Source organism: Parvibaculum sp., assembly GCF_030694575.1.
In the GTDB taxonomy this organism is placed as follows: Bacteria; Pseudomonadota; Alphaproteobacteria; order Parvibaculales; family Parvibaculaceae; genus Parvibaculum.
Window position 1 is genome coordinate 1 of sequence record NZ_JAUYUS010000134.1, and the last position, 88,748, is coordinate 88,748.

Consider the following 88,748-nt stretch of genomic DNA (forward strand, 5'->3'; position numbering starts at 1 on the left):
TCGCGGGCGAAAAGCCTGAGGCCATCCTGGCTGGTGTAAAAAAGCTCACGGTAGGGAAGCGCCATGACGATCTCCGGGCAGCATGTGACGGGGGATCATGGCCGGGCAATGCGGCGGCAGCAAGACAGCGGTCAGCGGACGACCGTCGTCGGGCCGTGCCCGTCCCCCGCTTCGATGACAGGCGCCATTGCGGGCGAGCCCGGCGGAGCCATCGGCGCAGGGGCGTTCGATGCTGGCGTCACCAAGGGCGCGGTGATCGTGCCGACGGGTGGCGGAGCGAGGGGTACGTTCGTCAGGCGCGGAGCGGGTGCCGGTGCCGTGATCGGCGCGCCTGTATGGCGGCGCAAATCCTCGTCGATACGGACCGGCTCGACCGTGCCGCTCAAGCGGCCGCGATAAACTTCCATGTTTTCCATCACGCGCTGCACATAGTTGCGCGTTTCGGAGAATGGAATGCTCTCGATCCAGTCGATCGGATCCACGGCGGTAGAACGTGGGTCACCGTACTGGGTAACCCATTGCCGGACGCGGGATGAACCGGCGTTATAGGCGGCGATGCTCATGATGTAGGAGCCGCCGAACTCGTTCTCGACGAGATCGCCGAGATGGGCCGCGCCGAGCGTCGCGTTGTAGACGGGGTCGGTCAGCTTGCCGGGGGCATAGGGCAGACCGACCTGCTTTGCCACCATGCGGGCGGTGGTCGGCATGAGCTGCATCAGACCGCGGGCGCCCGCCGGGCTCAATGCCTGCGGGTCGAACTCGCTTTCCTGCCGCGAAAGGCCATAGACGAGCGCCTTCTCGACGGGCGGTCCGCGATGCGTCCATTGCGGCATACTCGACGTCGGATAGGCGTATCCGGGAAGTACAATGTTCCGGAGCGATGTTGCCTTGGCGATGCGCAGCGACAGCTTCTGGTCGCCGAAGCTCAATGCCATATCGGAAAGGGCCGCGAGTTCTTCCGGATCGTCGATGATATCCGCGAGGTGCAGCATGAATATCCAGCGCTGCTGCTGGCGGTCGAGGTCTTGCAGGATGTTTGCGACATGCACCAGCTCGCGCTTTGCAAACCGTGCGCGGGCATCGGCGCTGCGCGGCGGATCTTTCGGCAGATGCAGTTTGCCGTCGCCGCCCGCCCCACCCAGGGCCGCGATCGCGAGCTGACCGTAGAACGTGGTCGAATAGGCCGCCGCCGCGCGGTAATAGGCCGTGGCGTCGTCTTTCTTTCCGGCTGCGGAGGCGGCGCGACCGGACCAGTATTGCGCGCGCGATTTGCTGATCGGTGTCGACACACCGGCGTCGAGTTTTCTGAAATGGACGAGCGCCTCATCGGCTTTGTTCAGGTATTGAAGCGCGATCCAGCCGGCCATGAATTCGGCCTCTGCGAAATCGACACCTTCCGAGAGGCCGCTGCCGGCGGCGATCTGGTAGGCCTCCGAATAGAGGCCTCCGGAAAGGGCTTTGCGGGCGAGTATCTTGCGTTCCACCCACCAGCTGTCCGGCCGGACCATCTTGTGCGGTTCGGTGGGTGCGGTGAGAAGCAGCGGCAGGGCGGTGTGCTCATTGCCGCGGCGGCGTTCGTAGCGAACCTGATCGTAGAGAAGGCCGGGGTCGGCGCGGAGTGCTGCCGGAACCTGCGAGAGAGCAGCTTGAGCCTTGCTCGACCCTGAAATGAGCTGGATGCGTGCGTCGGCGAGTGCGCGAACCTCGGCGCCCATCAGGGCGGCCGTTACCTGTGCGTCGCCGGTACGCTGTTCCCACAGCAGACGCGCGAGGCGGGATTGCTGGGCTTCCCCGTTCAGATAGCTTCCGAGGGTCTTCAGAATTTCCTGTTGGCGGCGAGAAGAAAAATCATTCTCGATCCAGGCCTTGCGAATCCATTCCGCACCCTCCTTTTCGCGGCCGACATCGATCAGGGTCTTGCCATAGCGGATGCGCGCTTCGCCGGCCCGAGGCGGATTTGCACTGAACCACGCGACCACGTCGTCGTTCGACATGGGATAGGAAAGAAGCGCGTTTTCAGCCCGAAGCGCCAGCACATGCCGGCGCGGCCAGTCCGGGTTATGGTCGCGGAAGGCGACGAGTTCTGCGAATGTCGCATTGCTGCTGTCCGAGAGCAGGCGCGTCCACGTCAGGAGCTTCACCGCGGCGGGATCGGAAATCCGCGAGACATACTGGGTTGCCGCGCCCCAGTTTCCCCGGTCCATTTCGGAAAACGCCAGGCGCAAAGCGGCGAGATCGCTCGCGCCGAGCCGGGAATAAGTGCTGGCCGGCGACGCGGACGAGGCCACGGGCGGCGAGGAAACGGCGGAAAGGCCAACAGAAGGGACGCCGCCGTTGGGACGAGGCAGGGGCAACGTGGAGGCGTTGGCAACCGTGCAGGCGAGCATGCTTGCCGCCGCAGTGGCAGCTACAAGAAGCCGATAACTCAAGCCGGACAAACCGCCCACGCGCCAAACCCGAAAATCAGAGGTTCCGGACCACCTGAAGCTTTCCCCGTCATGGGGTGCCTCCGGTCCGTTATTCCCGCGCCGGACCATCGGACGCGGCAGCTCTTTTACGTCAGATTATCCACCATCAAGACTACCTATGTGCTAACAGGCGCCGCAATAGGCCGCAAGCGAGGAAACGGGCAGTTTTCTTGCTGGGGCGGTCACTTATGGTTATCTTGCGCGCCTTCGGAACCAGCCGATGGAACTTCGCCCGCGGAAACCGGGCAACGGAGCTAAAGCCATGTTCAAGGGATCGTATGTCGCGCTCATAACGCCGTTCAGGAACGGCGCGGTGGATGAGGCTGCGTTCGTGAAACTGGTGGAGTGGCAGATCGAGCAGGGCACGCATGGGCTGGTCCCGTGCGGGACGACTGGCGAGTCGCCAACCCTCAGCCATGACGAGCACAAGCGGGTGGTCGAGCTGTGCGTGAAGACCGCGAAGGGGCGGGTGCCGGTCATTGCCGGGGCCGGCTCCAACAATACGGTGGAAGCGATCGAACTGACCCGGTTTGCCAAGAAGGTCGGCGCCGATGCGGTCTTGAGCGTGACGGGCTATTACAACAAGCCGTCGCAGGAGGGCATTTATGCCCACTTCAAGGCGGTGAACGACGCGGTCGATATTCCCATCATCCTTTACAATATCCCTGGGCGTACCATCGTCGATATTTCCCTTGAAACCATGACGCGGCTTTTCGAGTTGAAGAACGTGGTCGGGGTGAAGGATGCGACGGCCAATCTCGCGCGGGTCAGCCTGCAGCGGCAGGAAATGGGCCCGGAGTTCTGCCAGTTGTCGGGTGAAGACGCGACGGCGCTCGGCTTCAACGCGCATGGCGGCGTGGGCTGCATTTCGGTGACGGCCAATGTCGCACCGGCGCTTTGTTCGGCATTTCAGGAGGCGACCCTCGACGGCGATTACCGGAAGGCGCTGGAACTCCAGGACCGGCTGATTCCGCTTCACAACGCGCTGTTCGTCGACCCGAATCCGGCGCCCGTAAAGTATGCGGCGAACCTGCTTGGGCTCTGTGCCAACGAATTGAGGCTGCCGCTTGTCCCGGCAAGTGCCGCGGCCGAGCAGAAGGTTATGGCCGCGATGCGCAGCGCCGGGCTCATCAACTGATGTGCCGGAAGGGAAATTGAGGAGCTATGTCCTCCAAGAGTGGCGGCGCCAAGAAGAAGGCCGGAGACGGCCGGAAAATCATTGCGGATAACCGCAAGGCGCGCTTCAACTACAGCATCAGCGAGACGTTCGAAGCCGGGATCGAGCTCAAGGGGAGCGAGGTCAAGTCGCTGAGAACAGGACAGGGGAGTCTCAACGAGGCTTATGCCCAGGTGACGCGTGCGGGCGAAGTGATGCTCGTCAACGCCTATATCCCGATCTATCTGCAGGCGAACCAGTTCAACCACGAGACCCGGCGGCCGCGAAAACTGCTGCTGCACAAGCGGGAAATCGAGAAGCTTGCCGCGGCGGTGCAGCGGCAGGGCATGACCGTGGTGCCGCTGCGCATGTACTTCACCGACAAGGGGCGGGTGAAGGTCGAGATCGGGCTTGCGCAGGGCAAGAAGCTTGCGGACAAGCGCGAAACGCTGAAAGAGCGGAGCTGGGAGCGCGACAAGGCACGGCTGATGCGGGAGAAGGGCTAGCGGCCCTTGCCGTCAAGATAGGCCCGGACATCGCCGAAGACGCTGCGAAACATATCCGGTGTGAGACGCCTCGTATTCGTATTGTAGCGCGAGCAGTGATAGCTGTCGAAAAGCCTTAAACCCTGCTCGAGATCGTGTTGGGCGCCATGGCCGAACGGCGCGGACGAGCGTTTCAATTCCCGCGCCGAGAGCACCGCGTCGTGGGCGATGCGTCCGAGGGCCAGAACGGCCTGGAGGTCCGGCAGGGCCTCGATGCGGGCAGACAGAAACCGAAGGCAGGTTTTGGCCTCGGCGGGCGTCGGCTTGTTCTGCGGCGGCACGCACCGTACGGCATTGGTAATCATCGCGCCGACCAGCTCGAGCCCGTCATCGGGGCGAGCGCCGTAGGTGCCGCGCGCGAAGCCGAATTCGAGCAGCGTGGCGTAGAGGAGATCGCCCGCATAGTCGCCCGTGAAAGGCCGGCCGGTACGGTTCGCCCCCTGGACGCCCGGCGCCAGGCCGACAATCAGCAGGCGAGCATCGCCGGTGCCGAAGGACGGGACAGGCGCGTTGAACCAGTCCGGGTGCGCACTGTCATTGTCTTGCCGATAGGCCACGAGACGCGGGCAGAGCGGGCAGTCGAGCGGCGCTTCGGGAGCAACGGGCGTCAATTGGGCGGGGGCGGGCATCGGCGCGCCCTCAGGCGCGCGCCGGACGCTCAAGATCGTCCTCGTCCTCGTCGTCATACTCGTAGTCGTCGTCGTTGCGGAGAGGTGCCGCCGGACGGTCCGTATGGCTGCGGCCGACCGTGTCGCGGAGCGACTCGAGTTCGACATACTGGTCCGCCTGGCGGCGTAATTCGTCCGCGATCATGGGCGGCTGGCTGCGCATGGTTGAAACGACGGTGACGCGCTTGCCCTTGCGCTGGACGGCATCGACGAGACGCCGGAAGTCCCCGTCGCCCGAGAAAAGGATGAGATGGTCGAGCTTGTCCGCAATCTCGAGCGCGTCGATCGCGAGTTCGATATCCATGTTGCCCTTGATGCGGCGACGGCCGGTCGCGTCGGTAAATTCCTTGGCGGGCTTGGTGACGACGGCATAGCCATTGTAGTCGAGCCAGTCGATCAAGGGACGAAGGGGAGAATATTCCTGATCCTCAAGGAGGGCGGTGTAGTAAAAGGCGCGGACCAGCACGCCCTTGGTGCGAAAATGGTCCAGAAGGCGTTTGTAATCGATGTCGAAGCCGAGGCCGCGCGCCGCCGAATAAAGGTTGGCGCCATCGATGAAGAGTGCAATCCGCTCATTGGGATAAAAGATCATCGTGAAAACTCCCGGGTACCAATGTGGTGACGATGAAAATTCAAATGCCGACCGCTGCAAGAGGCCGAAATCCGGCAAGAGAATTACGACCGAAGTCCATGATTCCGCAAGCATGCCGCTTCGGGGCCGGGCCTTTTCACCGGTGAATCATGGCTGGCGATAGCACATCCTCCATTCCGGGCATCCTTGTGGCGCTCGGTGGAAATATGCCGAGCGTTCATGGCGGGCCGGCGCGCACGCTGATGGCGGCGCTTGCCCTGATGCCGGCGTTCGGGATCCGGATCGTGCGTTGCGCGCCCTTCTACAAGACCCCCGCATTGTCGTCTTATATACAGCCGGAGTATGTGAATTCTGTGGCGGTAGTCGAAGCCGCTGTACCGCCGGAAGCATTGCTCGATATTTTACACCGGATTGAGGCGATTTTCGGCCGGGTCCGGCGGGAGCGATGGGCACCACGGCCTCTCGACATCGACCTGCTGGATTATCGCGGAATGATAATCCCGGCCGAGGGGAAGCGGGGCGCCGATGCCGGGGCGGGCAAGCTGCCGATTGCCCTTCCGCATCCGGGCATTGCGGCGCGCGGTTTCGTGCTGCTGCCGCTTCGGGATGTGGCGCCGCGCTGGCGCCATCCGGTGACGGGGGAGAGCGTCCAGCGGCTGATCGCATCGCTCGGCCCCGGGGGACTGGCGGGCATAGAGCGGTTAAAATCGTCACAGTTACGCTCGTAAGAGCCTGTTACTGCTTGCTTTCCTGTGTTCCAGACCCTACATACAGGGCCAAATCAGGATCCTGCCATACTGGAGTTTTGCAATGGCCCGAGTGACCGTTGAAGATTGCGTCGACAAGGTGCCGAACCGCTTCGAGCTCGTTCTGCTCGCGGGGCACCGGGCGCGCGCCATGTCGGCGGGCGCCGAACTGACCGTCGACCGCGACAACGACAAGAACCCCGTCGTGGCGTTGCGCGAAATCGCCGAGCGGACGATCATGCCGGAGGACCTTCGCGAAGACCTTATCGGCAGCATGCAGAGCCGGGTCGAGACGGAAGAGCCGGAAGTCGAGCAGATGCAGCTTCTGATGTCCGGCGAGGCCGCCGGCGAAGTGAAAGACACGTTCGGTGCGGCCGAGGGCGGCGGCGAACGGATGAGCGAGGAAGACCTGTTGCGCGCGATCCAGAGCCAGATCGACTCGCCGCAGCAGAAGTCCGCCGACGCCGACGATATGGACGGGGAAGACTGAGAGCGGGCGAGGAGGGCCGGATTTACGTCCTCAGGCCCGACGCAGACGTCAATCGGTTTGAGCGCCGCCCGGCCGAAAGGTAAGGGGCGGCGCTTTTTGTTTGAGGCGGCCAAGAGCGTTAGGAACTTCGCAAGAGAGGCCGCAGGAGACTAACAGGCATGTTGCGCCAGTATGAGCTCGTAGATCGCGTGCTCGGCTACGATCCGAAGGCGGACGAAGCCCTGATCAACCGTGCCTATGTCTACGCCATGAAGCAGCATGGCAACCAGAAGCGGGCGAGCGGCGACCCTTATTTTTCCCATCCGATCGAAGTGGCCGGCATCCTGACCGACCTCAAGCTCGACACCGCGACCATCGTGACGGCGCTGCTGCACGACACGATCGAGGATACCGGCTCGACGATGGAGGAGCTGACGAAGCTTTTCGGGCCGCAGGTGGCGGGGCTCGTCGACGGCGTGACCAAGCTGACGCGGCTCGAACTGACCTCCGAACGCTCCAAGCAGGCGGAGAATTTCCGCAAGTTCCTGCTCGCAATGTCGAACGACATCCGCGTGCTGCTGGTGAAGCTGGCCGACCGGCTGCACAACATGCGCACGCTCCACTTCATTTCCTCCGCCGACAAGCGGCAGCGCATCGCGCTGGAGACGATGGAAATCTACGCGCCGCTCGCGGGCCGCATGGGCATCCAGGAAGTGCGTGAGGAACTGGAAGACCTTGCCTTCAAGGAATTGAACCCGGAGGCCCGCGAGGCGCTGCTGAAGCGCCTGAACGAGTTTCGCGAGGCAAGCGGCAATACGGTCAAGCTGATCGCCGACGAGATCAAGGCCAAGCTCAACGAGGAAGGGCTTTCCTGCGAGGTGATCGGGCGCGAAAAACGGCCTTATTCGATGTGGCGCAAAATGGAGCGGCGGGCCATTTCGCTTGAACAACTTTCGGATATTTTCGGGTTTCGCGTGGTGGTCGACGAACTGCCGGATTGCTACCGCGCGGTCGGCATTCTCCATACCAACTGGCCGATGGTGCCGGGGCGTTTCAAGGACTACATCTCGACGCCCAAGGCGAACGGCTATCGCTCGATCCACACGACGATGATCGGGCCGCAGAAGAAACGCGCCGAAGTGCAGATACGCACACGCAAAATGCACGAGGTCGCCGAGTACGGCATCGCCGCGCACTGGCTCTACAAGGAAGGCCAGGTCAACGGCGAGGACGACGAGACTTCGGGTGATTTCGCGGGCACTTTCAGGTGGCTCCGGCAGCTTATCGAGATGCTGGAACACGGCGGTACGCCAGAGGAATTCCTGGAGCACACGAAGCTCCAGATGTTCTCGGACCAGGTCTTCTGCTTCACGCCGAACGGGCTTCTGATCACGCTGCCGCGCGGTGCGACACCGATCGATTTTGCCTATGCGGTTCATACCGAGATCGGCGACACCTGCGTCGGCTGCAAGATCAACGGCCGGCACATGCCGTTGCGTACCAGGCTCGAAAACGGCGACGAGGTCGAGATTATACGCTCGCAGGCGCAGCGTCCCTCTCCCGCGTGGGAGGCGTTCGTCGCGACAGGCAAGGCGCGTTCGGCGATCCGCCGCTCGATCCGTGCGACCAAACAGGCGGAATTCAGCCGTCTCGGCCGGCAAATCCTGAAGAATGCGTTCGAGCAAGCGGGCAAGGAGGCGACGGATACGCTTCTCGAGCGCGCGCTTGGACCGCTGCGGAGGAGCGACCTCAACGAACTTCTCGCCTCGGTCGGCGACGGAACATTGAGCGCGCCGCAGGTGTTGCAGGTCGTCTATCCCACGGAGCCTGCGCCCAAGGGCGGCCGCAGGCGCGGCGGGAAGATGAACGGCAAGGACGAGCGCGGCGGACCTGTGCGCGTTACCGGGCTTGCAGCGGGGCTTGCGACCCGATTTGCGCCGGAGATGTTTCCGCTGCCGGGGGAGCGCATCGTCGGCATCATGATGCCCGGCGAAGGCATCACCATTTATCCGATCGATACGCCCGCGCTGGAGGAATTCGACGGCGAGCCCCAGCGCTGGATCGATGCGACGTGGGACATCGATCCGGAAAATCCGCAGACATTTCCGGCGCGGCTGCGCGTAACCGCGAAAAACGAGGTCGGATCGCTTGCCAATATCTCGACGCTGATCGCGGATTACGGCAGCAACATCGCCAATCTTTCGCTGGCCCAGCGCGATACCGATTTCTACGACATCCAGATCGATCTGGAAGTTCGCGACGTCAAACATCTGACGCGGGTCATGTCCGCGCTCAACGGCTTGTCTTGTGTCAACAGTGTTGTCCGTCCGCGCCGCTGACGGTGCGTTCTCCCCCCACTTCCCGAGCGGTGAAAAAATGGATCAAGAAAAGGTTCTCAAGGAATTCGAAAAGGCGGGTGCGCTTCTGAGGGGGCATTTCATCCTCTCGTCCGGTCTGCACAGCCCGGTTTTCCTGCAGAAAGCGCTGGTTTTCATGAGCCCGGCCCGGACCGGACGGCTCTGCAAGGCGCTGGCGGCGAAAATCCTCGAAGAGGTGAAGGGGCCTGTCGATGCCATCGTTTCGCCCGCAGTGGGCGGCATTATCCCCGGCTACGAAACCGCGCGCTATATGAAGGTGCCGGCAATGTATGTCGAGCGGGAGCAGGGCGAATTCGTTCTGCGCCGAGGCTTTCCGCTGAAGAAGGGAATGCGCGTCGTGATGGTGGAGGATATCGTGACCACGGGGCTTTCGTCCCGCGAGTGCATCGAGGCGATCCGCAAGACGGGTGCGAAAGTGGTGGCCGCCGCCTGCCTGATCGACAGGTCGGGCGGCAAGGCGAAGGTCGGCACCAAGCTCATCTCGCTCGCGCAGATTTCCATTCCGGCCTATCCGGCGGACAAGCTGCCGAAGGACCTCGCGGCGCTGCCGGCGGAAAAGCCGGGCAGCCGGCATATCGCGTGAGGGAGCGCCGCATTTGTTCCGCCGCAGAGTCGAACTTCATCCGATCGAGAAACTGAAGGAGGCGTTCTGGCCGCGTTCCGGCTGGAAGCGCACGCTTCAGTACGGGTGGCGGCGCGTCTGGCGGCTGTCGGGTACACCCCATGCCGTTGCGCTCGGTTTCGCGGCGGGCGTCTTCTCGTCCTGCACGCCGTTTCTCGGCTTTCACATTCTGCTCGCCATGCTGGTCGCATGGATATTGCGCGGCAATCTGATTGCGTCCGCGATCGGTACCTTTGTCGGAAACCCGCTCACCTTTCCGGCAATCTGGTTCGTGGTCTACGAGGTCGGGCGGTACATGATGGGTTCGCCCGTTGCCGCCGATCCCAACATCGCGGAGACGCTGCAAAGCGATCGGGCCTTCGACATGATTTTGCCGCTGCTGGTGCCGCTTACGGTGGGTGCCATTCCGGTCGGGATCGTGTTCGGATGCGTGTCCTATGTGGTCGTGCGGAGCGGCGTCGAGGCCTATCAGGTGCAGAGACGAAAGCTTCTTGCCGAGCGCGTGCTGATGCGCCGCGACGGCGTGGACATTTCGCCGGGCGGGGATTTGAACGGGGGTGCGCGACATGAGTGAAAGAGCGTCCGGATATCTCCGGCTCGGGGTCAATATCGACCATGTGGCGACGATCCGTAACGCGCGGGGCGGCGATCATCCCGATCCCGTGCGCGCGGCCGAACTGGCGGCGGCCGCCGGCGCCGACGGCATCACGGCGCATCTGCGCGAGGACCGGCGTCATATCCGGGACGCCGATATCGCGCGGCTGATGGGCGAGATCGGGCTGCCGCTCAATCTGGAAATGGCGGCGACGCCGGAAATGCTCAGCATTGCGCTTCGCCATGTACCCCATGCCTGCTGCATCGTGCCGGAGCGGCGCGAGGAAGTGACGACGGAAGGCGGGCTCGATGCGGCCGGGTTGCACAATCACCTGAAGCCGATCGTCGACCGGTTGAGCGAAGCCGGCATTCGCGTTTCGCTATTCATCAACGCGGACCGGCGACAACTGGAAGCCGCGCGCTCGCTCGGCGCGCCTGTGGTCGAGCTTCATACGGGTGCCTATTGCGACGCGGCGCTGGCGCGGGAAAGCGCCAAGCGCGACGCGGAACTGGCCCGGCTCGCGACAGCCGCGCGGGAGGGGGCGGAACTCGGTCTCGAGGTTCACGCAGGCCACGGGCTGACCTTCGACACGGTAGCGCCGGTGGCGGCGATGCCGGAGCTTGCGGAGCTGAATATCGGCCATTTCCTGGTGGGCGAAGCGATCTTCATCGGTCTCGACGCGAGCATCAAACAGATGCGGCATGCCATGGACGAAGCGCGACGCGGCGCGGGCGCCGAAAACGCCGGCGCGAAGGACCGCGCATGATTATCGGCATCGGCAACGACATCATCGATATTCGGCGGGTTCAGAAGACGCTGGACCGCTTCGGCGACCGCTTCGTCGAGCGGATATTCACCGATGTCGAAAGGCAGAAATCCGAAGGACGGCGAATGCGGGCGGCGTCCTACGCCAAGCGGTTCGCGGCCAAGGAAGCCTGCTCCAAGGCGCTCGGAACCGGGATGCGGCGGGGCGTTTTCTGGAAGGACATGGGGGTCGTGAACCTGCGGGGCGGGCAGCCGACCATGGCGCTGACGGGTGGTGCGCTGGAGAGGCTGAAGGAGATGACGCCGGAGGGCATGACGCCCGTCATCCATCTGACGATTACCGACGATCACCCGCAGGCGCAGGCTTTCGTCATCATTTCGGTGGTATCGAAGCCTTGAGTCTTGAGGGGCGACGGGCCGTTTTATTGTGGTATGGTCCGCCGTTTTCGGGAGAAAGCCGCCGATGGCGGGCAGGAGCTGGAAGATGACGATGAGCGAGAACGCGAAGAAGCTGCGCGGCAGCTCCGTGGCCGAGAACGCGCGCACCATCGTTTATGCGCTGCTTATCGCCCTTTTCATTCGAGCCTTCCTGTTCCAGCCCTTTTTCATTCCGTCGAGTTCGATGGAGTCGACGCTGCTGGTGGGCGACTATCTGTTCGTCTCGAAATACAGCTATGGCTATTCCAAGCACTCGCTGCCGTTCAGCCCGCCGCTCTTCAGCGGCCGCCTGATGGGCGCGCAGCCGACGCGCGGCGACATCGCCGTGTTCAAGCAGCCGAGCGACAACCACACCGATTTCATCAAGCGTGTCATAGGGTTACCGGGCGACTCGGTGCAGATGAAAGAGGGCGTTCTCTATCTCAACGACCGGGCCGTGCCGCGCGTGCGCGTCGACGATTTCATCTATCGCGACGCGGCGGGCAATGTGCGGCGCGTGCCGCAATACAGGGAAACGCTGCCGAACGGCGTCTCCTACATCACGCTGGACATGAACAGGAACAGCGTGTGGGACAACACCGGCCTCTATATCGTGCCGCAGGGCCACTACTTCATGATGGGCGACAACCGCGATAATTCGAGCGACAGTCGCGTAGCGGATTCAGTGGGTTACGTGCCGTTCGAGAACCTGATCGGCAAGGCGCAGATCATCTTTTTCTCGGCCGACGGCAGCTCGTCGTTCTGGCAAGTGTGGAACTGGCCGTCCGCGATCCGTTGGGGCCGTATCGCCAAATGGGTCGATTGAACGCCAGGCTCCAGGCCCGTTTAGCCCATGATTTCAAGGATTTGGGGCTCATTACGCGGGCGCTGACGCATCCGAGCGCCGACGGCCCGAACTACCAGCGGTTTGAATTTCTCGGCGACCGCGTGCTCGGCCTCGTCATCGCGGACCGGCTTCTGCACGATTTTCCGCAGGCGGACGAAGGCGAATTGGCCATTCGTTTCAATGCGTTGGTGCGCAAGGAAGCATGCGCGGAGGTGGCGGAGCGGATCGGCCTCGGCGACGCGATCATCATGGGCGCGGGCGAGGAAAAGGCCGGCGGAAGGCGGAAATCCGCCATTCTTGCCGATGCCTGCGAGGCGGTGATCGCGGCGCTCTATATCGATGGCGGGATCGAGGCGGCGGCGCGTTTCATCGAGGCGGAGTGGTCCTATCTCGTTGAAAAATCTAGTATAATTCCACAGGACGCGAAGACGGCATTACAGGAATGGGCGCAGGCCCGCGGGCAAGGCGTGCCGACCTATGCGCTGATCGGCCGGAGCGGGCCGGATCACGCTCCCGAATTCACGGTCGAGGTTTCGACCGGCAAAGCCAAGCCCTTGAGGGCCAAGGGAAATTCGAAACGGCAAGCGGAACAGACGGCGGCGCGCGCAATGCTCGAGGCATTGGGCGTATGGTCCGCCGAAGAGTGAAACCAGGTGATTGTCATCGAACTGTCAAGAAAATGTCACAATGACGAATGAGACCCCGAAAGAGAACCCTCCCGAGAGCGGCGAGGATACCGGCAAGGCGGGGATAACCCGCTGCGGCTTCGTCGCGATCATCGGCGCGCCCAATGCGGGGAAATCCACGCTGCTCAACCAGCTCGTCGGATCGAAGGTCGCGATCGTCACCCACAAGGTGCAGACGACGCGGGCGCGCATCCGCGGCATCGCGATGGAGGGCAACACGCAGATCGTGTTCGTCGACACGCCCGGCATCTTCAAGCCGAAGCGGCGGCTCGACAGGGCGATGGTGGACGCGGCCTGGGGCGGGGCGGGGGACGCCGATCTCATCATCCTGATGGTCGACATGGAGAGCGGACGCGACAGCGACGTGGACCGGATCATCGACGGACTGAAGTCGCAGGGGCGGAAAGCCATCCTTGTGCTGAACAAGGTTGACGCGGCCCCGCGCGAGAAGCTGCTGAAGACGGCGGCGGCGCTGAACGAGACCGGCATCTTCACCGAGACCTTCATGATCTCGGCGCTGAAGGGCGACGGGGTGGCGGATCTGAAGAAATACCTCGCCGGGCTGATGCCGCCCGGTCCGTGGCATTACCCCGAAGACCAGGCGGCGGACGTGCCGCTGCGCTCGCTCGCGGCGGAGGTGACGCGCGAGAAGCTCTTTCTCAGGCTTCACGACGAACTGCCCTATTCGCTGACGGTGGAGACGGAAAGCTGGGAGCAGAAGAAGGACGGCTCGATCCGCATCCAGCAGGTGATCTTCGTCGAACGCGACAGCCAGAAGAAGATCGCGCTCGGCAAGGGCGGGCAGACCATCAAGACGATCGGCCAGCTTGCGCGCGAGGAACTCGAGCAGATGCTCGAATGCCGCGTTCACCTGTTCCTGTTCGTGAAGGTGCGCGAGAACTGGTCGGACGACCGGGAACGCTATCGCGAGATGGGGCTCGACTTTCCGAAGGAGTGAGGGCGCGCGGCCCGATGCATCAATTCACATCCGGTTGCGTGCTAGCGCGTCGGCGCTGCCGTTTGCCCGAGGCGCGGTTCCGTTCCCGCCAACAGCCGCCGAATGTTCGCCCGATGGCGCGCAATCACGTAAGTGGCACCTGCGATCACGAACAACCGATAGGGCAAGGGTTGCTCCATGGCGCAGACGAGGGCGATGGCGGTTAACGCCGCCAGCATCGAGCCAAGGGAAACAAACCGGAATATAGCCAGTGCGACGCCAAAGACCGCCAGCCCACCCAAACCCACGGGCCATGACATCGCCAGCAACACACCCAGCCCCGCCGCTATGGATTTCCCGCCTGTAAAATTCAGCCAGACCGACCGGCTGTGTCCCAGCAATGCGGCAAGTCCAGCCAGGCAAACCGCCCATGGCACGAAGGTTTGCAGATCGAGCGCCGGCGGTGGCGTGACGGACGGCAATTTGTAGAGCCACGGATAAAACCAGAGGGTGAAGACGATCGCCGCCGCGCCTTTCAGCACATCCGCCAGCAGCACCACCAGTGCCGGCCATTTACCCAGGGTTCGCAGCACGTTCGTTGCGCCAGTGGATCCGGAGCCGTGCTCCCGAATATCGATGCCCTTGAGCAGCTTCCCCGCCAGATAGCCTGTGGGCGTGGAACCGAGGAGATAAGCGAACGCCAATGCGAGCGCACTTGCCATCCAGAAGATCACGGGTGTCACCTCGATGCTTTTGCGCCTGAAATCTGCAGGGTTTTGGGTTTTGAAATCGGCATGACTTTCCGAAGGAGTGGGTGCGATCAGCGCAGGCGTATCAGCGCCAGCGTGCCCGCCGCCATGAGGAGTGCAGCGAGGCCGAATGCGAATTGCGGCGAGACCGCCGTCCAGAGAATACCGACGGCGGCGCTGGAGAAGAACTTCGCGGCGCCGTTGACCGTGCCGAGTGCGCCGTAGCCCGTCGCTAGCGTACGCTCTTCGACCATGCCGGCCGTGACCGTCGCTTCAAGCGCTTCCTGCACCGCGACATAGAGGCCGGCGACAAAAAAGATGCCGACCAGAAGAAGGATCTTATCGCCGTCGCCGGAGACGAAGACAAGGGCCATCAGAATTGCGGTCAGGACGCCCAACGCATAACCGACGATCAGCACCGGCCGGGCGCCAAAACGGTCGGCGAGCACGCCAACGGGCCATGACGCGACGACCTGTACGGTGTTGCGCCCGACATAGAGAAGGCCGGCGACCTGGGCCGCCTGCACGACGCCCATCGACGGCGTGAGCAGTTGCGTCGCGGCGAGGATCAGCAGAGCGTGCGAGAAATCGCCCATGCCGAAAATGCCGACAGCGGCGAGATAGCGTTTGAAACGCGCCGGCAGGCCCTTGATCGTCGAAATGAATTTCATCGCCGGATTGGGCGTGTGTTCGGGATCGCGCACCAGCGTCAGGAAAGCGAGAACCGCGAGAGCGCCCGGAATCAGGGTCAGCCAGAAGACCAGCCGGAACGGTTCGTCCGCGCTGTCCCAAGGCAGGGTTTGCGCCCAACCGAGCAGCGCGACGCCGAGAAGCGGACCGGCAATGGCGCCGAGCGTGTCCATTGCGCGGTGAAAACCGAAGGCGCGGCCGCGCGTTTCAGGCGCGATGGCTTGCACGATGATGGCATCGCGCAGGGGGCCGCGGAGGCCCCTGCCGAACCAGGATACGATGCGGCCCAGAAGAATGAGCGGCCAGCCGACGGCAAGGGCGATCATGGCCTGACCGACCGGCGTCAGTGCGTAGCCGACAATGACCAGCGTCTTGCGATGGCCGAACTTGTCGGCGATGTAGCCCGAGAACATCTTGGTGAAGCTGGCGATCGCGTCCGCTGTCCCTTCGATGAGGCCGAGCACGGCCGCCGGAATGCCGAGTACGGCAAGAAAGCCCGGCAGGATGACGGTCGTCGTCTCGTAGCAGAAGTCGCCGAGGGCGCTTGTCAGACCTGCGCCGAGGACCGTCCGGTTGAGCCAGCCACGGGTTCCGGGGTTTTCATCTTCATTCATTTCCATGCTCGCGGAACCATGCGGTTGCGGTGTCGGCGCGGCCGGAAAGGAGCTTTGCGAACTCGGTTACCCGCAGCGCCTTGTCCCGATCCTCGCCGAACCAGCGTTCGGAGACGACGAGAAGAGACCAGACGATTCTTTCACCAGACTTGCAGACGATCCGGTGTATCTCGATGTGAAAAGAAATATCGGGCCCCCAATGGACATGCCTGTCCCGCGTCCATTCGACGTTGCCGACGCGCCAGCGGTCGAGACGCTGGCCGGGGTTGCTTGCGCTATAGGCGGCACGCCATTGCCGCATGAAATTTGCACTCGAAAGCCGGCTCATGCTGTGGCGGACGATCCGTTCCCGTTTTGCGTTTGTGCCTCCTGTCCAGTCCTGGCGAAGGCCACCAAACTCATTTGCCGAAACGCTAGCACGAGTCGGCGCATGGCAGCCTCAAGCGGCGTGCTTGTGCATCAGTGCGATGCCGGGAGCCGGGAACTCGCATGACCAGCCACGCGCATCCGCAACGAAGCGCAGAGTGCTCTCGCTGTAGAAGACGACATGCGTCGGATCCTTGCGATAGTACCAGTCCGCAAACGGAACATCGCCGGTCATGAAGCCCGTCATGATTCCGAGCCAGCCGCCCGGCCGCAGCATCGCCTCCAGACGGTCGAACTCGTCTGCCGGGCGATGAAAATGTTCGGCGGCTTCGGTGCAGACGATGAAATCGTAGGTGCCCGAGAGAGGCGCGCGGCCGGGCTGGAAGAAGGGGTCGTAGAGCGCCATCTCGTGTCCCGCCTCGCGCAGCATCGCGGCCAGCGCCGGACCGGGGCCGCAGCCATAATCGAGACCCCGCGCGGGCGCCGTCAGCTTTTGCAGCAGCGGCACCGCCAGCCGAGCGAGGAAGGTCCGGTAGCGCGGGTCGCCCGGATCGTTCTCATGGCTCAGATACTGGGCGAGTTCATCCTGTCGCGCCGGATGCTGCGCCGGGTCGAGAAAGACCGCATCGCAGCGGCGGCACGACCAGTAGTCCTGCGCGCCGACGCTGACGAAGCGGTGCGGCGCCGGCTCACGGCAGACGAGACAGGATGAGGGGCCGGCCGGTGTCACGCGGATGCCTCAGAGGCCGGCACGGCCTCAGATCGACTTCTGGTTGACGCGGCGGGAAAGCTCCTCGGCGCTTTCCTTGCGCTCGCTGTAGCGCTCCACCAGATAGTCCGAGCGGTCGCGGAGGAGGAGGGTGAATTTCATCAGTTCCTCCATCACGTCGACGATGCGGTCGTAATAGGCGGAGGGCTTCATGCGGCCTTCCTCGTCGAATTCCAGAAAGGCCTTCGGCACGGAAGACTGGTTCGGGATCGTGACCAGGCGCATCCAGCGGCCGAGCACGCGGAGCTGGTTGATCGCGTTGAAGGATTGCGAGCCGCCGCTGACCTGCATGACGGCGAGGGTCTTGCCTTGCGTCGGGCGGATGGCGCCGAGGGAGAGCGGTATCCAGTCGATCATCGCCTTCATGATGCCCGTCATGGCGCCGTGGCGCTCCGGCGAGCACCAGACCATGCCTTCCGACCAGGTGACGAGATCGCGCAGCTCGCGGACTTTCGGATGGCTTTCATCCGCGTCGTCGGGGAGAGGCAGGCCGGAGGGATTGAAGGTGCGGGTTTCGGCGCCGAGGCGGCGGAGGATGCGCGCGGCTTCCTCCGTTGCGAAGCGGCTGAAGGAACGCTCGCGCACGGAGCCGTAGAGCAGCAGGATGCGCGGCTTGTGCGTCGCGCGCGGCGCCACGAAAAGGCGGGCCTCGTCCACGGGGTGCAGCAGCTCTTCGTCGATGTTCGGCAATGTGTCGAGATACTCAGACAACGCGCTTTCCTTCCTGGTCGATAATCACTTCGCCGTCTTCCTTGACGAAGGGGCCGATATGCGGGTTTTCGAGAATGTCGAGCACGGCTTCGGAGGGACGGCAGAGGCGCGTGCCCTTCGGCGCGACGACGACGGGGCGGTTCATCAGGACCGGGTGTTCGAGCATGAAGCCGATCAGGTCTTCATCCGTCCATTTCGGATCGTCGAGGCCGAGTTCGTCGTAGGGCGTGCCCTTGCGGCGCAGAAGCTCGCGCGGGGAAATGCCCATGGCGGCGATGAGGCGGCGCAGCGTTTCGCGATCCGGTGGGGTTTTCAGATATTCGATCACCTCCGGCTCCTCGCCGCTCTCTTCGAGGCTCTTGCGGATCATGGCGAGCGTGTTGCGCGAGGTGCCGCAGGCGGGGTTGTGATAGATGGTGACGGACAAGGCACTCTCCAATCAGGCGGCGCGGCGGCGCGGCTTTTCGAGGGCGGCAAGCGCGGCATCGACAATGCGGATGACGGCGGCGGGGATATCGGGATTGCGGCGATAGCGCACCCATTGGGCATCGCGCCTGTCGACGACGAGGCCGGCGGCTTTCAGGACGGCCATATGGCGCGACATGCGGGACTGGGTGGCGTCGAGAGCGGACATGAGGTCGCAGACGCAATGTTCTCCACCGCGCCAGACGATCTGCATGGCGCGCAGCCTTGTCGGCTCTGCGAGGGCGGCGAGAAGCTGCGGGACGTCGGGCATCGGCCTGTCTTCCTTTGCGCTTATGCGGTAGGGCGCATTTAATGAAGAAGGCAGGCGGTGTCAAGGCGGGGCAGGGACGGTTCGGCGCTTGTCCTCTCCAGGTCCTCTCGGGGCCTCGTCCATGCTACAAAGCGCCTCTCATGGAAGAAAGGTCGCGGGACTGTGGACTGGCGGGACGAAGGGATTGTGCTGTCGGCGAAGCCTTATGGCGAGACGGGCGCCATTCTCGAGCTTTTCACGCGGGAACAGGGACGGCATCTCGGGCTCGTGCATGGCGGCGCGGGGCGGCGGATGCGCAGCGTGCTGCAGCCGGGCAACAAGCTGGCGGCGCATTGGCGGGCGCGGCTGACCGAACATCTCGGCACCTATCAGGTGGAACTGGTGAAGCCGCTGGCGGGACTGCTGATGGACGATCCGCTGGCGCTGCTGGCACTCAGCGCGGCGAGCGCGGTATGCGGCATCGTGCCGGAGCGGGAGGCGCATCCGGCGCTTTACGACGGCTATGAGGTGCTGCTCGACACGATGCGGGACGGCGATGTGTGGCCGGCGGTGTTCGTGCGCTGGGAACTGGGGCTGCTCACGGAACTCGGCTTCGGACTCGACCTCACGCAATGCGCGGCGACGGGGAGCCGCGACGATCTGGTTTACGTGTCGCCGCGGAGCGGGAGCGCGGTGAGCCGGGCGGCGGGCGAGGCCTACAAGGAGCGGCTGTTCCGGCTGCCGGGATTTCTGGTGGGGAGCCAGGCGGGCGAGGCGAGCCTGGCGGATGTGGCGGAAGGATTGCGGATGACCGGGCATTTCCTGGAGCGGCATCTCTTCGCGGCGCATGACCGGCACCTGCCGGATGCGCGGACAAGGCTTCTGGAGAAGATAGCGGCGAGGGCGGAGTGAGGGGCGAATGCGACGGACGACCATCTACATGCCATTGTTGGACGAAGGGACTGAAGTGTGGGTACAGGTTTCCGCCGAGGCATTGGGCAACGGTCTCTACAAAGTGCTGGGGATCATGCCGCCGGAACAGAACTGGCGCTTTCAACCGGGTTCCGTGGTCGCTCTGCAAGAGAGGGCGTTCAGTTCCGGTGACCGTGGTTTTGAAGCCGTCGAGGCAGAGAGCTGAGCCGTCGACGCTAGGGGTCCGAATCGCTGGTATAATGGCTGTGTATCTCGGAATTACAGGTTCGTCATTGCGAGCGAAGCGAAGCAATCCAGGGGCGGCTGTTTCGGAGTTTGCGGCTCCTGGATTGCTTCGTCGCTACGCTCCTCGCAATGACGTTGAGGGATAGGGATGAAGCGGCCGGCCGTCTACATCGTCGCGAGCGGGCGGAACGGGACGATCTATACCGGCGTGACATCGAACCTCGAACGCCGGATATACGAGCATCGCGAGGGCGTCTTGCAGGGCTTCACGAAGCGGCATGGCTGCAAGAGGCTGGTCTGGTATGAGATGCATGACGAGATGGAATTTGCGATCGCGCGCGAAAAGCAGCTCAAGGGTGGATCGAGGGAAAAGAAGCTGGCCTTGATCGAGGCCATGAATCCCCAGTGGCGGGATTTGTACGAAGAACTGAATTGAATGCGTTATTGCGCTCCTGCGTATGCGGCCCCTGGATTGCTTCGTCGCTCCGCTCCTCGCAATGACGGTGAAGATATGAAGAGTAGAGACACATGACCAAGGCCGTTACCCCGCCGGAGCCGGAACACGAGATCAATTTGCGGGAGGCGCTGGAGGAGCGGTATCTCGCTTATGCGCTCTCCACGATCATGCACCGGGCGCTGCCGGATGTGCGGGACGGGCTGAAGCCGGTGCATCGGCGGGTGCTGTTCGCGATGCGGCAGTTGAAGCTCGATCCGGGCTCGGGGTTCAAGAAGTCGGCGCGCGTGGTGGGCGACGTAATCGGCCGCTACCATCCGCATGGCGACCAGTCGGTCTACGACGCGCTGGTGCGGCTGGCGCAGAGTTTTTCGGTGCGCTATCCGCTGGTCGACGGGCAGGGCAATTTCGGCAATGTGGACGGCGATAACGCGGCGGCGATGCGCTACACGGAAGCGCGGCTCACCGAGGTCGCGGCGCAGCTGCTGAACGGGATCGACGAGGACACGGTCGATTTCCGCGAGACCTATGATGGCGAAGACAGCGAGCCGACGGTGCTGCCGGGGGCGTTTCCGCAATTGCTGGCGAACGGCGCGGCGGGGATCGCGGTCGGCATGGCGACGAGCATTCCGCCGCATAACGCGGCCGAGCTGTGCGACGCGGCGCTTTATCTCATCAAGCATCCGAATGCGAAGACGGAGAAGCTTGTCGAGTTCGTGAAGGGGCCGGATTTTCCGACGGGCGGCATCATCGTGGAGCCGCGCGCGGCGATCCTGGAGGCCTATGAGACGGGGCGCGGCGGCTTTCGCGTGAGGGCGCGGTGGGAGCAGGAAGAGCTGCCGCGCGGCGGCTACCAGATCGTCGTCACGGAAATTCCCTATCAGGTGCAGAAGTCTAAGCTGGTGGAGAAGATCGCCGAGCTGTTGCAGGCGCGCAAGCTGCCGCTGCTGGAAGATGTGCGCGACGAGAGCGCGGAGGAAATCCGCCTCGTGCTGGTGCCGAAGGCGAGAACCGTCGATCCGGCACATCTGATGGAGTCGCTGTTCCGCACGACCGAACTGGAAAACCGGTTTCCGCTCAACATGAACGTGCTGTCCGCCGGGCAGGTGCCGGGGGTGATGAGCCTGCGCGGCGCGCTGCGGGCGTGGCTCGAACATCGCAAGGTCGTGCTGGTGCGGCGCTCGAATTTCCGGCTCGACAAGATCGAGAAGCGGCTCGAGGTGCTGGAAGGCTATCTCAAGGCCTATCTCAATCTCGACGAGGTGATCCGGATCATCCGGCAGGAGGACGAGCCGAAGCCCGCGCTCATCAGGAAGTTCAAGCTGACCGACAACCAGGCGGAAGCGATCCTCAACATGCGGCTGCGGAGTTTGCGCAAGCTGGAGGAGATGGAAATCCGCGGCGAGCACAAGGAGCTGTCGGCGGAACAGAAGACGCTGAAGTCGCTGGTCAAATCCGAAGACAAGCAGTGGGCGCATGTCGCGGAAGAGATCAAGGAAGTGAAGGCGCTGTTCGGGCCGAAGACCGATCTGGGCAAGCGGCGCACGATTTTCTCCGACGCGCCGGCGATCGAGTTCCATGCGATCGAGGCGATGATCGAGAAGGAGCCCGTCACGGTCATCTGTTCGAAGAAGGGCTGGATCCGCGCGCTGAAGGGACATCTCGCCGCGGATGCCGACGTCAAATACAAGGAAGGCGACGGGCCGCGCTTCATCATCCATGCGGAGACGACGGACAAGATCCTGCTGTTCGCGACGGATGGGCGCTTCTACACGCTCAGCGCGGACAAGCTGCCGGGCGGGCGCGGGAACGGCGAGCCGGTGCGCCTCATGATCGATCTCGACGAGAGCCACGACGTGGTGGAACTCTTCGTACACCAGCCTGGGCGGAAGCTCATCGTCGCGTCGCATGAGGGCAATGGTTTCGTGGTGCCGGAAGACGAGGTGGTGGCGATGCGCCGCGCGGGCAAGCAGGTGCTCAATACGACGGGTACGGACGAGGCGGTCGCCTGCGCGGTGGTGCAGGGGAGCCATGTCGCCACGATCGGCGAGAACCGGAAGCTGCTCATTTTCCCGATCAAGGAAGTTAACGAGATGACGCGCGGCAAGGGCGTGCGCCTGCAACGCTACGCGGATGGCGGGCTTGCCGATGTGAAGACGTTCAACCTGAAAGAGGGGCTGACCGTTTACGACAAGGGCGGGCGGTCGCGGACGCATACCGACCTGAAGGACTGGGTGGGCGCGCGGGCGCAAGCCGGGCGGCTGCCGCCGAAGGGCTTCACGAGCGAGCGGAAATTCGGGGGACCGTTCGGGGCGGTGTGAAGAGAGACATCTGAGTTTGTGGCTTCATGGATTGCCGCGTCGCTTCGCTCCTCGCAATGACGAATTTCTTGAAAGGACGTTCAGTTTATCGTGACGGGTTCGCGGAGTTCGTGGGCCCAGTAGCGGATGAAGAGGATGTAGTCGCCGGGGGGCACGCGGGCGGGGTCGAGCTTTACCGTATAGTTGCCGGTCATGTTGTGTTTCGGTTCGAGCGCGCCCTTGATGGGGAGATCGACGCAGGGTTCGTCGTCGCGCTGCGATTGGACGAGATTTTTGTCCTTGTCGGTCAGGAACCAGCGGAAGATTTCGCATTGCGAGGGAAGCTCCAGAGGGAGCGCCTCTTCGGTGTTGTTCGCGAGCGTGAGGGCGACTTCGAGCTCGAGCGGAGCGGCGGCATTCCAGGTGGCGGGCTGGGTCACGCGGGCGGTGAGCTCGACGGGTTCGCTCATGTCGACGCGGCCGGTGACGACGAAGAACATGACGACGCCCACCATCGCGAGGACGACGAGCGAGAAGCGCATCATGTTGCGGCCGGCTTCGCCTGCGGCGTCGGGGGGCGGTGTCATGGACATGTGAACTCTACATTCCGCTGAAGATGAGGCGCGGCAGCCAGGTGGCGAGCGCCGGGAATACCGCGATAACGCCAAGCGCCAGGATTTGCAACATCACGAAAGGGACGGCGCCGCGGTAGATCTGCATGGTGGTGACGCTGTCGGGGGCGACGCCGCGCAGATAGAAGAGTGCGAAGCCGAAAGGCGGCGTGAGGAAGGAGGTCTGGAGGTTGACGGCCATCATGACGCCGAGCCAGACGGGATCGACGCCCATCATGAGGAGGATGGGGGCGACGATGGGCACGACGACAAAGATGATCTCGATGAAGTCGAGGAAGAAGCCCAGCGCGAACATGATGAGCATGACGGTGATGACCGCGCCCGTGGTGCCGCCCGGCATGGAGTTCAGGAACTCGTGCACGGTGTCGTCGCCGCCGAGGCCGCGGAAGACGAGGCTGAAGAGCGCGGCGCCTATCAGGATGACGAAGACCATGGAGGTGATGCGCGCGGTCGATTGCGTGACCTCGCCGAGGACGCCGTTGCGCCAGAGGCGGTGGGTGCTGGCGAGGAGGCCCCAGGCGATGCCGGCGCAAAGGAGCCATGCGAGCCAGATGCCGAGTTGGTCGCCACCGGAGATTTCGGTGCGCGCGGTCCGGAGGTCCATGAAGGAGGTGAGGAACAGAAGCGCGATCAGCGAGAGGGCGGCGGTGCGGACGGGAAGCTTCAGGCCGCCGGCACGCTCGCCCGCGAGAAGGATCGAGCCGATGGCGCCGAGGGCGGCAGCTTCGGTGGGCGTGGCGATGCCACCGAGGATCGAGCCCATGACGGCGACGATAAGGACGACGGGGGGAATGAGCGCGCGGAGCGTGCGGCGGTAGAGTTCGGCGGTGGAGACGCTGTCGTCGACCGGCATGGCGGGCGAGGACTTCGGATCAAGGACGGCGCGGACGACCTGATAGAGAATGTAGAAGCCGACCAGCATGAGGCCTGGGATGAGCGCGCCGGCGAAGAGGTCGCCGACGGAGAGCGTTTCCGGCGAGAAGATGCCCTGTTCGAGCTGCGCCTTCTGGTAGGAATTCGCCAGCGTGTCGCCGAGCAGCACGAGGACGATGGAGGGCGGGATGATCTGGCCGAGCGTGCCGGCGGCGGCGATGGAACCGGAAGCGAGCGCCGGATCGTAGCCGCGCCGCAGCATGGTGGGGAGAGCCAGAAGGCCCATGGTCACGACCGTCGCGCCGACGATGCCGGTGGAGGCGGCGAGGAGCGCGCCTACGATCGAGACGGAAATACCGAGGCCACCGCGCAGCCGGCCGAAGAGGCGGCCCATGTTTTCAAGCAGTTCCTCTGCGACCTTCGAGCGCTCCAGCATGGTGCCCATGAAGACGAAGAGCGGCACCGCAATCAGCACGTCGTTCGTCATGTTGCCGTAGATGCGCTGCGGGAGCGCGGCCATGAAGCCGAAATCGAAGACGCCGAACGCCATGCCGATCAGGCCGAAGGCGAGGGCGATGCCGGCCAGCGTGAAGGCGACGGGGAAGCCCGTCAGCAGCACGGCACAGACCGCGACAAACATCAGCACATCGAGAGATTCGCGGAGCGCCATGAACGGTCTCTCAGAGCAGGGGCGAAGCTTCCTCGACGGGCTTTTCGATCCCGGCGAGAATGCGCAGCGAATGGATGACGGTGGAAAGGCCCTGCAGCGCGAGCAGGACGACGAAGACGAGGATGACGCTTTTCAGGAGGTAGACGCCCTGGATGCCGCTGGTCTCGCGGCTGCCCTCGCGCACGCTCCACGCACTTTCGACGTAGGGAAGGCCGACATAGAAGATCAGTACACAGACCGGCCAGAGGAGAAGGACCGTGCCGCAGAGGTCGACGCATGCCTTGAAGGCGGGCGACGACGAGCGATAGAAAAGATCGACGCGGACATGGCCGTTGTGGAGGAGGGTGTAGCCCGCCGCCAGCATGAAAAGGGTGCCGTGCATGTAGACGATCGATTCCTGCGCCCAGACGGAGCCGACGCCGAAGATGTAGCGCATAAGCACGACGACGAACTGGGTCAGCACCATGAAGAGCGCGAGCCAGGCGACCGCGCGGCCGACGGCTTCGTTGACGGTATCGATCAGTCCGGCGAGGCGGGAGAGTTTGTTCATGACGGTCGACCGCGTCAGCCGCGGCGTGCCTCCACATAACCTTCGTCGCCGATCCGCGTCCATTCCTCGGAAACCGCCAGCGCCTCGCGGAAACTTTCATAGATTTTAGCGGTGGCGGCATCGCTTTTGGCGGCGTCCTCGAGGACTTCGCGCGATGCCTTCTTGAGGGCGGCGAGGACTTCGTCCGGGAATTTACGCATCTGGACGCCGTGCTGCTCGACGAGCGTCTTGAGGGCGCGACCGTTGTGATGCGTGTATTCGGCAAGGGTGTAGTCGTTTTCGGCGGAGCAGGCGGCGCGGACCACGGCCTGCTGCTGCTTCGTGAGCGACTCCCAGACGGAGAGATTGAAGCCGGCGGCGAGGCTCGATCCCGGCTCGTGGAAGCCGGGCCAGTAGTAGAACTTGGCGATGCGGTAGAAGCCGAAGGCCATGTCGTTCCACGGCGCGACCCACTCGGCGGCGTCGATGGTGCCGTTCTGGAGGGCCGGGAAAATGTCGGGGCCGGCGAGCGTGACGGCGGCGGCGCCGAGACGGCGCATGACTTCGCCGCCGAGGCCGGGCATGCGGATTTTCAGGCCCTTGAGATCGTCGAGCGAGTTGATCTCGTTGCGATACCAGCCGGCAAGCTGGACGCCGGTGTTGGCGGCCATGAAGGGTTTGATGTTGAAGCCGGCGGCGAGATCGTCCCAGAGCTCCTGCCCGCCGCCATGATAGATCCAGCCGTTGATTTCGGCGGCGGTCATGCCATAGGGCACGGCGGTGAAGAAGTTGTAGGCCTTGGACTTGCCCTGCCAGTAGTACTCAGCGCCGTGATAGATGTCGGCGGCGCCGCTCGAGACGGTGTCGAAGCATTCGAGGGCGGGCACGAGTTCGCCGGCGGCATAGACCTTGATGTCGACCTGACCGTCCGTCATTTCACCGATACGGGTCGCGAGGCGCTGGGCCGAGGTGCCGAGGCCGGGATAATTTTTCGGCCATGTGGTGACCATCTTGAGCTGACGCTTGCCCTGGGCAATTGCCGGCGCGGGCATGGTGGCGGCGGCGATGGCGGCGGTGCCAGCGCCCGTCAAGAACGAACGGCGTTTCATGGACGACTCCCCGATCTACTTCCCCGGAGCGGCCGTGCGCCGGCCAGCTCTCCCCAATTGAAGGGGTGCAATTCGCGGCCAGTATAGGCGCGCGCGCGCAAGGCGCAACGGCGGCGAAGGGATCGGCCCGTCGTCGAGCGATCAGGCGCCGGTGAGTGTGCCTCCGGTGTTTTCGGTATCGGCAGGGGTGGCCTTGAGGCGAATCCCGAGTGCCTTCATTACGCCGATCAAGGTGGTGAGCTTGGGATCGCCTTCCGGGCTCAGCGCCTTGTAGAGAGCTTCGCGGGTTACGCCTGCCTCCTTGGCGATCTGCGACATGCCGCGGGACCGGGCGACGACACCGAGCGCAGTTGCGATGTAGCTTGCATCGCCGGTTGCCAGCGCATCGGAAATGAGTGCGACGTGGTCTTCCTGCGTATCGAGGTAGAGGGCGGCGTCAAAAGGAACGGTTTCGATAGTCATGTCATACCTCCTCGGCCAGTTTCCTGGCGCGCTCAATGTCTTTCTTCTGGGTGCTCTTGTCGCCGCCACACAGAAGAAGAATGAGAACATCGCCCCGCCGCACGAAATAGACCCGGTAACCGGGGCCGGAATCGATGCGCAGCTCGCCGATGCCGTCGAAAAACTTCGCGTCGCCAAAAAGGCCGGATTCGAGCCGGACGATGCGTTGCGCGATGCGCTTGACTGCCTGACGATCCTTGAGGCCGTCCAGCCAGTCCCGGAAAATCAGTGTTTGGCGGACTTCCAGCATATTTGTTAACTGTAGTTCACAGGATCGACGGCGTCAAGCAGACGTGAACTATAGATTACAGGGCGGAGTCTCCATGCGTCGCCAGCCTTCCATTGTCAGGGCTTCGAGCGGCTGGAAGCGGGTTTTGTAGGCCATCTTGCGGCTGCCATCGACCCAGTAGCCGAGATAGACGTAAGGCAGGCCGAGCGCGCGGGCGCGCTCGATATGGTCGAGGACCATCCATGTGCCGAGGCTGCGCGAGGTCTCGGCCGGGTCGTAGAAGCTGTAGACCATGGAGAGGCCATCATCGAGCATGTCGGTGAGGGCGGTGGCGACGAGGGGGGCCGGGGCGCCGGGTTGGCGGTATTCGATCAGGCGGGTGACGATGGTCGTGTCCTCGACCATGGCGACGTAATCGAGCCTCGACATGTCGGCCATGCCGCCTTCGGCGTGGCGGGCGTCGAGATAGCGGCGCAGGAGCGTGTACTGCTCGTCGGTCGCGCGGGCGGGCTCGGCGGAAGAGCGCAGGCCGGTATTGTGCGCGAGGATGCGGCGGAAGGTACGCCGGGGACGGAACTCATCGACGATCACGCGGACGGAGACGCAGGCCTGACAATCGTCGCAGGCCGGGCGATAGGCGATGTTCTGGCTGCGGCGGAAGCCGGCCTGGGTGAGCGCGTTGTTGAGGGAGACGGGCTCGTCGCCGAGCAGATGCGTGAAGACTTTCTTCTCGTGGCGGCCGGGCAAATACGGGCACGGCTGCGGGGCCGTGATGTAGAACTGCGGAAATCTCGTGCGGGACTGGTCTGTCACTGCTTTCTCGCGCTAGCGGCCGCTCTTTCCGGTTCAGAGCCCATAGTACCAAGGCGCGAAGAAAGAATAAGCCAGCCAGAGCAAAATGACGAGAGGCGCGCCGGCGCGGACGAAATCGCGGAATTCGTAATGCCCCGGTCCCATAACCAGAAGGTTGGTCTGGTAGCCCATCGGCGTCGCGAAGGAACAGTTGGCGGCGAAGATGACGGCATAGACGAAGATCATCGGATCGATGCCGAGCTGGGTGGCCGTGCTGATGGCGATGGGCGTGAACAGCACGGCGGTGGCGTTGTTGGTCAGCACGTTGGTGGTGACGGCGATCGCGAAGAAGAAGGCCGAGAGGATGACCGGCACGCCGTAGCCGGAGAACATTGCGACAGATGTTTCCGCTATGGCGCGCGCGCCGCCCGTGGCTTCCAGCGCGGCGGCGACGCCGAGCATGGCGCCGACCATGAGAAAGATGCGCCGGTCGATGGCGCGGGCGGCCTGGCGGACGTTGAGGACGCCCGCCGCGATGATGGCGGCGGCGGCGCCGACGGCGGCGATTTCGATGGGGACGAGGCCGCTGAGCACGAAAGCGACCATGATACCGAAGATCGCGAGGGCGCGGCGTGCGAGCTTCGGGTCCGGCAGTTCGGTCGCCGACCATTCGAGGAGCAGCACGTCGCGGTTGTGGCGGAGGTCCTGCACCTGCGGACCCTTGCCGAGAATGAGGAGGACGTCGCCCGCCTCGAGGCGGATGTCGTTGAGCAGGGTGCGGATCATGCGGCTGCGGCGCTGGATGCCGAGCACGATGCAACCCGTTTGGTGGCGGAAGGCGATCTGTTCGATGGTCTGGCCGATCATGCGCGAGCCTGGCGCCACGACCGTTTCGGCGAGGATGAGTTCGCCGCCGGGTTTGGCGGGGCCATCGCTCGCCTCGAGGCCGGCCGAGAAACGTTCCTCGAGCATGCCTTCGAAAATGCGCGAGCCCGACTTCAGGGCGTCGGTGAGGGTCTGGCGCGTGGCGGCGACGATGACGACGTCGCCGGGCATGAGGGTCACGTCCTCGAAGGGCGGCAGGATCGGATGTTCGCCGCGCTGGATCATGCGGACCGTCATGTCGCGCAGCGGCGGAAAGAGACCGGCGATGGAGCTCACGCCGACAAGGGGATGGGCGGAGGTGACTTCGAGCTGGGCGATGTATTGCTTGCCGTTGCCGGCTTCCGGTCCGGACAGATCGACGGCGGCGCCACGGTCGGGAACAAGGTGCGGCACGACGAACGTGGCGTAGAGGAAGCCGATCGAGGCGAGAAAAATGCCGGGTACCACGAAGTCGAAGATGCCGATGGGCGGCAGATGCGAGGTCATGACCACGCCGGCCGCCAGCAGGTTGGTGGATGAGCCGATGAGCGTCGTCATGCCGCCGAGGATCGACACGTAGCTCAGCGTCATCATGACCTTCGGCGCGCGCTGGCCGAAGCGGCCGGCGAGCGTGGCGAGGACGGGAATGAACATCACGGCGACGGGCGTGTTGTTCAGGAAGGCGCTGATGACGGCGACCAGCAGGAAGGTGAAGAAGATGGTGAGGCCGGGCCGGGTGGAGCCGAGATCCGCGACGCGGCGGGCGGCGCCGTCGAGGGCGCCGGTCTGGAACATGCCCTGGCCGACGACGAGAAGCGCGAGGACGGCGATCAGCGCCGGGTTTGCGAAGCCCGCGAGGAGCGTGGTCGAACTGAGGAGGTTCTGGCCATCCGGGCCGACGACGGGAAACAGATAGAAGAAGAGGAGAAGAACGACGAGAATCGCGAGAGCCGATACCTCAAGCGAAAGACGCTCGATGCTGAACAGCATGACCGCGACCACGATCAGGCCATAGGTCACCCACATCTGCCAGGCAAAAGCAATTTCCATGCGCGCATCTTGTTCGGTAGCGCATGGCACGACAAGTCGGCGATGCGCCCGGTGATTGAGGGAGTGGATCAGCAGGCGTTACGCGAGGTGGCCTCGGTTCAGACGGAACGGCGGACGAAGACAGTACCGCAAAGATAGTCGTGGAGACAGCGGCGACGTTCGTTGAAAAACGGTACGAGCAGAACGAGAACCGTGCCGACGGCGACGGTCACGTAAAAGAGGACGGTCTGAAGCGCCGCCTGGAGATAGCCGGGCCTGCGCCCGTTCCAGGCGCGAAGCTCGATGCCCTGCCAGCGCATGCCCGGCGTCGCCGAGTGCCGGCCGCCCAGGGTGAGCGTGAAATAGGCAAGGGCGATGAGGGGGGTGAGCGCGGCGCCCGGCCAGAGCAGGCCAAATGTCAGGATACCGAGGACGCCAAAAACGACCGACGCCAGCACGAGCAGGACGCAAAGGACGGCCAGATCGGCGAGAAAAGCGAGGCAGCGGGCCATGACGATGCCGTCGAAGGCGCCCGCGGGCCACTGGACGCTTTCCGAAGCGGAAAGGCCAGTTGGGGCTACATGATTGCTTTCGCTCATCTTTTTCCCGTCGATGTAAAACCGGTCTGTTTCACATAAGGGGAGAAAATGGGGAAGGCAAGTGCGGTTTCGACCGGATCAGGGGCTGAATCCGGGGGGCGTGACCGAGGCTTCGCGGAGGAGAACGATGGACAGGCGCCGATTGGCGGCCATGTAGGGGTCTTCGGGGAAGAGCGGCTCGGAATCCGCCTTGCCGACGACCTGGTAGATGCGGTCGTTGGAAAGACCCGCCTTGGTGAGGATGCGGCGCGCGGCATTGGCGCGGTCGGCGGTGAGCTCCCAATTGGAATAGCCAGGCCGCCCTTCGACCGGGTTCGCGTCCGTGTGACCCGAGATGCTGACGCGGTTCGGCAGCTTGATGAGGATTTTCGAGACCTCGTCGATCAACTGGCGGGTTCGCTCGTAGGGTTCGGCATTGCCGGCGGGGAACATGGAGCGGCCATCCTGATCGACGATCTGGATACGGAGGCCTTCCGGCGTCTCGTCGACGATGACGCTGCGCGAAAGCTCGGCGAGATCGGGGTTCTCGCGCATCGCCTGACGGATGCTCTCGGCGGCGGCGCGGAAATTCCGTTCGTCGCGGGCGGACTTTTCCTGCAGGAGTTTGTCCATTTGCGCGGCGGCGGCTTTTTCTTCCGCCGTCTCGGGGCTTTTCGGCTGGGCGGGCGTCGATATGGTCATGACGACCTGCGGCTTGGTGCCCGCCATGCGCGAGCCTTCCTCGTCGAAGGCGGTGCCGCCCATGATGCCGCCCGCGCCACTTGTGGAACGGCTGACGTTGGACGGCGCGAAATAATCGGCGAGGCCCTGTTTCTGCTCCGGCGTCGTCATGCTGATGAGCCACATCAGCAGAAAGAACGCCATCATGGCGGTCACGAAATCGGCATAGGCGATCTTCCACGCGCCGCCGTGATGGCCGTGGACGACCTTCTTGACCTTCTTGAGGATGATCGGCTGCTGGTTGTTCGGCGCGGCCATGCTGTTCAATCCCTATCCGTCAAGCGGCAGGCTGCAGGGCGGCGGTGGACTGTTCCACTTCGATGAAGGTGGGACGGACTTCCGACATCAGCGCCTTGCGCGCGAATTCGATGGAGACGGCGGGCGCGTAACCCGCCATGTGGGCGAGAAGGCCCGCCTTCATCGAGAGATAATATTTCGACTCCGCTTCGTAGGTGTTGCGGAGCGACTGCGCCATCGGACCGAAGAAGCCGTAGGCGACGAAGACGCCGAGGAAGGTGCCGACAAGAGCGCCGCCGATGAGGCCGCCGAGAATAGCGGGCGGCTGATCGATGGAGCCCATGGTCTTGATGACGCCGAGCACGGCGGCGACGATGCCGAGAGCGGGCGTGCCGTCGGCAAGCGCCTGCATGGCGCTGACGATGCGCTCGCGCTCCTGATGATGGGTTTCGAGTTCTTCGTCCATCAGCGATTCGAGTTCGTGCGCGTTCTCGGTGCCGAGGGTGATCATGCGCAGGTAGTCGCACATGAATTCGATTGCGTGGTGATCGGCTGAGAATTTGGGAAACTGCGCGAAGATGGTGCTCTCGCCGGGATTTTCGACATGCGCTTCGAGCGCGAGGTTGCCCTTGCTCTTGGCGAGCTTGAAGAGGGTGTATTGCAGGCCGAGCAATTCCAGGAAGGCGGCCTTGTCGTAACGCGGACCTTTGAACAGGGTTCCGAGAATGCCGCCAACCGCCTTCAGCACCGAGGGGGGATTGGCGATGCAGAACGCGCCGAAAGCCGCGCCGAGAATGATGACGGCTTCGAAGGGCTGCCAAAGCACTTCAAGGTGGCCGCCCATTGCAGCGTAACCACCGAACACGCTCAGCAATACCAGTCCGATGCCAACAATGAGCCGCATATGCCCGAGTACTCTCTTTGTAGGTATATTCCCGCAGCAACAGCCGCGTAGCAGGCCCGCCCCGCCTCGTGCTCCATTCTTGCGGCGCGCGTCTTAACAGCGGGTTTAACCAAACGCCGGAATGGCGCGCTTCCCGGCGGTTTTGCGTGAAAACCGATGGGTTTGCGGGGATGCGAGGTTGCGCCGCCACGACCGGCTGGCTTAAACCGGCACTCTGGACGTTAACGACCCGTTGACGACAGATGACCGGCGGCGGGGGCCGGAAGACGACGGAACCCTCATCCCGATGGAGCGAAGCGTTCGATGACGACAGGCGAAAAGACGGTGGAGACCGGTGGCGAGCACGACGTGCGCAAGTTTCGCAACGCGCTCGGCTGGTTCACGACCGGCGTCGCCGTCATCACGACGCGGGTGGGCGGCGAGGCGCCGATCGGCATCACGGTCAATTCCTTCTCGTCGGTTTCGCTCGATCCGCCACTGGTGCTCTGGTGCCTCGACAAGAAGTCCGACACGCTCGATGTGTTCGAGAGGGCGACGCATTTCACGGTCAACGTGTTGCGCGAGGAACATCAGGACGTGTCGTCCCGGCTGGCCCGGAAAGGCGACCACAGCCTTGCCGGAATGGACGTGAGGGAAGGGGAGAGCGGATGCCCGGCGCTTGTCCAGGCGCTTGCCCATTTCGAGTGCGAGGTCGAGGCGCGCCACGATGCGGGCGACCATGTCATCATGGTCGGGCGTGTGGTGAAGTTCGATTATGTCGAGGAAGGGCGGCCGCTGCTCTATCATCGCGGCGCCTATCAGATACTGCCGCCCGTCATCTGACCGCGCGCTACCTGTCGCGACGGGGAGAGGTTCCGCCTTCGCGCGCGTCGAGCGCTTCCAGATTTTCGCGCATCTTATCCATCGATCTCAGCATGGCGAGGTAGTCTTCCTCGGCGATGCCGTCGACGGCTGCCTGGTGAATGGCGGCGTAGTGATTGCGCGCGATATGCTTGTTGGCGTGCAGCAGCGGCGTCAGGTAGATGCATTTTGCGCGACCGTCGGTCGGGTGCGTGCGGCGTTCGACGAGGCCCAGCGCTTCCAGTTCGCCGACATAGATGCCGATGGAGACCTTGTGAATGCTGAGGACGTGCGCAAGCTCCGTCTGGGTCTGGCCGTCCTCGTCGAGGAGCGCTATCACGATGCGGGTCTGGTTGCGCGTGAGTCCGGTGCGGCGGTCGTAGATCGTCGCGAGCATCGTACCCAGCTCGTTGATCGCCCTGACGAATCGCTCCGGCAGGAAAGGATCGTCGTCGTTCATTTCCGCGACATGCGCGGCACCGTTTTTATTTTGTGTCATGCCCCAGCCGACCTCTATTGAGTCACACGCGACGACAGAGATGCGTGCAGATTGAGGGTATCGGCGCCGCGACGCGACGCAAAAAATTCACGACGCCGGAAAAAATGATGCCTCCCCGGCAGCCGAACCGCTTGACGCGCGGGCGCGGCGGTGTTTTCGTAAAGAAAATTTACTAAAAAGACGCTTGCCGGTCCACCTGCAAAAAAGACCGTAAAAGTGCGACAAAAAAGCGTTGGGGTAGCGTAGCCGGTCGGGAGGACCAAGCTTATGCCGGAACAAAATACCGTTGACGCGGCCAGCGAGGCCGCGAACGGCGCCGTAACCAATGGTGCCGCAGGCGGCGATGCGATGAATAACGCAGCCGACATCATTGCCCAGTCGGGCGGGGGCGACACGTGGTATTCGCTGGGCTCGCTGCTCGACAAGGGCGGCCCGATCGTGGCGATCCTGCTGGTGCTGTCCATCATCTCGGCGGCGATCATCCTGCTCAAGATTTTCCAGTTCTGGTCGGCGGGGCTTTCCAAGCGGAGCTTCGTGGAGCCGGCGCTCGACAAGATCGAAGCCGGCGATCTTGCCGGATCGCTCGATGTGCTGAAAAAACAGAAAACACCACTGGCACGCGCCATGGCGGCGGGCGTGCGCGCCAAGATGCGCGGCGACCTGCGCGACGAGGATGTGGCGTCCGAAATCGTCCGTGTCGGCACGATGGAAATCGGCGCGTTGCAGCGGTATCTCCGCTGGCTCGAAGTCATCGGCAATATTTCGCCGCTGCTCGGCCTGCTCGGCACCGTGATCGGCATGATCAACGCCTTCCAGAGCCTCGAGGAGGCGGGTACGCAAGTGGACCCGGCGCTGCTTTCGGGCGGCATCTGGGTGGCGCTTCTGACGACGGCCGTCGGTCTCATCGTCGCGCTGCCGGCCATCACCGCGCTCAACCTGCTCGAAGGCAAGATCGACCAGGTGCGCCTGTCGATGCGCGATGCCTCGGCCCGTGTGATCGCGGCGCTGCATGCGCGGCAAGGACCCGTGCAGTCGAAGGCGGCACAGTAGCCTCGCAAGGGAGCCAAGCCCATGTTCGAGGAACCCGTCCGACGCAGAGGGATGGCCAGTCTGACGCCGCTTATCGACGTGGTGTTCCTGCTGCTCATCTTTTTCATGCTGACGACATCGTTCATGCAGACGCAATCGCTGTCGGTGGTGACGCCGGCACCGAGCGCGGACGAACTGCCGACGGATGCGCGCGTCGTCGAAATATGGCTGATGGGCGATGGCACGCTGAGGCTTGACGGCAAGCCCGTGGAGCGGACGGCGCTGACGGCGTCTCTCCGCGAAGCCATCGGCGAGCGCAAGGACATGACCGTGACGATCCTCGCGGAAAAGGGGTCGCGCACGCAGGCGCTGGTGGCGGCTGTCGAGGCGGCGCGGCAATCCGGTGCGAAGGCGGTCGGTACGGCGCGGGTGGAGAAAATCAAGCCATGATCGAATTCGACCAGGATCCGCCCCGGCGGCAATTCGAGACGCTGATTCCGCTCATCAACGTGGTGTTCCTGCTGCTGATCTTCTTTCTGCTGGCAGGCACCATGTCGCCGCCGGACCCCGTTGCGGTTTCGCTGCCGCAGGGCGAGCTCAACGACCGCGAGCGCGACCTGCCAGCGACGCTCGTCATGGAGGCGGACGGATTCGTATGGCTCGGCGACCGGGTGATGGATGCGAAGATTTCGGGGCACATGGTCGAAAAATATCTGAAAGAGCAGGGGACAAAGCGCGTCGCCATCAAAGCGGACCAGGATGCGCCCGCAGAGGCTCTGCTTCTCCTGATGGAGGGGCTGCGCGAAGCCGGCGTGGAGCAGGTGACGATCCTGACGGAGCGCGGGCGATGACGATGACGGCGACCATGCCACGGAGGGCGGGGGCCGAGATGGAAGGGCGCGAATTCAAGCTGCGCAACTTCCTGATCGCATCCGTGCTGCTGCATTCATTGCTCTTTCTGTCGCTGCTGCTGACCTTTGGCGGGATATTCGGCGGACCGGGACCGGGCGGCGGCGAGGCCGTGACGTTCCAGCTCGCCGCGGGATCGGCAAACGATCGCTATGCGGCGCCGCCCGAACCCGTGCAGAAGCCGGAGCCGCCAAAGCCCGAACCGGTGAAGCCGCCGGAGCCGAAGAAGGAAACGGTGGTCCGCAAGGACGCCAAGCCGATACCGCCGCCCGAAGTGATACCGGAGCCGGCGCCTGACGCGTCGCAGCCCGCGGCAAATGCCGGCGGCGGCATACCGAGCGGCACGAGCAGCGGCGCGGGAGGCGACGCGGCGGAGACCATTCTCAACAAGAAAGGCGACTCGCTGAACGCCGGACAAATCCGCACGCAGATGGTGGGCAAGACGTTTCATCTGGAGATGGGGCGGATCGAGATGGAGGGCGGCAACCGGCTCATCAACACGATCATCAAACTGCATCCGAACGGCACGACGGATATCGAGCTGATCCAGTATTTCTTCCAGACCTATCACCGTGCCAGTTCGTCCACGCGAAGCCGGCGCGGCGACGGCACCTGGTGGATCGAGGGCAACCGCTGGTGCCACAGGTCGGAGGAAATCCAGTACAACACGCGCGACTGCTACGACATGACGAAGGAAGGCAATGTCGTGCGGCTCTATTACGGGCCCTGCACGGCGGAATCCTCGCAGCTCTGCAAGACGGGCCGTATCGCCGCCGAAGGCGAGATCCGCTAGGTATTTCCCGACGTCCCTTCCGAACCGTTTCGACGGCGCCGCGTTTACAGCGTGGCGCCGCTTCTTTGCGCTTTGGCGGCCAAGCCTGTTAGATAGGCCAAACGACAAGCGCGAGGAGGCAAGCGTGAGCAAGGTCGCATTTATCGGGCTGGGCGTTATGGGATACCCGATGGCGGGTCACCTCAGAAAGGCCGGGCACGAGGTTACCGTCTACAACAGGACGGGCGCGAAAGCGGAACGCTGGGTTGCGGAACATGGCGGCGCGGCGGCGCCGACACCGGCGCTGGCGGCGGGGAGCGCGGAGATCGTGTTTGCCTGTGTCGGCAATGACGACGATCTGCGCGAGGTGACGGCGGGCGCGGACGGCGCTTTCTCGAACATGGCGCAGGGTACCATCTTCGTCGACCACACGACGGCGTCCGCCGCCGTGGCACGTGAGCTTTATGGAGAGGCGAAAGCGCGCGGCATCTCGTTCATCGATGCGCCGGTTTCCGGCGGACAGGCGGGTGCCGAGAACGGCGTGCTGACGGTGATGGCGGGCGGCGACGAAGCGGCTTTCGCGAAGGCGGAACGGGCGATTTCGGCTTATGCGCGGATGGCGAAGCTGCTTGGGCCGTCGGGCGCGGGGCAGCTCACCAAGATGGTGAACCAGATCTGCATCGCCGGTCTCGTCGAGGGGTTGGCGGAAGGGTTGCACTTCGCAAAGAAGGCGGGGCTCGACGCCGCGGCCGTCATCGAAACGATTTCCAAGGGCGCGGCGCAGAGCTGGCAGATGGAAAACCGTTACAAGACGATGATAGAGGGGAAGTTCGATTTCGGCTTCGCGGTCGACTGGATGCGCAAGGACCTTGCGATCTGCCTCGACGAGGCGCGCCGGAACGGAGCGCATCTGCCGGTGACGGCGGTTGTCGACCAGTTTTACTCGGAGGTGCAGGCGATGGGCGGAAGGCGCTGGGATACGTCGAGCCTGATTGCGCGACTGGACAAGGCATGACGAGCGCGGCGCGGCAATTGCGGTTCGCTTCGGTCGGCGACGTCATCCGCCGGCTCGATCCGTCCTATCCGGTATTCTGCATTTTCCCGGACGTGATGAAGGCGAGGACGCGGACATTCATCGACGGCTTTCCCGGCACGGTGCTTTATGCGACGAAATGCAATCCGCATCCTTTCGTCCTGAAGGCATTGTCGGAGGCGGGCGTCTCGCATTTCGATACCGCGTCGATTTCGGAAATCGCGAAGGTGACGGAGCTGCTGCCGGAAGCGCATTGCTATTTCAACCATCCGGTGAAGGGGCGTGGTGCGCTGGAGGCGGCGGCGGATGTCTATGGCATCACCGATTATGTGGTCGACCACCGGGACGAACTCGACAAGGTGATCGCGATCGCGGGTACGGACATCACGATCGAAGTGCGGATCGCGACGCCGAAGGGCAAGGCGGTCTACGACCTTTCCGCCAAGTTCGGCGCGCCGCCCGACGAGGCCGTGGCGCTGCTGAAGGAAGCGAACAGGCGCGGGTGCCGGACGGCGATCGCATTTCATGTCGGCAGCCAGTGCCTCGACCCGGACGCTTTCCGCATTGCCATGGAGATGGCGATGAAGGTGGCGGAGGAGGCGGGCGTGACGCTCGAATATCTCGACGTCGGCGGCGGCTTCCCCGCGATCTACAAGGCGAACGTGCCGCCGCTGCAGAGCTATTTCGACAAGATCGCGGAGGCGAAGGAGCGGCTCGGGATCGAGGTGCCGCTGTTCGCGGAGCCGGGGCGGGCACTGGTGGCGGAGGCCTGCTCGGTGCTGACGCAGGTGCATCTGCGGAAGGGCGAGGACCTCTACATCAATGACGGCATCTATGGCTGTCTTTCTGAAATCCGGGACGGCGACCTCGATCCGCCGGTGCGGGCGCTGACGAAGGAGGGGGAGGTCGAGGGAGAGTTGCGGCCTTTCCGCATCTTCGGGCCGACCTGCGACAGCCTCGACGTGCTGAAGCTGCCTTTCTATCTTCCGGAAAATATCCGGGAGGGGGACTGGATCGAGTTTGGCTTCATGGGGGCCTATTCCATCGGGATGCAGACCGGTTTTAACGGGTTCATCACCGATACCATCGTGCGCATCGACGGGACGCACGAGGAATTCACTTTTTAACCAAAACTACATACTCCGTTCACGGACCGTTCTCCAATTAAGCTTGACAGTGATGTTAACATCGATAACATGTAAATTATCGAGACAAAGCGGGAACGAAAATTGCGAACGCGTCTCAGAGGACAGAAAACGGCCTATCACCACGGCGACCTTCGCCGCGGGCTGATGGATGCCGCGATGACGCTGATCGACATTCGCGGGCGCCATGCGCTGACGATGCGGGAAGCGGCGCGGCGCGCGGGCGTTTCGGAGGCGGCACCCTACCGGCACTTCGCCAATCTCGACGAACTGCTGGGGGCGGTCGCGCTCGAGGGCTACGAGATGTTGATCGGCGATCTCGAAGCCGTCGGCAGCACGAAGGCGGTGAAGGAGGCCTACCTCGCCTTCGCCCGGGATTTTCCCGGCCGTTACGAGCTGATGTATGGACGGCTCGGCGACCGGAAATCGGCGACGCGGCGCAAGCGGCTGGCGGCCGAGGTGGCGGAGCTGACGGAACGGGCGGGCGGGCTTGCCGCGCTTCACGGCGAGGCATCGCTCGCGCAGGCGGGGCTTACGCCTTGAGGAGCTTCGCCGCGTCGAGCGCGAAATAGGTGAGGACGCCGTCGGCGCCGGCACGCTTGAAGGCCATGAGGCTTTCGAGGATCACGCGGTCGCGGTCGAACCAGCCGCGCTCGATGGCGCCGGCGATCATCGAATATTCGCCGGATACCTGATAGGCGAAAGTCGGCATGCCGAACTCGGCCTTCACGCGGGACACGATGTCGAGATAGGGCAGGCCCGGCTTCACCATGACCATGTCGGCACCTTCGGCAATGTCGAGAGCGACTTCGCGGAGCGCCTCGTCGCCATTTGCCGGGTCCATCTGGTAGGTGCGCTTGTCGCCCTTGAGGGCGCCTGTCGAGCCGATGGCGTCGCGGAAGGGACCGTAGAAGGCGGAGGCGTATTTCGCGGCGTAGGCCATGATCTGCGTGTTCGTGTGGCCCGCCGCTTCGAGGGCGGTGCGGATCGCGGCGACGCGGCCGTCCATCATGTCCGAAGGCGCGATGATGTCGCAGCCTGCTTCCACCTGGACGAGGGCCTGGGCGACCAGCGCTTCGAGCGTTTCGTCGTTCAGGATGACGTCGCCGGACATGAGCCCGTCATGGCCGTGGCTCGTGTAGGGATCGAGCGCGACGTCGCAGAGGACGCCGATATTCGGCACCGCCGCCTTTATGGCGCGGGTGGCGCGGCAGACGAGATTGTCCGGGTCGGTGGCGAGCGAGCCGACCGCATCGCGCTTGCCGGCGGGCGTGAAGGGGAAGAGCGCAATGACGGGAATGCCGAGCGCGGCGGCTTCCTCGGCGGCGCTGACGGCTTCGTCGACGCTCCGGCGGTGGACGCCCGGCATGGTGGACACGGGTTCGCGCACGCCCTTGCCCTCGGTCAGGAAAAGCGGCCAGAGAAGGTCGTTCACCGAAAGGGTGTTTTCCGCGACGAGGCGCCGCGACCAGTCGACCTTGCGGTTGCGGCGCATGCGGATGGCGGGGAAGGCGGGGGCGGGGTGGTTCTTTTCTGTCATTCGCAACTCATAGCGCCAAGGCAGAGCCGGTGCAATGCGGCGGGACGGCCGGGGAGCATGTGTTCCGCAGCGTAAGGCGGGCGCTTCGTTGACAGGGTCGAGGGGGGCCAGTATCACCGCTCAGAAGCCGGTTCCGAAGGTCCGGCGGCTATCCGGGAGGACAAAAACATGCGCTTCGAGCTCACCGAAGAGCAGCAGGCATTCCAGGACGTGGCGCGGAATTTTGCCGCGGACGAACTGGCGCCGCACGCGGCCGACTGGGACCGCGACGCTTTTTTTCCGGTGGAGACGATGCGCAAGGCGGCGGCGCTCGGCTTTGCCGGGATTTACGTGCGTGAGGATGTTGGCGGCTCGGCGCTGACGCGGCTCGATGCGGCGCTGATCTTCGAGGCGCTTTCGGAGGGCTGTACGTCGACGGCGGCGTTCATGTCCATCCACAATATGGCGTCATGGATGATCGATCGCTTCGGCAGCGAAGAGCAGCGGCAGAAGTGGTTGCCGCGCCTCACGCCGATGGACCTGATTGCGAGTTACTGCCTGACGGAGCCCTCCAGCGGATCGGACGCGGCGGCCTTGAAAACCAGGGCGGTGCGCGACGGCGACCATTATGTGCTGAACGGCTCCAAGGCTTTCATCTCCGGCGCGGGCACGTCCGACATCTATGTGTGCATGGTGCGGACGGGCGAGGCAGGAGCCAAGGGCGTTTCCTGCATTGTCGTCGAGAAGGGAACGCCGGGCGTTTCCTTCGGTGCGCCGGAACGCAAGATGGGCTGGAACAGCCAGCCGACGGCGCTGGTGATTTTCGAGGATGCGCGCGTGCCGGTCGCCAACCGGATCGGCGAAGAGGGCGAAGGCTTCAAGATCGCGATGATGGGGCTCGATGGCGGGCGGCTCAATATCGGCGCGTGTTCGCTCGGGACGGCGCGGGCGGCGCTGAAGCGGGCGAAAGACTATCTCGGTGAACGCGAGCAATTCGGGAAGAAGCTCGCCCAGTTTCAGGCGTTGCAGTTCAAGCTCGCCGATATGGCGACGGAGCTCGAAGCGGCGCGGCTGATGATTATGCAGGCGGCGACAAAGGTCGATGCGAAGGCGCCGGACGCGACGATGCACGCCGCGATGGCGAAGCGGTTCGCGACGGATGTGGGCTTCAACGTCATCAACGAGGCGCTGCAGATTCACGGCGGCTACGGGTATCTCAAGGATTTTCCGCTGGAGCGGCATTTGCGCGATGCGCGGGTGCATCAGATTCTCGAGGGGACGAACGAGATCATGCGCGTCATCATCGCGCGGGAACTACTGAAGAGCTGACATGAGCGAAGAACCGGAAGTCCTGTTTGAGCGGCGCGGCGCGGCGGGCATCATCACGCTCAACCGGCCGAAGGCGCTCAACGCGCTGACGCTCGGCATGGTGCGCGCGATTCATCCGAAACTCGCCGAATGGGCGGATGACGGCCATGTGCAGTGCGTCGTCATCGAGGCGGCGGGCGAGAAAGCATTCTGCGCGGGCGGCGACATTCGCGCGCTTTACGATTGGGGGCAGGCGGGGGATCCGACCGCACTCGATTTCTGGCGCGAGGAATACCGGCTCAACCGTTTCATCAAGCATTATCCGAAGCCTTACGTGGCGCTGATGGACGGGATCAACATGGGCGGCGGCGTCGGGCTTTCGGTGCATGGTTCGCACCGGGTGGCGACCGAGAGGCTTACATTCGCGATGCCGGAAACGGGGATCGGTCTCTTTCCGGATGTGGGCGGCACCTATTTTCTGCCGCGCTGTCCCGGCGAGACCGGACTCTATCTCGGCCTTACCGGCGCGCGGATCAAGGCGGCGGATGCCGTTTACGCCGGGATTGCAGATGCCTATGTGCCGTCGGCGCGACTCGACACGCTGAAGGACCGGCTGGCGGGCGGCGCGCCGGTGCGTGAGGCATTGAGCGAGGTCGCCGAGGAAGAAGGCGCGGCGCCCCTCGCCGAATTACGTGCCGAGATCGACCGGCATTTCGACAAGACGTCGGTTGCGGACATTCTGGCTTCGCTTCGCGCGGATGGCGGCGAGTGGGCTGCGAAGACGGCGGATACGATCGAGACCAAATCGCCGACGAGCACGCTTGTCGCCTTCCGGCAAATCCGAGAAGGCGCCACGCTCGACTTCGATGAATGCATGAAGCTCGAGTTCCGGCTCATCAACGGCTTCATCAAGGGACATGATTTTTACGAAGGCGTGCGGGCGGTCGTGATCGACAAGGACCAGAGCCCGAAGTGGAAGCCGGCGGCGCTTGCCGGCATGAGCGCGCGCGACGTGGATGGATATTTCGTGCCACTAGGTGCGGACGAGCTGACGTTCAACTGACGCGGCAGAGGGAGGACGACATGGCGAAGATCGGATTTATCGGGCTCGGCAATATGGGCGGGCCGATGGCGAAGAACCTCGCCAAGGCGGGGCACGCGCTGAAAGTATTCGATCTGGCGCCGGCGGCCGTTGCGGCGCTGGTCGAGGCGGGTGCGACCAGGGCGGCGAGCGCGAGCGACGCGGCGCGGGACGTGGAGTTCGTCGTCACGATGCTGCCGGCGGGCGAACATGTGCGCTCGGTCTATCTCGGCGAGGGGGGCCTTATTTCGGTAGCCGACAAGGGTACGGTTTTCATCGACAGTTCGACCATCGACATTCCCTCCGCGCGCGAGACGATCGCGGCGGTGGAAAAGGCGGGGATGATGATGGTCGATGCGCCGGTGTCGGGCGGCGTCGGCGGGGCGGAAGCGGGGACCCTCACCTTCATGGTCGGCGGGACGGCGGAGGCCTTCGGTAAGGCGAAGCCGCTGCTCGACATCATGGGCAAGAACATTTTCCACGCCGGGGCGGCGGGCAACGGTCAGGTTGCCAAAGTCTGCAACAACATGATCCTCGGCATTTCGATGATTGGCGTTTCGGAAGCCTTCGTGCTGGGCGAGAAGCTCGGGCTCGATGCGCAGACGCTGTTCGACATTTCGTCAACGGCGTCCGGCCAGTGCTGGTCGATGACATCCTATTGTCCGGTGCCGGGACCGGTGCCGACATCGCCCGCCAATCGCGACTACAAGCCCGGCTTCACTGCGGCCATGATGCTGAAAGACCTCCGTCTGGCGCAGGATGCGTCCAAAACGGCGCGAACGCCGACGCCGCTCGGCGCGCAGGCGGCGCAGCTCTATGCGCTGATGGAAGCGGCAGGTGAAGAGAACCTTGATTTCTCGGGCGTCATCAAGCTCATCCGCGGTGAAATATAGTTTTAAGCAAGTTTTCTCCGGATTGACGCCGGGGAGGGTCGTTTAAGGCCTCGTTAGGACGGCCGCGCATATGGTGAAGCCGAACGGAACAGAAGTCCCGTTGCGATTTTGTGCGAGTCCAGAGGCCAAACCCATGGGTATGACCAACGTCAAAGCCGAGCCCTTCGTCGAGGATCAGAAGGATCCGAGCCGGAAGGAAGCCTATCTTGAAACTCTCACCTATGTTGAACGTCTCCACAGGCGACTGCTCGATGTCATCAAGGATGAACTCGACCGTACGCGGTGCTCGGAGATCAACAGCGTGCAGGCGCTGCTGCTTTTCAACATCGGCGATTCCGAAATGACCGCCGGCGAGCTCAGGACGAGAGGCCATTATCTGGGCTCGAACGTGTCCTACAATCTGAAGAAGCTCGTCGAGGCCGGCTACATCCACCATCAGCGTTCGCGCTCGGACCGCCGCTCGGTCCGCGTGAAACTGACGGAGAAGGGCCGTGCGATCTGCGCGTCGATCGATGAGGTCTACAACAAGCACTGCACGATGCTTGTCGAGGTGGGCGATATCTCGTCGGAGGAACTGCGTCAGGCGAATGCGACGCTGTTCAAGCTCGAGCGCTTCTGGACCGACCAGATCCGTTACCGTCTCTAGGGTCTCCGCTTGCCGGGGCGACTAACCTTTGCGGCGTGGGGGCAAGGGAATAAAGCCGCTTGTCCGCCGAACATAGTCATCGTAGCCGGGACGGGATTTGCGCAGGCCGCGTTCCAGCAGCGCCTTGCCGGAGACGTTGACCAGGAACCAGGTCATCACGGCCGGGCCTATGGCCGTCCACCAGAGGGCGGGCGAGGAGGCGGCGATGACGAAGAGGCCCCACCAGACGACGGCGTCCCCGAAGTAATTCGGATGGCGCGTCCAAGCCCACAGCCCCTTGTCCATGACCTTGCCGCGATTGGCTGGATCTGCCTTGAAAGCGGCGAGCTGTGCGTCGCCTACCGCCTCGAAGGCGAGGCCGACAAGCACGAGAGTTGTGCCCACCGCGTCCGCGACCGTGAGGCGGGCAGGGGTCTCGGACATGATGCCGAACTGAACCGGCAGCGAGACGATGAACATGATTGCCGCCTGAAGGCCGAAGACGATGTAGAGGCTTTGCCACCAGAAGGCGGGGCCGCGCTTCGCGCGCATGGCGGCATAGCGCCTGTCCTCCGCGGCTTCCCGGCGCCAGCGGAGATAGAGGTGTCCTGCGAGGCGGAAGCCCCAGAGCGCGGTTAGGCCCGCTATCAGCGCGGCGCGCGTGGAATAGCCCGAATCAGCGATCGAGGTGACGGCGGCAATGAGGACGAAGCCGAGGCCCCAGAAGATATCGACGATGCCGGCATCCCGCAGGAGCAGGCTGAGAAGCCAGACCAGGACCATGGCAGCCAGGATGAAACCGGCGTTGAGCACGAGAGTTGCAATTTCACCACTCATAGCCGGACTCTGACCTATTCATGGGCATGCAGCCGGAAAGTTGGGCCTCTATGCGACAGAATTCATGGCAATTTGGGAGTAGGGCGATAGGTTTGCGCATCGATTGTCCCGAAATGGTAAAGCGGGCGGGTGCGTCAATACCGGCGGAGGTGCCAGTTTTGCGATGTGGGGCGGTGTAATAAACGTGTTTACGAAGCCAATCAGATTCCGGTTTTCCCTGCAGGCCCTCTTTGTATGCGGCCTGCTTGCGGGCGGGGCTTTGTCGAGCGAGACCGCCCACGCCGAGGCGACGGCCAATTATGGACAGGACCAGACGCACTGGGTCGACCCATGGCAGGCGCAGGGGGAAGGGGCCGCCACGGACGCGCTGCCGCCCATGCCGCGCTCTACGGTACCCGTCCTCAGCGAGCGGGCGCTGCTGCCGATTACCCACGCCATCGAGAAGTACCGCGAGATAGCCAATAGGGGGGGATGGGGCTATGTCGCTTCCGGCGAACGGCTGGAACTCGGCGTGCGCGACCCGCGGGTGGCGCAAGTGCGCGCGCGCCTGGCGGCGACGAACGACCTGACGGTTCCGGCCCAGGATGCCGAGCTCTACGACGCCAATGTTTACGAAGCGGTGCGCCGGTACCAGATGCGCAACGGGCTGGAGCCCGACGGCATTGTCGGACGGCGGACGATCGCGGCGATGAATGTGCGGGTGCAGACACGCATCCGCCAGCTCGAACTCAATTTGCGCCGGCTTTCGGCCACAGTGCCGAAGCTCGAGGGGCGCTATGTGTTCGTGAATATCGCCGGGCAGGAGGTGGAGGCCGTCAATAATGGCGAGGTCGAATTCCGCGAGCCAGTCATCGTGGGCAAACAGGACAGGCAGACGCCGGAAATCACCAGCCATGTGACGTCGGTTACGTTCAATCCCTATTGGTATGTGCCGAAGTCCATCGCCATGGCCGACATGCTGCCGAAGATCAGGGCGAATCCCGATTATCTGCGGCGGCAGGGCATCCGTGTGCTGCAGGGCTGGGACGCGAATATCCGCGAACTCAATCCGCAGCAGATCGACTGGTCCAACCCGCGCATCAACGAAGCCTATTATTTCCGGCAGGACCCCGGGCCGGGCAACTCGCTAGGCTCGCTGAAGATCAACTTTCCGAACGGCCAAGCGATCTTTCTGCACGACACGCCGACAAAGACGCTGTTCGGAAGACAGGAGCGGAACTTCAGTTCCGGTTGCGTCCGTGTCCAGAATGTACGTGGGCTTGTGACCTGGCTGATGCAGGGCGACAGCGCGGAGTGGGATGAAACGCGAGTGGCGAGATCGGTCGACTCGCGTCAGTACAGGAACGTGTCGCTGACGATGCCGGTGCCTATCTATCTTGTGTATCTGACCGCCTGGGTAACGCCGGAGGGTGTCGTTAACTTCCGCGACGATGTGTATGATCGCGACGGCAGCGTGAATACGAGCGCACTGGAAAACTAAGAAGACCAGGCGGGACGGGCAGGGGGCGAATGAGGCCGGCGAAATTCCCTTATCTCGAACATGACGGCCTTCTGGCCTTCGCGCATCGCGGCGGCGCAGGGGCCTGGCCGGAAAACACGATGCCCGCCTTTCAGGGGGCGGTCGATCTCGGCTATCGCTATATCGAGACGGATGTTCATGCGACGCGCGACGGGGTGCTGCTTGCATTCCACGACGACCGGCTCGACCGGGTGACGGACGGCACCGGCTGCATCGCGGATATGGACTATGACGAGGTGCGGAAGGCGCGGGTGGACGGCAAGGAGCCGATACCGCTGCTGGCCGAACTGCTGAGCGCCTGGCCCGACATCAAGGTCAACATCGATCCCAAGCGCGACAATGCAGCGGAGCCGCTGATCCGGCTGTTGAAAGACATGGATGTGGTCGACCGGGTCTGCGTCACCGCCTTTTCGGGCCGGCGGACGGCGGGTATCCGGGAGGCGGTGGGGCCGAGGCTCTGCACTGGCATGGGGCCGCTTTCAACCGTGAGGTTGCGATTCGGGAGCTGGCTGGGATCGGGCGGGTTTGTCCTCGGCGGCTTCGTCGAGGGTGCCGCTCAAATTCCGATCGAGCAATACGGCATCACGCTGGTGGACCGGCGGCTGGTGGACCGGGCCCACGAACTGGGCCTTCAGGTGCATGTCTGGACCATCGACGACGAGGCGGAAATGCGGCGATTGGTCGATCTGGGCGTGGACGGGCTCATGACGGACGTGCCTGCCCTCCTGAAAACGGTTCTCATCGAAAAAGGGTTGTGGCCGTCATAGCCGGACGGGCCAAGCCTATGTCTTTTCTGCGACAATTCGCGTCTGGCCGGGCTGCGGTCAGGGGATAAGTTGTGCTAAACATGTGAAAGCGATTTGCTCCGCCGTCACGGCGGGGGCGAGGGACGGGAAGCGGTCATGGGCTACGAAGCCATCGACTACAAGCAGAAGCTGGCCGAAGCGTTGCGCGCCGTAAAGGACGAAGGACGCTACCGTGTCTTTACCGACATCGTGCGTCATCGCGGTTCATTTCCGCGCGCGACTTTCCACACGCCCGAAGGCAAGCGCGACATCGTTGTGTGGTGCTCCAACGACTATCTCGGCATGGGGCAGCATCCCGCCGTGATCGAAGCGATGCACCGGGCGATCGACGAGGTGGGGGCGGGCTCCGGCGGTACGCGCAATATCTCGGGCACGACCCATTATCACGTCGAACTCGAACATGAGCTTGCCGACCTTCACCAGAAGGAAGCGGCGCTTCTCTTCACGTCCGGTTATGCGGCGAACGACGCGACGCTATCGACGCTGGCGCGTATCCTGGGCGACTGCGTGATTATTTCGGACGAAATGAATCACGCCTCGATGATCGAAGGCATCAAGCGGGGCCGCGGCCCGAAGCGGCTATGGCGCCACAACGATCTCGCGCATCTGGAAGAACTGCTGAGCGAACTCGATCCGGCGCAACCGAAGATCGTGGCGTTCGAGTCCGTCTATTCGATGGATGGCGACATCGCGCCCATCGAGGCAATCTGCGACCTCGCGCGTAAATACGGCGCGCTGACCTATCTGGACGAAGTGCATGCAGTCGGGCTCTACGGACCGCGCGGCGGCGGCATAGCGGAGCGCGACGGTGTTCTCGACAAGGTGGACATCATCGAAGGTACGCTTGCAAAGGGCTTCGGCGTGATGGGCGGGTACATTGCCGCGTCGGCCGATCTTGTCGATGTGGTGCGCTCCTACGCGCCCGGCTTCATCTTCTCGACTTCGCTCGCACCCGTGCTGGTGGCGGGCGTGCTGGCCGCGGTGCGGCATCTGAAATCGAGCAATGCCGAGCGCGAGCGGCATCAGGAGCGGGCGGCGACATTGCGCCGGATGCTCGCCGATGCCGGGCTGCCGGTGATGGTGTGCGAGAGCCATATCGTGCCGGTGATGGTGGGCGACCCGGTGATCTGCAAGCAGGTGAGCGACGATCTCCTCAAGGATCACTGCATCTATGTTCAGCCGATCAACTATCCCACCGTGCCGCGCGGTACGGAGCGGCTGCGCTTCACGCCTTGCCCCGTGCATACGGACGAGATGATGCGCGATCTCGTGACGGCGCTGGACCAGGTCTGGACGCGCCGCAAGATCAGACGTGCCGCCTGATCGCGGGACGGGGAGCCCCCCGGGGTCGCGGGGGGATGGCGGCGGGGAACGCCGAGAAGTCATTTTCGAATACACGCCGATCGGCGCCAGCGTCAAAGTGACGGCCGTTGATGTCGCGACTGGCCTCGAGGTTTCGGTGGTGGGGCCATCGATTGCTCCGCAAACGGAGCTGGAGCGCGTGGCGATGCGCAAGTTGCGCTACATGCTGGAAAAGCGGGGCGACATCAAAAAAGACGACGGCAAGGGCGATCCGGAGCCGCCATCGGGGGGCGGTATCGTCGTCTAGCGCGGCAGGGGCTTTTACTTATTTCTTCTTGCGTCCACGCGTCGGGGCTGTGCTGACGCGGCCGAGACCGATCTGTTTCGCGAGTTTGGAACGCTGGGCGGCGTAGTTCGGCGCGACCATCGGATAGTCGTGGGGCAGGTTCCAGCGGGCCCGGTATTCTTCCGGCGTAAGGCCGTATTGCGAGCGCAGATAGCGCTTCAGCATTTTGAGTTTTTTTCCGTCCTCGAGGCAGACGATGTAGTCGGCGGTGACGGATTTTTTGACCGGAACGGCTGGCGTCAGGTCGATTTCCTTGGTGTTCACGCCGTGGCCGAGACCGCTAAGTGTCGAATGAACCGTGCGGATCATCCCCGCGATGTCATTGGCCGCAATCGGATTGTTGCTGACATATGCTGCAACTATTTCGGTGGCGAGGCGAAGTATCTCTGTCGTGTCATCGGATGCGGAAGATTTGATCTCATTCATTACGACAACTTGCCCTGCTGGGGGTGACGCCTCGCTTGGCGGGGCTGCAAAAACGTCATCTTCTAGCGCGATATAACTCCTATAATCAAGGATATCAAGATTATCTTCTAGGTTCAGACGTGTCGAAACCTAGAGAAATTGAACTGAATCATTTCGGGTAATGCACGTTAATAATTACTCAACTTAGATTCGGAAGTAAATTGCATGTTTCTAGTCAAGCTTACATGAGGCTCACACAAACTTATCCAATTCGGCCCGATCTGAAGCCTTTGCCGCAGCCGAATACATGCCGACGAACTGGTCATTACAAGTGCACGTCGTCTACCCGACGGTTGGTGGGTGAATTGGCGACCGCAAACGATATGTGGTATCACGCCGGTAATCGAAACCGAGAACCAGCAGGCGCCGCCGCAGCGCAGGCAGGCGTTGCCGGCGAGGTTTTCGCGGGCCAGTTCGGCAGCTCGGCGCGGAACCTTCGCGTTCCATGGGCGCCCGGAGAGTACGAAATAGAGAAGGTAAGTTTATGGCTTTGAGCGATGCCGCCGCCCGGCAGGGCAGTTTTGCCGGCTTTTTCACCGATGGGTTGGCGGAAAGCGACCCCGAGATTCTGAATGCGATCGAGCGCGAACTCGAGCGCCAGCAGACCGAGATCGAGCTGATTGCGTCCGAAAATATCGTGTCCCGCGCCGTTCTGGAGGCGCAGGGCTCGATACTGACAAACAAGTATGCAGAGGGTTACCCCGGCAAGCGGTACTATGGCGGCTGCGAGTTCGTCGACATTGCCGAAGATCTGGCGATTTCCCGCGCGAAGAAACTGTTCGGTTGCACGTTCGCGAATGTACAGCCGAATTCCGGTTCGCAGGCGAACCAGGGTGTGATGATGGCGCTGCTGAAGCCCGGCGACACCATCATGGGCATGAGCCTCGCCGCAGGCGGCCACCTCACGCATGGCGCCGCGCCGAACCAGTCGGGCAAGTGGTTCAATGCCGTGCAGTACGGCGTTCGCCAACAGGATCATCTGATCGACATGGACGAGGTCGCGAGCCTCGCGAAACAGCACAAGCCGAAAATGATCATCGCGGGCGGCTCGGCCTATCCGCGCGTTATCGATTTCAAAGGGTTCCGTGAGATTGCCGACAACGTGGGCGCGCTGTTCATGGTGGACATGGCGCATTTCGCCGGCCTGGTCGCGGGCGGAGCGCATCCGAGCCCGCTCCCTTACGCCGACATCGTGACGACGACGACCCACAAGACGCTGCGGGGCCCGCGGGGCGGCATGATCCTCTCGAATAACGAGGAGATCGGAAAGAAGATCAATTCGGCTATCTTCCCCGGCATTCAGGGCGGGCCGCTGATGCATGTCATCGCCGGCAAGGCCGTTGCCTTCGGTGAGGCGCTCCGGCCCGAGTTCAAGGCTTATGCACAGTCGGTCGTCGACAACGCGCGGACGCTTGCCTCGACGCTTGCCGAGGCGGGACTCGCTATCGTTTCCGGCGGCACCGATACGCATCTGATGCTAGTGGACCTCAGGCCCAAGAAGCTCACCGGCAAGGTGGCGGAAGCGGCGCTCGAACGTGCACACATCACCTGCAACAAGAACGGCATTCCCTTCGATCCCGAGAAGCCGACGATTACCTCAGGCGTGCGTCTTGGAACGCCGGCCGGGACGACGCGCGGCTTCGGTACAGCGGAATTTGCGCAGGTCGGACGCCTCATCACCGAGGTTCTGGACGGGCTCGCGCGGAACGGCGAAGAGAAGAATGCGGATGTCGAGGCGGGCGTGCGCGGCCGCGTCGTCGAATTGTGCCGGCGGTTTCCGATCTATGGCGGACCAAAGTAAAACGACCCGAGGCGGGCTTGGTCAATTCTGAGGGGGCTGACAGCGCATGCGTTGTCCATATTGCGGTAACGAAGATACGCAGGTGAAGGACTCGCGTCCCACCGAAGACAATACGGCGATCCGGCGGCGGCGCTTCTGCACCGCGTGCGGCGGCCGGTTCACGACATTCGAACGGGTGCAGCTCCGTGAGCTGACGATCATCAAAACAAATGGCCGGAGAGTGCCGTTCGACCGCGATAAACTCATGCGTTCCGTGCAAATCGCCATGCGGAAACGCCCTGTTGAGCAGGAACGCATTGAGCGTATGGTGAGCGGCATCGTGAGGCGGCTCGAGAGCATGGGGGAGAGCGAAATCCCGTCCGCCATGATCGGGAAACTGGTCATGGAGGGGTTGAGTTCTCTCGACGCCGTCGCCTATGTCCGCTTTGCGTCCGTCTACAGGAATTTCCGTGAAGCCAAGGACTTCGAGGAGTTTCTGGGCGAACTCAGCGGACCGCTCGGCAGTTCGCTTCGCGACGAAGACGAGGACCGCTGATCCTTTCGGGCCGCCCTGAAGCGGGCCGACGGGGTTCCGCCGACAGGGATGAAGATGGTTCGGCCCTACGACACGCAGTTCATGAAAATGGCACTGGCGCTCGCCGAGCGCGGGTTGGGGCAGGTCGCTCCCAATCCAGCGGTCGGCTGCGTCATCGTGCGCGAGGATGGCGATCGTCCGCGTGTCGTCGGTCGCGGCTGGACGCAGCCAGGCGGTCGGCCGCATGCCGAGACGGAGGCGCTACGACGTGCCGGCGCGCTTGCCAAGGGTGCCACGGCCTATGTGAGTCTCGAGCCCTGCTCGCATCACGGCAAGACCGGACCTTGCGCCGAAGCATTGATCGAAGCCGGGATTCGCCGCGTCGTCGGCGCTCTTGCCGACCCGAACCCGGCTGTCGCGGGACGGGGCTTTGCGCTGCTGCAGGCGAAAGGCATCGACGTCACCGAGAATGTCTGCGCTGCCGACGCCCATTATCTCAACGAAGGATTCTTCCTCGCGATGTCGGAGAAGCGTCCGCTCGTGACGCTCAAGATCGCAAGTTCGCTCGACGGCCGCATCGCCACGCATGACGGCCATAGCCAATGGATCACAGGCGACCGCGCGCGGGAGCGGGGGCAGCTGCTTCGTGCGACCCACGACGCAATCATGGTGGGAAGCGCTACCGCCATTGTCGACGATCCGGAACTTACGTGCCGGCTACCGGGCCTCGGCGACCGCTCTCCCGTTCGCATTGTCGCCGACGGGCGGCTGCGGCTGCCGCTGACATCGAAGCTGGTGCGCGACGCGCGCAAGGTGCCGGTGTGGCTGCTGACGCTTCCCGGCAGTGAGGCGCAGCGGCGCAAGGCATTCGAGGATTGTGGCGTGACGCTGATCGAGGTGGAGGCGGGCGAGAACGGCGTCATGGACATGCGAAATGCGCTTGAGGCAATTGCCGAGCGTGGCATTACCCGACTTCTTGTCGAAGGCGGTTCGCGTCTCGCCGCCTCACTCGTTCTCGCGCGTCTGGTCGACCGCATCGAATGGTTTCGCGCGCCCAAGGTTATCGGCGGCGACGGCTATCCCGCTATCGCCGCGCTCGGTGTCAAGAACCTCGACAATGCGCCGATGTTCGACCTGCGCGAGACGGTAACGCTGGGCGAGGACTCGCTCGCCAGCTACGTGCTTCGGAGCTAGGACCTCATGTTTACCGGGATCATTACGGATGTCGGGCGCATTCGCGCTGTCGAGCGGCGGGGCGATGCGCGGTTCACCATCGGTACGGCTTACGACGCGGAGGGGATCGATCTCGGCGCGTCCATCGCCTGCGCGGGCTGTTGCCTGACGGTCGTCGACAAGGGGCACGACGAAGCGGGCAACTGGTTTGCCGTCGATGTTTCAGCGGAGTCGCTGGCCTGTACGACGCTGGGTACGTGGAGCGAAGGGACAGCGGTCAATCTGGAGCGAGCGCTCAAGGCGGGCGATGAACTGGGCGGCCATATCGTGAGCGGCCATGTGGATGGGGTCGGGCACATCGTCGATATCCGCCCGGACGGCGATTCCATGAGGTTCGCCTTCGAAGCACCGGAGGGCCTTGGCCGCTTCATTGCGCCGAAAGGCTCCGTGACGCTGAACGGCACCTCGCTTACCGTCAATGAAGTCGAAGACCCGAAACCAGGCGGAAATGCCGGCGGCACGCGGTTCGGAATCAATATCATTCCGCATACCCAGGCAGTTACGACCTGGGGGATGGCGAAAGCCGGCGATCCCGTTAATCTTGAAATCGATATGCTGGCCCGGTATGTGGCGCGGCTGGTTCAGAAGGATTGAGACCCGTGTACAAGGAATATCTCTCCCCGATCGAGGACGTCATCGAGGACGCGCGCAACGGCAAGATGTTCATTCTGGTCGACGCCGAAGACCGCGAGAACGAAGGCGATCTCGTCATTCCGGCGCAGATGTGCACGCCGGAAGCCGTGAACTTCATGGCGAAATACGGTCGCGGGCTCATCTGCCTTACGCTGACGAGCGATCGGGCCAAGCAACTCAATCTGCAGCTCATGTCGTCGACCAACCAGTCCCGGCATCAGACGGCGTTCACGGTTTCCATTGAAGCGCGCGAAGGGATTTCGACCGGTATTTCTGCGCACGACCGGGCGCATACCGTTTCAGTTGCCATAGATCCGACCAAGGGAGCGACAGACATCGTCTCTCCCGGTCATGTGTTTCCGCTCGTTGCACGCGATGGCGGCGTCCTCGTTCGCGCGGGGCATACGGAATCGGCGGTCGACATCGCTCGGCTCGCCGGGCTTTATCCGGCCGGCGTCATCTGCGAGATCATGAATGACGACGGGACGATGGCAAGGTTGCCGGACCTCGTGCAGTTCGCGCAGCTTCACGGATTGAAGATCGCGACCATTGCGGACCTGATCGCCTACCGCCGCCGCTACGACAATTTCATTCATCGTGCGATCGAAACCGAACTCGACAGCGATTTCGGCGGTGAATTCAAACTGATGGTCTATCTGAACACAGTGGAATACGCGGAGCATATTGCGCTGGTGAAGGGCGACATTTCGGGCCCCGAGCCCGTGCTGGTGCGTGTTCATGCGATCAATGTTTTCGACGACATTCTGGGGGCGACAGGGCCGCGCTCGGAGGTGCTGAAGGAGTCCATGCGCATCATCGCCGAAGAAGGGCGCGGCGTGGTCGTGCTGATCCGAGATACGACGGCGACGGTTGTTTCCGATATGCTGCTCCGCAAAGGCGAGGGCGGCGAGCAGGGTATGCCCCGGCGGCTCCGCGAATATGGCGTCGGTGCACAGATTTTGCTCGATCTCGGCGTTCATGACATGGTGCTGCTGTCCGATACGGACCGGAGCATCGTGGGGCTCGACGGATACGGACTGAGGATTACCGGGCAGCGCCCGATCACCAATGCCGGCAAGGCGAAAACTTCGCGCGCCAAGGAGACCGCTTCGTGACGACCCAAGCCCATATCCTCATTGTCGAAGCCCGCTTCTATGATGCGCTTGCAGACGAGCTGGCAACCGGTGCAGTCGCTGCCCTGGAGGCGCGCGGGGCAACGTGGCAGCGTGCGTCGGTTCCCGGTGTGTTGGAGATTCCGGCGGCGATCAAATTTGCGCTCGACGCGATGGCGCATGGCGGTTTCACGAAGGCGTTCGATGGATTTGTTGCGTTAGGATGCGTTATTCGCGGCGAGACGACGCATTACGACATCGTGTCGAACGAGTCCGCACGGGCGCTGATGGACCTGGCGGTGGACCGTTCGCTGGCGCTGGGCAACGGCATCCAGACGGTCGAGAACGAGGCGCAGGCATGGGCCCGCGCCAAGGTGAGCGAGAAGAACAAAGGTGGCGGTGCCGCCAATGCCTGTCTCGATATGATCGAACTCAAGCGCAGCTTTGGCGGCTAGAGGCGATCGAGGTTCATAGAGGTAATGGTTTCAGTTCCGACACAACCGGCGGCGACGAACGGGCTCGATCCCAGAGCACGTGCAGCTGCGCGGCTTTGCGCCGTACAGGCGCTCTACCAGATGGACATGGCCGCAACGCCGCTCGATGAAGTGGTCGAGGAGTTCATAGAGTATCGCCTTGGCCAGCAAATCGAAGATGTCGATATCTTCGAAGCCGACAAGGCACACTTCGAGGACATCGTGCGCGGGGTTGTGCGGGAACAACGCGAGCTCGACAATCAGGTGAATGGCGCGCTTGCGAAAGGCTGGTCGCTTGCCCGGATCGACTCGACCTTGCGGGCGATCCTGCGGTGCGGGACTTACGAACTCCGGCGGTGCAAGGACGTGCCACTCAAGGTCGTCATCAACGAGTATGTCGAAATTGCCCACGCCTTCTTCGAGGGAGATGAACCCGGCGTGGTGAACGCGGTGCTCGACCGGCTTGGACGGGAGATCCGCGGCGGCGCGGGAGCGAGCCATGGCAGCGCCGGGCAGACCTGAGGGCAGCGACCGCCGGCCGAACGAATTTGCCCTGATCGAGGAGCTTTTCGCTCCGTTGGCGGCCGGATATCCCGGTGCGTATGCGCTGAAGGACGACGCCGCCCTTTTTTCTCCGTCTCCGGATCATGAAACGGTGCTGACTGTCGATGCGATGGTGGACGGGGTGCATTTTCTGCCGGACGACCCGCCGGAGAGCGTAGCCCGCAAGCTTCTGCGCGTGAACCTCTCCGATCTGGCGGCGAAGGGGGCCGTGCCGAGAGGCTATCTTCTGGTCACGTCCTGGCCGGCAGACACGCCCCTTGCGTGGATGCGGAGGTTTGCTGCCGGTCTCGAGAGCGATCAGCGCTTGTTCGGCGTCTCGCTCTGGGGCGGCGATACCACGTCGACGCCGGGACCGCTGACGCTGTCGCTGACGGCCATCGGCGAAGTTCCCCGGGGACAGATAATCCGGCGCGGCGGCGGGCAGCCGGGAGACGAGGTTTACGTGACCGGTACGGTCGGCGATGCGGCGCTGGGGCTTATGGTCCTGCAAGGCACGCTGGAGGGGCTCACTGCGGCACAGGAAGCCCATCTCACGCAACGCTACAGGGAACCAGAGCCGCGCATAGCGTTCGGCCCCAGACTTCGCGGTCTCGCTCATGCCGCGCTTGACGTGTCGGACGGGCTGGCGGCGGATCTCGGGCATATTTGCGAGGTTTCGGGAGTGGGGGCGCGAATCGAAATGGATCTTGTGCCGCTGTCCGATGCGGCCCGCGCGGCCCTGACGAGGGCGCCGGACCTTGTGGAGAGGATCGCCGGCGGCGGCGACGATTACGAGATCCTTTTCGCCGTCCCGCCCGAAAGGGCGGCGGAGGTCCGGGCTGTCGTAGCGGAAACCGGCATTCCCGCCACCAGAATCGGGACGCTGACGGAAAGGACCGAAGGGGTGACGATTCTTGACCGTTCGGGAAGCCCAATCCGGCTCAAACAATTGGGATATCGCCACTTTTAGCCGATGGCGGATCAGACGCCCGGTTGCTTTCCCATGCCGTATTTGGCATCTTTCCGCGCGTTTCTGCATTCGGCAGGGGGAGGACTTCCGGCATCCAAAATGCCGGAGGCTGAGTGGAAATTCCCGCCGGTTAATCCGTCAAGGAACCTAAGGACAAAACAATGAGCACTGCTTTGTGGGCTATTATCGGCTGCGGCTTGCTTGCGCTCGTCTACGGTGTCTGGGCTGTACGCTCGGTGCTGGCGATGGACGCGGGCAATGCGCGCATGCAAGAGATCGCCGCGGCGATCCAGGAAGGTGCCAGCGCCTATCTCGCGCGCCAGTACACCACCATTGCGGCTGTCGGTGCCGTCATCTTCGTCATCGTCTGGTATCTGCTGACGCTGAAGGTTGCCGTCGGCTTCCTCGTCGGCGCGACGCTGTCGGGTGCTGCCGGTTATATCGGCATGCTGGTTTCGGTTCGGGCAAACGTGCGGACGACCCAGGCTTCTAGCGTCAGCCTTGCGGCAGGCCTCGGCGTTGCGTTCAAGTCGGGTGCCGTGACGGGCATGCTCGTCGCCGGCCTCGCGCTCCTCGCGGTCTCGGTTTATTTCGCTGTGCTCACCGTTTATCTTGGCTACGAGGCGGGCTCGCGCGAAGTTGTCGACGCGCTCGTGGCGCTCGGTTTCGGCGCTTCGCTGATTTCGATCTTCGCGCGTCTCGGCGGCGGCATCTTTACCAAGGGGGCCGACGTGGGCGGCGATCTTGTGGGCAAGGTCGAAGCAGGCATTCCGGAAGACGATCCGCGCAACCCGGCGACCATCGCCGATAACGTGGGCGACAATGTCGGCGATTGCGCCGGCATGGCGGCCGACCTTTTCGAAACCTATGCCGTGACGGTCGTCGCGACCATGGTTCTCGCCTCGATCTTCTTCGTTGGCGAAGGCCTTGGCAGCATGATGCTCTATCCGCTCACGATCGGTGCGGCCTGCATCGTGACGTCGATTATCGGCACGTTCTTCGTGCGGCTCGGCAAGAGCAACAACATCATGGGCGCGCTCTACAAGGGGTTCATCGCCTCGGCCCTCCTGTCGCTTGTCGCGCTCTACTTCGTCACCGGCAGCGTGATCGGCCTCGAAACCGTTTACACCGTCAGCGGGAAAGCATTCACCGGTTTCGATCTTTACATCTGCGGCGTTGCCGGACTGATCGTTACCGGCCTCATCATCTGGATCACCGAATACTACACCGGCGTGAACTTCCGCCCGGTGAAGTCGGTGGCTGCGGCCTCGGCTACGGGGCACGGCACGAATGTCATCCAGGGCCTCGCGATCTCGATGGAAGCAACGGCTTTGCCGGCGCTTGTGATCGTTGTCGGCATTCTGGTGACCTATGGTCTCGCGGGCCTCTTCGGCATCGCGATCGCCGTCACCACGATGCTTGCGCTCGCCGGCATGGTCGTCGCGCTCGATGCCTTCGGTCCGGTAACCGACAATGCGGGCGGCATCGCGGAAATGGCCGATCTTCCGGCCGACGTCCGCAAGACCACCGACGCGCTCGATGCCGTCGGCAATACGACGAAAGCGGTCACCAAGGGCTATGCGATCGGTTCCGCGGGTCTCGGCGCGCTGGTGCTGTTCGCGGCTTATACGGAAGACCTGAAGTTCTTCGCGGCGAACTCCGATACCTATGGGTATTTCGCAGGCGTCAGCCCTGACTTCTCGCTCTCGAACCCTTATGTGGTGATCGGCCTCTTCATCGGCGGCCTGCTGCCCTACCTCTTCGGTTCGATGGGCATGACGGCGGTTGGCCGCGCGGCGGGCTCCGTCGTCGAGGAAGTCAGGCGTCAGTTCAAGGCCGATCCGGGTATCATGGCCGGCACCTCCAAGCCCGACTACGCGCGGGCGGTGGACATGCTGACCAAGGCGGCAATCAAGGAAATGATCATTCCCTCGATGCTGCCCGTACTGTCTCCCGTTGTGCTCTATTTCATCATCCTGGGCATCGCCGACAAATCGGCTGCATTCTCCGCGGTCGGTGCAATGCTCCTCGGCGTCATCGTGACGGGCCTTTTCGTCGCGATCTCCATGACGTCCGGTGGCGGCGCATGGGATAATGCGAAAAAGTACATTGAAGACGGCAACTATGGCGGCAAGGGCTCCGAAGCTCACAAGGCCGCCGTCACGGGCGACACAGTCGGCGATCCCTACAAGGATACCGCGGGCCCGGCCGTCAATCCGATGATCAAGATCACGAACATCGTGGCCCTTCTCCTGCTCGCCGTGCTCGCGCACTAAAGCCGGCAGCCGAAAAGACAAAGGCCCCGCGGAGCGATCCGCGGGGCCTTTTCATGTGGCTGCGGCAACGGGTGCATTTGACCGGGCGCCGCTTTGATTGAACACTAGCACCCAACACCGAGGGAGGGACGGACGAGGTGCCGGAAGTATCCGTTTTTTACGAGATTGCGGCGCTTCTGATGCTCGCCTCCGTTGTCGGCGTGATCGGGCTGCGACTGCGCCAGCCGATGATCGTCAGTTTCATTATTGTCGGAATGCTGGCGGGGCCGGCGGGCTTCGACATTGTTCGTTCGACCGATCATCTTCAGCTTTTGTCCGAGTTGGGCGTAACGCTGCTCCTGTTCCTGGTCGGACTCAAGCTCGACCTCAATCTGGTTCGGACGCTGGGCACCGTGGCGCTGAGTACAGGTCTCGGGCAGATCGCGTTTACATCCATCGCCGGATTCCTGATCTGCCTTGGGCTGGGCATGCCTGTGCTGATGAGCCTTTATGTCGCTGTCGCGCTGACATTCTCCAGCACGATCATCATCGTCAAGCTCCTGTCGGATAAGCGCGAGCTGGATGCGCTGCATGGCAGGATAGCGCTTGGCTTCCTGATCGTTCAGGACCTTGCCGTTGTGGTCGCGATGGCTGTGATGTCGGCGATGACCGCCGGGTCGGGCAGCGATGCGGGCATGATCCAGGCCCTGCTTGCACTCGCCGCAGGTGCTGTGCCTCTCGTGCTGCTGTGGCTATTCGTCCTGAAGATCGCCAACCCGCTTCTCCAAAGCATGGCGAAGGCGCCCGAACTTCTGATTGTTTTCGCACTCGGTCTTGCCGCAGCCTTCGCCGCTCTTGGAGACTATCTGGGTTTCAGCAAGGAACTGGGCGGTCTCATTGCGGGAGTGGCGCTCGCCAGCACACCGTTCCGCGAAGCCATTGCATCCCGCCTTGGAAGCTTGCGCGATTTTCTCCTTGTCTTTTTCTTCATATCGCTCGGTTCGCATCTGGATCTGCGGGTCGTGGGAGATGCGGTCGGCGATGCTCTCTTCCTGTCGCTGTTCGTGCTGATCGGCAACCCTCTCATCGTCATGATTATCATGGGCGCGATGGGCTACAGGAAACGCACCGGATTTCTGGCGGGTTTGACCGTGGCGCAGATCAGCGAATTTTCCCTGATTTTCGTTGCGATGGGGCTTGCGCTTGGGCATGTAACCGAAGAAGCGGTCGGGCTTGTGACGCTTGTCGGCGTGATCACCATCGGTCTGTCGACCTACATGATCCTTTACTCGCAACGGCTATATATTGCTGTGGAACGGTTTCTCGGCGTTTTTGAAAGGCGTGTGGCACATCGTGAGGAGCAGTATGCGGATGGCGACGAGACGCAACGCTACGATGTGCTTTTGCTCGGTCTGGGCCGTTATGGAAGAGCTCTGTATTCAAGGTTTTCCGAAAGCGGGCTCAACGTACTTGGCATCGATTTCGATCCCGATGTGATCCGCCAATGGAAGGACAGTGGCGCGGCGGTGATGTATGGCGATCTTCTCGATCCGGATATGTGCGACATATTGCCTATCGCCGGGGTCGACTATGTCATTCTGGCGGTGCCGCCTCATCAGATCGGCATTACGCATGAAGATCCTCGTATTACCCTGATCGAAGCGCTCCGGCACCGCGGTTATGGCGGGCATATTGCCGTGATCGCTCGGAGTGAAAGCGATATGGCTCTGCTTCGGCAAAAAGGAGCGGATATTGTGCTCAGTCCATTTGCGGACGCGGCGGAACGGGCAATGGAACGGCTGTTCCGGAAGCCGATTCCGTTCGCGATCGATTGAAATGGTTATGGCAGCGGAGACGACAATGTCGAATGAAAGCGGAAGCTATGGCCTTTCGGGGCTGAAAACCATTCTGATCGCCACCGATCTTTCCAGCCGCTCGGACAAGGCCGTCGCCCGGGGGATGGCGCTGGCTGCAGCCTATGGCGCCCATGTCCGGATCGTTCATGTGGTCGACGACGATCAGCCGAAGTCATTGGTCGAGGATGAGGCGTCCAGGGCCGCAGATATCATTGAAGAATCCGTGGCGCCCTTTGCGAAGCAGCTGGGACTTAAGCCCGACATCGACATCTGGCGGGGCCTTGCGTCTATTGCGATCAAGACGCTGGCTGACGAAACGAAGCCGGATCTTCTGGTGATGGGTGCTCACAGGCGGCAGCTTCTGCGCGACGTGTTCGTCGGTACGACAGTCGAACGCGTAATCAGGTCATGCGGGCGGCCGGTGCTGATGGTCAATCTGGACCCGGCAATTCCCTATCGCAGGGCAATGGCGGCGGTGGATTTGTCCATGCATTCGATCGACGCACTCAGGTTCGCTTCGCGCGTTTCATTTCTGGGATGCAAGGACCTGGCCGTAGTGCATGCGTTCCTGCCGCTTGCCGATGGTCTGATGCGCTATGCGGATGTCGAACAGAACAAGATCGAGGAATATGTGGTGTCGGTCGCCGATGAGGCGCATGCGGCGGTGCTCCATATGCTGGCTAACGAAGGGCTCACCGCACTGAAGCCTGAATTGCTTGTCGAGGAAGGAGCCGCCATCGATGTCATCAAGGCGAATGTCGCCAAGATGAAGCCGGAATTGATTGTGCTGGGGACGCGCGGCCAATCCGGCCTCAAGAGAGTGCTGATCGGCAGTGTTGCGAACGCTGTGCTTCGCGATGTCGAATGCGATCTTCTGGCGGTGGCCGCTCCCTGAAGGCACAAAAAAGCCCCGCGGAGCGGTCCGCGGGGCTTTCCGTTGAAAAGAGTGCGCGAGGCTCAGCGGCCGCCCCCGGGACCGCCCGCGGGGCCACCACTGGTCTGATTGTTGAAGCGTCCGAGATTGCCGAAGAGCTGGCCGAGAATGGTGAGCTCCTTGCCGCGCGTCGGGGTCTTGCGATCCACGAAGTTCACTATCTGGCCGTCTTCGAGACCATAATAGGCGACCTGCTGAACGGCTTCCGTCTTGTCGAAATAGACGGCAGCCACCGTCCGCTCGATTTCCTCGGGCCGGTAGAAGGCGACGGTTTCGAATTTGCTGGAGATGTAGTACCAAGCCTCACCGTCCACCGTGGATACTGTGGAAGGCGAGCCCATGATGGTCCGGACCTGTTCCTTGGACGCACCGGCCTGCAGCTTGTCGAGATCTTTCGCGTCGAAGATATAGCCGCGATCCACGACCACCGGCGAGCAGGCTGTCAGCGCTGGAATAGCCAGCGAAAGGCATGCCGCAGTCAGAAGCGACCGGACGGGGCGGCGCAGGCGGGACGGTGTCATGGCGCGGGTCTCCTCGGGCCTAAAATGTTCAATCGTTGACCTACCCTTGTCGCCCGCTAAATTCAATCGGCATATGCGGCAAGGGCCCAAACCTATACCGCGAGTGGGAGTGAGCGCCATGATATGGAAAAATATTTTTGGCCGGGCTCCACGGGACGAGGCGCCTTATGCGCTGTACGGGGCGCTGGTGGCGCAGGCGCGATCACCCCAATTCTACCTTCACACCGGTGTTCCCGACACTGTGGAAGGCCGATTCGAAATGGTTGCTCTCCATACCTTTCTGGTGCTGAGGCGGCTTCGGGCCGGTGGCGATGAGGGCAAGGCGCTGGGTCAGAAGGTCTTCGATATCCTGTTCGACGATATGGACCAGACACTGCGCGAGATGGGGGTCGGCGACCTTTCCGTCGGCAAGAAGATCAAGGCGCTGGCTTCATCTTTTTATGGCCGTATCAACGCGTACGAAGAGGGCCTGCGGGATGCGAATAACGGGCTTCTCGACGCCGCCATAGGACGAAACATATTTGGCGGCTCCCAGCCATCCGGGGCTCATATGGCTGCCCTGGCGGACTATGTCCGCCGCACCGACCAGACGCTGCTTGTACAGCCGTTGACGGAATTGATGGCGGGGCGGGCGGTTTTTGCGTCACCGCCGGAAGCGGCGCCCCGAATGACCGATCTGGCGGGAGGGCAATGATGGCACGGCAGATAGGCGTGGAATTCAGCCGGATAGTGACCGTCAACGATGTGCCGCCGAGTGGCATCGAGATCAAGTTCACGGCCGATGCCAAGGCATTGAAGGCTTTGGCGAGACGATACGATGTTGCCGAGGTGAAGCATTTGAGCGGTACCGGCAGGATCAGACCATACCGGAAGGCCGGGCTGACGCTCGAATGTACTTTCAAGGCGGAGGTGGTTCAGTCTTGTGTGGTGACGCTCGACCCCGTCAGCCAGTCGATCGAGACGTCGTTCACGCAGCGTTACCTGCCGGCTCACATGATCGAACCGGAAATTGGCGTGCCCGTGGCCGAAAGCGAAATCGTCATCGATGTCGAAGCCGAAGACGCACCGGAGCCGATGACCGGCAATGGAATCGATGTGGGGGAGGCTGTCGCCGAGCAACTCGCCCTCGCCATCGACCCTTATCCCCGCAAGCCGGGCATTGCCTTCGAAGCCCCGGTGGAAGATGAGGATGACGCTTCGGAAAGCCCCCCGAATCCTTTTGCCGTGCTGGAAAAACTCAAGAAGAATTATTGAGTTGGCGCGATTCGCTGCCATTTCAAGCTATTGTCTGCGGCCCCCAACCTTGTATCTTCGGGGCGCGCGTGTCGGCTGCGCGCATGATGCGCCGGATACATAGAGGGGGTCCCGGGTGACGCGAGGACTAACGATAGCGTTGGACGGAATGGGCGGCGATCACGGTCCCGAGACCGTGATCGGCGGCGTGGAGGTTGCGTCGGTGCGTCACCCTGACGTGCGCTTTCTCATTTACGGCGACGAAACGAAAATCCGGCCCCTTCTGGAGAAGCATCCGCGCGTTCTCTCGGTGAGTGAGATCGTCCATACCGACGTTGCTGTATCGATGGAGGACAAGCCGAGTCAGGCGCTGCGGCGTGGCCGGAAGACGAGCAGCATGTGGCTCGCGATTGATGCGGTGAAAGAGGGCCGGGCACAGGCAGCCGTTTCTGCGGGTAATACCGGGGCGCTGATGGCGATGGCGAAGGTCATCCTCAAGACCATGCCCAATGTGGAGCGGCCCGCCCTCGCTGCGCTCTGGCCGACGGCGCGGGGCGAGAGCGTGGCTCTCGATCTGGGCGCGACGGTTGGCGCGGACGGCTATCAGCTTGTTCAGTTCGCCGTGATGGGCGAGGCGTTTGCCCGGGTGATATTCAATCTGGAGCGGCCGACCGTCGGTCTGCTGAATATCGGCGAGGAAGAGGTCAAGGGTACCGAGGGCGTGAAGCTTGCGGCGCAGATGTTGCGCGAGGCCGACCTTCCCATGCACTTCCACGGCTTCGTCGAGGGGGACGACATCGCAAAGGGCACGGTCGATGTGATCGTAACCGATGGATATACGGGAAACATTGCGCTCAAGACGGCAGAGGGCATGGTGCGGCTGGTTGTCGATTACCTGCGCGCGGCGATGCGCAGTTCGCTGCTGTCGCGTCTCGGCTACCTGCTGGCTTACGGGGCCTTCCGGGCGTTGGCCAAGAAGCTCGATCCGCGGGCATCGAACGGAGCGGTTTTTCTCGGTCTGAACGGGCTTGTCGTAAAGAGCCACGGCGGCACGGATGCGATCGGTTTTGCCGCCGCGATCGACGTGGCGGTCGATGTCGCGTCAGCCGATCTTCTCAGCAAGATCGTTGCCGATCTCGACCGGTTGAGCGGTTTCGCCACCGCAGTGGCGAACAGAAAAGAAAATGCGGACATAGTGGAATCCGAGGCAGTCCTGTCGTGAGTGTTACCAGAACCGTTGTCGTCGGCGTGGGCAGCTATTTGCCGTCGCGCGTCATGACCAATGAAGATATTTCCAAAATCGTCGATACGACCGATGAGTGGGTCGTCGAAAGAACCGGCATTCACCGCCGGCATATCGCGGCGGAAGGAGAGCTCACGTCGCATCTCGCGCTGGCAGCGGCGCGGAAAGCAATCGAGCATGCCGGCATCGACGTGCAGGAGATCGACACGATCATCCTGGCAACGACGACGCCGGACCAAACGTTTCCCGCCACCGCCGCGACGGTTCAGGCCGAGCTCGGGCTGCACCATGGTGCAGCTTTCGATATTCAGGCGGTTTGCTCGGGATTCGTTTATGCGCTGACGATTGCGGACACTTTCATAAAGACCGGCCAATCGAAGACGGCGCTGGTTATCGGCGCAGAGACCTTTTCGCGGCTGCTGGACTGGACCGACCGGACCACCTGCGTTCTTTTCGGCGACGGTGCAGGGGCGGTGGTCGTGACGGGCGCGCCGGGCGAAGGGAACAATTCGGATCAGGGTATCCTGACCGCGCATCTTCATTCCGATGGCCGCTACCGGGACAAGCTCTATGTCGATGGCGGACCGTCGTCGACGCAGTCGACCGGACATGTGCGCATGGAGGGCCGGGAGGTGTTCCGGCATGCGGTCGTCAATATTGCGGAGGCGATCAGCGAATCGCTCGCGGCGACGGGGCTGAAAGCGGAAGATATCGACTGGTTCGTCCCGCATCAGGCGAACAAGCGTATTCTCGACGGCACGGCCAAAAGGATCGGATTGCCGCCGGAAAAGGTGGTGCTGACGGTGGCCGATCAGGGCAACACATCGGCGGCTTCCGTGCCTCTGGCGCTCGATACGGCGGTTAAGGATGGACGAATCAAGCGGGGCCAGCTTGTCTTGCTTGAGGCGATGGGCGGCGGCTTCACCTGGGGCTCCCTGCTCTTCAGGTTCTAGGCGAGCGGCCGATTTGCATCGGCGGCGGAATTAGGACAAAACCTGAATCTCTTACCTAAGGGAAAACAGCCATCCCGTTGATATTGACGGGTTTCCGGGCGGGCAATAGGCTGCAGGAGAAATTGCAGAGGTGGAGGCCATGGGGGAAACTGTCACGCGCGCGCATCTCAGCGAAGCGGTCTATCAAGAGGTCGGGCTGTCGCGCAACGAGTCGGCGGAACTTGTTGAGCTGGTGCTGGCCGAGATTGCCGACTGCTTGTCGCGAGGCGACACGGTGAAGCTGTCGTCGTTCGGGTCCTTCTCCGTTCGCAAAAAGGGCGGACGGATGGGGCGGAATCCGAAGACGGGCGAAGAGGTTCCGATCAAGCCGCGGCGGGTGCTGGTTTTCCGGCCGAGCCATGTGCTGAAGGAACGGATCAACGGTTCGGCCGCTTCGGCTGCCGCCGACTAACCGGCCGAGGCGAACATCCTTTGAGCAGGTCCGGGTTCGCAGATCGGATTGAGGAACACCAACAGGGGCCTCATTTGTCTACACAAAAGTCACCGGATGCGTTTCGGACCATCAGCGAGGTTGCGACCGAGCTGGATGTGCCGCAGCACGTGCTGCGCTTCTGGGAAAGCAAGTTCAACCAGATCAGACCGCTGAAGCGCGGTGGCGGGCGGCGCTATTACCGGCCCGAGGATGTGGACCTGCTGAGGGGCGTTCGGACGCTGCTCTACAATGACGGCTACACGATCAAGGGCGTCCAGAAAGTCTTTCGGGAACAAGGCGTTAAGTTCGTCGCGGAGACGGGCCGCGGGACCGTCGACACGTCGCTCGCCGAGCTCGCGCGCGAGGCGGTGCAGCGCGGCGAGCAGGAGGACCGGGAAGAGCCTGGAAAACCGCTTGGGTTGAGCGCGAAGAAGCGGCTGGAAGTGCTGCTGGAGGATCTGATTTCGCTGAAGGACGAGATCGACGAGACGCTTTGGGAGAGCGAGGACGAGGAAGGCTGAGACCCCGCAAAATCCTGAAAATTCATTTGAAAATGCGGGTTTGAGCCGTTGCCGCGATGAAAGGCGGCGTCTATATTCCGCGCCTCCGAAGGGGATTCTTCCGCTTCGGACACCGGCAGTCGGAGCGTAGCGCAGCCCGGTAGCGCACTTGTCTGGGGGACAAGGGGTCGTCGGTTCGAATCCGGCCGCTCCGACCATTCTTTCGTCGGCCCGAAAAGGCCATGAGGCAGCAGAGCTTAGGGATTTTTTCTCATGATTGGCCAGATCCTTCCGATCTTCATTTTCCTCCTCGCGATCCTCGCGATGAACAAGATCGTGACCGGCCGTTTCGGCTGACTGTCACCGGACTGTCATAAAAATGTCATGCAGGGAGATTCGTGTCTCACCCGCGTGAGTTCTACGCTTCGTCCGGACGGACCATCCAGGTGATGAGATATTTGGCGGGGAATGCCCAAATCACACCAGCGGTGATGTAGTAGAGAAATTGCACCAGGCCGTGTTCCGGCAGGTGCCCGCTCACCGCGATCGTCATCACCAGAAACGAATAGAGCACGAGGAAGGTCAGCAGCACGATCGTGCCGAGGAGCTTGCGGGTGCGAATGCCGAGGCGCATGGGGGGATATCTCGTGCGTGCTTCGAAGGACCGGGTTCTCATAAGCTATTCGCGCGGCTTGCGCAAAGCGCGGCGACCTGCCGCGGCGGTTTGCGGCTAGGCGCGTGTAGCGGAGGGGGGTAAGTATTTTCCATGAGCGTTCTTCCCCGCATCGATGCGATCGAAAGGACCGACGCGAACCATCGCGCAATCGCGTGGTGGCTGATCGGCGTCGCGGCGCTCGTCTTCATCATGGTGGTGGTGGGCGGCCTCACGCGGCTCACCGAAAGCGGACTCTCGATCACCGAGTGGAAACCCGTGACGGGCGCGCTGCCGCCGATGAGCGAAGAGCACTGGCAGCAGGAGTTCGATCTCTACAAGCGCATTCCCCAATACGAGATCATGAACAAGGGGATGACGCTGCACGAGTTCAAGACGATCTACTGGTGGGAGTGGAGCCACCGCTTTCTCGGCCGGCTGATCGGGCTCGCGTTTTTCGTGCCCTTCGTCTTTTTCGTCGCGACGCGGCGCGTCGAGCGGGCGCTGGTGCCGCGGCTGATCTTCCTGTTCGTGCTGGGCGGCATGCAGGGCGTGCTCGGCTGGTGGATGGTGATGAGCGGGCTGACCGACCGGACGGAGGTGAGCCAGTACCGGCTGGCCGCGCATCTCGGCCTCGCGACGCTCATCTATGGCGCCCTGATCTGGACGGCGCTCGATCTCGTCAACGGCAAGAGCACGCGGCTTCTGTCGGGGCTCGCGAAAGCGGCGGCGGCGATCCTGGCGCTGGTCTTTCTGCAGACGATCCTCGGTGCGTTCGTCGCCGGCATCCGGGCGGGGCTGATCTACAATACCTGGCCGCTGATGGCGGGGGCGTTCATTCCCGACGGGCTCCTCGCGATGACACCCGTCTGGCACAATTTCTTCGAGAGCCATCTCACTGTGCAGTTCCAGCACCGGATGACGGCTTACCTGCTTTTGCTTTGCGTGGCATGGCACTGGTGGACGGCACGGAAGACGGCAGCGGCGTCGAGCGCGGGGTGGCTTGCTGTTGCGACGTTGGCGCAGGCCTGCATCGGCATCTGGACGGTGCTGTGGGTGGTGCCGATCCCGCTCGGCGCGGCGCATCAGGCGGGTGCGATGGTGGTGTTCGGCGTGGCCGTGTGGCACGTGCACCGGCTGGCGAAGTAGGCGGGCATCTTTCTGTGACGTGAGGCCCATGGACCCCGGCTTTCGCCGGGGTGACAATGATTTTTATAAGTCGAAAGCAAAAATGTCATCCCGGCGGAAGCCGGGATCCATGGGCGGTTGCGGCAGGCGCGCGCTGCGCGTGAGTGCCGGTTATGCGCCTAGGTTCCTTGCTTACCCCTCCCCGAAATTTGCTTTGCAAATTTCGACCCTCCCACAGGGGGAGGGTGGTGGAGGAGTTAGTGTTTGCGGTTTCCGCATTGCTTCGCTTCTTTTGCAATGACGATATTTATTCCGTATACGAATTTATTCGCTAGTCCCGGTCCGGGGCGCCGAGGGGGAAGTAGGAGCGGTATTTGCGGCCTTCTTCCACGGCCCGTGCGAAGGAGGGGCGGGCGAGCAGGCGGGTGCGGTAGGCGCGCAGTTGCGGGTGGGCATCGCCGATCCGGTATATCCAGTCGCCATAGAAGAGGGACGGTGCGGCGGCGCAATCGGCGAGCGAGAAATCGTTGCCGGCGGCCCATTGGCGCCCGTCCAGCCGCTTTTCGAGCCAGGCATAGGCCGTTTCGAGCGCCCTTGCCGTGCTCTCCTTCGCCTCCTGCAGGCGGTCAGGCGTCTGGCGAAGCGCCTCGTTCACCGCCACCTGCGCGGCATTCATGACGTATTGATCGAAGAAGCGGTCGAGCAGGCGCACTTCCAATGCGGCGGCGGGATCGTCCGGCAGGAAGCGGACTTGTCCCGGATGCTGCCGGTCCAGATATTCGATGATGATGCTGGTCTCGGCGATGGTGCGGTCTCCATCGACCAGCACGGGGAACTTCGCGATCGGCCAGAGCCTGGCCAGTTCCTCGCTTGCGCCCGGCTCTTCAAGATGCCGGTAGGCGAAGGGCGTATCGTTTTCCCAAAGCGCCATGAGCACCTTCTGGCAGTAGGACGAGAAAGGGTGAGCATAGAGCGTCAGCGGCATGGTTGTTCATTTGCTCCCGAGTTTCGCGATGTGAAGGGCGAGTTTGTCCAGCGTCTGGCCGCCATATTCGACGGCGCCGAAGCCGATCTTCTCGTTGCGTTGCGCTTTGGAGGGATGCATCTGCCGGAGCGTGATGACGGTCTTGCCGTTGCTCTGTTCATCGAAGGTGACGAGCATTCTGAATTTGCCGGGATCGTCGTCCTGATCCGAACCGTGCTCGACCTCGATGAGGGCGGGTGCTTCCATGCGGAGGAAAATCATCCGGTTGCTGTAGCGCGTGCCATCGGGCGTGACCATGTCGAAGCGCCAGACGCCGCCCGGATTGAGGCCGATCTCCCGGGTTTCGATCACCATGCCGTCGGGCCCGAACCATGCCTGTATCTGCTCGGGGTCCGTCCAGGCGGCGTAGACGATATTTCGGGGCGCGTCGACGACGCGCGCCAGAACGATTTCACGATCGAGCGGCCAGTCCCGCCAGGCCGAATTCTTCAATGGGTCGCTCATACTCACTTCTTTCTCATCATGCGTTCGATATGCGCTTCCATGCGATCGAGGCGTTTCTGCCAGCCGGAAATGTGCTGGTGCAGCCATGCTTCTGTCGCCTGAAGGGCGCGCGGCTCGATCGTGCAGGTTCGAACGCGCCCGATTTTCTCGGATCTGACGAGGCCGCTCTGCTCGAGAACCCGCACATGCTTGAGCAGCGAGGGCAGCGCGATCTCGAACGGCTCGGCAAGCTCGCTGACCGATCTCGGTCCGTCGCACAAGCGGCTGACGATGGCGCGCCGGGTCGGGTCCGCGAGTGCGGAGAAAGTTCTGTCGAGGTCGGTTGAAAACTTAGCCATGTGGGAAAGTATTGGAGCGGCGCGCGGCGGCGTCAAGAGAAACTTTCAGAGTTGGCTAAGTTTTGGCGGGGGGCGGGTTATGCGCCGAGGTTCCAAGCTTACCCCTCCCCAAACGGCTTGCAGCCGTTTGACCCTCCCTCAGGGGGAGGGTGGTTCGCGGGCGCATTATTTGTGGCGCCCCCTCACCCTTCCGCGGCCTTACGGCCGCTCCCTCCCTCTCCCCGAGGGGAGAGGGAGTAGAGGCGTCGCTTGCCTTTTGTGCCCGCTATGCCTTCAGTGCCTTGTCGAGGTCGGCGATGATGTCGTCGGCGTCCTCGATGCCGACGGAGAGGCGGACGACGTCGGGGCCGGCGCCGGCTGCCTTTTGCTGTTCTTCCGTAAGCTGACGATGGGTGGTCGAGGCCGGGTGGATGATGAGGCTGCGCGTGTCGCCGACATTGGCGAGGTGGCTGAGGAGCTCGACGGCGCTGACGAGTTTCACGCCGGCGTCATGCCCGTCCTTGAGGCCGAAGGTGAAGACGGCGCCCGCGCCCTTCGGCGAATATTTCTTCATCAGCGCGTGGCTCGGATCGGTTTCGAGGCCGGCATAGGAGACCCATGAGACTTTTGGATGGGTCTTCAGGAATTTCGCGACCTTCAGCGCGTTGTCGCAATGGCGCTGCATGCGGAGCGGCAGCGTTTCGATGCCGGTCAGGATCATGAAGGCGTTGAAAGGCGAGATGGCCGGGCCGAGGTCGCGCAGGCCGAGTACGCGGCAAGCGATGGCGAAGGCGATGGGGCCGAAGATCTCGTGGATTTTCAACCCGTGATAGGAGGCGCAGGGTTCGGAGAGCGTCGGATAGTTGCCGGATTTCGACCAGTCGAACTTGCCGCCGTCGACGATGACGCCGCCCATGGAATTGCCGTGGCCGCCGAGGAACTTGGTCGCGGAATGGACGACGATGTCGGCGCCATGTTCGAGCGGACGGCAGAGGTAGGGCGAGGCGAGCGTGTTGTCGACGATGAGGGGAATGCCCGCGTCATGCGCGACTTTCGCGATGGCGGCGATGTCGAGGACGAGGCCGCCCGGATTGGCGATGCTTTCGATGAAGACGGCTTTCGTCTTCGGGCCGATGGCGGATTTGATGCTTGCCGGATCGGTACCGTCGGCCCAATCGACTTCCCAGCCGAACTTCTTGAACGAGTGGCCGAACTGGTTGATCGAGCCGCCGTAGAGCTGGCGGACGGCGACGAAGCGGTCGCCGGGTTCGAGCATGGTGTGGAAGATCAGCATCTGCGCGGCGTGGCCGGAGGCGACGGCGAGCGCGGCGGTGCCGCCTTCCAGCGCCGCGACGCGCTCTTCGAGCACGGCGGTCGTCGGGTTCGTTATGCGGGTGTAGATGTTGCCGAAGGCTTGGAGGCCGAAGAGAGCGGCTGCGTGGTCGACATCCTCGAAGACGAAGGAGGTGGTCTGGTAGATCGGCGTCGTGCGCGCGCCCGTGGTCGGGTCGGGCTGGGCGCCGGCGTGGACGGCGAGGGTGTCGAATTTACGGTCGGTCATTTTTTGCCTCTTTGTGTTTTGGTCGGCTTGTTTTTCTTGTTGCGTCATTGCGAGGAGCGAAGCGACGAAGCAATCCAGGAGTGGCTGGTTCCGTGCTCGTCGCCCTGGATTGCTTCGTCGCGCGTTCCGCGCTCCTCGCAATGACGGAGAAAGAAGATACTCCCTGCTTCTCGCTTACCCCTCCCCAAACCGCTTTCAGCGGTTTGACCCTCCCACAGGGGGAGGGTGGAAGAAGGGGGGTGCTCTTTTCGCTTCCCTACATCACCAATCTCGGGATTTCGATTTTCGGGCAGCGGTTCATGACGACTTTCAGGCCGGCGGCGCGGGCGCGGGCGGCGGCTTCGTTGTGGACGACGCCCAGTTGCATCCAGACATATTTCGCACCGATCTCCACGGCCTCGCCGGTGACGGGGCCCGCCGCTTCGGAATTGCGGAAAACGTCGACCATGTCGATCTTTTCGGGAATGTCGCGAAGCGTCGCATGGACTTTCTCGCCGTTCAGCTCCTTGCCGGCGAGGCCCGGATTGACGGGGATGACGCGGTAGCCCTTGCCTTGCAGGTAGCGCATGACCTCGTGGCTGTCGCGGGCAGGGTTCGCGCTCGCGCCGACAAGGGCGATGGTCTTCGTGTTCTTCAGGATGTGTTCGATGTCGCCGGGCTCTACCTCGGGCATCATCTGTCCTCCCATTTCGGATCGCGTTTCTCGATGAAGGCGCCGATGCCTTCCTCGGCGTCACGGGCGAGCATGTTCGTCACCATCACTTCGCTGGCGTAGTCATAGGCTTCGGCGAGCGGCTTTTCGAGCTGGTCGTAGAAGGCCTTCTTGCCGATGGAGACGGTGAGGGCGGATTTCGTCGCGATGGTATCGGCAAAATGCGCGACGGCGGCATCGAGTTCCGAGGCGGGCACGGCGCGGTTGACGAGGCCCATCTCGCAGGCGCGATCGGCGCCGATCATCTCGCCGGTCAGCAGCATTTCCATCGCGTGCTTGCGCGTCACGTTGCGCGAGAGGGCGACCATCGGCGTCGAGCAGAAGAGGCCGATATTGACGCCGGGCGTCGCGAATTTCGCGGTGTCGGCGGCGACGGCGAGATCGCAGCTTGCGACGAGCTGGCAGCCGGCCGCCGTCGCGATGCCGTGGACGCGGGCGATGACGGGCTTCGGGCAATTGACGATCGCCTGCATGAGCGCGCTGCATTGCTTCATCGTTTTGGCAAAGAAGGCGCGGCCGCGATCCGGCTGGTTGCGGGCGGCGGTGAGTTCCTTCAGGTCGTGGCCGGCGCAGAAGGCGGGACCGGCGCCCGCGAGCACGACGGCGCGGACGGATCTGTCGTTCGCGATACGGGCGAATTCGGCGGCAAGCTCCTCCATGAGGCTCATGGAGAGGGAGTTGCGGCTCGCCGGCCGGTTGAGCGTCAGGCGGGCGACGCCGTTCGCGTCCTCGCGGAGGAGGAGGGGTTCGGCGGGCTTTTCGGCGGGCTGGCTCATGGGGTCGTCTCCCGGTTCTGCTTTTCCCGGCAGCATAGCGGGGCGGGGCGGGAGAGTCAGGTGTTGGGGGAGGGGAGCGGCATGGGGTAAAAGTGGCGCAAGGATCATGGATGGAAGCGGGGAGCGGGCATGGCCGATCTGGTGCCGGTGATGAGCGTGGCGGAGCTCGAGGCGTTCATGGAGCGCGAGTTTCCGCAGATGCGGATGGGGGCGGATACGACGCGGATCGAGGCGGTGGGGCCGGGGAGGGCGGTGCTCAGGCTCGGCTTTTCGGAGCGGAACCTCCGGCCGGGCGGCACGATTTCGGGGCCGGCCATGATGGCGCTCGCCGATTATGCGATGTATGCGGCGGTGCTGGCGCATATCGGGCCGGTGGGGCTGGCCGTCACGACGAGCTTCACCATCAATTTCATGCGCAAGCCCGCGCAGGCCGACATTCTGGCGGAGGCGCGGCTGATGAAGCTCGGCCGGGCGCTCGCGGTCGGCGACATCACGATGAGCCAGGAGGGGGCGGGCGGGCCGGTGGCGCATGCGACCTGCACCTATTCGATCCCGCCGCGGTAAAATATGGGGTACTCTGTTACCCCATCGATAAAAGACCGGTATTGCAGGGCTTTTTCGCGGGGCGCGGCGTTCAATGACATTGACAGGGGCCCAAGGCTCGCCTAAAAGCAGCGCCGAACCGGGGGCCCGAGCGTGGCCCCTCTCTATTTGCAGTTTCGCCAGGATTTTTCGCATGAAGACCTATTCCGCGAAAGCCGCCGAAATCGAGAAGAAGTGGATCGTGATCGATGCCGAAGGCATCGTGGTCGGCCGTCTCGCGTCCTATGTCGCCAATATCCTGCGCGGCAAGCACAAGACGACCTATACGCCCCATCTCGATTGCGGCGACAACGTCATCATCGTGAACGCCGCCAAGGTCGCGTTCACGGGCGCGAAGTACGACGACAAGCGCTACTACCGCCACACGGGCCACCCGGGCGGCATCAAGGAAACGAGCCCGAAGCGCATTCTCGAAGGCCGTTTCCCCGAGCGCGTGCTCGAACTCGCGGTGAAGCGGATGATCCCGCGCGGGCCGCTTGGCCGCCGGCAGATGGGCAATTTGCACATCTATGGCGGCGCCGAGCATCCGCATGAGGCGCAGCAGCCGAAGAAGATCGACTTCGCCGCCTTGAACCGCAAGAACGTCAGGATCGCATAGTCATGTCCGAAACAACCACACTCGAAGACCTGAAGGGTGCGATGGAAGGCACGAGCGCGCCGGACGCGAACGCCGTTCCCGCCGTGCAGAAGCTCGACAAGTTCGGCCGCGCCTATGCGACCGGCAAGCGCAAGAACGCGGTCGCCCGCGTCTGGATCAAACCGGGTTCGGGGCGCATCAGCATCAACGGCCGCACGCTCGAAGTCTACTTCGCGCGCCCGGTGCTGCGCATGATCCTCAACCAGCCGCTGGTGACGGCGGCCCGCGAGAAGCAGTACGACATCACCGCGACGGTGGTGGGCGGCGGTCTCTCCGGCCAGGCGGGCGCCATCCGTCACGGCATCTCGCGCGCGCTGACCTATTTCGAGCCGTCGCTTCGCGGCGTGCTCAAGAAGGAAGGCTTCCTCACGCGCGACAGCCGTGTGGTCGAACGCAAGAAGTACGGCAAGGCGAAGGCCCGCCGCAGCTTCCAGTTCTCGAAGCGCTGATCCCTTTCACGGGTTCTCGAAGAAGGCGCTTCGTTTCGCACGAGGCGCCTTTTTTGTTTTTTGTGCTCTTCCGTTGTCATGCCCGGACCCTCCTTCGAGTTTCAAGGTGGCCGGGCATCCAGGAGCCGCAGGCTCGGAATTCGCCGCCCTGGATTGCCGGGTCAAGCCCGGCAATGACGAGTGAGTTGGTATTGGAGATTGGCCAATGACGACCAGGATATTCATCGACGGCGAAGTGGGTACGACGGGGTTGCAGATCCGGGCGCGGCTCGATCAGCGCAAGGATCTCGATTTCATTTCGCTGGGCGAGGAGAAGCGCAAGGATGCGGGTGCGCGGCGCGATGCACTCAATGCGGCCGATATCGTGATCCTGTGCCTGCCGGACGAGGCGGCGAAGGAGGCGGTGTCGCTCATCGACAACAAGACCACGCGGGTCATCGACGCCTCGACGGCGCACCGGGTTTCGCCGGGCTGGGTTTACGGCTTTCCGGAAATGTCGGCGGAGCAACGGCAGGCGATTTCGGGCGCGGCGCGGGTGACCAACCCCGGCTGCTATCCGACGGGCGCGATCGCGCTGGTGAAGCCGCTGGTGGATGCCGGGCTGGTGCCGAAGGGCTGGCCGCTCACCGTCAACGCGGTGTCGGGCTATTCGGGCGGCGGCAAGCAGATGATCGCGGAGTTCGAGGACGAGGCGTCGCCGAACTACACGTTCGAGGCGTTCCGCGCCTATGCGCTCGGGCTCGCGCACAAGCATGTGCCGGAGATGCAGGCGAATATGGGGCTCGACCATCCGCCGCTGTTCGCGCCGGCGGTCGGGCGCTATGCGCAGGGCATGATCGTGGAAGTGCCGCTGCAGCTCTGGGCGCTGCCGGGAAAGCCTTCCGTGGCGCGGGTGCATGAGGTGCTGGCGGCGGCTTACGAGGGGGCGCGGTTCGTGTCCGTCGTGCCGCTTGGCGAGAGCGCGGCGATGACGAAGCTGGAGCCGGAAGGGCTCAACGGCACCAATGCGATGAAGCTCTTCACCTTCGGCAACGAGACGACGGGGCAGGTCATGCTGACGGCGCTGCTCGACAATCTCGGCAAGGGCGCGTCGGGGCAGGCGGTGCAGTGCCTCAACATCATGATCGGCGCGGACGAGGGGCTGGCGGTGGACCTTTAGGGGACTCACGCGGAGGCACGGAGGCACGGAGAAGAAGGAGTGTTGCGCCTTCGGCGCGAAGATTTTGAATTGTGGTTTTCGCTTAACCCACAGATGTCATCCCGGCGAAAGCCGGGACCCACTCGCGGTGCCGATAGCCGCAGCAACGAAGAGTCCTTCAAAGCGCAAAAAGCCGCTGCCCTAAACCCTTGCTGAGGGAACCAATGGGTCCCGGCTTTCGCCGGGATGACACTTCTATTTTTACTTTGCTCCGTATCCTGATCGCCAAATCAAGTCACACCTTCAGCAATATGACGCCCGCTGCAACCACGCAGGCGGCGGCGACGGCGCGCCAGCCGAGGCCTTCTTTCAGGAGGAGGCCGGAGATGAGGGCGGCGAAGACGACGCTGGTTTCGCGCAAGGCCGCGACGGGCCCCAAGGGCGCGAGCGTCATGGCCCAGATGACCAGCCAGTAGGCGATGACGGACATGACGCCGCCCGCGAAGCCATAGGCCATGGCGCGCTGGGGCTTGAGGAAGGCGCGGCCGCGCCGCCAGAGTACGATCAGGAAGAAGATCAGCCCGTCGCCGGCGAAGAGCCAGATGACGTAGATGTGCGGGCTTTCGGCGATGCGGCCGCCGAGGCCGTCGTTGAGCGTATAGGCGGCGATGAAGAGCGAGGTACCGAAGGCATAGCCAAGGGCGCGCGGATCGTTGGGGAGGCCGGCGCCATTGGTGCGGCGGAAGGCGAGGCTGACGATGCCGAGCGCGATCAGCGCGACGCCGGCAAAGGCGGCGGTGGGGAGGATTTCGCCGAGCCAGACGGCACCGACCACCGTGACGATGGCGGGGGCTACCCCTCGCGACAGCGGATAGACCTGGCCGAAATCGCCGTGTTCGTAGCCTTTCACGAGGAAGAGCTTGTAGCCGACGTGAAGCGCGAAGGAGAGGGCGAGTATCTTCGCGACGTCCCAGCCAGGGAGCGGAATGAAGGGCAGGAAGGGCAGCGCGACGAGGCCCGTCGCCGCCGCGATATAGCCCATCATCATGAGACGGTCGGCGCCGGTCTTGACGAGTGCGTTCCAGCTTGCGTGGAGCAGCGCGGAGGCGAGGACGGCGAGGGTGACTGTGAAGGTCAAGGCGGGGCTTCCGGCAGGGACCGCAGGATGGCGGCGGTAGGGAGGCTAGCCGTTTATGCGAGGGAAGCCGAGAGGGTGTTTTGGCGAAGGGGTTTGCGCTCTGCCACCCTCCCCCTGTGGGAGGGTCAAACGGCTGTAAGCCGTTTGGGGAGGGGGGCCGCTATCGATGAATGACGCTTGATTGATTTTGCGCCGGGGGTCCTCGCTTACCGCTCCCCGACAACGTCCCGCTACGCGCGAAGTTTTCGACCCTCCCACAGGGGGAGGGTGGGAAGAGTGAGGAGCGGCCGATGCGTTCTTCACCTCCCCCTCGTGGGGAGGTCGAAGGGCAAAGCCCTTCGGGTGGGGGGCGCTGAGGTGAATAGTTGGCGTGGAATGTGCCGATGCGCCGTTACCCCCACCCGAGAAATCCGCGTACCGCGAATTTCTCGACCTCCCCGCAAGGGGGAGGTGTCGTCACATTGCCCGCTATACGTTGCTCTTGAGTTTGTGCATAAATTCTGTGGGCGGAATTTATGGGGGATGTACTTCAATCCTCGCTCTTCACCAGCACATATGATCCCGGCGCATCCTCCAGCACCTTGAGTTTGCCGCTGCCGGGTTTGCGGGCGGCGACCATGGGGCCGGATTTTTCGGCGAGCCAGTTTTCCCAGTCGGGCCACCAGGAGCCCTTGTGGTCGGTGGCGCCGGCGAACCATTCGTCGGGGGTCGGCGGCAGGTCGTCGTTCAGCCAGTGGTTGTATTTGCCGGCGGCGGGCGGGTTGATGACGCCGGCGATGTGGCCGGAGCCGGCGCAGATGAAGCGCACCGGGCCGCCGAAGAGTTTCGTTGCCTTGTAGACGGAGTTATAGGGCGAGATGTGATCCTCGCGGCTCGACTGGAGGTAGACGGGGACTTTCACCTTGTCGAGGTGGATCTCCTCGCCGCCGAGCACCATGCGGCCTTCGGCGAGCTTGTTTTCGAGATAGCATTCGCGCAGGTAGAAGACGTGCATCGCCGAGGGGAGGCGCGTCGCGTCCGCGTTCCAGAACAGGATGTCGAAGGGCATGGGCTCGCGGCCCAGGAGGTAGTTGTTGACGACGTAGTTCCAGATGAGGTCGTTGGAGCGGAGCATGTTGAAGGTGGAGGCCATGGTCGACCCCTTCAGGTAACCGCCCTTCTCGTGCATCTGCTTTTCGATGTCGGAAATCTGTTCCTCGTCGATGAAGACCTTCAGCTCACCTGCTTCCGTGAAATCGACCTGCGTCACGAGGAAGGTTGCCGACTTGATGCGGGTATCCTTGCGCGCGGCCATATGGGCGAGGGAGCAGGCGAGCAGCGTGCCGCCGATGCAGTAGCCGACCGCATTCACTTCGGTTTCGCCGGTCGCCTGTTCGACCGCGTCGAGCGCCGCGTAGACGCCTTCGAACATGTAGTCCTCGAAGGTTTTCAGCGCGAGGCGCGCGTCCGGGTTCACCCAGCTTGCGACGAAGACCGTGTAGCCCTTGTCGAGGCACCATTTGATGAGCGACTTATCGGGCGTGAGATCGAGGATGTAATATTTGTTGATCCAGGGCGGGAAGATGACGAGCGGGCGCTTGTGGACTTTCTCCGTGGCCGGCTCGTACTGGATCAGCTGCATCAGATCGTTCTGGAAGACGACCTTGCCCGGCGTCGTCGCGACATTCTCGCCGAGGCGGAAGGCGGACATGTCGGTCTGCTGGATCTGGATGTGGCCGTGGCCGCGCTCGATATCCTCCAGCAGATGCTCCATGCCGGCGACGAGGTTCTCGCCGTTCGAGGCGAGCGTCGCGCGCAGGATTTCCGGGTTGGTGAAGAGGAAGTTCGAGGGCGACATCGCGTTCGCCATCTGGCGGATATAGAAGTCGGCCTTCTGGCGCGTGTGCGGATCGACGCCCTCGGCCTGTTTCACCTGTTCGGTGAGCCATTTGCTGGTGAGCAGGTAGGATTGCTTCATCAGGTCGAAGACGATGTTTTCCTGCCAGTCGGGATCGCGGAAGCGCTTGTCGCTGCGGCTCGGGCTTGCGACGGGAGGCACGTCCTCGCCGAAGAGGAAGCGGCGCGTCATGGAGCCGGCGAGGCTGAGATAGCCTTCCCAGAGGGCGGCCTGAGCCTCGAAGATTTTCGCCGGGTTGCGGAGATAGCTGCCGGCGACGTCGACCAGGGTGCGGCCGATGCGCTGGAAGTCGTGAAGGGCGCTGTCCGCGTCCGACGAATCGTCGTTCTTGACGAGAAGCCGCGCGGCCTTTTGTCCCAAGGTCGCGGCATGGAGAAGGTTGACGGCAAGCGCACCGAAATCCGGCATTACATAATCCCGCGCGGGCGCGGCCTTGGGATCGGGCGCGAATTTGGCGGCGATTCCCTCTGTTGGTTGGGCCGTCGGCTGGATTTCCACCAGCTTCGCGGCCTTGGGCGCGGATTTTTTGCGCGGTGCGCGAGGTTTTTTCGGCGCGGCGGGCTTCGTTGCGGGGGTTCCGGCGGCAGCGGGCTCGGGCATGTCTTTCAGGCTCATCGAACGTCTCGTCTTTCCTGGGGCCTGTGGCGGGCTTTCAGCTCTTGCGGCGGCTCAACCGGCGACAAAATGTTTCGCCCTGCAAGCGTATACTATACGCTCCACCATGTCCGCCGGATGACGGACACAAGGGGCGGAAAGCAGCGCCGAAGGCGCGAAATCAGGAGTGAATTCATGTCGGATGTGGCATCGGGCCTCAGGGTGAACAGCGTGTGGAAGGTCTGCGGGGCGGCGCTGCTGGCGGCGACGCTCGCGACCGGATGCTCGGCGATCTCCGACGATGCAAAGCCCGATGCCGTTTATGGCGGCACGCCCGCGCCGGCGCCCGCGGATGCCGCCTTCCCCGACCTGCGCGACGTACCGACCGAGCGGCCGGCGGCGACGCCGCTGGACGAGCGCAAGGACCTGGCGAAAGAGCTTGCCGCCGACCGCGAGAAGGCACAGCACAGCGACCAGGTGCTGCGCGGCGGCACCGAGGCGCCCGCGCCCGCGCCGGTCATCAGCAAGCCGGCACCCGTGCCCGCGATCGGCGACGTGCCGAGCGACCCGAAGAGCGACAAACAGTCGCTTTACCAGAGCGCGCCCGTGCTGCCGCTGCCGGAGCGCGGCGGCCACCGGGACTATTCGGCGGTGCTGAAGACGCAGACGGCGGCCGTGGAGACGGCGGAGGCCGAGGTCGTGACCGAGGACGGCGCGGCGGCGGCATCCGAACCGGCGGCGGACACGGGCCCGGAAGTGACGCCCGCGCCGACCAAGCGCATCACCGTGAAGCCGGCGGCCGGCCAGCCCTGAGCAGCCGGGAGAGCGCCGTTTCCCGCCTAAATCCATCGTGGCGGGGGTGGGCCTAAAGGGGTTATAAGACGCCCTGAGACCGTCCCCGCTCGCGCTTTTCCAGCATTTTCATCCGGGGACATCACGATCCGGCGTCTTCAGGAATTGGCCATGAGCGAAGAGTTTCATCGCATAAAGCGTCTGCCCCCTTACGTCTTCGAGAGCGTCAACAAGCTCAAGGCCAAGGCGCGAGCGGAAGGCAAGGACATCATCGATTTCGGGATGGGCAATCCCGACATGCCGACGCCGCCCCATATCGTGGAAAAGATGATCGAGGCGGTGCGCGATCCGAAGACGCATCGTTATTCGTCGTCGCGCGGCATTCCGGGGCTCCGGCGCGCGCAGGCGGCCTATTACGAACGGCGCTTCGGCGTGACGCTCAACCCGGAAACGGAAGTGATCGCGACGCTCGGCTCGAAGGAGGGGCTGGCGAACCTCGCACAGGCGATCACGGCGCCGGGCGACGTCATCCTCTGTCCGAACCCGAGCTATCCGATCCATGCGTTCGGCTTCATCATTTCCGGCGCCGTCATTCGCTCGGTGCCGTTCGAGAGCCCCGAGGGCTTTTTCGAGATGCTGGAGCGCGGCGTGCGCCACAGCGTGCCGAAGCCGGTGGCGCTTGTCGTTTCCTATCCGTCGAACCCGACGGCGCAGGTGGCCGATCTCGACTTCTACCGCGAGGTGATCGCGTTCGCGGCGAAGCACGACATTTACGTGATTTCGGACCTCGCCTATTCGGAAATCTATTTCGACGGCAATCCGCCGCCCTCGATCCTGCAGGTGCCGGGCGCGAAGGAGCGGACGGTCGAGTTCACCTCGCTCTCCAAGACCTTTTCCATGCCGGGATGGCGGATGGGCTTCGCGGTGGGCAACGAGCGGCTCATCAATGCGCTTGGCCGGGTGAAATCCTATCTCGATTACGGCGCGTTCACGCCGATCCAGGTGGCGGCGACGGCGGCGCTCAACGGGCCGCAGGATTGCGTGGCGGAAATCCGCGCGACCTACAAGCATCGCCGCGACGTGCTGGTGGACAGCATGGCACGCGCGGGATGGGATATTCCCAGTCCGCCGGCGAGCATGTTCGCGTGGTCGCCGATCCCGGAGAAGTTCCGGCATATCGGTTCGCTCGGCTTCGCGACCATTCTGCTCGAACAGGCGGATGTGGCGGTCGCGCCGGGCATCGGCTTCGGCGAGTACGGCGACGGGCATGTGCGCATCGGCCTCGTGGAGAACGAGCAGCGCATCCGGCAGGCGGCGCGCAACGTGAAGCGCATGATGAGCAACGCCGACCAGATCCTCGCGGAATACGAGGAGCGCGTGGGCATCAAGTCGAGCGTGGTTCCGCATCCCACCGTAACGAGGGCGGGGCGGACGTGAGCAAACCTCTCAGGATAGGCATTGCCGGCCTCGGTACCGTCGGGGCGGGCGTGGTCAAGATTTTGGCCGCGCGCGGCGACTATCTGGCCGCGGCGTGCGGACGGGCGATCGAACTCGTCGCGGTGTCGGCGCGGAACACGAACAAGGATCGCGGCATCGACCTTTCCGGCGTGCGCTGGGAGAGCGATCCGATGGCGCTGGCGCGGGCGGACGACATCGACCTCGTGGCGGAGCTGATCGGCGGGTCGGAAGGCGTCGCGCGCGAGCTGGTGGAAGCGGCGCTCAAGGCGGGCAAGCATGTCGTGACCGCGAACAAGGCACTGCTCGCGCATCACGGCACGGCGCTGGCGCGGATCGCGGAGGAGAAGGGTGTCGCGCTGAATTACGAGGCGGCGGTGGCCGGCGGCATTCCGATCGTCAAGACGATGCGCGAGAGCCTGGCGGGCAACGAGATCCGCAGCATCCACGGCATCCTGAACGGTACCTGCAACTACATCCTGACCGAGATGGAGACGACGGGGCGCGACTTCGCCGATGTGCTGAAGGACGCGCAGGCGCTCGGCTATGCGGAGGCCGATCCGACATTCGACGTGGGCGGCATCGACGCCGCGCACAAGCTCGCCATTCTCGCGAGCCTCGCCTTCGGCACGGAGGTCGATTTCGCCAATGTGCATATCGAGGGCATCGAGAAGATCAGCGCGACCGACATCGCCTTTGCGCGCGAGTTCGGCTTCAAGGTGAAGCTGCTCGCGATCGCGGAGAAGGCGAATGGCGGTGTCGTGCAGCGGGTGCATCCGGCGCTGGTGCCGGAGGGAACGCCGCTGGCGGCCGTGTCGGGCGTCTACAACGCGGTCGCGGTCGATGGCGACCGGGTGGGGCATCTCGTGCTCGAAGGACGCGGCGCGGGCGAGGGGCCGACGGCCTCCGCCGTGCTCTCCGACCTCGCCGATATCGCGCGCGGGCTGATTGTGCCGCCCTTCATCCTGCCGGCCAAAAAGCTCAAGGCGCCCGCGAAGGCCGCGATGGATACGCACAAGAGTTCGTTCTACCTGCGGTTCCTCGCGGTGGACCGGGCGGGGAGTATGGCCGAAATCACCCGCGCGCTGGCGCAGGCATCGGTCTCCATCGAACGGATCGTGCAGCGCGGCGCCCCCGTCGGCAAGGGCGGCGACGGCAGGCTGCCGGTGGTTTTCATCACCCATGAGACGGATGAGGGTACAATGGCCCGCGTGCGGGCATTGTTGGCGGACCATGAAGACGTGGCGGGCACACCGCTGGTGATAAGGATCGAGGACGGCGAACTTCGCTGAGACTGCGGAGGGCCGCGCGGCGCCGCGGGCGCGAGCGAAGGGGGATGCGATGGCTCCGAAGGTTGCAGGCTTGAACCGCATGCTGGCGCTCGAGATGGGGCGCGTGACGGAACGTGCGGCGGTTTGTTCGTCGTTGTGGGTGGGACGCGGCGACGAGAAGTCCGCCGACCAGGCGGCAGTCGACGCCATGCGCAAGGAACTCAACGTGCTCGACATCGACGGCACGGTGGTGATCGGTGAGGGCGAGCGCGACGAGGCGCCGATGCTCTACATCGGCGAGAGCGTCGGCACCGGCAAGGGCCCCAAGGTCGACATCGCGCTCGATCCGCTGGAAGGCACGACGCTGACGGCGAAGGCGATGCCGAACGCCATGGCCGTTCTCGCGGCGGCGCAGGGCGGCACGCTGCTCAACGCGCCCGACACCTATATGGACAAGATCGCCATCGGCGGCGGCTATCCCGAAGGGCTGATCGATCTCGACGCGAGCCCGGTGGAGAACCTCAAGGCGCTGGCGAAGGCGAAGAAGGTCGATATTTCCGCGATCACCGCGTGCATTCTCGACCGGCCGCGCCATGCCGACCTCATCCGCGCGGTGCGCGAAAGCGGCGCGCGGGTGACGCTCATCACGGATGGCGACATTGCCGGCGTGATCGCGACGACGGATCCCGATACCGGCGTCGATATCTATATGGGTGTCGGCGGCGCGCCGGAAGGCGTGCTTGCGGCGGCGGCGCTTCGCTGCATCGGCGGCCAGATGCAGGGCCGGCTGGTGACGAGCGTCGAGGAACAGAAGGCACGCGCCGCGAAGATGGGCGTGAAGGACTTCAACAAGAAGTTCAGCCATACGGAAATGGCGTCGGGCGATGTGATCTTCGCGGCGACCGGCGTTACCGACGGATGGCTGCTCGACGGCGTGCACCATGTGCGGGGCGGCGTGACGACGCATACGATCGTGATGCGTTCCGCGACGGGCACGGTGCGGCGGCTGAAGTCGTTCCACTCGCATGTCGACAAGTTCGAATAGACCCAGGGTCTTTCAGGAGGCGGATTGCTGACGGCATCCACAAGGGCTTTTCTCGGCGTTGACCGGTCGGCGACCGGGCGCGCATGGGTGAGCCGCCTCGCGGACGACCGGCTGGCACTTGCCATCGCGCAACGCGAGGGACTGCCGGAGATTGTGGCGCGGGTGCTTGCCGGGCGCGGTGTGGCGCCGGAGGACTGCGCGGCCTATCTCGCACCGTCGATCAAGACGCTGATGCCGGACCCGCGCGTCGTCACCGACATGGAGAAGGCGGCAACCCGCGTAGCGCAAGCGATCATGGCGGGGGAGAAGATCGCGGTCTTCGGCGATTACGACGTGGACGGAGCAACGTCGAGTGCTCTGCTGCAGCGGTTTTTTCGCGCGGCGGGGAGCGAGCTTCGCATCTACATCCCCGACCGTATCCGCGAGGGGTACGGCCCGAATGCGCCGGCGCTGCTGAGGCTGAAGCAGGAGGGTATAGGCCTCGTCATCACGGTGGATTGCGGGACGATGGCGCACAAGGCGCTGGGGCTCGCCGCCGATGCGGGGCTGCCCTCCATCGTGGTCGACCACCACCAGGCGGAACCGGCTCTGCCGCCGGCCTATGCGCTCGTCAATCCGAACCGGCTGGACGACGACAGCGGGCTCGGCCAGCTTGCCGCGGTGGGCGTCGCGTTCCTTTTCGTCGTCGCCACCAACCGGGCGCTTCGCGAGGCGGGCTGGTATGCGACGCGGCCGGAACCCGACCTGATGCAGTGGCTCGATCTCGTGGCGCTCGGCACGATATGCGATGTGGTGCCGCTGGCCGGCCTCAACCGCGCCTTCGTGGTGCAGGGCCTGCGCGTGATGGCGCGGCGGCAGAATATCGGCCTCGCGGCGCTGAGCGATGTGGCGCGGATGAACGGCGCGCCGGTGCCCTATCATTGCGGCTTTCTGCTGGGACCGCGCGTGAACGCGGGCGGGCGCGTGGGCAAGGCCGATCTCGGCGCGCGGCTGCTGACGACGGAGAACGCCGAGGAGGCGCGCGCGATTGCCGAAGAGCTCAACGTCATGAACGCCGAGCGGCAGGCCATCGAAGCACAGGTGCTGGAGGAGGCTCTGGCGCAGGTCGATGCACGGCTTGCGGCGGCGCGGGCGAACGCCTTGCCGCCGATCATCGTGGCGAGCGGGCGCGGCTGGCATCCGGGTGTCATAGGCATCGTGGCGAGCCGGCTGAAGGATAAATATGAGCGACCGAGCCTTGTGCTCGCCTTCGACGAGAAGGGCGAGGGGAAGGGCTCCGGGCGGTCGCTGACAGGGGTCGATCTCGGCCGCGCGGTTACGGCGGCGCTCGAGGCGGGGCTGCTGGTGAATGGCGGCGGCCACGCCATGGCGGCGGGTCTGACGCTGCGGGAGGACAAGCTCGACGCGCTGGAGGATTTTCTGGCCAAGCGGCTGGCCGATGACGTGGCCGTGGCATCGGAAGCACGGGCGCTGAAACTCGACGGCGCGCTTTCGGCGCGGGGCGCGACGCGGGAGCTGTACGAGCTTTTGCAGCAGGCGGGCCCTTATGGCGCGGGCAACGCCGAGCCGCGCTTCGCGATGCCTTCGGTGCGGGTGGTGAAGGCGGATGTCGTGGGCAAGGACCATGTGCGCTGCATCCTCACGGGGGAGGATGGCGGGCGGATCAAGGCGATTGCCTTCCGCGCCGCGACGACGCCGCTGGGCGCCGTTCTGATGGACCGGGGGAGCGGACTTCTGCATGTGGCGGGGCGGCTCAGCGCCGACGACTGGCAGAACCGGCGGGATGTGCAACTCACCATCGAGGACGCCGTGCCGACCCGGGATGCGGCGCCGTGAAAGCCGCGGGATTTCCCGCCTTTCGGGCCCATGTGAGGGGTTGCCAGAGTCGCTCCGGCCCCTTATAAGGCGCGCTCGTGGCCGGGTTTTCCGGTGGGCCTTCGACGGCCGTACGCGCCCTTCGTCTATCGGTTAGGACGCCAGATTTTCATTCTGGAAAGAGGGGTTCGACTCCCCTAGGGCGTACCACTTCATCTTCCCCCTGAACCCCTTCTTCCGCGCCATTCCGGTAGGCATCCAGTGCCCGGCGGTCGGTTACGTCGTGGAACCAGCCGATGGCGCCGACGATGCCGTTCTTCTTCGACACGATGGGCGTGGCGGAGGCGCGGATGTGGACGGCTTCGCCCGTCAGGCCGTTGCGCACGACCATGGGCTGGTTGATGACGGTCTGGCCCTTCAGAGCGCGGGGCAGGATGCGGTCCGGGCCCTCCAGAGGGGTGACGCCGTCCTCGCGAAAGAAGCCGGCGGCGGAAGGCCAGTCGGCTATGTCCACCTCCCGCAACAGATCGCCGATATGCTTGCGGGTGAAATCGTTGAGGAAGCGGATGCGGCCGTCCATGTCGACAATGATGATGCTGCCCTCGATGCCGTTTATGGCGCGGAGCAGGATGCGCATGTGTTCCTCGAGCTGCTTCAGCCGATAGTCGCGGCTTAGTTCCCGCGTGACCGGGCGCAGGGTGACGATCCAGGCCGCATCACCCCGATGGACCGCGAGGTCGAAGACCTCGCCGGCGATGGTGGTGTTCCGGGCGGGGAGGGGCTCGTCCTGCAGGACGGCATGGGCGACGAGCTCGCCGAGGAACATGTTGGCGGGGCCGCAGAACTCAGGGAGGAGAACTTCGCCGGTCCGAAAGGCGGGACGGCCAAAGAGGTGCAAGGCGGCCTCATTGGCGTGCAGGACGCGGAGGGCGCCATCCGCCATCAGGACCGGGTTCGGGCAACTGGCCAGAAGGTCCGCGAGAAGGGCCTTGTCGTCCGGCTTGCGCCCGTTATTCAGCCCCGCGAGAGCCGCACGTACTGACATAGAATATCCCCACATATTCTCTGTTGTGTCCAAGATTTACTTCGGTAAATCCCTGAGCCGTCCAACGGGAATACAGGAATACGGGTTAACGCCGGCCTATCCGCAGGGGGAAATACTTCTGCGGGCTGGGAAAATTTTAAAGAATACTCACACACGAGCAGACACCGCGCCGCCGGGATGGACGGCGGATGAGCGCGAGATGCGGTGGAAGCCGCGTGTCAGGCGGCTACCAGTGCCCCTCATTCTGCATCGAGGCCCAAGGCTCCTTCGGCGGCAGGGGCGTGCCGGCCTGCAGCAATTCGATGGAGATGTTGTCGGGGGAGCGGACAAATGCCATGCGGCCATCGCGCGGGGGACGGTTGATGGTGACGCCCTTCTTCAGCAGGCGGTCGCAGGTTTCGTAGATGTCGTCGACCTCGTAGGCGAGGTGGCCGAAGTTACGGCCTTCGCCGAGGGGTTCCGGATCCCAGTTCCAGGTCAGTTCGACCTGGGCTTCCTTCTGGCCGGGGGCGGCGAGGAAGACGAGGCTGAAGCGGCCCGCCTCGATGTCGAAGCGGCCGAGATTTTCGAGGCCGAGCTTGTCGCAATAGAAGTCGAGCGCCTTGTCGAGGTCGCCGACGCGCACCATGGTGTGGAGATATTTCATCCTGGGTCCTTGATCGATGCCGGAATTGCCGCATGATTCAACATTGCAGGGGCAAGGTCAAAGGTTGGGCATGTCGAGAGAATTGAAGCGAGCCATCGAGGACGCTTATCGCGTGGTGATATTCACCGGCGCCGGGATCAGCACGGAATCGGGCATTCCGGATTTCCGCAGCCCCGGGGGCCTGTGGACGAAAATGGCGCCGATCGACTTTCAGGATTTTCTGCGTTCGCCGGAAATCCGCGCGGAGGCATGGCGGCGGAAATTCGAGATCGACAAGACGATCGTGAGCGCCGAGCCGAACAAGGGGCACATGGCGATTGCGAAGCTGATCGACGAGGGCAAGGCGAGCCATGTCATCACGCAGAATATCGACAATCTGCATCAGAATTCCGGCATACCGGCGGAGAAGGTGATCGAGCTGCATGGCAACGGCACCTATGCGAAGTGCCTCGACTGCGGCGAGCGGCACGAACTTTCATGGGTGCGCGAGATGTATGATGCGTCGGGCGCGGCGCCCGATTGCCGGAGCTGTGGCGGGATCGTGAAATCGGCGACGATCTCCTTCGGGCAGGCGATGCCGGAAGAAGAGATGAACAGGGCGCATGAGGCAACGCTCGGCTGCGATCTGTTCATCGCCATCGGTTCTTCGCTGCAGGTCTATCCGGCGGCGGGCTTTCCCGTTCTCGCGAAACGGAACGGCGCGATGCTCGCGATCCTCAATCGCGAGCCGACGGAGCTCGACCAGATTGCCGATCTCGTGATCCATGACGAAATCGGACCGACGCTGGCACCGATTGCGATGCTCAACTAAAGGGGGTGAACTAGCGCGCCGTTGCCCAGCCGCCGGCGACGGGGATCAACTGGCCGGTGATGAAATCCGATGTCGGGCCGGCGAGGAAGGCGACGATGGCGGCGGCCTCCTCCGGCTTGCCGAGACGGCCGAGGGGAATGTTCGACAATATCTTGTCGCGCGATTTCGGATTTTCCAGAAGCGATGCCGGGAAGTAGTCCGGGCTCTCGATGAAGTTGAAGGCGAGGGCATTCACCTGGATGTTCGCGGGCGCCAGTTCCTTCGCCAGTGTCAGCGCGAGCGAGTTGGCGCCGCCGCGCGCGGCGGCATAGATGCTGTAATTCGGGATGCCGTTCAGCGGGGCAGCGGAGGTGAGGAAGTGGATTTTTCCGGCGCGCTGCTTTTTCAGTTGCGGCACGGCGGCGCGCGTCATGGCGAAGGATTTGAAGACCAGCGCCTCGAAGGTTTCGTGCAGATCCTTGTCGGTTGCTTCGTCCACGGGACCGCGCACCGCAGGCC

The 88,748-nt window shown here is 63.4% G+C and carries 98 protein-coding genes and 2 tRNA genes; 62 read left to right on the forward strand and 38 right to left on the reverse strand.

What is annotated here, in order from left to right:
- Positions 1–131 precede the first annotated feature (131 nt).
- A complete protein-coding gene (locus Q8S60_RS18360; RefSeq protein WP_305278148.1) occupies positions 132–2,429 on the reverse strand; it encodes a lytic transglycosylase domain-containing protein in 2,298 nt (765 codons plus the stop codon).
- A gap of 301 nt (positions 2,430–2,730) precedes the next feature.
- On the opposite strand from Q8S60_RS18360, the gene dapA reads away from it, so the two are divergent.
- Together dapA and smpB are read left to right on the forward strand one after the other, a co-directional pair.
- Positions 2,731–3,606, forward strand: a complete 876-nt coding sequence (dapA, locus tag Q8S60_RS18365; RefSeq protein ID WP_305278147.1) for a 4-hydroxy-tetrahydrodipicolinate synthase — start codon at positions 2,731–2,733, stop codon at positions 3,604–3,606.
- 26 nt (positions 3,607–3,632) lie between these two features.
- The gene (gene smpB, locus Q8S60_RS18370; RefSeq protein ID WP_305278145.1) at positions 3,633–4,130 is read left to right on the forward strand and encodes an SsrA-binding protein SmpB; all 498 of its coding nucleotides are present in this window, start codon (positions 3,633–3,635) and stop codon (positions 4,128–4,130) included.
- Here the strand turns inward: smpB and Q8S60_RS18375 are convergent.
- Entirely contained in the window at positions 4,127–4,798 is a 672-nt protein-coding gene (locus Q8S60_RS18375) for a uracil-DNA glycosylase (RefSeq protein WP_305278290.1), read from the reverse strand. The two genes, smpB and Q8S60_RS18375, sit on opposite strands and share 4 nt — an antisense overlap.
- Positions 4,799–4,808: 10 nt before the next feature.
- A complete protein-coding gene (locus Q8S60_RS18380; protein WP_305278289.1) occupies positions 4,809–5,426 on the reverse strand; it encodes an NYN domain-containing protein in 618 nt (205 codons plus the stop codon).
- A 152-nt stretch (positions 5,427–5,578) separates the two neighbouring features.
- Between Q8S60_RS18380 and folK the strand changes: the two genes are divergently transcribed.
- The 10 genes from folK (at position 5,579) to era (ending at position 13,912) form a co-directional block, all read left to right on the forward strand.
- Positions 5,579–6,157: a 2-amino-4-hydroxy-6-hydroxymethyldihydropteridine diphosphokinase gene (gene folK, locus Q8S60_RS18385; protein WP_305278144.1), complete on the forward strand. Its 579-nt coding sequence runs from the start codon at positions 5,579–5,581 to the stop codon at positions 6,155–6,157.
- Between the two features lie 82 nt (positions 6,158–6,239).
- Complete coding sequence (gene rpoZ / locus Q8S60_RS18390) at positions 6,240–6,665, forward strand: DNA-directed RNA polymerase subunit omega (RefSeq protein WP_305278143.1); 426 nt, start codon at positions 6,240–6,242, stop codon at positions 6,663–6,665.
- A gap of 158 nt (positions 6,666–6,823) precedes the next feature.
- Positions 6,824–8,983, forward strand: coding sequence for a bifunctional (p)ppGpp synthetase/guanosine-3',5'-bis(diphosphate) 3'-pyrophosphohydrolase (locus tag Q8S60_RS18395; RefSeq protein ID WP_305278142.1), 2,160 nt, complete (start codon positions 6,824–6,826; stop codon positions 8,981–8,983).
- Positions 8,984–9,020: 37 nt separating this feature from the next.
- Positions 9,021–9,605: an orotate phosphoribosyltransferase gene (pyrE, locus tag Q8S60_RS18400; protein ID WP_305278141.1), complete on the forward strand. Its 585-nt coding sequence runs from the start codon at positions 9,021–9,023 to the stop codon at positions 9,603–9,605.
- Positions 9,606–9,618: 13 nt separating this feature from the next.
- Positions 9,619–10,218: a DUF2062 domain-containing protein gene (locus Q8S60_RS18405; RefSeq protein WP_305278140.1), complete on the forward strand. Its 600-nt coding sequence runs from the start codon at positions 9,619–9,621 to the stop codon at positions 10,216–10,218.
- Positions 10,211–11,005: a pyridoxine 5'-phosphate synthase gene (locus Q8S60_RS18410; RefSeq protein WP_305278139.1), complete on the forward strand. Its 795-nt coding sequence runs from the start codon at positions 10,211–10,213 to the stop codon at positions 11,003–11,005. Before Q8S60_RS18405 ends, Q8S60_RS18410 begins: the two co-directional genes overlap by 8 nt.
- Entirely contained in the window at positions 11,002–11,403 is a 402-nt protein-coding gene (acpS, locus tag Q8S60_RS18415; protein ID WP_305278138.1) for a holo-ACP synthase, read from the forward strand. Before Q8S60_RS18410 ends, acpS begins: the two co-directional genes overlap by 4 nt.
- A gap of 64 nt (positions 11,404–11,467) precedes the next feature.
- A complete protein-coding gene (gene lepB / locus Q8S60_RS18420) occupies positions 11,468–12,247 on the forward strand; it encodes a signal peptidase I (RefSeq protein ID WP_371134399.1) in 780 nt (259 codons plus the stop codon).
- Positions 12,235–12,915 (forward strand): ribonuclease III, encoded by a 681-nt coding sequence (gene rnc / locus Q8S60_RS18425; protein WP_305278137.1) that lies wholly within the window; start codon positions 12,235–12,237, stop codon positions 12,913–12,915. Before lepB ends, rnc begins: the two co-directional genes overlap by 13 nt.
- Before the next feature lie 40 nt (positions 12,916–12,955).
- Positions 12,956–13,912 (forward strand): GTPase Era, encoded by a 957-nt coding sequence (gene era / locus Q8S60_RS18430; protein WP_305278136.1) that lies wholly within the window; start codon positions 12,956–12,958, stop codon positions 13,910–13,912.
- Between the two features lie 41 nt (positions 13,913–13,953).
- On the opposite strand, the gene plsY is transcribed toward era, so the two are convergent.
- The 7 genes from plsY to Q8S60_RS18465 form a co-directional block, all read right to left on the reverse strand.
- Positions 13,954–14,625, reverse strand: coding sequence for a glycerol-3-phosphate 1-O-acyltransferase PlsY (plsY, locus tag Q8S60_RS18435; RefSeq protein WP_305278134.1), 672 nt, complete (start codon positions 14,623–14,625; stop codon positions 13,954–13,956).
- Positions 14,626–14,711: 86 nt separating this feature from the next.
- On the reverse strand, positions 14,712–15,944 hold the full coding sequence (locus Q8S60_RS18440) for an MFS transporter (RefSeq protein ID WP_305278133.1): 1,233 nt from the start codon (positions 15,942–15,944) through the stop codon (positions 14,712–14,714).
- Positions 15,937–16,245 (reverse strand): hypothetical protein, encoded by a 309-nt coding sequence (locus Q8S60_RS18445; protein ID WP_305278132.1) that lies wholly within the window; start codon positions 16,243–16,245, stop codon positions 15,937–15,939. The genes Q8S60_RS18440 and Q8S60_RS18445 overlap by 8 nt, the downstream gene beginning before the upstream one ends.
- Positions 16,246–16,383: 138 nt before the next feature.
- Positions 16,384–17,040 carry a class I SAM-dependent methyltransferase gene (locus Q8S60_RS18450; RefSeq protein ID WP_305278131.1) on the reverse strand — a complete coding sequence of 219 codons (657 nt, stop codon included), beginning with the start codon at positions 17,038–17,040 and terminating at the stop codon, positions 16,384–16,386.
- Between the two features lie 27 nt (positions 17,041–17,067).
- Entirely contained in the window at positions 17,068–17,790 is a 723-nt protein-coding gene (gene arsH / locus Q8S60_RS18455) for an arsenical resistance protein ArsH (protein WP_305278130.1), read from the reverse strand.
- Positions 17,783–18,217 (reverse strand): arsenate reductase (glutaredoxin), encoded by a 435-nt coding sequence (gene arsC, locus Q8S60_RS18460; protein ID WP_305278128.1) that lies wholly within the window; start codon positions 18,215–18,217, stop codon positions 17,783–17,785. Before arsC ends, arsH begins: the two co-directional genes overlap by 8 nt.
- A 12-nt stretch (positions 18,218–18,229) precedes the next feature.
- Positions 18,230–18,526 (reverse strand): metalloregulator ArsR/SmtB family transcription factor, encoded by a 297-nt coding sequence (locus Q8S60_RS18465; RefSeq protein WP_305278126.1) that lies wholly within the window; start codon positions 18,524–18,526, stop codon positions 18,230–18,232.
- A gap of 162 nt (positions 18,527–18,688) precedes the next feature.
- Between Q8S60_RS18465 and recO the strand changes: the two genes are divergently transcribed.
- From recO to parC, 4 genes are all read left to right on the forward strand, one after another.
- The gene (gene recO / locus Q8S60_RS18470; RefSeq protein ID WP_305278125.1) at positions 18,689–19,417 is read left to right on the forward strand and encodes a DNA repair protein RecO; all 729 of its coding nucleotides are present in this window, start codon (positions 18,689–18,691) and stop codon (positions 19,415–19,417) included.
- A gap of 7 nt (positions 19,418–19,424) precedes the next feature.
- Positions 19,425–19,643 carry a hypothetical protein gene (locus Q8S60_RS18475; protein WP_305278123.1) on the forward strand — a complete coding sequence of 73 codons (219 nt, stop codon included), beginning with the start codon at positions 19,425–19,427 and terminating at the stop codon, positions 19,641–19,643.
- A 168-nt stretch (positions 19,644–19,811) separates the two neighbouring features.
- A complete protein-coding gene (locus Q8S60_RS18480) occupies positions 19,812–20,099 on the forward strand; it encodes a GIY-YIG nuclease family protein (protein ID WP_305278122.1) in 288 nt (95 codons plus the stop codon).
- A 92-nt stretch (positions 20,100–20,191) separates the two neighbouring features.
- Complete coding sequence (gene parC, locus Q8S60_RS18485; protein ID WP_305278121.1) at positions 20,192–22,438, forward strand: DNA topoisomerase IV subunit A; 2,247 nt, start codon at positions 20,192–20,194, stop codon at positions 22,436–22,438.
- A gap of 80 nt (positions 22,439–22,518) precedes the next feature.
- Here the strand turns inward: parC and Q8S60_RS18490 are convergent, their stop codons facing one another.
- From Q8S60_RS18490 to motA, 11 genes are all read right to left on the reverse strand, one after another.
- Positions 22,519–23,010, reverse strand: coding sequence for a hypothetical protein (locus Q8S60_RS18490; protein ID WP_305278120.1), 492 nt, complete (start codon positions 23,008–23,010; stop codon positions 22,519–22,521).
- Positions 23,011–23,017: 7 nt separating this feature from the next.
- Positions 23,018–24,592: a TRAP transporter large permease subunit gene (locus Q8S60_RS18495; RefSeq protein ID WP_305278119.1), complete on the reverse strand. Its 1,575-nt coding sequence runs from the start codon at positions 24,590–24,592 to the stop codon at positions 23,018–23,020.
- A 10-nt stretch (positions 24,593–24,602) separates the two neighbouring features.
- Positions 24,603–25,142: a TRAP transporter small permease subunit gene (locus tag Q8S60_RS18500; protein WP_305278116.1), complete on the reverse strand. Its 540-nt coding sequence runs from the start codon at positions 25,140–25,142 to the stop codon at positions 24,603–24,605.
- A 14-nt stretch (positions 25,143–25,156) separates the two neighbouring features.
- A complete protein-coding gene (locus tag Q8S60_RS18505; protein WP_305278114.1) occupies positions 25,157–26,230 on the reverse strand; it encodes a TRAP transporter substrate-binding protein in 1,074 nt (357 codons plus the stop codon).
- Between the two features lie 141 nt (positions 26,231–26,371).
- Positions 26,372–26,692 (reverse strand): addiction module antidote protein, encoded by a 321-nt coding sequence (locus Q8S60_RS18510; RefSeq protein WP_305278112.1) that lies wholly within the window; start codon positions 26,690–26,692, stop codon positions 26,372–26,374.
- 1 nt (position 26,693) lies between these two features.
- Positions 26,694–26,981, reverse strand: a complete 288-nt coding sequence (locus Q8S60_RS18515; protein WP_305278111.1) for a type II toxin-antitoxin system RelE/ParE family toxin — start codon at positions 26,979–26,981, stop codon at positions 26,694–26,696.
- A gap of 48 nt (positions 26,982–27,029) precedes the next feature.
- The gene (locus tag Q8S60_RS18520) at positions 27,030–27,773 is read right to left on the reverse strand and encodes an arginyltransferase (protein WP_305278109.1); all 744 of its coding nucleotides are present in this window, start codon (positions 27,771–27,773) and stop codon (positions 27,030–27,032) included.
- Between the two features lie 33 nt (positions 27,774–27,806).
- Positions 27,807–29,666 (reverse strand): SLC13 family permease, encoded by a 1,860-nt coding sequence (locus Q8S60_RS18525; RefSeq protein ID WP_305278107.1) that lies wholly within the window; start codon positions 29,664–29,666, stop codon positions 27,807–27,809.
- Positions 29,667–29,764: 98 nt separating this feature from the next.
- Complete coding sequence (locus Q8S60_RS18530; RefSeq protein WP_305278106.1) at positions 29,765–30,244, reverse strand: RDD family protein; 480 nt, start codon at positions 30,242–30,244, stop codon at positions 29,765–29,767.
- 78 nt (positions 30,245–30,322) lie between these two features.
- Positions 30,323–31,222 carry a flagellar motor protein MotB gene (locus Q8S60_RS18535; RefSeq protein ID WP_305278105.1) on the reverse strand — a complete coding sequence of 300 codons (900 nt, stop codon included), beginning with the start codon at positions 31,220–31,222 and terminating at the stop codon, positions 30,323–30,325.
- Between the two features lie 19 nt (positions 31,223–31,241).
- Positions 31,242–32,105 (reverse strand): flagellar motor stator protein MotA, encoded by an 864-nt coding sequence (gene motA / locus Q8S60_RS18540; protein WP_305278103.1) that lies wholly within the window; start codon positions 32,103–32,105, stop codon positions 31,242–31,244.
- Between the two features lie 303 nt (positions 32,106–32,408).
- Between motA and Q8S60_RS18545 the strand changes: the two genes are divergently transcribed.
- Positions 32,409–32,927 (forward strand): flavin reductase family protein, encoded by a 519-nt coding sequence (locus Q8S60_RS18545; RefSeq protein ID WP_305278101.1) that lies wholly within the window; start codon positions 32,409–32,411, stop codon positions 32,925–32,927.
- Between the two features lie 7 nt (positions 32,928–32,934).
- Here Q8S60_RS18545 and Q8S60_RS18550 read toward each other — a convergent pair whose 3' ends face one another.
- A complete protein-coding gene (locus tag Q8S60_RS18550) occupies positions 32,935–33,444 on the reverse strand; it encodes a MarR family winged helix-turn-helix transcriptional regulator (protein WP_305278099.1) in 510 nt (169 codons plus the stop codon).
- Between the two features lie 267 nt (positions 33,445–33,711).
- Between Q8S60_RS18550 and Q8S60_RS18555 the strand changes: the two genes are divergently transcribed.
- The 7 genes from Q8S60_RS18555 to Q8S60_RS18585 all read left to right on the forward strand — a co-directional run bounded on the left by Q8S60_RS18555 (position 33,712) and on the right by Q8S60_RS18585 (position 38,875).
- Positions 33,712–34,494, forward strand: a complete 783-nt coding sequence (locus Q8S60_RS18555) for a MotA/TolQ/ExbB proton channel family protein (RefSeq protein ID WP_305278097.1) — start codon at positions 33,712–33,714, stop codon at positions 34,492–34,494.
- A gap of 51 nt (positions 34,495–34,545) precedes the next feature.
- Positions 34,546–34,923, forward strand: coding sequence for a biopolymer transporter ExbD (locus Q8S60_RS18560; RefSeq protein WP_305668773.1), 378 nt, complete (start codon positions 34,546–34,548; stop codon positions 34,921–34,923).
- Positions 34,920–35,324 carry a biopolymer transporter ExbD gene (locus tag Q8S60_RS18565; RefSeq protein ID WP_305278092.1) on the forward strand — a complete coding sequence of 135 codons (405 nt, stop codon included), beginning with the start codon at positions 34,920–34,922 and terminating at the stop codon, positions 35,322–35,324. Before Q8S60_RS18560 ends, Q8S60_RS18565 begins: the two co-directional genes overlap by 4 nt.
- Entirely contained in the window at positions 35,321–36,175 is an 855-nt protein-coding gene (locus Q8S60_RS18570; RefSeq protein ID WP_305278090.1) for a hypothetical protein, read from the forward strand. Before Q8S60_RS18565 ends, Q8S60_RS18570 begins: the two co-directional genes overlap by 4 nt.
- A gap of 124 nt (positions 36,176–36,299) precedes the next feature.
- Positions 36,300–37,169: an NAD(P)-dependent oxidoreductase gene (locus Q8S60_RS18575; RefSeq protein ID WP_305278088.1), complete on the forward strand. Its 870-nt coding sequence runs from the start codon at positions 36,300–36,302 to the stop codon at positions 37,167–37,169.
- Positions 37,166–38,314: a type III PLP-dependent enzyme gene (locus Q8S60_RS18580; protein ID WP_305278086.1), complete on the forward strand. Its 1,149-nt coding sequence runs from the start codon at positions 37,166–37,168 to the stop codon at positions 38,312–38,314. Before Q8S60_RS18575 ends, Q8S60_RS18580 begins: the two co-directional genes overlap by 4 nt.
- A gap of 102 nt (positions 38,315–38,416) precedes the next feature.
- Complete coding sequence (locus Q8S60_RS18585; RefSeq protein WP_305278084.1) at positions 38,417–38,875, forward strand: TetR/AcrR family transcriptional regulator; 459 nt, start codon at positions 38,417–38,419, stop codon at positions 38,873–38,875.
- Here the strand turns inward: Q8S60_RS18585 and hemB are convergent.
- Positions 38,865–39,872, reverse strand: a complete 1,008-nt coding sequence (gene hemB / locus Q8S60_RS18590; protein ID WP_305278082.1) for a porphobilinogen synthase — start codon at positions 39,870–39,872, stop codon at positions 38,865–38,867. The genes Q8S60_RS18585 and hemB overlap by 11 nt on opposite strands.
- A gap of 168 nt (positions 39,873–40,040) precedes the next feature.
- Between hemB and Q8S60_RS18595 the strand changes: the two genes are divergently transcribed.
- The 4 genes from Q8S60_RS18595 (at position 40,041) to ldtR (ending at position 43,779) form a co-directional block, all read left to right on the forward strand.
- Positions 40,041–41,180: an isobutyryl-CoA dehydrogenase gene (locus Q8S60_RS18595; protein ID WP_305278081.1), complete on the forward strand. Its 1,140-nt coding sequence runs from the start codon at positions 40,041–40,043 to the stop codon at positions 41,178–41,180.
- Position 41,181: 1 nt separating this feature from the next.
- Entirely contained in the window at positions 41,182–42,222 is a 1,041-nt protein-coding gene (locus tag Q8S60_RS18600) for an enoyl-CoA hydratase/isomerase family protein (RefSeq protein ID WP_305278079.1), read from the forward strand.
- Positions 42,223–42,242: 20 nt separating this feature from the next.
- Positions 42,243–43,133 carry a 3-hydroxyisobutyrate dehydrogenase gene (mmsB, locus tag Q8S60_RS18605; protein ID WP_305278078.1) on the forward strand — a complete coding sequence of 297 codons (891 nt, stop codon included), beginning with the start codon at positions 42,243–42,245 and terminating at the stop codon, positions 43,131–43,133.
- A 139-nt stretch (positions 43,134–43,272) separates the two neighbouring features.
- Entirely contained in the window at positions 43,273–43,779 is a 507-nt protein-coding gene (gene ldtR / locus Q8S60_RS18610) for a transcriptional regulator LdtR (RefSeq protein ID WP_370867309.1), read from the forward strand.
- Between the two features lie 21 nt (positions 43,780–43,800).
- Here ldtR and Q8S60_RS18615 read toward each other — a convergent pair whose 3' ends face one another.
- On the reverse strand, positions 43,801–44,595 hold the full coding sequence (locus Q8S60_RS18615; RefSeq protein WP_305278076.1) for a DUF1295 domain-containing protein: 795 nt from the start codon (positions 44,593–44,595) through the stop codon (positions 43,801–43,803).
- A gap of 259 nt (positions 44,596–44,854) precedes the next feature.
- Between Q8S60_RS18615 and Q8S60_RS18620 the strand changes: the two genes are divergently transcribed.
- From Q8S60_RS18620 to Q8S60_RS18990, 4 genes are all read left to right on the forward strand, one after another.
- Positions 44,855–46,075: a murein L,D-transpeptidase gene (locus tag Q8S60_RS18620; protein WP_305278075.1), complete on the forward strand. Its 1,221-nt coding sequence runs from the start codon at positions 44,855–44,857 to the stop codon at positions 46,073–46,075.
- A 29-nt stretch (positions 46,076–46,104) separates the two neighbouring features.
- On the forward strand, positions 46,105–46,881 hold the full coding sequence (locus tag Q8S60_RS18625; RefSeq protein WP_305278073.1) for a glycerophosphodiester phosphodiesterase: 777 nt from the start codon (positions 46,105–46,107) through the stop codon (positions 46,879–46,881).
- 150 nt (positions 46,882–47,031) lie between these two features.
- Positions 47,032–48,243, forward strand: coding sequence for a 5-aminolevulinate synthase (gene hemA, locus Q8S60_RS18630; RefSeq protein ID WP_371134400.1), 1,212 nt, complete (start codon positions 47,032–47,034; stop codon positions 48,241–48,243).
- Entirely contained in the window at positions 48,233–48,529 is a 297-nt protein-coding gene (locus tag Q8S60_RS18990) for a serine hydroxymethyltransferase (RefSeq protein WP_370867297.1), read from the forward strand. The genes hemA and Q8S60_RS18990 overlap by 11 nt, the downstream gene beginning before the upstream one ends.
- An 18-nt stretch (positions 48,530–48,547) precedes the next feature.
- Here Q8S60_RS18990 and Q8S60_RS18640 read toward each other — a convergent pair whose 3' ends face one another.
- Complete coding sequence (locus Q8S60_RS18640) at positions 48,548–48,994, reverse strand: MucR family transcriptional regulator (protein WP_305278069.1); 447 nt, start codon at positions 48,992–48,994, stop codon at positions 48,548–48,550.
- Positions 48,995–49,517: 523 nt separating this feature from the next.
- On the opposite strand from Q8S60_RS18640, the gene glyA reads away from it, so the two are divergent.
- From glyA to Q8S60_RS18695, 11 genes are all read left to right on the forward strand, one after another.
- Positions 49,518–50,834 (forward strand): serine hydroxymethyltransferase, encoded by a 1,317-nt coding sequence (gene glyA, locus Q8S60_RS18645; protein WP_305278068.1) that lies wholly within the window; start codon positions 49,518–49,520, stop codon positions 50,832–50,834.
- 46 nt (positions 50,835–50,880) lie between these two features.
- On the forward strand, positions 50,881–51,369 hold the full coding sequence (gene nrdR, locus Q8S60_RS18650; RefSeq protein WP_012111832.1) for a transcriptional regulator NrdR: 489 nt from the start codon (positions 50,881–50,883) through the stop codon (positions 51,367–51,369).
- A gap of 54 nt (positions 51,370–51,423) precedes the next feature.
- A complete protein-coding gene (ribD, locus tag Q8S60_RS18655) occupies positions 51,424–52,542 on the forward strand; it encodes a bifunctional diaminohydroxyphosphoribosylaminopyrimidine deaminase/5-amino-6-(5-phosphoribosylamino)uracil reductase RibD (RefSeq protein WP_305278063.1) in 1,119 nt (372 codons plus the stop codon).
- A 6-nt stretch (positions 52,543–52,548) separates the two neighbouring features.
- Positions 52,549–53,175, forward strand: a complete 627-nt coding sequence (locus Q8S60_RS18660; protein WP_305278061.1) for a riboflavin synthase — start codon at positions 52,549–52,551, stop codon at positions 53,173–53,175.
- Between the two features lie 5 nt (positions 53,176–53,180).
- Positions 53,181–54,329 carry a 3,4-dihydroxy-2-butanone-4-phosphate synthase gene (ribB, locus tag Q8S60_RS18665; protein ID WP_305278059.1) on the forward strand — a complete coding sequence of 383 codons (1,149 nt, stop codon included), beginning with the start codon at positions 53,181–53,183 and terminating at the stop codon, positions 54,327–54,329.
- Positions 54,326–54,781, forward strand: coding sequence for a 6,7-dimethyl-8-ribityllumazine synthase (gene ribH, locus Q8S60_RS18670; protein WP_305278057.1), 456 nt, complete (start codon positions 54,326–54,328; stop codon positions 54,779–54,781). The genes ribB and ribH overlap by 4 nt, the downstream gene beginning before the upstream one ends.
- Before the next feature lie 24 nt (positions 54,782–54,805).
- Positions 54,806–55,321: a transcription antitermination factor NusB gene (gene nusB, locus Q8S60_RS18675; protein ID WP_305278056.1), complete on the forward strand. Its 516-nt coding sequence runs from the start codon at positions 54,806–54,808 to the stop codon at positions 55,319–55,321.
- Positions 55,299–56,312 (forward strand): thiamine-phosphate kinase, encoded by a 1,014-nt coding sequence (gene thiL, locus Q8S60_RS18680; protein ID WP_305278054.1) that lies wholly within the window; start codon positions 55,299–55,301, stop codon positions 56,310–56,312. The genes nusB and thiL overlap by 23 nt, the downstream gene beginning before the upstream one ends.
- 161 nt (positions 56,313–56,473) lie before the next feature.
- Positions 56,474–58,588, forward strand: a complete 2,115-nt coding sequence (locus Q8S60_RS18685) for a sodium-translocating pyrophosphatase (protein WP_305278053.1) — start codon at positions 56,474–56,476, stop codon at positions 58,586–58,588.
- A 137-nt stretch (positions 58,589–58,725) separates the two neighbouring features.
- Positions 58,726–60,402 (forward strand): cation:proton antiporter, encoded by a 1,677-nt coding sequence (locus Q8S60_RS18690; protein ID WP_305278052.1) that lies wholly within the window; start codon positions 58,726–58,728, stop codon positions 60,400–60,402.
- A 25-nt stretch (positions 60,403–60,427) separates the two neighbouring features.
- Positions 60,428–61,318 carry a universal stress protein gene (locus tag Q8S60_RS18695; RefSeq protein WP_305278051.1) on the forward strand — a complete coding sequence of 297 codons (891 nt, stop codon included), beginning with the start codon at positions 60,428–60,430 and terminating at the stop codon, positions 61,316–61,318.
- Between the two features lie 62 nt (positions 61,319–61,380).
- On the opposite strand, the gene Q8S60_RS18700 is transcribed toward Q8S60_RS18695, so the two are convergent.
- Positions 61,381–61,878 carry an outer membrane protein assembly factor BamE gene (locus Q8S60_RS18700; protein ID WP_305278049.1) on the reverse strand — a complete coding sequence of 166 codons (498 nt, stop codon included), beginning with the start codon at positions 61,876–61,878 and terminating at the stop codon, positions 61,381–61,383.
- A 118-nt stretch (positions 61,879–61,996) separates the two neighbouring features.
- Here Q8S60_RS18700 and Q8S60_RS18705 point away from each other — a divergent pair, with 118 nt between their 5' ends.
- The 7 genes from Q8S60_RS18705 (at position 61,997) to Q8S60_RS18735 (ending at position 66,497) form a co-directional block, all read left to right on the forward strand.
- Entirely contained in the window at positions 61,997–62,572 is a 576-nt protein-coding gene (locus tag Q8S60_RS18705; RefSeq protein ID WP_305278047.1) for a ubiquinol-cytochrome C chaperone family protein, read from the forward strand.
- Positions 62,572–63,132, forward strand: a complete 561-nt coding sequence (locus Q8S60_RS18710; RefSeq protein WP_305278045.1) for a DUF177 domain-containing protein — start codon at positions 62,572–62,574, stop codon at positions 63,130–63,132. Before Q8S60_RS18705 ends, Q8S60_RS18710 begins: the two co-directional genes overlap by 1 nt.
- A 115-nt stretch (positions 63,133–63,247) precedes the next feature.
- A complete protein-coding gene (gene plsX / locus Q8S60_RS18715) occupies positions 63,248–64,333 on the forward strand; it encodes a phosphate acyltransferase PlsX (RefSeq protein WP_305278043.1) in 1,086 nt (361 codons plus the stop codon).
- Entirely contained in the window at positions 64,330–65,307 is a 978-nt protein-coding gene (locus tag Q8S60_RS18720; RefSeq protein ID WP_305668775.1) for a beta-ketoacyl-ACP synthase III, read from the forward strand. The genes plsX and Q8S60_RS18720 overlap by 4 nt, the downstream gene beginning before the upstream one ends.
- Before the next feature lie 139 nt (positions 65,308–65,446).
- On the forward strand, positions 65,447–65,758 hold the full coding sequence (locus tag Q8S60_RS18725; protein ID WP_370867296.1) for an integration host factor subunit alpha: 312 nt from the start codon (positions 65,447–65,449) through the stop codon (positions 65,756–65,758).
- Positions 65,759–65,832: 74 nt separating this feature from the next.
- A complete protein-coding gene (locus Q8S60_RS18730) occupies positions 65,833–66,300 on the forward strand; it encodes a MerR family transcriptional regulator (RefSeq protein ID WP_305278036.1) in 468 nt (155 codons plus the stop codon).
- A gap of 120 nt (positions 66,301–66,420) precedes the next feature.
- Positions 66,421–66,497 (forward strand) — tRNA-Pro (locus Q8S60_RS18735).
- 200 nt (positions 66,498–66,697) lie between these two features.
- Here Q8S60_RS18735 and Q8S60_RS18740 read toward each other — a convergent pair.
- On the reverse strand, positions 66,698–66,913 hold the full coding sequence (locus tag Q8S60_RS18740; protein ID WP_305278035.1) for a DUF2842 domain-containing protein: 216 nt from the start codon (positions 66,911–66,913) through the stop codon (positions 66,698–66,700).
- A gap of 132 nt (positions 66,914–67,045) precedes the next feature.
- On the opposite strand from Q8S60_RS18740, the gene Q8S60_RS18745 reads away from it, so the two are divergent.
- A complete protein-coding gene (locus Q8S60_RS18745; protein WP_305278033.1) occupies positions 67,046–68,080 on the forward strand; it encodes a COX15/CtaA family protein in 1,035 nt (344 codons plus the stop codon).
- A gap of 310 nt (positions 68,081–68,390) precedes the next feature.
- Here the strand turns inward: Q8S60_RS18745 and Q8S60_RS18750 are convergent, their stop codons facing one another.
- The 6 genes from Q8S60_RS18750 to Q8S60_RS18775 all read right to left on the reverse strand — a co-directional run bounded on the left by Q8S60_RS18750 (position 68,391) and on the right by Q8S60_RS18775 (position 72,914).
- Positions 68,391–69,044: a glutathione S-transferase family protein gene (locus Q8S60_RS18750; protein WP_305278031.1), complete on the reverse strand. Its 654-nt coding sequence runs from the start codon at positions 69,042–69,044 to the stop codon at positions 68,391–68,393.
- 6 nt (positions 69,045–69,050) lie between these two features.
- The gene (locus Q8S60_RS18755) at positions 69,051–69,548 is read right to left on the reverse strand and encodes an SRPBCC family protein (protein ID WP_305278030.1); all 498 of its coding nucleotides are present in this window, start codon (positions 69,546–69,548) and stop codon (positions 69,051–69,053) included.
- Between the two features lie 2 nt (positions 69,549–69,550).
- Positions 69,551–69,886, reverse strand: coding sequence for a helix-turn-helix transcriptional regulator (locus tag Q8S60_RS18760; RefSeq protein ID WP_305278029.1), 336 nt, complete (start codon positions 69,884–69,886; stop codon positions 69,551–69,553).
- 265 nt (positions 69,887–70,151) lie between these two features.
- Complete coding sequence (locus tag Q8S60_RS18765; protein WP_305278028.1) at positions 70,152–71,426, reverse strand: O-acetylhomoserine aminocarboxypropyltransferase; 1,275 nt, start codon at positions 71,424–71,426, stop codon at positions 70,152–70,154.
- Positions 71,427–71,682: 256 nt separating this feature from the next.
- Positions 71,683–72,102: a CoA-binding protein gene (locus Q8S60_RS18770; RefSeq protein ID WP_305278027.1), complete on the reverse strand. Its 420-nt coding sequence runs from the start codon at positions 72,100–72,102 to the stop codon at positions 71,683–71,685.
- On the reverse strand, positions 72,099–72,914 hold the full coding sequence (locus Q8S60_RS18775) for an enoyl-CoA hydratase (RefSeq protein WP_305278026.1): 816 nt from the start codon (positions 72,912–72,914) through the stop codon (positions 72,099–72,101). The genes Q8S60_RS18770 and Q8S60_RS18775 overlap by 4 nt, the downstream gene beginning before the upstream one ends.
- Before the next feature lie 129 nt (positions 72,915–73,043).
- Here Q8S60_RS18775 and Q8S60_RS18780 point away from each other — a divergent pair, with 129 nt between their 5' ends.
- The 4 genes from Q8S60_RS18780 (at position 73,044) to argC (ending at position 75,762) form a co-directional block, all read left to right on the forward strand.
- The gene (locus Q8S60_RS18780) at positions 73,044–73,478 is read left to right on the forward strand and encodes a PaaI family thioesterase (protein WP_305278024.1); all 435 of its coding nucleotides are present in this window, start codon (positions 73,044–73,046) and stop codon (positions 73,476–73,478) included.
- Between the two features lie 172 nt (positions 73,479–73,650).
- Positions 73,651–74,115 (forward strand): 50S ribosomal protein L13, encoded by a 465-nt coding sequence (gene rplM / locus Q8S60_RS18785; protein ID WP_305278023.1) that lies wholly within the window; start codon positions 73,651–73,653, stop codon positions 74,113–74,115.
- Between the two features lie 2 nt (positions 74,116–74,117).
- Entirely contained in the window at positions 74,118–74,603 is a 486-nt protein-coding gene (rpsI, locus tag Q8S60_RS18790) for a 30S ribosomal protein S9 (protein ID WP_370867295.1), read from the forward strand.
- A 205-nt stretch (positions 74,604–74,808) separates the two neighbouring features.
- Positions 74,809–75,762, forward strand: coding sequence for an N-acetyl-gamma-glutamyl-phosphate reductase (argC, locus tag Q8S60_RS18795; protein ID WP_305668776.1), 954 nt, complete (start codon positions 74,809–74,811; stop codon positions 75,760–75,762).
- A gap of 274 nt (positions 75,763–76,036) precedes the next feature.
- On the opposite strand, the gene Q8S60_RS18800 is transcribed toward argC, so the two are convergent.
- A complete protein-coding gene (locus Q8S60_RS18800; RefSeq protein WP_305278021.1) occupies positions 76,037–76,879 on the reverse strand; it encodes an EamA family transporter in 843 nt (280 codons plus the stop codon).
- Between the two features lie 529 nt (positions 76,880–77,408).
- Positions 77,409–79,391, reverse strand: coding sequence for an alpha/beta hydrolase (gene phaC, locus Q8S60_RS18805; RefSeq protein WP_305325415.1), 1,983 nt, complete (start codon positions 79,389–79,391; stop codon positions 77,409–77,411).
- 174 nt (positions 79,392–79,565) lie between these two features.
- Between phaC and Q8S60_RS18810 the strand changes: the two genes are divergently transcribed.
- From Q8S60_RS18810 to Q8S60_RS18835, 6 genes are all read left to right on the forward strand, one after another.
- A complete protein-coding gene (locus Q8S60_RS18810; RefSeq protein WP_305668777.1) occupies positions 79,566–80,183 on the forward strand; it encodes a hypothetical protein in 618 nt (205 codons plus the stop codon).
- Between the two features lie 150 nt (positions 80,184–80,333).
- Positions 80,334–81,599: an LL-diaminopimelate aminotransferase gene (locus Q8S60_RS18815; protein ID WP_305278017.1), complete on the forward strand. Its 1,266-nt coding sequence runs from the start codon at positions 80,334–80,336 to the stop codon at positions 81,597–81,599.
- Complete coding sequence (locus Q8S60_RS18820; protein ID WP_305278016.1) at positions 81,596–82,909, forward strand: homoserine dehydrogenase; 1,314 nt, start codon at positions 81,596–81,598, stop codon at positions 82,907–82,909. The genes Q8S60_RS18815 and Q8S60_RS18820 overlap by 4 nt, the downstream gene beginning before the upstream one ends.
- A gap of 49 nt (positions 82,910–82,958) precedes the next feature.
- Positions 82,959–83,933, forward strand: coding sequence for a class II fructose-bisphosphatase (gene glpX / locus Q8S60_RS18825; RefSeq protein WP_305278014.1), 975 nt, complete (start codon positions 82,959–82,961; stop codon positions 83,931–83,933).
- 24 nt (positions 83,934–83,957) lie between these two features.
- Positions 83,958–85,769: a single-stranded-DNA-specific exonuclease RecJ gene (gene recJ, locus Q8S60_RS18830; RefSeq protein WP_305278012.1), complete on the forward strand. Its 1,812-nt coding sequence runs from the start codon at positions 83,958–83,960 to the stop codon at positions 85,767–85,769.
- A gap of 114 nt (positions 85,770–85,883) precedes the next feature.
- Positions 85,884–85,958 (forward strand) — tRNA-Glu (locus tag Q8S60_RS18835).
- Here Q8S60_RS18835 and Q8S60_RS18995 read toward each other — a convergent pair.
- Both Q8S60_RS18995 and Q8S60_RS18850 read right to left on the reverse strand, forming a co-directional pair.
- Entirely contained in the window at positions 85,918–86,808 is an 891-nt protein-coding gene (locus Q8S60_RS18995; protein WP_371134401.1) for a PAS domain-containing protein, read from the reverse strand. The two genes, Q8S60_RS18835 and Q8S60_RS18995, sit on opposite strands and share 41 nt — an antisense overlap.
- Before the next feature lie 211 nt (positions 86,809–87,019).
- Complete coding sequence (locus Q8S60_RS18850) at positions 87,020–87,439, reverse strand: VOC family protein (protein WP_305278005.1); 420 nt, start codon at positions 87,437–87,439, stop codon at positions 87,020–87,022.
- 70 nt (positions 87,440–87,509) lie between these two features.
- Here Q8S60_RS18850 and Q8S60_RS18855 point away from each other — a divergent pair, with 70 nt between their 5' ends.
- Complete coding sequence (locus tag Q8S60_RS18855) at positions 87,510–88,250, forward strand: Sir2 family NAD-dependent protein deacetylase (RefSeq protein ID WP_305278003.1); 741 nt, start codon at positions 87,510–87,512, stop codon at positions 88,248–88,250.
- 10 nt (positions 88,251–88,260) lie between these two features.
- Here the strand turns inward: Q8S60_RS18855 and Q8S60_RS18860 are convergent.
- On the reverse strand, positions 88,261–88,748 hold a 488-nt coding region (locus Q8S60_RS18860; protein ID WP_305668778.1), incomplete at its 5' end, for an SDR family oxidoreductase.

Excerpts from the sequence above, each read along its gene's own strand:
- Q8S60_RS18525 (WP_305278107.1), bottom strand. The coding sequence starts at position 29,666 with ATGGAAATTGCTTTTGCCTGGCAGATGTGGGTGACCTATGGCCTGATC.
- Q8S60_RS18850 (WP_305278005.1), bottom strand. The coding sequence starts at position 87,439 with ATGAAATATCTCCACACCATGGTGCGCGTCGGCGACCTCGACAAGGCG.
- Q8S60_RS18685 (WP_305278053.1), top strand. The coding sequence starts at position 56,474 with ATGAGCACTGCTTTGTGGGCTATTATCGGCTGCGGCTTGCTTGCGCTC.
- motA (WP_305278103.1), bottom strand. The coding sequence starts at position 32,105 with ATGCGGCTCATTGTTGGCATCGGACTGGTATTGCTGAGCGTGTTCGGT.
- folK (WP_305278144.1), top strand. The coding sequence starts at position 5,579 with ATGGCTGGCGATAGCACATCCTCCATTCCGGGCATCCTTGTGGCGCTC.
- Q8S60_RS18640 (WP_305278069.1), bottom strand. The coding sequence starts at position 48,994 with ATGAATGAGATCAAATCTTCCGCATCCGATGACACGACAGAGATACTT.
- Q8S60_RS18615 (WP_305278076.1), bottom strand. The coding sequence starts at position 44,595 with ATGAGTGGTGAAATTGCAACTCTCGTGCTCAACGCCGGTTTCATCCTG.
- parC (WP_305278121.1), top strand. The coding sequence starts at position 20,192 with ATGACCAAGGCCGTTACCCCGCCGGAGCCGGAACACGAGATCAATTTG.
- Q8S60_RS18725 (WP_370867296.1), top strand. The coding sequence starts at position 65,447 with ATGGGGGAAACTGTCACGCGCGCGCATCTCAGCGAAGCGGTCTATCAA.
- Q8S60_RS18565 (WP_305278092.1), top strand. The coding sequence starts at position 34,920 with ATGATCGAATTCGACCAGGATCCGCCCCGGCGGCAATTCGAGACGCTG.
- Q8S60_RS18660 (WP_305278061.1), top strand. The coding sequence starts at position 52,549 with ATGTTTACCGGGATCATTACGGATGTCGGGCGCATTCGCGCTGTCGAG.
- glpX (WP_305278014.1), top strand. The coding sequence starts at position 82,959 with ATGGCTCCGAAGGTTGCAGGCTTGAACCGCATGCTGGCGCTCGAGATG.
- Q8S60_RS18465 (WP_305278126.1), bottom strand. The coding sequence starts at position 18,526 with ATGCCCGACGTCCCGCAGCTTCTCGCCGCCCTCGCAGAGCCGACAAGG.
- lepB (WP_371134399.1), top strand. The coding sequence starts at position 11,468 with ATGGCGGGCAGGAGCTGGAAGATGACGATGAGCGAGAACGCGAAGAAG.
- smpB (WP_305278145.1), top strand. The coding sequence starts at position 3,633 with ATGTCCTCCAAGAGTGGCGGCGCCAAGAAGAAGGCCGGAGACGGCCGG.
- Q8S60_RS18710 (WP_305278045.1), top strand. The coding sequence starts at position 62,572 with ATGGCACGGCAGATAGGCGTGGAATTCAGCCGGATAGTGACCGTCAAC.
- dapA (WP_305278147.1), top strand. The coding sequence starts at position 2,731 with ATGTTCAAGGGATCGTATGTCGCGCTCATAACGCCGTTCAGGAACGGC.
- Q8S60_RS18745 (WP_305278033.1), top strand. The coding sequence starts at position 67,046 with ATGAGCGTTCTTCCCCGCATCGATGCGATCGAAAGGACCGACGCGAAC.
- nrdR (WP_012111832.1), top strand. The coding sequence starts at position 50,881 with ATGCGTTGTCCATATTGCGGTAACGAAGATACGCAGGTGAAGGACTCG.
- Q8S60_RS18545 (WP_305278101.1), top strand. The coding sequence starts at position 32,409 with ATGACGACAGGCGAAAAGACGGTGGAGACCGGTGGCGAGCACGACGTG.
- Q8S60_RS18505 (WP_305278114.1), bottom strand. The coding sequence starts at position 26,230 with ATGAAACGCCGTTCGTTCTTGACGGGCGCTGGCACCGCCGCCATCGCC.
- Q8S60_RS18510 (WP_305278112.1), bottom strand. The coding sequence starts at position 26,692 with ATGACTATCGAAACCGTTCCTTTTGACGCCGCCCTCTACCTCGATACG.
- era (WP_305278136.1), top strand. The coding sequence starts at position 12,956 with ATGACGAATGAGACCCCGAAAGAGAACCCTCCCGAGAGCGGCGAGGAT.
- Q8S60_RS18480 (WP_305278122.1), top strand. The coding sequence starts at position 19,812 with ATGAAGCGGCCGGCCGTCTACATCGTCGCGAGCGGGCGGAACGGGACG.
- Q8S60_RS18560 (WP_305668773.1), top strand. The coding sequence starts at position 34,546 with ATGGCCAGTCTGACGCCGCTTATCGACGTGGTGTTCCTGCTGCTCATC.
- Q8S60_RS18600 (WP_305278079.1), top strand. The coding sequence starts at position 41,182 with ATGAGCGAAGAACCGGAAGTCCTGTTTGAGCGGCGCGGCGCGGCGGGC.
- Q8S60_RS18740 (WP_305278035.1), bottom strand. The coding sequence starts at position 66,913 with ATGCGCCTCGGCATTCGCACCCGCAAGCTCCTCGGCACGATCGTGCTG.
- Q8S60_RS18580 (WP_305278086.1), top strand. The coding sequence starts at position 37,166 with ATGACGAGCGCGGCGCGGCAATTGCGGTTCGCTTCGGTCGGCGACGTC.
- rnc (WP_305278137.1), top strand. The coding sequence starts at position 12,235 with ATGGGTCGATTGAACGCCAGGCTCCAGGCCCGTTTAGCCCATGATTTC.
- Q8S60_RS18495 (WP_305278119.1), bottom strand. The coding sequence starts at position 24,592 with ATGGCGCTCCGCGAATCTCTCGATGTGCTGATGTTTGTCGCGGTCTGT.
- pyrE (WP_305278141.1), top strand. The coding sequence starts at position 9,021 with ATGGATCAAGAAAAGGTTCTCAAGGAATTCGAAAAGGCGGGTGCGCTT.
- Q8S60_RS18550 (WP_305278099.1), bottom strand. The coding sequence starts at position 33,444 with ATGACACAAAATAAAAACGGTGCCGCGCATGTCGCGGAAATGAACGAC.
- rpsI (WP_370867295.1), top strand. The coding sequence starts at position 74,118 with ATGTCCGAAACAACCACACTCGAAGACCTGAAGGGTGCGATGGAAGGC.
- Q8S60_RS18760 (WP_305278029.1), bottom strand. The coding sequence starts at position 69,886 with ATGGCTAAGTTTTCAACCGACCTCGACAGAACTTTCTCCGCACTCGCG.
- Q8S60_RS18535 (WP_305278105.1), bottom strand. The coding sequence starts at position 31,222 with ATGGCCGCGCCGAACAACCAGCAGCCGATCATCCTCAAGAAGGTCAAG.
- glyA (WP_305278068.1), top strand. The coding sequence starts at position 49,518 with ATGGCTTTGAGCGATGCCGCCGCCCGGCAGGGCAGTTTTGCCGGCTTT.
- Q8S60_RS18445 (WP_305278132.1), bottom strand. The coding sequence starts at position 16,245 with ATGCGGCAATGGCGTGCCGCCTATAGCGCAAGCAACCCCGGCCAGCGT.
- Q8S60_RS18500 (WP_305278116.1), bottom strand. The coding sequence starts at position 25,142 with ATGAACAAACTCTCCCGCCTCGCCGGACTGATCGATACCGTCAACGAA.
- Q8S60_RS18815 (WP_305278017.1), top strand. The coding sequence starts at position 80,334 with ATGAGCGAAGAGTTTCATCGCATAAAGCGTCTGCCCCCTTACGTCTTC.
- Q8S60_RS18375 (WP_305278290.1), bottom strand. The coding sequence starts at position 4,798 with ATGCCCGCCCCCGCCCAATTGACGCCCGTTGCTCCCGAAGCGCCGCTC.
- rplM (WP_305278023.1), top strand. The coding sequence starts at position 73,651 with ATGAAGACCTATTCCGCGAAAGCCGCCGAAATCGAGAAGAAGTGGATC.
- Q8S60_RS18995 (WP_371134401.1), bottom strand. The coding sequence starts at position 86,808 with ATGTGGGGATATTCTATGTCAGTACGTGCGGCTCTCGCGGGGCTGAAT.
- Q8S60_RS18750 (WP_305278031.1), bottom strand. The coding sequence starts at position 69,044 with ATGCCGCTGACGCTCTATGCTCACCCTTTCTCGTCCTACTGCCAGAAG.
- Q8S60_RS18475 (WP_305278123.1), top strand. The coding sequence starts at position 19,425 with ATGCGACGGACGACCATCTACATGCCATTGTTGGACGAAGGGACTGAA.
- Q8S60_RS18625 (WP_305278073.1), top strand. The coding sequence starts at position 46,105 with ATGAGGCCGGCGAAATTCCCTTATCTCGAACATGACGGCCTTCTGGCC.
- Q8S60_RS18810 (WP_305668777.1), top strand. The coding sequence starts at position 79,566 with ATGTCGGATGTGGCATCGGGCCTCAGGGTGAACAGCGTGTGGAAGGTC.
- Q8S60_RS18395 (WP_305278142.1), top strand. The coding sequence starts at position 6,824 with ATGTTGCGCCAGTATGAGCTCGTAGATCGCGTGCTCGGCTACGATCCG.
- Q8S60_RS18705 (WP_305278047.1), top strand. The coding sequence starts at position 61,997 with ATGATATGGAAAAATATTTTTGGCCGGGCTCCACGGGACGAGGCGCCT.
- nusB (WP_305278056.1), top strand. The coding sequence starts at position 54,806 with ATGGTTTCAGTTCCGACACAACCGGCGGCGACGAACGGGCTCGATCCC.
- Q8S60_RS18770 (WP_305278027.1), bottom strand. The coding sequence starts at position 72,102 with ATGATGCCCGAGGTAGAGCCCGGCGACATCGAACACATCCTGAAGAAC.
- Q8S60_RS18700 (WP_305278049.1), bottom strand. The coding sequence starts at position 61,878 with ATGACACCGTCCCGCCTGCGCCGCCCCGTCCGGTCGCTTCTGACTGCG.
- argC (WP_305668776.1), top strand. The coding sequence starts at position 74,809 with ATGACGACCAGGATATTCATCGACGGCGAAGTGGGTACGACGGGGTTG.
- Q8S60_RS18555 (WP_305278097.1), top strand. The coding sequence starts at position 33,712 with ATGCCGGAACAAAATACCGTTGACGCGGCCAGCGAGGCCGCGAACGGC.
- Q8S60_RS18515 (WP_305278111.1), bottom strand. The coding sequence starts at position 26,981 with ATGCTGGAAGTCCGCCAAACACTGATTTTCCGGGACTGGCTGGACGGC.
- Q8S60_RS18595 (WP_305278081.1), top strand. The coding sequence starts at position 40,041 with ATGCGCTTCGAGCTCACCGAAGAGCAGCAGGCATTCCAGGACGTGGCG.
- Q8S60_RS18775 (WP_305278026.1), bottom strand. The coding sequence starts at position 72,914 with ATGAGCCAGCCCGCCGAAAAGCCCGCCGAACCCCTCCTCCTCCGCGAG.
- phaC (WP_305325415.1), bottom strand. The coding sequence starts at position 79,391 with ATGAGCCTGAAAGACATGCCCGAGCCCGCTGCCGCCGGAACCCCCGCA.
- Q8S60_RS18490 (WP_305278120.1), bottom strand. The coding sequence starts at position 23,010 with ATGTCCATGACACCGCCCCCCGACGCCGCAGGCGAAGCCGGCCGCAAC.
- hemB (WP_305278082.1), bottom strand. The coding sequence starts at position 39,872 with ATGACAGAAAAGAACCACCCCGCCCCCGCCTTCCCCGCCATCCGCATG.
- Q8S60_RS18780 (WP_305278024.1), top strand. The coding sequence starts at position 73,044 with ATGGCCGATCTGGTGCCGGTGATGAGCGTGGCGGAGCTCGAGGCGTTC.
- Q8S60_RS18570 (WP_305278090.1), top strand. The coding sequence starts at position 35,321 with ATGACGATGACGGCGACCATGCCACGGAGGGCGGGGGCCGAGATGGAA.
- ribD (WP_305278063.1), top strand. The coding sequence starts at position 51,424 with ATGGTTCGGCCCTACGACACGCAGTTCATGAAAATGGCACTGGCGCTC.
- rpoZ (WP_305278143.1), top strand. The coding sequence starts at position 6,240 with ATGGCCCGAGTGACCGTTGAAGATTGCGTCGACAAGGTGCCGAACCGC.
- Q8S60_RS18765 (WP_305278028.1), bottom strand. The coding sequence starts at position 71,426 with ATGACCGACCGTAAATTCGACACCCTCGCCGTCCACGCCGGCGCCCAG.
- mmsB (WP_305278078.1), top strand. The coding sequence starts at position 42,243 with ATGGCGAAGATCGGATTTATCGGGCTCGGCAATATGGGCGGGCCGATG.
- ldtR (WP_370867309.1), top strand. The coding sequence starts at position 43,273 with ATGACCAACGTCAAAGCCGAGCCCTTCGTCGAGGATCAGAAGGATCCG.
- Q8S60_RS18410 (WP_305278139.1), top strand. The coding sequence starts at position 10,211 with ATGAGTGAAAGAGCGTCCGGATATCTCCGGCTCGGGGTCAATATCGAC.
- Q8S60_RS18530 (WP_305278106.1), bottom strand. The coding sequence starts at position 30,244 with ATGAGCGAAAGCAATCATGTAGCCCCAACTGGCCTTTCCGCTTCGGAA.
- Q8S60_RS18755 (WP_305278030.1), bottom strand. The coding sequence starts at position 69,548 with ATGAGCGACCCATTGAAGAATTCGGCCTGGCGGGACTGGCCGCTCGAT.
- Q8S60_RS18855 (WP_305278003.1), top strand. The coding sequence starts at position 87,510 with ATGTCGAGAGAATTGAAGCGAGCCATCGAGGACGCTTATCGCGTGGTG.
- Q8S60_RS18440 (WP_305278133.1), bottom strand. The coding sequence starts at position 15,944 with ATGAATGAAGATGAAAACCCCGGAACCCGTGGCTGGCTCAACCGGACG.
- Q8S60_RS18695 (WP_305278051.1), top strand. The coding sequence starts at position 60,428 with ATGTCGAATGAAAGCGGAAGCTATGGCCTTTCGGGGCTGAAAACCATT.
- acpS (WP_305278138.1), top strand. The coding sequence starts at position 11,002 with ATGATTATCGGCATCGGCAACGACATCATCGATATTCGGCGGGTTCAG.
- thiL (WP_305278054.1), top strand. The coding sequence starts at position 55,299 with ATGGCAGCGCCGGGCAGACCTGAGGGCAGCGACCGCCGGCCGAACGAA.